This is a genomic window from Chryseobacterium sp. KBW03 (assembly GCF_003852415.1).
In the GTDB taxonomy this organism is placed as follows: Bacteria; Bacteroidota; Bacteroidia; order Flavobacteriales; family Weeksellaceae; genus Chryseobacterium; species Chryseobacterium viscerum.
Genome location: NZ_QAJO01000011.1, coordinates 57672 through 173014 on the forward strand (window position 1 = coordinate 57672; position 115343 = coordinate 173014).

The 115343-nt window shown below is 36.7% G+C and carries 106 protein-coding genes and 1 riboswitch (1 of these 107 only partly in view); of the genes, 43 read left to right on the forward strand and 63 right to left on the reverse strand.

Going from position 1 to position 115343, the window contains the following annotated elements; all coding sequences use genetic code 11:
- Together DBR39_RS19035 and DBR39_RS19040 are read right to left on the reverse strand one after the other, a co-directional pair.
- A protein-coding gene (locus DBR39_RS19035) for a phenylacetate--CoA ligase family protein (protein WP_124535727.1) crosses the window boundary here: on the reverse strand, positions 1 to 794 show its 5' portion. Its footprint begins 499 nt before the window's first position; only the first 794 of its 1293 coding nucleotides appear in the window; the start codon lies at positions 792 to 794; its stop codon lies off the left edge, out of view.
- Positions 795 to 861: 67 nt separating this feature from the next.
- On the reverse strand, positions 862 to 2550 hold the full coding sequence (locus DBR39_RS19040; protein ID WP_124535729.1) for a M23 family metallopeptidase: 1689 nt from the start codon (positions 2548 to 2550) through the stop codon (positions 862 to 864).
- A 386-nt stretch (positions 2551 to 2936) separates the two neighbouring features.
- Between DBR39_RS19040 and ileS the strand changes: the two genes are divergently transcribed.
- The 7 genes from ileS (at position 2937) to trpS (ending at position 9843) form a co-directional block, all read left to right on the forward strand.
- Positions 2937 to 6332 carry an isoleucine--tRNA ligase gene (gene ileS / locus DBR39_RS19045; protein ID WP_124535731.1) on the forward strand — a complete coding sequence of 1132 codons (3396 nt, stop codon included), beginning with the start codon at positions 2937 to 2939 and terminating at the stop codon, positions 6330 to 6332.
- A gap of 58 nt (positions 6333 to 6390) precedes the next feature.
- On the forward strand, positions 6391 to 6771 hold the full coding sequence (locus DBR39_RS19050) for a TraR/DksA family transcriptional regulator (protein WP_002983772.1): 381 nt from the start codon (positions 6391 to 6393) through the stop codon (positions 6769 to 6771).
- Positions 6772 to 6849: 78 nt separating this feature from the next.
- Entirely contained in the window at positions 6850 to 7095 is a 246-nt protein-coding gene (locus DBR39_RS19055) for a DUF6576 domain-containing protein (RefSeq protein ID WP_124535733.1), read from the forward strand.
- A 16-nt stretch (positions 7096 to 7111) separates the two neighbouring features.
- On the forward strand, positions 7112 to 7312 hold the full coding sequence (locus tag DBR39_RS19060; RefSeq protein ID WP_103234272.1) for a DUF2683 family protein: 201 nt from the start codon (positions 7112 to 7114) through the stop codon (positions 7310 to 7312).
- Positions 7312 to 7950 (forward strand): lipoprotein signal peptidase, encoded by a 639-nt coding sequence (locus DBR39_RS19065; protein WP_124535735.1) that lies wholly within the window; start codon positions 7312 to 7314, stop codon positions 7948 to 7950. Before DBR39_RS19060 ends, DBR39_RS19065 begins: the two co-directional genes overlap by 1 nt.
- A 15-nt stretch (positions 7951 to 7965) precedes the next feature.
- Complete coding sequence (locus DBR39_RS19070; protein ID WP_124535737.1) at positions 7966 to 8610, forward strand: vancomycin high temperature exclusion protein; 645 nt, start codon at positions 7966 to 7968, stop codon at positions 8608 to 8610.
- Between the two features lie 264 nt (positions 8611 to 8874).
- Entirely contained in the window at positions 8875 to 9843 is a 969-nt protein-coding gene (gene trpS, locus DBR39_RS19075) for a tryptophan--tRNA ligase (RefSeq protein WP_124535739.1), read from the forward strand.
- Positions 9844 to 9889: 46 nt separating this feature from the next.
- On the opposite strand, the gene DBR39_RS19080 is transcribed toward trpS, so the two are convergent.
- The 9 genes from DBR39_RS19080 to DBR39_RS19120 form a co-directional block, all read right to left on the reverse strand.
- Positions 9890 to 11185 (reverse strand): sensor histidine kinase, encoded by a 1296-nt coding sequence (locus tag DBR39_RS19080; RefSeq protein WP_124535741.1) that lies wholly within the window; start codon positions 11183 to 11185, stop codon positions 9890 to 9892.
- Positions 11185 to 11856: a response regulator transcription factor gene (locus DBR39_RS19085; protein ID WP_124535743.1), complete on the reverse strand. Its 672-nt coding sequence runs from the start codon at positions 11854 to 11856 to the stop codon at positions 11185 to 11187. Before DBR39_RS19085 ends, DBR39_RS19080 begins: the two co-directional genes overlap by 1 nt.
- Positions 11857 to 12048: 192 nt before the next feature.
- Positions 12049 to 12255 carry a PepSY-like domain-containing protein gene (locus tag DBR39_RS19090; RefSeq protein WP_124535745.1) on the reverse strand — a complete coding sequence of 69 codons (207 nt, stop codon included), beginning with the start codon at positions 12253 to 12255 and terminating at the stop codon, positions 12049 to 12051.
- 35 nt (positions 12256 to 12290) lie between these two features.
- Positions 12291 to 12740, reverse strand: coding sequence for a PepSY-like domain-containing protein (locus DBR39_RS19095; RefSeq protein ID WP_228447875.1), 450 nt, complete (start codon positions 12738 to 12740; stop codon positions 12291 to 12293).
- Positions 12741 to 12925: 185 nt separating this feature from the next.
- Positions 12926 to 13621: a YjjG family noncanonical pyrimidine nucleotidase gene (locus DBR39_RS19100; protein ID WP_124535747.1), complete on the reverse strand. Its 696-nt coding sequence runs from the start codon at positions 13619 to 13621 to the stop codon at positions 12926 to 12928.
- Positions 13622 to 13823: 202 nt separating this feature from the next.
- Positions 13824 to 14414, reverse strand: coding sequence for an RNA polymerase sigma factor (locus DBR39_RS19105; protein ID WP_109739134.1), 591 nt, complete (start codon positions 14412 to 14414; stop codon positions 13824 to 13826).
- A 195-nt stretch (positions 14415 to 14609) separates the two neighbouring features.
- Positions 14610 to 15101 (reverse strand): hypothetical protein, encoded by a 492-nt coding sequence (locus DBR39_RS19110; protein ID WP_124535749.1) that lies wholly within the window; start codon positions 15099 to 15101, stop codon positions 14610 to 14612.
- A gap of 86 nt (positions 15102 to 15187) precedes the next feature.
- On the reverse strand, positions 15188 to 16468 hold the full coding sequence (gene metK / locus DBR39_RS19115; protein WP_124535751.1) for a methionine adenosyltransferase: 1281 nt from the start codon (positions 16466 to 16468) through the stop codon (positions 15188 to 15190).
- Between the two features lie 244 nt (positions 16469 to 16712).
- A complete protein-coding gene (locus DBR39_RS19120; protein WP_103234933.1) occupies positions 16713 to 17663 on the reverse strand; it encodes a LysR substrate-binding domain-containing protein in 951 nt (316 codons plus the stop codon).
- A gap of 134 nt (positions 17664 to 17797) precedes the next feature.
- On the opposite strand from DBR39_RS19120, the gene DBR39_RS19125 reads away from it, so the two are divergent.
- The 5 genes from DBR39_RS19125 (at position 17798) to DBR39_RS19145 (ending at position 22064) form a co-directional block, all read left to right on the forward strand.
- The gene (locus DBR39_RS19125) at positions 17798 to 19285 is read left to right on the forward strand and encodes a catalase (protein WP_124535753.1); all 1488 of its coding nucleotides are present in this window, start codon (positions 17798 to 17800) and stop codon (positions 19283 to 19285) included.
- 106 nt (positions 19286 to 19391) lie between these two features.
- Complete coding sequence (locus DBR39_RS19130) at positions 19392 to 20159, forward strand: enoyl-CoA hydratase/isomerase family protein (protein WP_124535755.1); 768 nt, start codon at positions 19392 to 19394, stop codon at positions 20157 to 20159.
- Positions 20160 to 20211: 52 nt separating this feature from the next.
- A complete protein-coding gene (locus DBR39_RS19135) occupies positions 20212 to 20634 on the forward strand; it encodes a deoxycytidylate deaminase (RefSeq protein ID WP_124535757.1) in 423 nt (140 codons plus the stop codon).
- A gap of 6 nt (positions 20635 to 20640) precedes the next feature.
- Complete coding sequence (gene xerD / locus DBR39_RS19140; protein ID WP_103232641.1) at positions 20641 to 21555, forward strand: site-specific tyrosine recombinase XerD; 915 nt, start codon at positions 20641 to 20643, stop codon at positions 21553 to 21555.
- A complete protein-coding gene (locus DBR39_RS19145; protein WP_124535759.1) occupies positions 21552 to 22064 on the forward strand; it encodes an NUDIX hydrolase in 513 nt (170 codons plus the stop codon). Before xerD ends, DBR39_RS19145 begins: the two co-directional genes overlap by 4 nt.
- A gap of 105 nt (positions 22065 to 22169) precedes the next feature.
- Here the strand turns inward: DBR39_RS19145 and DBR39_RS19150 are convergent, their stop codons facing one another.
- From DBR39_RS19150 to DBR39_RS19190, 9 genes are all read right to left on the reverse strand, one after another.
- The gene (locus DBR39_RS19150; protein WP_124535761.1) at positions 22170 to 22622 is read right to left on the reverse strand and encodes a heme-binding domain-containing protein; all 453 of its coding nucleotides are present in this window, start codon (positions 22620 to 22622) and stop codon (positions 22170 to 22172) included.
- Between the two features lie 10 nt (positions 22623 to 22632).
- Positions 22633 to 24435, reverse strand: a complete 1803-nt coding sequence (locus DBR39_RS19155; protein ID WP_124535763.1) for an Ig-like domain-containing protein — start codon at positions 24433 to 24435, stop codon at positions 22633 to 22635.
- A 25-nt stretch (positions 24436 to 24460) separates the two neighbouring features.
- The gene (locus DBR39_RS19160; RefSeq protein ID WP_124535765.1) at positions 24461 to 25723 is read right to left on the reverse strand and encodes a serine hydrolase domain-containing protein; all 1263 of its coding nucleotides are present in this window, start codon (positions 25721 to 25723) and stop codon (positions 24461 to 24463) included.
- 205 nt (positions 25724 to 25928) lie between these two features.
- Positions 25929 to 26858, reverse strand: coding sequence for a 2-hydroxyacid dehydrogenase (locus DBR39_RS19165; protein WP_124535767.1), 930 nt, complete (start codon positions 26856 to 26858; stop codon positions 25929 to 25931).
- Positions 26859 to 26903: 45 nt separating this feature from the next.
- Positions 26904 to 27269, reverse strand: coding sequence for a GxxExxY protein (locus tag DBR39_RS19170; RefSeq protein ID WP_228447881.1), 366 nt, complete (start codon positions 27267 to 27269; stop codon positions 26904 to 26906).
- 105 nt (positions 27270 to 27374) lie between these two features.
- Positions 27375 to 27917 carry an acyl-CoA thioesterase gene (locus DBR39_RS19175; protein WP_034692538.1) on the reverse strand — a complete coding sequence of 181 codons (543 nt, stop codon included), beginning with the start codon at positions 27915 to 27917 and terminating at the stop codon, positions 27375 to 27377.
- The gene (locus tag DBR39_RS19180; protein WP_124535771.1) at positions 27905 to 28657 is read right to left on the reverse strand and encodes a hypothetical protein; all 753 of its coding nucleotides are present in this window, start codon (positions 28655 to 28657) and stop codon (positions 27905 to 27907) included. Before DBR39_RS19180 ends, DBR39_RS19175 begins: the two co-directional genes overlap by 13 nt.
- A 225-nt stretch (positions 28658 to 28882) precedes the next feature.
- Positions 28883 to 31000, reverse strand: coding sequence for a TonB-dependent receptor (locus DBR39_RS19185; protein WP_124535773.1), 2118 nt, complete (start codon positions 30998 to 31000; stop codon positions 28883 to 28885).
- 281 nt (positions 31001 to 31281) lie between these two features.
- Positions 31282 to 32106, reverse strand: a complete 825-nt coding sequence (locus DBR39_RS19190) for a WG repeat-containing protein (protein ID WP_228447876.1) — start codon at positions 32104 to 32106, stop codon at positions 31282 to 31284.
- A 255-nt stretch (positions 32107 to 32361) separates the two neighbouring features.
- On the opposite strand from DBR39_RS19190, the gene DBR39_RS19195 reads away from it, so the two are divergent.
- Both DBR39_RS19195 and DBR39_RS19200 read left to right on the forward strand, forming a co-directional pair.
- Complete coding sequence (locus DBR39_RS19195; protein WP_124535775.1) at positions 32362 to 35145, forward strand: bifunctional aconitate hydratase 2/2-methylisocitrate dehydratase; 2784 nt, start codon at positions 32362 to 32364, stop codon at positions 35143 to 35145.
- A gap of 318 nt (positions 35146 to 35463) precedes the next feature.
- The gene (locus tag DBR39_RS19200; protein WP_103232650.1) at positions 35464 to 37731 is read left to right on the forward strand and encodes an aconitate hydratase; all 2268 of its coding nucleotides are present in this window, start codon (positions 35464 to 35466) and stop codon (positions 37729 to 37731) included.
- A 164-nt stretch (positions 37732 to 37895) separates the two neighbouring features.
- Here the strand turns inward: DBR39_RS19200 and DBR39_RS19205 are convergent, their stop codons facing one another.
- A complete protein-coding gene (locus DBR39_RS19205; protein WP_124535777.1) occupies positions 37896 to 38573 on the reverse strand; it encodes a LytR/AlgR family response regulator transcription factor in 678 nt (225 codons plus the stop codon).
- Positions 38566 to 39585, reverse strand: coding sequence for a sensor histidine kinase (locus DBR39_RS19210; protein WP_124535779.1), 1020 nt, complete (start codon positions 39583 to 39585; stop codon positions 38566 to 38568). Before DBR39_RS19210 ends, DBR39_RS19205 begins: the two co-directional genes overlap by 8 nt.
- Before the next feature lie 180 nt (positions 39586 to 39765).
- On the opposite strand from DBR39_RS19210, the gene DBR39_RS19215 reads away from it, so the two are divergent.
- The 3 genes from DBR39_RS19215 (at position 39766) to DBR39_RS19225 (ending at position 45054) form a co-directional block, all read left to right on the forward strand.
- Positions 39766 to 41889: an outer membrane beta-barrel family protein gene (locus tag DBR39_RS19215; RefSeq protein WP_124535781.1), complete on the forward strand. Its 2124-nt coding sequence runs from the start codon at positions 39766 to 39768 to the stop codon at positions 41887 to 41889.
- A gap of 27 nt (positions 41890 to 41916) precedes the next feature.
- The gene (locus DBR39_RS19220) at positions 41917 to 42756 is read left to right on the forward strand and encodes a DUF5694 domain-containing protein (protein WP_124535783.1); all 840 of its coding nucleotides are present in this window, start codon (positions 41917 to 41919) and stop codon (positions 42754 to 42756) included.
- A 69-nt stretch (positions 42757 to 42825) separates the two neighbouring features.
- Positions 42826 to 45054: an outer membrane beta-barrel protein gene (locus tag DBR39_RS19225; RefSeq protein ID WP_124535785.1), complete on the forward strand. Its 2229-nt coding sequence runs from the start codon at positions 42826 to 42828 to the stop codon at positions 45052 to 45054.
- A 210-nt stretch (positions 45055 to 45264) separates the two neighbouring features.
- Here DBR39_RS19225 and DBR39_RS19230 read toward each other — a convergent pair whose 3' ends face one another.
- From DBR39_RS19230 to DBR39_RS19285, 12 genes are all read right to left on the reverse strand, one after another.
- The gene (locus tag DBR39_RS19230) at positions 45265 to 45972 is read right to left on the reverse strand and encodes a HesA/MoeB/ThiF family protein (RefSeq protein WP_185147228.1); all 708 of its coding nucleotides are present in this window, start codon (positions 45970 to 45972) and stop codon (positions 45265 to 45267) included.
- A 141-nt stretch (positions 45973 to 46113) separates the two neighbouring features.
- The gene (gene thiH / locus DBR39_RS19235) at positions 46114 to 47232 is read right to left on the reverse strand and encodes a 2-iminoacetate synthase ThiH (RefSeq protein WP_124535789.1); all 1119 of its coding nucleotides are present in this window, start codon (positions 47230 to 47232) and stop codon (positions 46114 to 46116) included.
- A 9-nt stretch (positions 47233 to 47241) separates the two neighbouring features.
- Positions 47242 to 48018, reverse strand: coding sequence for a thiazole synthase (locus DBR39_RS19240; protein ID WP_124535791.1), 777 nt, complete (start codon positions 48016 to 48018; stop codon positions 47242 to 47244).
- Positions 48015 to 48629, reverse strand: a complete 615-nt coding sequence (locus DBR39_RS19245) for a thiamine phosphate synthase (protein ID WP_124535792.1) — start codon at positions 48627 to 48629, stop codon at positions 48015 to 48017. The genes DBR39_RS19240 and DBR39_RS19245 overlap by 4 nt, the downstream gene beginning before the upstream one ends.
- Before the next feature lie 2 nt (positions 48630 to 48631).
- Positions 48632 to 49372, reverse strand: coding sequence for a hydroxymethylpyrimidine/phosphomethylpyrimidine kinase (locus DBR39_RS19250; RefSeq protein ID WP_124535794.1), 741 nt, complete (start codon positions 49370 to 49372; stop codon positions 48632 to 48634).
- On the reverse strand, positions 49348 to 49935 hold the full coding sequence (locus DBR39_RS19255; protein WP_124535796.1) for a thiamine phosphate synthase: 588 nt from the start codon (positions 49933 to 49935) through the stop codon (positions 49348 to 49350). Before DBR39_RS19255 ends, DBR39_RS19250 begins: the two co-directional genes overlap by 25 nt.
- Positions 49932 to 51743 carry a phosphomethylpyrimidine synthase ThiC gene (gene thiC / locus DBR39_RS19260; protein ID WP_124535798.1) on the reverse strand — a complete coding sequence of 604 codons (1812 nt, stop codon included), beginning with the start codon at positions 51741 to 51743 and terminating at the stop codon, positions 49932 to 49934. Before thiC ends, DBR39_RS19255 begins: the two co-directional genes overlap by 4 nt.
- A 24-nt stretch (positions 51744 to 51767) precedes the next feature.
- The gene (gene thiS / locus DBR39_RS19265; protein WP_105702337.1) at positions 51768 to 51974 is read right to left on the reverse strand and encodes a sulfur carrier protein ThiS; all 207 of its coding nucleotides are present in this window, start codon (positions 51972 to 51974) and stop codon (positions 51768 to 51770) included.
- 57 nt (positions 51975 to 52031) lie between these two features.
- Positions 52032 to 52128, reverse strand: a riboswitch (TPP riboswitch).
- Positions 52129 to 52234: 106 nt separating this feature from the next.
- Positions 52235 to 52912 carry an RluA family pseudouridine synthase gene (locus DBR39_RS19270; RefSeq protein ID WP_124535800.1) on the reverse strand — a complete coding sequence of 226 codons (678 nt, stop codon included), beginning with the start codon at positions 52910 to 52912 and terminating at the stop codon, positions 52235 to 52237.
- A 10-nt stretch (positions 52913 to 52922) separates the two neighbouring features.
- A complete protein-coding gene (locus DBR39_RS19275) occupies positions 52923 to 53240 on the reverse strand; it encodes a hypothetical protein (RefSeq protein ID WP_124535802.1) in 318 nt (105 codons plus the stop codon).
- Positions 53241 to 53243: 3 nt separating this feature from the next.
- Entirely contained in the window at positions 53244 to 54059 is an 816-nt protein-coding gene (panB, locus tag DBR39_RS19280; RefSeq protein WP_103232094.1) for a 3-methyl-2-oxobutanoate hydroxymethyltransferase, read from the reverse strand.
- A gap of 60 nt (positions 54060 to 54119) precedes the next feature.
- Positions 54120 to 54833, reverse strand: coding sequence for a Crp/Fnr family transcriptional regulator (locus tag DBR39_RS19285; protein WP_109739126.1), 714 nt, complete (start codon positions 54831 to 54833; stop codon positions 54120 to 54122).
- 89 nt (positions 54834 to 54922) lie between these two features.
- Here DBR39_RS19285 and DBR39_RS19290 point away from each other — a divergent pair, with 89 nt between their 5' ends.
- The 9 genes from DBR39_RS19290 (at position 54923) to DBR39_RS19330 (ending at position 64500) form a co-directional block, all read left to right on the forward strand.
- Positions 54923 to 57301 (forward strand): heavy metal translocating P-type ATPase, encoded by a 2379-nt coding sequence (locus DBR39_RS19290; protein WP_124535804.1) that lies wholly within the window; start codon positions 54923 to 54925, stop codon positions 57299 to 57301.
- Between the two features lie 109 nt (positions 57302 to 57410).
- Positions 57411 to 57623: a cbb3-type cytochrome oxidase assembly protein CcoS gene (ccoS, locus tag DBR39_RS19295; protein ID WP_124535806.1), complete on the forward strand. Its 213-nt coding sequence runs from the start codon at positions 57411 to 57413 to the stop codon at positions 57621 to 57623.
- A 21-nt stretch (positions 57624 to 57644) separates the two neighbouring features.
- Positions 57645 to 59906, forward strand: a complete 2262-nt coding sequence (gene ccoN / locus DBR39_RS19300; RefSeq protein ID WP_103232096.1) for a cytochrome-c oxidase, cbb3-type subunit I — start codon at positions 57645 to 57647, stop codon at positions 59904 to 59906.
- 17 nt (positions 59907 to 59923) lie between these two features.
- Complete coding sequence (locus tag DBR39_RS19305) at positions 59924 to 60124, forward strand: cbb3-type cytochrome oxidase subunit 3 (protein WP_103232097.1); 201 nt, start codon at positions 59924 to 59926, stop codon at positions 60122 to 60124.
- 9 nt (positions 60125 to 60133) lie between these two features.
- The gene (locus tag DBR39_RS19310; protein WP_124535808.1) at positions 60134 to 61015 is read left to right on the forward strand and encodes a cbb3-type cytochrome c oxidase N-terminal domain-containing protein; all 882 of its coding nucleotides are present in this window, start codon (positions 60134 to 60136) and stop codon (positions 61013 to 61015) included.
- Between the two features lie 95 nt (positions 61016 to 61110).
- The gene (ccoG, locus tag DBR39_RS19315; RefSeq protein ID WP_124535810.1) at positions 61111 to 62565 is read left to right on the forward strand and encodes a cytochrome c oxidase accessory protein CcoG; all 1455 of its coding nucleotides are present in this window, start codon (positions 61111 to 61113) and stop codon (positions 62563 to 62565) included.
- A 10-nt stretch (positions 62566 to 62575) separates the two neighbouring features.
- Positions 62576 to 63028 carry a FixH family protein gene (locus DBR39_RS19320; RefSeq protein ID WP_124535812.1) on the forward strand — a complete coding sequence of 151 codons (453 nt, stop codon included), beginning with the start codon at positions 62576 to 62578 and terminating at the stop codon, positions 63026 to 63028.
- Positions 63019 to 63744, forward strand: coding sequence for a sulfite exporter TauE/SafE family protein (locus tag DBR39_RS19325; protein WP_124535814.1), 726 nt, complete (start codon positions 63019 to 63021; stop codon positions 63742 to 63744). Before DBR39_RS19320 ends, DBR39_RS19325 begins: the two co-directional genes overlap by 10 nt.
- A gap of 18 nt (positions 63745 to 63762) precedes the next feature.
- Positions 63763 to 64500, forward strand: coding sequence for a hypothetical protein (locus tag DBR39_RS19330; protein ID WP_124535816.1), 738 nt, complete (start codon positions 63763 to 63765; stop codon positions 64498 to 64500).
- Between the two features lie 57 nt (positions 64501 to 64557).
- Here DBR39_RS19330 and serS read toward each other — a convergent pair whose 3' ends face one another.
- From serS to DBR39_RS19395, 13 genes are all read right to left on the reverse strand, one after another.
- The gene (gene serS, locus DBR39_RS19335) at positions 64558 to 65826 is read right to left on the reverse strand and encodes a serine--tRNA ligase (RefSeq protein ID WP_124535817.1); all 1269 of its coding nucleotides are present in this window, start codon (positions 65824 to 65826) and stop codon (positions 64558 to 64560) included.
- A gap of 66 nt (positions 65827 to 65892) precedes the next feature.
- Positions 65893 to 66411 (reverse strand): hypothetical protein, encoded by a 519-nt coding sequence (locus DBR39_RS19340; RefSeq protein ID WP_124535819.1) that lies wholly within the window; start codon positions 66409 to 66411, stop codon positions 65893 to 65895.
- 38 nt (positions 66412 to 66449) lie between these two features.
- Positions 66450 to 68348: an asparagine synthase (glutamine-hydrolyzing) gene (gene asnB / locus DBR39_RS19345; RefSeq protein WP_124535821.1), complete on the reverse strand. Its 1899-nt coding sequence runs from the start codon at positions 68346 to 68348 to the stop codon at positions 66450 to 66452.
- Between the two features lie 66 nt (positions 68349 to 68414).
- On the reverse strand, positions 68415 to 69668 hold the full coding sequence (locus tag DBR39_RS19350) for an oligosaccharide flippase family protein (RefSeq protein WP_124535823.1): 1254 nt from the start codon (positions 69666 to 69668) through the stop codon (positions 68415 to 68417).
- A 10-nt stretch (positions 69669 to 69678) separates the two neighbouring features.
- Positions 69679 to 70812 carry a glycosyltransferase gene (locus DBR39_RS19355; protein ID WP_124535825.1) on the reverse strand — a complete coding sequence of 378 codons (1134 nt, stop codon included), beginning with the start codon at positions 70810 to 70812 and terminating at the stop codon, positions 69679 to 69681.
- Between the two features lie 99 nt (positions 70813 to 70911).
- Positions 70912 to 71400, reverse strand: a complete 489-nt coding sequence (locus DBR39_RS19360) for a hypothetical protein (RefSeq protein WP_124535827.1) — start codon at positions 71398 to 71400, stop codon at positions 70912 to 70914.
- A 111-nt stretch (positions 71401 to 71511) separates the two neighbouring features.
- A complete protein-coding gene (locus DBR39_RS19365) occupies positions 71512 to 72648 on the reverse strand; it encodes a hypothetical protein (RefSeq protein ID WP_124535829.1) in 1137 nt (378 codons plus the stop codon).
- A 20-nt stretch (positions 72649 to 72668) separates the two neighbouring features.
- On the reverse strand, positions 72669 to 73454 hold the full coding sequence (locus DBR39_RS19370) for a (Fe-S)-binding protein (protein ID WP_124535831.1): 786 nt from the start codon (positions 73452 to 73454) through the stop codon (positions 72669 to 72671).
- 4 nt (positions 73455 to 73458) lie between these two features.
- Positions 73459 to 73989: a hypothetical protein gene (locus DBR39_RS19375; protein ID WP_124535833.1), complete on the reverse strand. Its 531-nt coding sequence runs from the start codon at positions 73987 to 73989 to the stop codon at positions 73459 to 73461.
- Between the two features lie 2 nt (positions 73990 to 73991).
- Positions 73992 to 75389 (reverse strand): AAA family ATPase, encoded by a 1398-nt coding sequence (locus tag DBR39_RS19380; protein WP_124535835.1) that lies wholly within the window; start codon positions 75387 to 75389, stop codon positions 73992 to 73994.
- A 12-nt stretch (positions 75390 to 75401) separates the two neighbouring features.
- A complete protein-coding gene (locus DBR39_RS19385) occupies positions 75402 to 76736 on the reverse strand; it encodes a (Fe-S)-binding protein (RefSeq protein ID WP_124535837.1) in 1335 nt (444 codons plus the stop codon).
- Positions 76737 to 76747: 11 nt separating this feature from the next.
- A complete protein-coding gene (locus DBR39_RS19390) occupies positions 76748 to 77698 on the reverse strand; it encodes an MlaD family protein (protein WP_124535839.1) in 951 nt (316 codons plus the stop codon).
- Positions 77699 to 77824: 126 nt separating this feature from the next.
- On the reverse strand, positions 77825 to 79978 hold the full coding sequence (locus tag DBR39_RS19395) for a peptidylprolyl isomerase (RefSeq protein ID WP_124535841.1): 2154 nt from the start codon (positions 79976 to 79978) through the stop codon (positions 77825 to 77827).
- Between the two features lie 260 nt (positions 79979 to 80238).
- Between DBR39_RS19395 and lon the strand changes: the two genes are divergently transcribed.
- The gene (lon, locus tag DBR39_RS19400; protein ID WP_124535843.1) at positions 80239 to 82644 is read left to right on the forward strand and encodes an endopeptidase La; all 2406 of its coding nucleotides are present in this window, start codon (positions 80239 to 80241) and stop codon (positions 82642 to 82644) included.
- A gap of 207 nt (positions 82645 to 82851) precedes the next feature.
- The gene (locus tag DBR39_RS19405; RefSeq protein WP_124535845.1) at positions 82852 to 83964 is read left to right on the forward strand and encodes an AI-2E family transporter; all 1113 of its coding nucleotides are present in this window, start codon (positions 82852 to 82854) and stop codon (positions 83962 to 83964) included.
- A gap of 116 nt (positions 83965 to 84080) precedes the next feature.
- Here DBR39_RS19405 and DBR39_RS19410 read toward each other — a convergent pair whose 3' ends face one another.
- On the reverse strand, positions 84081 to 84329 hold the full coding sequence (locus tag DBR39_RS19410) for a bacteriocin-like protein (protein WP_124535847.1): 249 nt from the start codon (positions 84327 to 84329) through the stop codon (positions 84081 to 84083).
- Between the two features lie 156 nt (positions 84330 to 84485).
- On the opposite strand from DBR39_RS19410, the gene DBR39_RS19415 reads away from it, so the two are divergent.
- Entirely contained in the window at positions 84486 to 84863 is a 378-nt protein-coding gene (locus DBR39_RS19415) for a DoxX family protein (protein ID WP_124535849.1), read from the forward strand.
- A gap of 67 nt (positions 84864 to 84930) precedes the next feature.
- Here the strand turns inward: DBR39_RS19415 and DBR39_RS19420 are convergent, their stop codons facing one another.
- Positions 84931 to 86289: an acyl-CoA dehydrogenase family protein gene (locus tag DBR39_RS19420; protein WP_124535851.1), complete on the reverse strand. Its 1359-nt coding sequence runs from the start codon at positions 86287 to 86289 to the stop codon at positions 84931 to 84933.
- A 209-nt stretch (positions 86290 to 86498) separates the two neighbouring features.
- Between DBR39_RS19420 and DBR39_RS19425 the strand changes: the two genes are divergently transcribed.
- The 11 genes from DBR39_RS19425 (at position 86499) to DBR39_RS19475 (ending at position 96664) form a co-directional block, all read left to right on the forward strand.
- Positions 86499 to 87410 (forward strand): DUF4349 domain-containing protein, encoded by a 912-nt coding sequence (locus DBR39_RS19425; protein ID WP_124535853.1) that lies wholly within the window; start codon positions 86499 to 86501, stop codon positions 87408 to 87410.
- A gap of 157 nt (positions 87411 to 87567) precedes the next feature.
- A complete protein-coding gene (locus DBR39_RS19430) occupies positions 87568 to 88443 on the forward strand; it encodes a TraB/GumN family protein (protein ID WP_124535855.1) in 876 nt (291 codons plus the stop codon).
- Between the two features lie 99 nt (positions 88444 to 88542).
- A complete protein-coding gene (locus DBR39_RS19435; RefSeq protein WP_410494267.1) occupies positions 88543 to 88977 on the forward strand; it encodes an RNA polymerase sigma factor in 435 nt (144 codons plus the stop codon).
- On the forward strand, positions 88967 to 89572 hold the full coding sequence (locus DBR39_RS19440; RefSeq protein WP_124535859.1) for a hypothetical protein: 606 nt from the start codon (positions 88967 to 88969) through the stop codon (positions 89570 to 89572). The genes DBR39_RS19435 and DBR39_RS19440 overlap by 11 nt, the downstream gene beginning before the upstream one ends.
- A 202-nt stretch (positions 89573 to 89774) precedes the next feature.
- Positions 89775 to 91415, forward strand: a complete 1641-nt coding sequence (gene pgi, locus DBR39_RS19445; protein WP_124535861.1) for a glucose-6-phosphate isomerase — start codon at positions 89775 to 89777, stop codon at positions 91413 to 91415.
- A gap of 47 nt (positions 91416 to 91462) precedes the next feature.
- On the forward strand, positions 91463 to 92347 hold the full coding sequence (locus DBR39_RS19450; protein ID WP_103232232.1) for a bifunctional 5,10-methylenetetrahydrofolate dehydrogenase/5,10-methenyltetrahydrofolate cyclohydrolase: 885 nt from the start codon (positions 91463 to 91465) through the stop codon (positions 92345 to 92347).
- Between the two features lie 7 nt (positions 92348 to 92354).
- Positions 92355 to 92984 carry a 7-carboxy-7-deazaguanine synthase QueE gene (locus DBR39_RS19455; protein ID WP_103232231.1) on the forward strand — a complete coding sequence of 210 codons (630 nt, stop codon included), beginning with the start codon at positions 92355 to 92357 and terminating at the stop codon, positions 92982 to 92984.
- 85 nt (positions 92985 to 93069) lie between these two features.
- Positions 93070 to 94398 carry an exopolysaccharide biosynthesis polyprenyl glycosylphosphotransferase gene (locus DBR39_RS19460; protein ID WP_228447877.1) on the forward strand — a complete coding sequence of 443 codons (1329 nt, stop codon included), beginning with the start codon at positions 93070 to 93072 and terminating at the stop codon, positions 94396 to 94398.
- A 103-nt stretch (positions 94399 to 94501) separates the two neighbouring features.
- On the forward strand, positions 94502 to 95254 hold the full coding sequence (locus DBR39_RS19465) for an MlaE family ABC transporter permease (protein ID WP_124535865.1): 753 nt from the start codon (positions 94502 to 94504) through the stop codon (positions 95252 to 95254).
- The gene (locus DBR39_RS19470; RefSeq protein WP_124535868.1) at positions 95254 to 96069 is read left to right on the forward strand and encodes an ABC transporter ATP-binding protein; all 816 of its coding nucleotides are present in this window, start codon (positions 95254 to 95256) and stop codon (positions 96067 to 96069) included. Before DBR39_RS19465 ends, DBR39_RS19470 begins: the two co-directional genes overlap by 1 nt.
- Positions 96053 to 96664, forward strand: coding sequence for an outer membrane beta-barrel protein (locus DBR39_RS19475; RefSeq protein ID WP_124535870.1), 612 nt, complete (start codon positions 96053 to 96055; stop codon positions 96662 to 96664). The genes DBR39_RS19470 and DBR39_RS19475 overlap by 17 nt, the downstream gene beginning before the upstream one ends.
- 36 nt (positions 96665 to 96700) lie before the next feature.
- Here DBR39_RS19475 and DBR39_RS19480 read toward each other — a convergent pair whose 3' ends face one another.
- Positions 96701 to 97012, reverse strand: coding sequence for a hypothetical protein (locus tag DBR39_RS19480; protein WP_103232226.1), 312 nt, complete (start codon positions 97010 to 97012; stop codon positions 96701 to 96703).
- Positions 97013 to 97098: 86 nt separating this feature from the next.
- Complete coding sequence (locus DBR39_RS19485; protein WP_103232225.1) at positions 97099 to 97905, reverse strand: M48 family metallopeptidase; 807 nt, start codon at positions 97903 to 97905, stop codon at positions 97099 to 97101.
- A gap of 105 nt (positions 97906 to 98010) precedes the next feature.
- Here DBR39_RS19485 and DBR39_RS19490 point away from each other — a divergent pair, with 105 nt between their 5' ends.
- The gene (locus DBR39_RS19490; protein WP_124535872.1) at positions 98011 to 98559 is read left to right on the forward strand and encodes a DUF4251 domain-containing protein; all 549 of its coding nucleotides are present in this window, start codon (positions 98011 to 98013) and stop codon (positions 98557 to 98559) included.
- Here DBR39_RS19490 and meaB read toward each other — a convergent pair.
- Complete coding sequence (gene meaB, locus DBR39_RS19495) at positions 98556 to 99548, reverse strand: methylmalonyl Co-A mutase-associated GTPase MeaB (protein ID WP_103232223.1); 993 nt, start codon at positions 99546 to 99548, stop codon at positions 98556 to 98558. The two genes, DBR39_RS19490 and meaB, sit on opposite strands and share 4 nt — an antisense overlap.
- A 197-nt stretch (positions 99549 to 99745) precedes the next feature.
- Here meaB and DBR39_RS19500 point away from each other — a divergent pair, with 197 nt between their 5' ends.
- Together DBR39_RS19500 and DBR39_RS19505 are read left to right on the forward strand one after the other, a co-directional pair.
- Entirely contained in the window at positions 99746 to 100039 is a 294-nt protein-coding gene (locus DBR39_RS19500; protein ID WP_103232222.1) for a c-type cytochrome, read from the forward strand.
- Between the two features lie 20 nt (positions 100040 to 100059).
- Positions 100060 to 100347 (forward strand): cytochrome C, encoded by a 288-nt coding sequence (locus DBR39_RS19505; protein WP_124535874.1) that lies wholly within the window; start codon positions 100060 to 100062, stop codon positions 100345 to 100347.
- A gap of 45 nt (positions 100348 to 100392) precedes the next feature.
- Here the strand turns inward: DBR39_RS19505 and DBR39_RS19510 are convergent, their stop codons facing one another.
- The 11 genes from DBR39_RS19510 to prfA all read right to left on the reverse strand — a co-directional run bounded on the left by DBR39_RS19510 (position 100393) and on the right by prfA (position 115303).
- Positions 100393 to 100899 carry a tetratricopeptide repeat protein gene (locus DBR39_RS19510; RefSeq protein WP_124535876.1) on the reverse strand — a complete coding sequence of 169 codons (507 nt, stop codon included), beginning with the start codon at positions 100897 to 100899 and terminating at the stop codon, positions 100393 to 100395.
- Positions 100886 to 101584, reverse strand: a complete 699-nt coding sequence (prfH, locus tag DBR39_RS19515) for a peptide chain release factor H (protein WP_124535878.1) — start codon at positions 101582 to 101584, stop codon at positions 100886 to 100888. The genes DBR39_RS19510 and prfH overlap by 14 nt, the downstream gene beginning before the upstream one ends.
- 3 nt (positions 101585 to 101587) lie before the next feature.
- A complete protein-coding gene (locus DBR39_RS19520; RefSeq protein WP_124535880.1) occupies positions 101588 to 102133 on the reverse strand; it encodes a hypothetical protein in 546 nt (181 codons plus the stop codon).
- A 108-nt stretch (positions 102134 to 102241) separates the two neighbouring features.
- Positions 102242 to 103633, reverse strand: coding sequence for an RtcB family protein (locus DBR39_RS19525; RefSeq protein ID WP_124535882.1), 1392 nt, complete (start codon positions 103631 to 103633; stop codon positions 102242 to 102244).
- A gap of 27 nt (positions 103634 to 103660) precedes the next feature.
- Entirely contained in the window at positions 103661 to 104398 is a 738-nt protein-coding gene (locus tag DBR39_RS19530; RefSeq protein ID WP_124535884.1) for a hypothetical protein, read from the reverse strand.
- Between the two features lie 407 nt (positions 104399 to 104805).
- Positions 104806 to 105789, reverse strand: coding sequence for a M28 family peptidase (locus DBR39_RS19535; protein WP_228447878.1), 984 nt, complete (start codon positions 105787 to 105789; stop codon positions 104806 to 104808).
- 44 nt (positions 105790 to 105833) lie between these two features.
- Entirely contained in the window at positions 105834 to 107954 is a 2121-nt protein-coding gene (scpA, locus tag DBR39_RS19540; protein WP_124535886.1) for a methylmalonyl-CoA mutase, read from the reverse strand.
- Positions 107955 to 108092: 138 nt separating this feature from the next.
- The gene (locus DBR39_RS19545; protein WP_124535888.1) at positions 108093 to 111128 is read right to left on the reverse strand and encodes a zinc-dependent metalloprotease; all 3036 of its coding nucleotides are present in this window, start codon (positions 111126 to 111128) and stop codon (positions 108093 to 108095) included.
- Positions 111129 to 111265: 137 nt separating this feature from the next.
- Positions 111266 to 113368 carry a prolyl oligopeptidase family serine peptidase gene (locus tag DBR39_RS19550; RefSeq protein WP_124535890.1) on the reverse strand — a complete coding sequence of 701 codons (2103 nt, stop codon included), beginning with the start codon at positions 113366 to 113368 and terminating at the stop codon, positions 111266 to 111268.
- Positions 113369 to 113462: 94 nt separating this feature from the next.
- On the reverse strand, positions 113463 to 114140 hold the full coding sequence (locus DBR39_RS19555; protein ID WP_124535892.1) for a hypothetical protein: 678 nt from the start codon (positions 114138 to 114140) through the stop codon (positions 113463 to 113465).
- A 77-nt stretch (positions 114141 to 114217) separates the two neighbouring features.
- On the reverse strand, positions 114218 to 115303 hold the full coding sequence (gene prfA, locus DBR39_RS19560; protein WP_124535894.1) for a peptide chain release factor 1: 1086 nt from the start codon (positions 115301 to 115303) through the stop codon (positions 114218 to 114220).
- Positions 115304 to 115343: the final 40 nt, after the last annotated feature.

Here is a 115343-nt window from a genome sequence, read left to right on the forward strand (position 1 = left end):
ATTAATTCCGGGTGATGGTGTCCTCCGATCTGAAATTCACATTCTGTAAAAGCGGTACTCATTTCGGTAGAAGCATACGTTGAAAACAGTTTTATATCCCATTTTTCTTTGATCTTCTGCGAAAGAATATTATCTGTAAAATCCTGATTTTTGATACTTTCCCCGATGCATACAGCCCCATAAACACTTGAATTTTTATAATCCAATCCATGTTTTTCAGCATAATCAATCATTTTCAACAGAAAAGAAGGAACGGTAATCAAGTATTTAGGTTGGTATCTGAAAATAGAATCCCATTGCAGCTCAGGAATTCCGGGACCCATTCTCACCACACTTGCCCCCATTTTTCTTAAGCCTAAAAAATAAGCAAGTCCTGCCATAAACCGCTTGTCTATGGTGGTAATCATCTGAACAACATCTCCTTTCTGAATTCCTGCACAGGCAAATGAAATCGCTTCATTGTAAGCAAGCCTTTCAAGGTCACTGTCAGAAAGTCCAAAAGTAACGGGATCTCCTAAGGTTCCGGAAGTGGTACTATAATCAACAATCTTATCCGGTGTTATACAGAAAAAATCATGGTTGTACTGTTGCAGATCATTCTTCGTGGTCGTAGGAATTCTCTGAAGGTCCTCCAAAGTACGGATATCAGCAATACGGATATTGTTTTCTTTGAACAGTTTCTGATAAAAGGGTGAATGATTTTCAAGATAAGCCAAAAGCTCATGAAGTTTTCCTTCCTGAAACTTTTTTATTTCCTGAATATCTGCTTTCTCGATTGACGGATGAAATTCCAATGATTTTAATTTTTAAAGAGCAAATTTATTTAATTAAAATTAAAAGATTAAAGTATTAAAGGGCTATTTATCTCTGAAACGTAAAAGTTTGCGTATTGGTATTTCCAGCGGTATTGATAGTGGTCACTTTTAAAGTATGAGAACCTGATCCTTTGGAACACTTTTCATCAAAAGTGTAAACAAAATCATCTTTTATACGGGCAAAGCGCAGCCATTTTCCGTCCAGTTCAGCCTGGAATGAAATAATGTCTCCTATTTTAGTTGTGCCTTTTAACCGTAAAAAACTGCTGTTTACCCTAGCCCCTTCGGCCCAGCCTGATGAAACTGATGGCAGATTATGATCTATCAGTAATTTTGCTGTGCCCAATCTATTGAACTTCCCTTCTGCCCAATCACCATTCCATTTTACCTTGACAACAATATTATCACTGCCATAATCAAGTAGAATAACAGCTTTATCTTTTTCTGTGCTGGTTAATTTTCTATTGGGCTTTATTTTCAAAGTATATTCATCCTGAACGGGAATATACGGGTTATGTAACACAATGGTATTTGAAGCAGCACCTGGATCAGTATCCGCTTTTTCATAGGCATTGAAATTTACAGCATCATAAACTGCATTTTTGCTGAAATTAATTTCTGCATTTTCGGTAGCAACTTTTTTTCCTTCGTTAGGCATTATAGTTTTTCCTGTAGAAGATATTTTTTCTGAGGTTCTATTGAACTGAAGTTTTGTTGTTAAACGGCTCGTGTTTCCTTTGACATCTTTCAGAATAATTTCAATAGTATGAACATTCTCATCCTGAAGATTGATAATGCCTGTTGAATTTGGAAGGCTATAATTCTGTAGTTTCATTTCCGGCAAATCAGATAAATGCTGAATCCCCATTTTATCCCTGATGAATTTCGCATAATCTATACAACCGTTGATGTATCGGGTATCATCATAGTGTATCTTATCAATTTTAAAGCTGTAAATCAGCTTGCCATCCATCAATAGTTCTGCATTATAAATACCTAGATTAAACCCTTGATTGGCTTTATCTACTGCTTTAATGGCAAAACTTATTTCCGGAGAATTAACCTGTACAAGATTAGAAGTATAAACATTCCCCGCTTTTTTCACTGCAATTCCATTTGCTCCTGGTTCATAAGTACTGAAACGCCTGTCATACCAGTAAAGCCCGCTGATAATAGGTGCTATCGTATCGGGAATAGTAAAGCCAAAAAGCAACGGATTGAGACATTCTTCTGTTTTGGTATCTCTTATTTCAAAATGCAGATGTGGCCCTGCCGAGCCTCCGGTATTTCCACTCAAAGCAATTTGCTGTCCTTTTTCTACAGGAAACTGTCCGGGTTGAAAATTGATGTCCTGTTCCCACTTTTCGTCTTTATACTGTCTGTCTTTCACATATTCATCGAGCTTGTCAAAGTATTTATTCAAATGAGCATATACTGTGGTATAACCGTTGGGATGCGTAATGTACACGGCATTTCCAAATCCGTACCGTTCCACTTTTATTCTGCTTACATAACCTTCTGCTGCAGCAAGAACCGGCAAATTTTCCTGGCTATTGGTTCTCAGATCCAGTCCCATATGGAAGTGATTCGTCCGGACAGCTCCAAAGTTGGCCGCCAGCTGCATAGGGATGTTTAATGGATTCCTGAAATAATTCTGAGGATAATTATTTTGAGCTTGTACAAGGTTGGTGTAGATACAACAAACAAAAAGCATTACTTGATAAAAGATTTTCATACAGCATTTGGGTTTACGTCTACTTAAATATACGAATTTTTAAGTATTTGCCTTCATTTTTTCCTGCAAATTCTCACAGATGAGCATGAATGAAATAGTGGTAACAACTTATTTTCAAGTTTGGGCTAAAGCCAATGGATTATGATCTTATTTCTAAGCGGGCTAAAGCCCGCTTCTATTGAAGCAAACACCCTAAAGTTCGTATAAAAACACCAAAGAAAACTTACTTATTTACCATTCATCATTCACTTTTCAGCTCTTTCTTCATTTATATTTCTGAGATTGAACTTTTTAATAGAAATTACCTAAATAAAACATATATTATAAACCGACAAATTTTAGTAAATTTGCAGACTTAATTAATCAACGATATTGAGATATTTACAATGAGCCAATTTAAAGAATACAAAAACCTCAACCTTATTGACGTAGCAGAGAATGTAGCGGAATTTTGGAAACAAAATAAAACTTTCAATAAGAGTGTTGAGATTCGTCAGGGAAATCCTGAGTTTGTTTTTTATGAAGGTCCACCTTCAGCAAACGGTATGCCTGGAATTCACCACGTAATGGCAAGAGCGTTGAAAGATATTTTCTGCCGTTACCAGACTCAAAACGGAAAACAGGTTTTCCGTAAAGCTGGCTGGGATACGCATGGTCTTCCTGTGGAACTGGGTGTAGAAAAAGAATTAGGAATTACGAAAGAAGATATTGGCAAAAAAATCTCTATTGAAGACTATAACAAAGCCTGTCGTGAAGCAGTAATGCGTTATACGGATGTATGGAATACCCTTACCGAGAAAATCGGATATTGGGTAGACCTTGATGATCCGTACATCACGTACAAGTCAAAATATATGGAAACCGTTTGGTGGTTATTGAAGCAGTTGTATAGCAAAGAATTGTTGTACAAAGGCTACACGATCCAGCCTTACTCTCCAAAAGCAGGAACAGGACTTTCTTCTCACGAGCTGAATCAGCCCGGGACTTATCGTGATGTTTCAGACACAACGGTTGTGGCTCAGTTTAAAGTGAAGAAAGACTCTTCAGCATTGTTCAATGATGTTGAGGGAGATGTACACATCCTTGCATGGACGACGACTCCATGGACGTTACCATCCAATACCGCTCTTACTGTAGGTAGAGATATTGAATATGTTGTAGTGAAAACTTTCAATCAATATACATTTGAACCTGTAACGGTTGTTTTATCGAGCGTTCTTTTACCTAAGGTTTTCGGTAAAAAATTTGCAGAAGGTACAGATGAGGATTTTGCGAATTATACTCCGGAGACTAAAGTAATTCCTTTCAAGATATTAAAAGAATTTACAGGAGAAAAACTTGTTGATACAAGATATGAGCAATTGGTTCCTTGGTTTACACCCAATGACAATCCTGAGAATGCATTCAGAGTAATCTTAGGAGATTTCGTAACAACTGAGGACGGTACAGGTATCGTTCACACAGCACCTACTTTCGGTGCTGATGATGCGAGAGTTGCTAAAATGGCTCAGCCTGAGATCCCGCCAATGTTGGTAAAGGATGAAAACGACAATCTTGTACCATTGGTAGATTTACAGGGTAAATTCATCAAAGGAGAAAATGTTCCTGAGATATTCTCTGGGACTTATATCAAAAACGAATATTACGATGAAGGAACTGCTCCTGAGAAATCTTGGGATGTAGAACTTGCGATCCTGCTGAAAACGGAAAACAAGGCTTTCAAAGTAGAGAAATATGTCCACTCTTATCCGCACTGCTGGAGAACAGACAAACCGGTATTGTACTATCCATTGGATTCATGGTTTGTGAAAATGACGGCTGTAAAAGACAGACTGGTTAATTTAAACAAAGAAATCAACTGGAAGCCGAAAGCTACCGGAGAGGGACGTTTTGCCAACTGGTTGGAAAATGTAAACGACTGGAATCTTTCCCGTTCAAGATATTGGGGTATTCCGTTGCCAATCTGGAGAACAGATGACCTGAAAGAAGAAAAGATCATCGGTTCTGTAGAAGAACTTTACAACGAAATTGAAAAATCAATTGCAGCTGGCTTGATGACTGAAAACCCGTTCAAAGGTTTTATCATCGGAAATATGGCTGAATCTAACTATGAGCTTGTGGATCTTCACAAAAATGTAGTAGACAAAATAGTATTGGTTTCCGATTCAGGAAAAGCAATGAGACGTGAGAGCGACTTGATCGACGTTTGGTTCGATTCAGGTTCTATGCCTTATGCACAATTGCACTATCCTTTTGAAAACAAAGAATTAATTGATAACAATAAAGCATTCCCTGCTGATTTCATCGCAGAAGGTGTTGACCAGACCCGTGGATGGTTCTATACCCTTCACGCAATCGGAACGGCTGTTTTTGATTCTGTTGCTTATAAAAATGTAATGAGTAACGGTCTTGTTCTGGACAAGAACGGACAAAAGATGTCAAAACGTTTAGGAAATGCAGTAGATCCATTCGAAACACTTTCTGTATACGGACCGGATGCTACGCGTTGGTATATGATCTCGAATGCAAACCCATGGGAAAACCTGAAGTTTGATATTGAGGGAATAGACGAAGTAAGAAGAAAGTTCTTCGGAACATTGTATAACACCTATTCATTCTTTGCTTTGTATGCAAATGTGGATGGCTTCAACTATTCAGAAAAAGAAGTGGAAAATCGTCCTGAAATTGACAGATGGGTTCTTTCCGAACTGAATCTTTTGATCAAGGATGTGAAAGCATTCTATGAAGATTATGAACCTACAAGAGTAGCAAGAGCGATCAGTAACTTCGTGAATGATAATTTAAGTAACTGGTATGTAAGATTATGCAGAAGACGTTTCTGGAAAGGAGATTATTCTGATGACAAGATCTCTGCTTACCAGACTTTATACACTTGTCTTGAGACGGTTGCAAAACTATCTGCTCCTATTGCTCCATTCTTTATGGATCAATTGTACCAAGATTTAAATAAAGTAACCGGAAAAGAAAGTTTTGAATCGATACACTTAACGGACTTCCCAATAGCTGATGAAAGCTTAATCGATCAGGATCTGGTTGAAAAAACGCATTTGGCTCAGAATATTACCAGTATGGTTTTCTCATTGAGAAAGAAGGAAAATGTAAAAGTTCGTCAGCCATTACAAAAAGTATTGGTTCCTGTATTGGATAAGAAAACAGAAGAGCAGATTCTTGCTGTAGCAGATCTTATCAAACAGGAAGTAAATGTGAAAGAATTACAGTTGATCAATGCTGAAGAAGCATCTCACTTAATTGTAAAACAGATAAAGCCTAACTTCAAAGCTCTTGGTCCTAAATTAGGAAAAGACATGAAGGTTGTAGGTGCAGAGATTGCCAATCTTAGCACAGAACAGATTGCCGGTCTTGAAAAAGAAGGAAAACTGGATATTCAGGGATATGAGATCACTCTTGATGATGTGGAAATCTCAACTAAAGACATCCCGGGATGGACGGTTACTTCCGACGGAAAAACAACTGTGGCATTAGATTTGACGTTAACCGATGAATTAAAATCTGAAGGGATCGCAAGGGAGTTCATTAACAGAATTCAAAACCTGCGAAAAGATAAGGACTTTGAACTGACAGACAGGATTAATATCTCCATCGAAGAAAACTCTCCATTCCTTGATGATATTAAGAAAAATGAGGAATATATTTCTTCTGAAGTCTTGTCAAATAAAATAGAAATTGTATCTTCACTTTCAAATTTTAACGAAATAGAAATAGATGAGGTTAATTTTAAGATAAATGTTGAAAAAAATTAACATATAGTTATTATATTTCAAATTCCATTTCATAATTTTATTAAAAAAGAGAAAGAATATGTCAGACGAAAGAGTTAGATACAGCGATGCTGATTTACAGGAATTTAAAGCGATCATAAAAGAAAAAATAGAAAAAGCAGAAAAAGATCTTCAGCTTATCAGAGAAAGCTTCATCAATGACCAGAATAATGGAACCGATGATACCTCTCCTACCTTCAAAGCTTTTGAAGAAGGAGCAGAAACGCTGAGCAAAGAGCAGAACTCTATTTTGGCAGGAAGACAGGAAAAATTCGTGCGTGACCTTAAAAATGCTTTGATCAGAATCGAAAACAAAACATATGGTGTTTGCAGAGTAACAGGAAAACTGATTCCAAAGGAAAGACTTTTAGCCGTTCCTCACGCTACGCTGAGCATCGAAGCGAAAAATATGCAAAAATAGCCGTAAGGTTTGTAAAATAATATTGGGTTTATATTGTATTCACGGATACTTTATAGACCTAATTTTTAATGTATACCCATGAGCGGATTATTAATTTTGGGAGCTATTGTTGCAGTAGTATTGTTATTTTTCAACAGAGAATGGATCAAAAACAGATTCTTCCCTGATCCGAAGAAGAACTATACTATTGATGATCAATTCAATTCTGATAAGCGTGACAGGGAAAGAGAAATCGACAGACTTTTGAGCAAAATGGGCAAAAACGGAGTCAATGATTTGTCAGAAAAAGAAAGAAAAAGGCTCGACGAATTGTCCAAAATGTAAAAATTAAATATAAGAAATGGAATCTATTATAGTACATCCAAAAAATGCAATGGAGCTTAGTGCCCTGAAAACTGTTCTGAAAGAAATGAACATTAAGTTTGAAAAAGCTCACGTCAAAAGTTCGTATAACGGACAGAAAGTGATCAAGAAAGCAAGCGATAATAAAAATGTAAAACCTGCTGCTGCAAAACCTTCAAAACCTAAAGGACAACAGTAATGAAAAAGATATTAGCGATAACATTTTTAGTGTTGTTAATTGACCAGGCTTCAAAAATTTACATTAAAACCCATTTTAACCTGGATGATAGTGTAACTGTTTTACCAGGCTTTAAGCTAACCTTTGTGGAAAACCCGGGAATGGCCTATGGATTTCACTTTGGAGGAATTATCGGAAAATATTTTCTGGTTATCCTAAGAGTTTTCCTTATCGGAGGAATGGTGTACATGTTTAAAAAATGGTTAAAAGAAGGAGCTTCCAATTATCTTTTGATTCCTATGGCAATCATCTTTGCAGGAGCTATCGGAAACCTTATCGACGGAATGTTCTACGGAATGATCTTCGACAGCGGAACCCTATATGATCCAAGCATTGACCGATGGATAGGCTATGGCGGAATTTCTAAAATGGCTCCTTTCGGACATGGATATTCTACTTTTATGAAAGGCTGTGTGGTAGATATGCTTCACTTCCCATTGGTAGATTGGACTGTTCCTGAAAACTGGCCGCTAATAGGAGGAAAGCATTTTGAATTCTTCAAATATATTTTCAATGTAGCAGATTCTGCTATTACTGTAGGAGCAGCATTCCTATTAATCTTCAGAAAAAAAGCATTCCCGAATGGGCTTGAGTTTTAAAAGATCTATTTTCGGATGAAAAAAATAATCAAAAATATTTTTAAAATTTTCCTGCTTCTTCTGGTTGCAGGAATTATTTTTATTGCCTGGGCCAATTACAGCATTAAAAAAGACAGCGAATCCTTCGTTTCCTATACAATTACAGATGTACCGGAAGCCAAAACCGGATTGCTGCTGGGCACTGGAAAAACATTAAGCAACGGAACACCGAACGCTTATTTCTACAACAGAATTAAAGCTGCTGCAGACTTATTTAAAAGTGGAAAAATACAGTACATCATCGTCAGTGGTGACAACAGCACCAAAGATTACAACGAGCCTGAAGATATGCAGCTGGCATTAATAGAGAGTGGAGTTCCACAGGATAAAATCATTATGGATCATGCCGGATTCCGAACGCTGGATTCTGTGGTAAGGGCAAAAGATATTTTCAGCCAGACCAAGCTGATCATCATTTCTCAGAAATTCCATAATGAAAGAGCCGTTTTCCTCGCGAGAAAAAATGGGATGGAAGCCTTTGGGTATAATGCTGCCGATGTAAATAAATATGCAGGTTTAAAGACTAATATGAGAGAATATCTTGCCAAAGCTAAAGCATACTGGGATCTTCTTTTCGGAGTAGAACCGAAATTTGGCGGGGAAAAGATTATAATCCCTTAATTGTTCTTAACCATAGATTACACCAGTTTTCACAGATGATTGGTGAGAAGATATTAGAAGGTTAGTGAGTTGATAGGTTTTGGCTAAAGCCAATGGAATGGGTTATTCATTTAATCTGGCTGAACTAAAGCCCACCTCTATTGAATTTTAAATGACAGCATCTTTTATCTTTTATCTTTTATCTTTTATCTTTTTTAATTCATTATTCCCGGCAAACCTCGTAAATTTGCTATTCATTAATTTTTAAATATAAATTTTAAACAAATGTCAAGAATTCTTACCGGCATACAAGCCACCGGAACACCCCATCTTGGAAATTTATTGGGGGCCATTATTCCTGCTATTGAACTATCCAAGCAGGAAGGAAATGAATCATTTTTATTTATTGCGAATCTTCACACGCTTACTCAGATTAAAGATGCGCAGACTTTAAGACAGAATACCTACGAGATTGCTGCGGCTTGGCTTGCTTGTGGATTAGATACTGAAAAAACATTTTTCTACAGACAAAGTGATATCGCTGAAACCTGTGAACTATCTTGGCATTTATCATGTTTTTTTCCTTATCAAAGATTAACATTAGCCCATTCATTCAAGGATAAAGCTGATCGTCTTCAGGACGTGAATGCAGGTTTGTTTACCTACCCTATTTTGATGGCTGCGGATATTTTGCTGTATGGTGCTGAGATTGTTCCTGTAGGAAAAGACCAGCTTCAGCATTTGGAAATCGCAAGAGATGTTGCTTCGAGGTTTAATAACCAGATGGGTGAAATCCTTGTATTACCTCAGGCAGAACTTCAGCAGGACACGAAATATGTTCCCGGAACCGATGGACGCAAAATGTCTAAATCAATGGGAAATATCATTAATATTTTCTTACCTGAAAAAGAGCTGAAAAAACAGATCATGAGTATTGAGTCGGATTCTAAATCTTTGGAAGAACCTAAAGATCCTGAAACGGATAAAACCTTCCAGATTTATGAACTTATTGCAACTCCTGAACAAACTGAAGAGTTGAGAGCAAAATATCTTGCCGGAAACTTCGGATACGGACATGCTAAAAAAGAATTGCTGGATCTTATCCTGGCTCGTTTTGCCAAAGAAAGAGAAACGTTCGCTTATTACATGAGTAATCTTGACGAACTGGAAGCAAAACTACAGCAAGGTGCTGAGAAAACCAGACCTATCGCTCTGGAAACTCTTAAAAGAGTAAGAACAAGCTTAGGATTTTAATTCTGAGTGATCAACATAAGAAAGCCTTTCATCTGAAAGGCTTTTTCTATTTATTGAAGTTGTTGTTATTCTTTGTAAGGATAAAGTAATGCATCTTGTCTCCGTATTCATAAGTAATATCCCAACCTGAATATTGCTTTATAATGGTTTTAATGATAGACAGTCCCAATCCGGTGGAAGTATGATCTGACCCTTGTTTATAGAAACGGTTGAAGATCCTGGATTTATCCAAAGGTACCGATGATCCACTGTTTTGGAATGTTATTCTGTTATTTTCAACGATGATATTTAAAGTTCTTTCTTCATTGTTGTATTTAACTGCATTTTTAAGAAGGTTAGACAACAGAATATCTGCAAGATCCTGATTAAAATCTGCAATAAATCGTCCTTTCTCAATAATGCTGACTTCCACTTTTTTAAAGGCAATAAAATCTTCGTAATTCTGAACCAATTGAGTAATCAGATTATTAAAATCAACATCTGAAGTTTTATTAAACTGGCTGTTTTCAATTTTGGACAGCATTAATAAAGATTTGTTTAAACCTACCATTCTTCTCAGATCATTTTTAACCTCAGTAAGAAAAGTAAGATTCTTTTTATCAAGATCGTCATTCTGAATCAGAAGATCAATTTTATTGATAACAATAGCCAAGGGAGTCTGAAGTTCATGGGAAGCATTTTCAATAAATTGCTTCTGCTGGTAGAAAACAAGTTCATTACGCTCAATCATTTCATTGATTTCCACATTCAGTTCTTCAAACTCAGTGATCTTGTACTTCTGTTCTTCCTGGGAAAAAGGGATTCCAAACTGATATCTTTTAAGTTTATCCAGGATTAAATAGAACGGCCTCATGGCTTTGTTAAGCAGATATCCATTGACCGCAACAATACTTACTACCAAAAGGATATAAAGCACGATCAAGGCAGTCGTAAGATCGTATATCAGCTCATCTTCTTCTACAGTAGAAGTTCTGATCACAAGGCGCTGATGTTTTTTGAACTGATCGATAAAATCGGCCTCAAGAACTCTGTAAGGCTGATCTTTATCATCATACTCCATGTAGTACATCTTATTGTAAAGACGGCTTTTATTTTGATACTCTTCAGCTTTAATGGCATTGATTTTAAATTCATTAAATCCGAACTCATTGTTTTTCAACAGCTGAGGATTAAGATAAACGGCTTTAATGATCTGTATTTTCCTGTCCCTCAGTCCATCATCCACATTATCATGCACTTCATCCAGGATATAGGCATAAAACAGCCCTGCCCACACTGCGATAATGAGCAGAAGGACCATAATGAGGTATTTTATGGTGTAATATTTTAATGAACTTTTCATCAGATAAATTTATATCCTATCCCATAGACAGCCTGGAAATCAGCGTCTGCATGAAGTGTTTTCAGTTTTTTGCGAAGATTTTTAATCTGTGAATAAATAAAATCCAGACTGTCTGCCTGATCTATATAATCTCCCCAGATGGCTTCTGCTAATGTCGTTTTCTGTAAGGTCTTTTCCGGATGAATGACAAAATAATATAAAAGATCATATTCTTTCCGATTAAGCACCAGCTCTTCGTTGCCTATTTTTACGATTCTATTCTCCGGATCAATGCTTATATTTTTATATCTGATGATATTCTCACCATCCTGGTTCTTTCTCCTTATGACAGATCTGATCCTTGCCATCAGTTCTGCAAGGTGAAAAGGTTTTGCAAGATAATCATCAGCCCCTATTTCCAAGCCAGTCACCTTATCATCTACTGAATCTTTGGCAGAAAGAATGATCACCGGATCTTTCTTATGCATTTTTTTGATTTCTCTCAGCAGATCTATACCGTTTCCGTCAGGCAGCATAATATCAAGCAAAATACAGTCGTATTCGTAAGAAATAATTTTCTCCAGACCGTCACTGTAATTTTCCGCATATTCTACAATGAAATGTTCTGCTTCCAGAAATTTCTGTACAGTATCTTTCAATTCCGGCTCATCTTCTACTATTAAAATCTTCATACTTTCTGGATCTATATATTCTGCTGCATCATTAAGGTATATCAAATATATGAAATTATAAGGAGGGAAGCCGACTTCGAAAGCCTACGAAAGGATTACCAATATAAGTGTACTATGATATATCACTGATACTATATCCAGCATACACCAATAATCTCTGCTCTCTTCCCTCATACTCATCTCCATCAATAATTAATTCGATTTCACATAACGGCCGTCAGCATCAAAAACAAGACACAGACCGTTCATCATACTGATTTTATAAGCATTATACTTTCTTTCAATAGAATCTATCACGCTGCAAGGATGATTTCTTGTCATAAATGAAACTATATTTTTTCTAATCTGTGCAGAAGAAATCTTTCTTCCGCTGCTGTTTATTAAATTCCAGTTGACCATATTATTAAGATTTAGTGTTAATTTTTAATTCTGATTTAATCGTCAATTCTTTTGAAATTCCCGTTTCTGTCAAATTCAAGTTCAAGTCCGTTAGAAAGTTCTGTTTTATAAGACCATCTTTTCTTTTCGATCTTAACGATATAAGTATTCGGGAAATTCTTGGTACTGTAATTTCTGATCGATACAGGAATGAAACCATAAGGTACTTTCTGATGTTTGCCATCAATTTCTTTCCAGTTTCCACTGCTGTCGAACTCCATTTTCATTCCATTCGCCAGATATACTTTGTACTCGTCTACCCCATAGATTTCTCTGTCTTCTATTGCTGAGTTTACAGCTATTCCTTTAAAATGGGAAGCAAGAAAATTTTTGGCTGTTTTGGGTAACTGATTGGCATTGATTGCCCTGTCCTGTGCGGAAATTAATCCTCCCATTACTAAAAACATGATCATCAATACTCCTGTGATTTTCTTTACATTTTTCATAACATTAAGTTTTATTGTCATTATTATAAAGCAAAGGTCATAATCAATTTAGGAAAGAATTAGGAAAAATGATTTCAGCAAAAAAATAGGCTTATCACAGAGGTTTGTATTTTGTATGACGTCTTTTAAAAACGAAAAAGCCATTAAGATGAACTTAATGGCTTGTATATACTGTATTGATGATTTTACAAGTATTCTTTAATCTGCTGAAGATGGGTAATGGCTTTTAAACCTTCTTTCTTCTTGTCTTCTTTATAGACATCAAAAAAGATGGCATCCATTCCGAAGTCTGTTGCTCCCATAGCATCAGCAATCCAGTCATCTCCAATGAGGATACTTTCTTCTTTTTTAGCTTCAGAAAGCCCTAGAGAGTATTCAAAAATCCTTGGATTGGGTTTTCTTACCCCCACTGCATCTGCACTGGTAATCGTCTTAAAATAAGGAGCGATTCCGGACAGCGTACATTTTCTTTCCGTTACCTCCTGAAATCCATTGGAAATAATGTGTAATGTATAATTCTTAGCTTTCAGATATTCCAGGACATCTTCTGCTCCTTCCACCAATTCGTTATAACCCACAATATTATCAAGGAAATTTTCTTCAAAATAAAGGGCAAGCTCTTTATTATCTATTCCAAAATGTTTAAATGAATCATAAAAACGGTGTTCTCTCAAATACTCTTTGCCAATAATACCGTCTCTGATCTTTTCCCACAACTCTTCGTTGATATCGTGGTAAACAGAATGAAACTCTTCAAAGTCAATATGATACTTTGAAGTAATTTCCTGTTTTTCAAAAAGGTCTTTGATGGTAAGATAGGCATTCCTGCGGTGATCCCAGAGTGTATTATCCAGGTCAAAAAAAACATGCTGCATTTTCATACAGCACAAAGTTAATCATTTTAATTTTTTAAAATAGGGTAATTTTTGCTCTTGCTTTTCACAATTTCAAGACCTTTGGAAAAATTAAGCAAAAAATCAATAGTTTGTTTCTTAGGTTTCAAAGTTTTCACTTTTAAGGAGTCATTTTTTTTCATAAGCGAAGTATGTTTTCCTTAAAACGTGAAATTTTCCGAAATATTATTTATCTGGTTAATATTATGTTGTTTTCATCCATGATTTTTCTCAGGTTTATCAGCGCATACCGTACTCTTCCCAGAGTAGTATTAATGCTCATATCCGTGTGGTCTGCAATTTCCTTGAAGCTCAGACCATCAAAAAACCTCAGTTTGATTACCTCCTGCTGGTTTTGCGGTAAAAACTGTAACATCCTCAACAGGTCTTCCTGAATCTGGTTGGTGACAAGCTGATCTTCGATATTTTCCGAAGGCTCTCTGATCAAATCAAAAATAGAATACTCATCGGTTTCAAAAGTAGTTTCTGAAACTTTAATGTTTTTCGCTTTTGATCTGAAATGATCGATAATTAGGTTGTGGGAAATTCTTTTCGCCCAAAGAATAAATTTACCTTCTTCGTTATAGCGTCCTTCTTTCAGCATGACAATGATCTTCATGAATGTATCCTGAAAGATATCGTTGGCCAAATCTTCATCATTAATTTTGTAAAAAATGAATGTAAACAGTTCTCTCTGGTGTCGGTGAATGAGGATTGACAATGCCTCCTCGTCTCCTTTCTGGTAAAGGGAAATTAGTAAACTATCCGATTCTGATTTCATAACTCTTCTCAATATAAATATTTGCAGACAGACATTCCTCCAGATATTTTATCTGGCCTTTGCTGCATAAACAAAACAGTTGTAGAGTAGAGTCTCTTCTATAGGCGGTAGTACAATTATTATGATGTAAATATAATAATTTTTTAATAACTGTTAACCTATTATTAAATTTTCAAAAGAAAAATTTAATAAAAATCATTTAAACATGTCATGAATGAATACAGTAGGGATATTTAATGTAAAATTAATATTTAATCCTTTCATTTCTTTTCCGTTCAATCGGGCATCTCCGATAGGAAAAGCATAGCCTCCCGTAAGGTCCAACATTCCAAACAGAGTCACTCCAATTTTGGGAGCAATGTATTTATTGGTTCCTTCAGCACCTGCTAAAAAGTAATAAGAGTGATAAAAGTCTACATTTTTTGCAAAATTAAGGAGAATGTCAGCCTGTAGTTTGGGCATAATCGCAAACTTAGAGTCTGCAACTCCCATCATGGCAGATCCTCCTAACCTGTAAATCACATCATCATTTTTAAGGAAAAGCAATTTACCTCCTACTTCACCAAAGCTTTGATTCTGGTAGGTATATCCCACACTGATCATCTTATGCATGGTATATTGTGCTTTTACCAGGGTACTTAGTAAAAATAGGGACAGAACAGCAATTACAGTTCGAAAATTCATCATCTTTCTATATTATTAAGGTGTAAAATTAAAAAAAACTGCCTTACCCAAAGATAAAGCAGCTTATTTATTATTCTCTAAAGGGAAAATTAAATTCCGAAAGCGGTTTTAATTTCCTCTACTTTGTCTAGTTTTTCCCAAGTAAAGAACTCAAGACCTTTCAATGTAAGTTCTTTTTTATGTCCTTTATTGAATGTTTTATCAGCTATATAGTGCTCTTTACCCATATGTCCGTAAGAAGCTGTTTCCTGATAAATAGGATTTCTTAATTTTAAGTTCTGCTCGATAGCATAAGGTCTTAAATCGAAAATTGTAGAAACTTTTTTAGCGATATCACCATCGTGAAGATCTACTTTTGCTGTTCCGTAAGTGTTGATGTATAAACCACAAGGCTCAGCCACACCGATCGCATAAGAAACCTGCACCAAAACTTCATCAGCAACTCCTGCTGCCACTAAGTTTTTAGCAATATGTCTTGTAGCATAAGCAGCACTTCTGTCTACTTTAGAAGGATCTTTTCCAGAGAAAGCACCACCACCGTGAGCTCCTTTACCTCCATAGGTATCAACAATGATTTTTCTACCTGTAAGACCAGTATCTCCGTGAGGTCCTCCAATAACGAATTTACCTGTAGGGTTGATGTGATATTTGATCTGATCGTTGAATAAAGCCTTGATTTCCTCAGTCTGTTGTGCAACGACTCTAGGAACCAAAATATTTTTAATGTCTTCACGGATCTTGTTCAGCATTTCTTCTTCATTTCCGAAGTCATCATGCTGAGTAGAAACCACGATAGAATCAATTCTAACAGGTTTGTGATCATCAGAATACTCAATCGTTACCTGGCTCTTTGCATCCGGACGAAGATAAGTGATTTCCTTATTTTCTCTTCTGATTGCAGAAAGCTCTTTAAGGATTGTATGGGCAAGGTCCAATGCAAGAGGCATATAGTTTGCCGTTTCATTGGTAGCATACCCGAACATCATTCCCTGATCTCCGGCTCCCTGTGCATTTGCTTTAGCTTCGAAAGATTCGTCACTTACTGCTCTGTCAACTCCCTGGTTGATATCAGGTGACTGCTCATGGATTGCGGAAATAACTCCACATGAATCTCCATTGAACATATATTCTCCTTTTGTATACCCTATTCCATTGATTACTTCTCTGGCAATCGTCTGTACATCAAGGTAAGCATCAGATTTTACTTCTCCTGCCAGTACCACCTGTCCGGTAGTTACAAGAGTTTCACATGCTACTTTAGAATTTTTATCGTATGCTAAAAAATGATCGATAAGTGCATCGGAAATTTGATCGGCGATTTTATCCGGATGTCCTTCTGAAACTGATTCAGATGTAAATAAATAAGACATATAATTCTTTTGTTTTTAAAGATTTAAAAAAAATAATTTGTAGAAAAATATGAAATAAAATTGCCCAGAAAAAAGAATACTATACTGTTTTAGCATTTTTTTATAGAGGTTGCAATCAGGTCAAATTTTTCCTCGTAATAAACGTCAGCAAAGTTAAGTACTATTTTCGTAATACTCAAAAATTTTGTTTATTAATTATGATATTATTTAAATTAATGATTTCTATCACTTTAAAGCATTTTCACTACTGAGGCTTTATGCTTACAAATTCTTTAGGACTTGCATGATAATTCAGCTTAAGTTCCAAAGCAGTTTTGATAGAATGTGACAATTCATCAATAATTTTTTGCTTAAAGGTAGGCTTGTAGTAAATAATGCTGATTTCTCTGTATGGGAAAGGCTTTTTAAATCTGAAGACATTTTTCTTCTGCTCTTCAGAAAGCTGGCTCAAAGCAAGTTCCGGCAGTATACTGATTCCTCCTACTTTATCTACCATATGTACCAAAGTCTGGATATTGGAAGCTAAGAAGTCTAAATTTTTAGGTTTCAGTGTGTTTTCTTTCAGATGACAGATATTTTCAAACTGATTTCTAAGGCAGTTTCCTTCTTCAAGAAGCCATACCTTTTCTACATTCAGATCTTCAGGAATGATATAAGAATTCTTTTTATTAGCTTCAGTATTGGAACTGTAGATCATCAGTTCTTCATTGAATAAGAAATCCTGATAAAACTCATCCGCGGTATCATAAGGAGTAGAGATAATTCCCGCATCCAGCTCTCCGGCTTTCAAAGCTTTAATAATATTATCAGTAGTCATTTCTTTTACATTCATCTGGATCTTTGGATTATCCTCAAGGAATTTGAAGATTTCCGTAGGCAGAATAAAAGATGAAACAGTAGGAATGATTCCCAGGTTGATGGTTCCTCCCAGAATATTATTCAAAAGGTTTGCTTTGTTTTTCAGCTCATTGACAGATTCTATTATAACCTTAGCCTGATCAATAATCTGCAGCCCTACATCTGTAGTACGAATCGGGTGGGTAGTCCTGTCGAACACCTTCACATCCAGTTCATCCTCAAATTTCTGTATCATGGCACTTAACGTAGGTTGGGTAATAAAACACGCCTGAGCGGCTTTACCAAAATGTTTATACTTATCAACAGCGATAAGATACTCCAGTTGCTGAATGTTCATTTGATTAATATTATCTATTACAAAGATATAACGTTTTTGCTATTAGCAATTAAAAATTCAAGTAAATTTGACATTCATTACCTTTACACTCGGATTTAGAAAAACAAAAAACATTTATACAAATCATCAATGATATGGATTCTAAAAAATTAACGTTAAGTAACGGCACGCCTTATTTTGAGCATCAGGATTCACAGACGGTAGGACCAAGAGGCCCGGTATTGCTGCAAGATTTTATCCTTCAGGAAAATCTTGCCCATTTCGTTAGGGAAAGAATTCCTGAAAGGATTGTGCATGCCAAAGGAAGCGGAGCATACGGGACCTTTACCGTAACTCATGATATCAGCCAGTATACGAAAGCAAAACTGTTCTCACAAGTTGGAAATTCATGCAGAATGTTTGCCCGATTTTCTACTGTAGGAGGAGAAAAAGGAAGTGCAGATACCGCAAGAGACCCAAGAGGATTTGCCTTAAAATTTTATACAGAAGACGGAAACTGGGATCTTGTAGGAAATAATACGCCGGTATTCTTTATTAAGGATGCAAAAAAATTCCCGGACTTTATTCATACTCAGAAAAGACTTCCAAAAACCAATTTGAAAAGTGCCACCATGATGTGGGATTTCTGGAGTTTAAATCCTGAATCTCTTCATCAGGTCCTTATATTAATGTCAGACAGAGGTACCCCTTACGGATACCGACATATGCATGGCTTCGGATCTCATACGTTCTCTATGATCAATGATAAAAATGAAAGAGTATGGGTGAAATTCCACTTCAAGACAAAACAGGGGGTGAAAAATTTCACAGATGAAGAGGCGGGAAAAATGGCGGGTGAAAATCCGGACTTTGCACAGGAAGATCTTTGCAACGCCATTGAAAATGGAGATTTCCCAAAATGGACCTTATACATCCAGGTAATGACTGAGGAACAGGCAAAAGATTTCAGATGGAATCCTTTTGATGTGACAAAAGTATGGTTCCATGATGATTTCCCTTTGATTGAAGTAGGAGAAATGGAGCTTAATGAAGTTCCTGTTAATTATTTTGCCCATGTGGAGCAATCTACTTTCTCACCAAGCAGTCTGATTAACGGAATCAGCTTCTCACCGGACAAAATGCTGCAGGGAAGATTATTCTCTTATCCTGATGCACACCGATATAGAGTTGGAGTGAACTCGCATCAGCTGGAGGTAAACAGATGTCCTTTTGCAGTCAACAACTATCAGAGAGATGGCTATATGGCAGACTCAAGCCATTATCAGGATAAACCTAATTACCATCCTAACAGCTTTGATGACATCCAACCGGATTCCGATTATAAAAATTACGAATATGAGCTGGACAGTGCTCATGTTGCAAGCTATAACAGAAATGATAACGACAGTGATCATTATACTCAGCCCGGACTTCTTTATTCAAAAGCAATGAATGCAGAAGACAGAGATCATCTGATCAAAAACATCATAGGCAGTATGAAGGGAATCAGCGGACCTAAAAAAGATGAGATCATTAACCGACAATTATGTCACTTTTTCCGTGCCAATATTGAGCTTGGCATGAAAGTAGCTTCTCAACTAAATGTTAATATTGATGCAAATATGATGAATCATTCCAAATAATCATATTGAACAATAAATTAAAAAAAAGGAAAAAAAAAATAAGATTTTTTCCTTTTTTTTGTAAAAAATTCATAATTTGCAAAGGATGATATTTTAAAGTGGAAAAATGAGTTACGAAAATATATTATTAAAAAAAGAAGATAAATTATCTATTATTACCATAAATAGACCTGAAAGTTTAAATGCTTTGAATGCAAAAACAATTCAGGAAATCAGTGCCGCAATGGATGAGCTCAATGCTGATACTTCCTGCAGGGTAATTATTCTTACCGGAAGTGGAGAAAAATCTTTCGTTGCCGGAGCTGATATCAAGGAATTCAGTGATTTCGGACAGGAAAAAGCTGAAGAATTAGCGAGAAACGGACAAAATACATTGTTCAATAAAATTGAAAATATGTCCAAACCTGTCATTGCAGCCGTAAACGGATTTGCATTAGGGGGAGGTTTAGAGCTTGCCATGGCATGCCACATCAGATATGCATCGGAAAACGCCAGACTGGGGCTTCCTGAAGTAACTCTTGGATTAATTCCGGGATATGGAGGAACACAGAGGCTTCCAAAGCTTGTCGGAAAAGGTATTGCCAACGAAATGATCTTCTCTGCCAAAATGATTCCTGCCCAAAAAGCAAAGGAAATCGGACTGGTAAACGAAGTATACCCTATCGAAGAATTATTAACTAAAACGAAAGAATTAGCGAACACCATTGCCCACAATTCACCTATGGCAATATCTAAGGCTATAAATGCCGTAAATTTATCTGATACGGATAAAGGTTTTGAAACTGAAATCAAATATTTCGGAGAACTTTTTGAAATGGAAGATAAGAAAGAAGGAGTTACTGCGTTTCTAGAGAAGAGAAAGCCTAACTTTTAATCTTTCAAAAGATTTTAATCCAAATTATTTCGAAAAAAAACAATGCTGCGGTATGAATAAGTTTGATAAAGCTTATCTAAAAATGGCTCAGGAATGGGCAAAACTCTCCTACTGTAAGAGAAAACAGGTGGGAGCTCTTATCGTAAAAGATAGGATGATTATTTCAGATGGTTACAACGGGACTCCTTCGGGATTCGAAAACTGCTGTGAAGATGGAGAAGGGAGAACACACTGGTACGTATTGCATGCTGAAGCGAACGCTATATTAAAGCTGGCCGCTTCTACTCAATCTGCAAAAGGGGCAACGTTATATCTGACGCTGTCTCCCTGCAAAGAATGTAGTAAACTGATTCTGCAGGCAGGAATTGCGAGACTGGTGTATATAAATGAGTATTCGGATGACGATGGAATATCGTTCCTGAGAAACCATAATATTGAAATAGAACAAATATCTGACTGTGAACTAAAAAAATAAGCACAAATGACTTGGGATGAAAAGATCAAAGATTTTGAAATATTTCTTCGTTTTGAAAGAAATTTTTCAGAAAACACACTCGACGCCTATGTTCGGGACATTAAGAAATTAAAAGATTACGCAGAAGAAGATCTGGCAAACGTCGGTCCAGATTCTATCGGTTACGAGAACCTGCAGGAATACATTTTCAATCTTTCCAAACAGAAATTCAGTGAGAGATCACAAGCAAGATGGATATCTTCCATCAAAGCATTTTTCAAATTTCTGCTGGAGGATGAGTATCGAGAAGACAACCCTGCAACGCTACTTGAAGGTCCTAAATTGGGACTATATCTACCTGATACTTTAAGCCTTACTGATATCAACAAAATCATTGCTGCTATTGAGATGAATACCGATCTCGGAAAAAGAAACCACTCCATTATAGAGGTTCTATATGGCTGCGGGCTTCGCGTTTCTGAACTGATTGATCTGAAGATCTCCAATATCAACTTTAAAGAGCAATACATCAAGGTACACGGAAAAGGAAACAAAACCCGTTTTGTTCCTTTGGCCGATTATACCGCTGATCTGCTTGAAAATTATATCAAGGAGGTACGTTCAAAAGGTAAGATCAACAAGAAATATGAAGACACTCTGTTTTTGAACAGCCGTGGAACATCGATGTCCAGAGTAATCGTATTTCTTATTATCAAAGAACTTACAGATAAAGCTGGGGTTAACAAAAAAATATCACCACACACCTTCAGACATTCTTTTGCCACCCATTTATTACAGAATGGGGCAGATTTACGTTATATTCAGGAAATGCTGGGACACTCCAGTATTACTACAACGGAGATCTATACGCATCTGAAAACAGAAGAATTAAGGGATGTTATTTTAAGTTATCACCCGAGAAATATTAATATTGCTCAATGAAACTATTGAAATATTGTCCAAGCTGTGGCAAAGAGACTCTACACTGGGACGGCGAAAAAAAATGGAGCTGTCCGGAATGTGGTTTTACCCTGTATAACAACGTGGCAGGCGCTGTAGCGGTTGTCATCAGATGTGGTGACGAAATTTATCTTACCAGAAGAAACAGAGACCCTAAGAAGGGAAAACTTGATCTTGCCGGAGGATTTGTTGACCCCAAAGAAAGTGCAGAAGAAACCTGTAAAAGAGAGCTTTTTGAAGAACTTCAGCTTGATATTGATATTTCAAACCTGAAATACCTTACCAGCCTTCCGAATATTTATGAATACAAAGAAATTGACTACAATACAATCGATCTCTTTTATGAGTATACTGTTTCGGAAAAGTTTGAGGTAAATCTTGAACTCTCTGAGATCTCAGAAGCAGTTTGGATCCCTTTACAGGATCTGAATCTTGAAGATATTGCTTTTGATTCTCAGAAGAGATTTTTTGAGAAGTATTTAAAGAAATAATTTTTGTAATATATATTCTCTCGCAGATTTTGCAAATTGAGCAGATTGTAACAATACATCATCTGCCTGATCTGTAAAATCTGCGAGAGTTTTTTATGATGTAAATTAATAGGTTTTATTCTTCAGCATTTCTTCAAAATACTGAATCAGCAATGCTCTTTCCGCCTCTGAAAGGTTGGCTTCTTTATGATAGACAATATATCCCGGCATTGGCATTGTCTTGTTTTGGATAGTCTGAACAACCTTAGTAAGCATACTTTCCTTTAAATCCTTATTATACGTTTCCCAGGTAGAAAAATTAATATGTTCGCGGCCTTCATTCACATGGCTTTTTACCGACCATGACACAGGAGCAATAAAAGCATATTTCGGATAGACTGTTTCATTGGAATGACAGTCGTAGCATGCGTTTTTAAGCAGTGTTGCTATCTTTTCAGGGGTTTTCTTTGCGACGACAAAGTTCTTGGCAGAATCAACAGGCTGATTAGTCCTGTCAATAGGAACAAACTGAATAAGGGCAAAGCCCACCAATATCCAAAATATGATTTTCTTAGCCATCTTTTTCTGCTTACTTTGCCGGAGTTAAAACGGCATTACCGGATTTAAATTCTTTTTTCAGCGGTTGTTTCGTTGCTGTATTTGTAGCAGGCAGCGGGGTTTCAGATACTGAAGTAGAGGTTGAAGCTGGTACCTCCGGAGCTGCTGTTGCTGATTTAGGACTATCAAGAGTTCTGGTATCCTTCAAATCCCAATTTTCTCTTGTTTCCCACAATCCTCTGACGATTAATTTTTTATAGAAAATATATGCATCTTCAGCGAAAATATCATTCGCAAAATCGGCTTCGTCCCAATATTTGTTTTCATTGTTATCAACCAGTATTCTTACAATGTATTCTCCTGGCTTCAGAATATCAAACTTTACATTATCTCCTTTTATGTATTTCTGATACGCTATTTTATCGGAAGAATCTACCAGCTGGATCCAGTAACTGGTAACCGGAGCATTCTGAATAGAGAATTCAACACTTCCAAACTGATCTGCTTTAGCAATATCAAAATCGAAACGTTTTGATTGGGTATTTTTTGCGTAGAATGAAGATACGGTTTCCTTAGGAACAGTAAGTTCATAGCTTTTCCCCATCACAAAATCCGATTGAACATGGATCTGGTAAGGGTTAGTTTCTGAAATTTTAGCGGTGAATGGTAACGTTGTTAAGCTGTCTCCTTTAATCTTTAATGTCCATTTTGAAGGATCAATTTTATCTACGATATAGTTTGATGCAATTTTTAAGTCTGCTTTTGGAGCCAGTGAAGTTCCGTCGTTATCACTAAAGACATCCATCGCATTCTTCTTATTGTATTTGTAAAATAAAGAAACGCTGTAGGCACTGTCTTTTTTTATCCCTTTATTATGAGTAAATGTGAGTTTTTCGTTGGCTGTCTGCCCCACATCATCTTTTACTGCATCAAACCATATTCTCACAGAGTCGGATTTTGGATTGTGCATTATTTTGATATCTTTTAATTTTTCATTCAACGACTGAACTTTTACTTCATCCGGATGACCTTCAAATGTCATTAAAATACCTCCTGCAATCTCTTTCATCTCTGAATACTTCACAGGTTTTTTGGAAGGGTATACCTTTAAGTTCAACCCAGAAATAGACTTTTCAATATCTACAGGATCTTTTTGAAATCCAACTTTTTCTTTTCCCGGATCGTACATAGAATTCCCGTTCTCGTCATCAAAAGCTATAATTTTATACTTTCCAGGGGTCAGATAGTTTAATTCATAATATCCATCTTCATCTACCTTGGTGATATAGTAAGGCTTTTTCTTGTAATCCATTGTATCTTTTACCTGATACAGCCCAACTACCAGCTTATTTTCAGTTGTTGTTGTCGTCTTCTTTTTGATATCGAACGCATCTCTTACCTCACCGCTGATATAAAGATCATCCAGTTTATCTCCTGTAGAAAAAGCAAAATTGAAATACCTCAATATATTTGACTCGTTATTATCTACAATTGAATTTCCGAAATTGAAATTATAAGTCGTATTGGCCTGAAGTGTATCTGTCCATTGGATCAGTACAAATTTATTGGCAATATTGGAAGGAAGAATCCTTGTTATATTTTTGATAGGCGGCGAAATAATCAGGTTTTTATTGATATCCTTCAATGTCACATACTCATCAAAATCCAGACGGAGTTCGTGAATATCTTTTTTAACATTAATTCTTGTAGTATCAATGTTTGCGCTTAAAAATTTGGGTGCCAGAGTATCTTTAGGCCCTCCGACAGGAGATCCTACTCTTGCACATGAGTGTACAAGAAAACAGATAACGAATAATAAAAGAAACCTTTTCATGAAAATGTTTAAGCAAAAGTAAACATTATTCTCCAAAAACTTCCTGTCCGGAATTTAAAGTATCTTTATTGTCGTTCATAACTGTATGAAGCTTCTCCTTTTGTAAAGGGAAATCCTCGAATAATCCTGACAATGCAAGGGCTGTATATACTTTGTTTGAATATTTGTTTCCAATCGCAACAATGGTTACTTTAGATTTTAAAAGGTGGGCAAATACCGAATTGGTCCCATGCCACCATCCATTGTGATAAGTCAGTTTTTCTCCGTTATCAAATATTTTCATTCTGAATCCGAGTCCATAATTATTCATTCCCATCTTTTCATTGCTATATGGGGTAAATACCATCTGCATCAATTCAGGTTTCAGGAAGTTTTTTGAAAACATTGCTTTTGAGAAATTGTATAAGTCTCTTGGTGTAGTGTACACATTTTTATCACCATAAATAAGATCAAGCCTGTCCAGAGGATAAAGCTTGTTTGCCCCATAGTAGAAAGACTGTGAAGCGGTAGGAATATCTTTTTCCTGGAAGATGTAAGTATGAGTCATTTTCAACGGAGTGAAAACCATTTCTTTCATGGCTTGCGGAAAAGGAGTGTTGGTCACTTTTTCAATCAATAAAGCCAATAAAGCAAAGTTGGTATTGCAATACATAAATCCAGTATCCGTATCTCTCGCCAGATCAGGTTTATATTTGATAATCATATTCAATACATCCTGATTGGTAATAAACGGCTTGGATATTTCTGCCGGAGCAGGCTGTATTTTAGTAATAAAATATTCGTATTTCGGAAGACCGCTTCTTTGATCCAGTAAAGTCTGAACGGTAACATTCGGATAAGGGAACCCTGGAAAAAACTGGGTAAGGTGATCGGTAAGTTTTATTTTTCCAGCCTCTACCAATTTCATCATCGCCATTGCTGTCAAAGTTTTTGAAACTGACGCTACGTGCAGAGGTGTATTTTTATCAATCGGCATCTGGTTTCCTTCTCTTCCGAAACCTCTGTAATTTTCATAGAGAATTTCATCTCCTTTGGCCACAAGAATTCCACCGCTAAGGTCGCTTCCTTCCCAAATTTTCTTATAATACTGATCTATATAGCTTACTGTTGTCTGCCTATTCAAAAGCTGGCCATCACCTTTCGTGAAAACACTTCCGAGGTCCACATCTCCATAGTTAGGAAGATTGGTCGTGTTTTCAGCTGAAACATCTTTAGCTTCAGTCTTTTTTTTACAGGAAAATATTGATAAAAGAACAGTTAGGATAAGTATAAAATTACGCGTCGTCATGAGATTCAAAATGAGCGGCAATTTAATAAAACTCGAAAATAAATAATAAATAAGAGAGGGACATTATGAATTATTTAACATAAATAAGAGGAAAAGTAAAATTTTGAAAAGGTGAAACAGCTAAAAGGTGAAATAAAAAAGAGGGCAAAGGAAGCAAATAAGTGAACTTACCAATTTGCCTCCTCAGCTTTCTTAGCTTGTTAGTCTAGCAATACGAAGCTACAATTTTATCTACAATAAACTGAGCCAGCTTTTCTTTACTCTGATGTGTCCAGCCGGCGATATGCGGCGTTAGAATTGCTTTTTCAGATTCAAGAAGGTATTTTAAGTCTTCATTTTCTACTTCAATATTCTCGAAAGAAGACTTTTCGTATTCCAATACATCCAGACAGGTACCTTTTACTTTTCCTGATTTCAACGCTTCTACTAAACTTTTAGTTTTCACATTCTTTCCTCTTGCTGTATTCACAAAATAAAAGTCGTTTTTCATTTCTGCGATGAATGTTTCATCAATAAGATAATGAGTTTCCGAAGTCAAAGGAATATGCAAGCTTACAACCTCTGCAGACTGCTTCAGCTCTTCCAGAGAAACCTGTGTACCATATTCATCTGAAAGACCCGGAAGAATATCGTGGAAGATCACTTTGCATCCGAATCCGGAAAGTCTTTTGGCAGTAGCTTTTCCCATATTTCCATATCCGATCAATCCTACTGTTTTTCCCAGTAACTCGTCTCCTCTGTTTTCTTCACGTAGCCAGATGCCGTTTTTCACTTCCTGAGAGGCAATAAAAAGCCTGTTCATGATGACAAGCAGCATTCCTACCACATGTTCTGCCACAGAATCTCTGTTTCCTTCCGGAGAATTGATCAATTGGATGCCCAGCTTTTCAGCAACAGGAATATCAATATTTTCCATACCGGCGCCTACTCTTGCAATAAACTTCAGGTTCTTCCCTTTTTCCAGAAAGTTTTTGTCTAATGGAATACGGCTTCTGATGATAATCCCATCGTAATTCTCAATTTTATCACAAACCTCATCATAGGACGACGTAAAATCCTCTTCCAAAATAAAATTTTGAGCCAAAAGCTGCTCGGTAATAAGAGGATGATTTTTATCTAAAAGAAGTATTTTCATAGTTTAAACACAAATGACACTAATTTATTTCACAAATAACACAAATTATAAAGGACCGTTAATCACTCTCCTAACTCCATTTTTAAATTGAATTGTATTGAAGTTGATCAACATTCCAAGTTTACAATGGCTTAAGCGGAGATAGGTAAGTATTTGCGTCAGGTGAATATCATGTAATGACTCCACAGATTTTATTTCCAGCACAAATTTTTTCTCAATCAGAAAGTCAAGCCTATAACCAACATCCAACTTTACCTCATCATAGATTAATGGCATTGGCTTTTGCCTTTCTACAAGAAGATTATGTTTATTTAATTCATAAAACAGGCATTCTTCATAAGCACTTTCCAAAAGTCCCGGTCCTAAAACTTTATAAATCAAATATCCTGATTCATAAACAATTTTTGATATATCATTTTATGAAATATCCATTTGATTATTTTTTCATTTTATGTGGCAGAAACCATTTGTGAAAATTCGTGCCAAACATTTGTGTTTTTTGTGTTTACAAGATTCTTATTTCTTGTCTTTCTTAGACTCCTGTGGCTCCTGGAATAATTTCTTAAGCTCTACAGATTCCAGAGGTTTCATTCTTCCGGAAAGAATCAATGAAAGTTCTTTTCTACGGAATGCCGCAGCAAATCTTTCTTTTTCCTCTTCTGTTTCAGGAATCATTTCTGGAATAGGAATTGGACGGTTGAATTCATCTACAGCCACGAAAGTATAAATACCGGCATTGGTATGAATTTTCTTCTGATTGATTGGGTCATCCAGCCATACATCTACATACACTTCCATAGAAGTAGAGAATGCCCTGGAAACTTTGGATTCCAATACCACTACCCCTCCTTCCGGAATCGGATGGTTGAAAGATACGTGGTTTACAGATGCCGTTACTACTCTTCTTTCGCAGTGTCTTGCTGCAGAAATAGACGCACAACGGTCCATTTTTGCTAAAAGCTCACCACCGAAAAGATTTCTTAAAGAATTGGTTTCGTTCGGAAGAACGATATTGGTCATAATGGTCAGAGATTCTGACGCTTTTTTTATTTTTGCCATTTAGTCTTAGTGTTGTTTGGAACAGCCGGAGCAGATTGTGCTGCTTTTGCGGCAGGTTTTACAAGTGAATCTTTTTTCAAAGAATCTGAAACAGGTGCTTCAGGGGTATGAGCCATTATCTTAATGGTATCTTTTACAATTCTGTGGGTAGAAGTCTGCACAGAAACCTTATCGAAAGATTTCTTCCCAAAAAGAAGTTCCTGCTGGGTAAATGCCAGATATAGAATCCCCAGAACCGGAATTATCAGAAGGAAAATCCATAGAATCGTTTTCTTGAATTTAAAATCTTTTTCGCGGTTGACAGACGTATTTACCTTTTCCCCGTTATTGATATCTGAAAATCTAATTTCTTCCAATCCATAGAAGTCCGGGTGTCCGGCTTCTATCCTTTTTCCTTTGAAATGGGTATGTCCTTCTTCAATGAAGACCGTTCCAAGGTTTTGAATTTCAAGAACCTGCTCGGCCTGAAGTTTTTTCTTCCAAAAATCTGTCTGAATTTTCAGGTCACTTCTGGAAGCTTCCAGGGACATCTGTTTTTGTTCTGCAATAAAAGCCGTAAGATCTTCAGTCTGTACTTCATAGTCTATTGTCAATTCAATCTGACTGGCTGGAGGCAGGATACTCCCGTTTTCGGAATTGATAATTGCCTTAGAATTTTTCAGTGAAAACACCCCAAAGCCTGGAACCGTGGCAGTTCCAAATTGTTTTAAATATTCTAAAATGTATGCTGAAATATTCATTTGGTAGCAAATTTATAACTTTTTCATGACTTTTTAAGATATTTAACGGATATAAAAAAAGACTGCCGAAACAGTCTTTTGAGTATTCTATATTAAAATGGGAATACTGTTATTTAAACTTCTTTTTTTAGGCTTCGCAATTAGTATGAAAAGAATAAAAAGACAAGTTTGCAAATGCACTTCTTGATATCCTTTCTGCTTTCTTGCTAATCTATCTTTCTCAGTCTATTGAATTTTCCAGCTTATTCCGAACATAAAGTTAGTTCCTGCCTGTGAAAAGTATAAAGGATTCCCTTCATCATTAATAGAACCATTATTCACATATTTTTTATTGAACAGGTTATTCACCAACAATTTTAATGCAATATCATTGTTGCCAATTTTAAACTGGTACTGCGCATTAAAGTCGGTAAGGAAATAATCTTTAAGCTCTAAGTTTTTATCTTCCGTATTATCTATGTATTGTTTTCCAACATATTGGTTCATTAAAGCAAACTGGAAATTTCGGGTTGGATTAAATTTCACTCCCAAATTAGCAATCATATTCGGAGAAAATGAAATCTGAGTATTTCCCAAACTTACTGGTGCAGTCCCAACTTCGATATTAAAATCCTGATTTCTGTTCTGGCTTAACGTTAAATTTCCTGAAACCTCCCATTGTTTGGATAGCTTTGCCAATGCTCCTATTTCGACTCCTCTTCTGTAGCTCTTTCCTGAATTGGTTCTGATAAATGCCCCCACATTATTAAGTTGGCCATTCAAAACCAATTGATTAACATAGTACATATAATAGACATTCGCCGTTAAGGATAAAAATCCAAACTGTTTTTCCAGACCGGCTTCAAAATCATGAAGCTTTTCGGGCTTAACATCATTGTTGGCCATGATATCATCTCTGTTCGGTTCTCTATGGGCATGAGCATAGGATAAGAATATCTTTCCGCCATTGATTTTATAATTCACCCCAGCTTTTGGATTAAAGAACAGCCAGTTTTTATCCAAATCGGCTCCTTCTCCATCTCCTGCCATTAAAATCTTAGTATTATAATTGATGCTTCTAAGCTGTACATCACCGAAGAATTCAAAATTTTCCATTCTGAACAACGCTTTAGCAAAACCAGAAACTTCATTCTTCACAGAGCGATTTCTGTAATATTCACTTTCGTCAATCTGCGGATAAAACACTCCGGTAACATTTCCGTAATGTCTTCCATAGTACTGATTAGCAACTGCTCCAAAGTTTAAATCAAGGTTTTCAAACTTACCGTAAAGCGTTGAAACAACACCGTAAAAATCATTATTCAGCCATTTTTTTCTGATAAAATCTGATTTTTTAATAGTTTGCCCACCCTCTATAATGTCAGGCAGATTATATTTTGAGAAAGAACTTCTCTGTTTGTAGTTTTCGTAATATCCTTTTCCTTTGGTGTAATGGAAAGTAGTTTCTAGGTTCCAACGGTCATCAAATTTTTGTTCCCAAAGCAACTGATAGTGATTCTGTCTGTAGTTATCTGTTTCGTTATCATAGAAACCTGTAACGTTCCCATTGATATCCTTGATTGCCCCAGAATTGTTAAATCTTGGATTTGTTTCCCATACTTCTCTACTGATCCCGTTCCAGGCCTGATAGGTTTTTTCTTTTCCTCCAAAGGCCATCAAACGTAATTTCGCTTTCCCTTCTTCAAACAAAGCTGTAAAATTATAAGAATGCAAATCTGATGAAGCTCTGTCTATATATCCATCAGAGTGAATACGGGTATACCTTCCCATTACAGAAAGACGATTCTTCCAGAATTTCCCGGAACCCGCCTCTGCTGAATATTTATAGGTATTAAAAGAACCATAGCTGTCATCAGTTTTAAAATAAAACTTTTCTTCCGGCTCTCTTGAAATCACGTTGATACTTGCTCCAAAGGCAGAAACCCCATTATTGGAAGTCCCTACTCCTCTTTGAATAACAATCTGTGATGCAGAACTTGTTAAGTCCGGAACATTGACGAAAAACGTTCCCTGGCTTTCAGAATCATTGTAAGGAACACCGTTCATCATTACATTAATTGCCGATCCTGACACTCCACGAATTCTAAAACCAGTATATCCTACTCCATTTCCCGCATCTGAAGTGGAAATGATGGAGGTTTGATTTTTTAAAAGAATAGGAAGATCCTGCCCCAAGTTTCTTCCGTCTAAATCTTTCTGAACATTGATAATTTCCTTAGCAACAGGAAGTCTTTTGGTAAAGCTGACCGCTTCAATTTCCCTGATTTTCAGGGAGTCCTTTTGTTGAGCCTGTATAAAGGCTACAGAGCCTACAGTAAGCCCTAAAAAAAATAATCCTTTCATTCTATAAATCTTTAACATTTAATGAATAAAAGGGGATCGATAAGATATTATACAGATTAGACCTTTAGTAAAGTCTACGTCCCTAAACAGCATTACCTGTTCCAGGTTCATTGGGTATAATCTCAGCCTGTTAAAGCACCCCTTTATTTCAGCCGCAAAATTACAAAAAATATATGAGATATGGGCGAATGGGTATCAACGATAAGATTCGGGCTGTCAGGTTCGTGATATTGGGTTTCTGAGACAGAAAAACATTCTGGAAAATAGGAGTTATTAATTTCTTAGTAGGTTTTGTTATTTGCATCAATGTAGTAGTAATTTGACCCATCTTTTGTCACTTCAAACATCTTACCCAGCTTCCAGCTGAAATTTCTTTTAATATTGGCATATTCAAAAGGAATGATGACTTTATTATGAACATCAATCACTCCAAATTTATCATTATTGGAAACGATAATCATGGGATTGGATACATCATCCCCTTCCAGGATGAACAAGTACTGATATTGAGGATAGATCTGAAACTGTCTGTAATCGGCAGCATTCACAAACTTTGACTTTTCAATGATCCCATAAAAGCCATTCAGAATATAGGCCTGAAATAACTGCTGTTTATATTCTTCAAATTTACATTTTCCAAAATCTGCTTCTTTGAACTGGTAAACTCTCTTTCCTGATTGATCTACACGGTAAGAGATCATCTCTTTTTCTACTGTCGCATAGTCTTTTGTCCCAAATTTTCTGATTTTTTCATTTGGAGAGTTCAAAAGATTGCAGTCTTCATAAAAAAATACGGCAATATGATATTCCGGCTGAATGATGAATTTCCCGTTTTGATTGACATATCCAAAATTATTTCCTTTCTTTTTAGGAATCAAAACAGGGATATCTTTATTGATAATTACCAAATCAGGATTGGGTTTATTTGTCGCAATCCCTTTTTTCATCATGGTTTTAGCCCCCTTCCCCACAGGTTTTCTCTTCACAGATTTGACCTGTGAGAAAACGAAAACCGAAACAAAAAAGCACAAAACATTCAGGATATTTTTCATATTCACCATATCGTTTACAAAAATACGCCCAAAAATAGATATTATAAAATTCATATTTATAAAGAATCTAAATAATTTCATTCTTATAAAATAGTAAAATTTCGTAATTTTGGGGAACATTTTGAATTGTTTAATAATTTTAAAACTTTTAAAAAAGCGTAGATTATTTTGACTTTAGCCCCGGTTCATGTTGCCCATTAAGATACAAGAAATCAAAATGTTATTATTGTATTTTTTATACAAGCCGGTAAAGAAGTCACCTTATAAACAAATATTTTAATCTACCTTTAATATTGAAAGACTTCTATTATGAATATTTATAAGGATTACATCAAAGAAATTGAAGAAAGAAAAACCCAAGGCCTTCATCCAAAGCCAATCGATGGTGCTGAATTGCTAAGCGAAATCATTTCGCAAATTAAAGATTCAGGTAACGAATATCGAGCAGATTCTCTTAACTTTTTTATTTACAATACACTGCCTGGAACAACAAGTGCTGCGGGGGTAAAAGCTAAATTTTTAAAGGAAATCATCCTTGGTGAATCCGTAGTAGAAGAAATCTCTCCGGCTTATGCATTTGAGTTATTATCTCACATGAAAGGAGGTCCTTCCATTGAAGTATTGCTTGATCTGGCTTTAGGTGACAATCCTGCTACTGCAAAAGAAGCAGCAAATGTCCTTAAGACACAGGTTTTCCTTTATGAGGCAGACACTACCCGTTTGAAAGAAGCATTCGAAAGCGGTAATGAAATCGCAAAAGAAATTCTTGAAAGCTATGCACAGGCTGAATTTTTCACAAAACTGCCAGAAGCTGCAGAAGAAATAAAAGTAGTTACTTTTATCGCTGGTGAAGGAGATATTTCAACCGATTTACTTTCTCCGGGTAACCAGGCTCACTCCCGTTCTGACCGTGAACTTCACGGTAAGTGTATGATTACTCCTCAGGCTCAGGAAGAAATTAAAGCTTTACAGGCACAGCACCCTGATGCAAGCGTAATGCTTATCGCAGAAAAAGGAACAATGGGAGTAGGTTCTTCGAGAATGTCAGGAGTAAATAATGTTGCTCTTTGGACAGGTAAGCAGGCAAGCCCATATGTACCTTTTGTAAACATTGCTCCAATTGTAGCAGGAACAAATGGTATTTCCCCAATTTTCCTTACAACAGTTGACGTTACCGGAGGTATTGGTATCGATCTTAAAAACTGGGTGAAGAAAGTAGACGAAAACGGAAACGCTATTCGTAACGAAAATGGTGATGTAGTTCTTGAAGAAGCTTATTCAGTGGCTACAGGAACTGTTTTAACAATTAATACAAAAGAAAAGAAATTATATAACGGAGATAAAGAGCTTATCGACCTTACGAAGTCTTTCACGCCACAAAAGATGGAATTCATCAAAGCGGGTGGATCTTACGCTATCGTATTCGGTAAGAAGCTACAGACATTTGCAGCTCAGCTTTTAGGAATTGAAGCTCCTGCTGTATTTGCTCCATCAAAAGAAATTTCTCACGAAGGACAAGGGCTTACTGCTGTAGAAAAAATCTTCAACAGAAATGCGGTGGGAACCACTCCAGGAAAAGTATTACACGCAGGTTCAGACGTTCGTGTACAGGTAAATATTGTTGGATCTCAGGATACAACAGGTTTGATGACTTCTCAGGAGCTTGAATCAATGGCAGCGACAGTGATCTCTCCAATTGTTGACGGTGCTTATCAGTCAGGATGCCACACTGCTTCAGTATGGGATAAAAAAGCTCAGGCTAACATTCCTAAACTGATGAAGTTCATGAATGAATTTGGTTTGATTACAGCTCGTGACCCTAAAGGTGAATACCACGCGATGACGGACGTAATCCACAAAGTTCTTAACGACATTACGGTAGATGAGTGGGCGATTATTATTGGTGGTGACTCTCACACAAGAATGTCAAAAGGAGTAGCTTTCGGAGCTGACTCAGGAACCGTTGCTCTTGCATTAGCTACAGGTGAAGCTTCTATGCCTATTCCTGAATCTGTGAAAGTAACCTTCAAAGGAAACATGAAAGAACACATGGATTTCCGTGATGTAGTTCATGCAACCCAAGCTCAGATGCTGAAGCAATTTGGAGGTGAAAACGTATTCCAGGGTAGAATCATTGAGGTTCATATCGGAACTTTACCTGCTGACCAGGCATTTACATTTACAGACTGGACTGCTGAGATGAAAGCAAAAGCTTCTATCAACATTTCTGAAGACAATACTTTGATCGAATCATTGGAAATTGCAAAAAGCAGAATCCAGATTATGATTGATAAAGGTATGGATAACCACAATCAGGTTCTTCAAGGACTAATTGATAAAGCAGATAAGAGAATTGCTGAAATAAGATCTGGTGAAAAACCAGCGTTAACTCCGGATGCAAATGCTAAATATTATGCTGAAGTAGTTGTAGATCTTGACATCATCGTAGAACCTATGATTGCTGACCCGGATGTAAACAACGAAGATGTTTCCAAGAGATATACTCACGATACCATCAGAGATCTTTCTTACTATGGAGGTGAGAAAAAAGTAGACCTTGGTTTCGTAGGATCTTGTATGGTTCACAAAGGAGATCTTAAGATTGTTTCTCAAATGCTTAAGAACCTTGAAAAACAACAAGGAAAAGTAGAATTCAATGCACCTCTTGTAGTGGCAGCACCTACTTATAACATCATTGACGAGCTAAAGGCAGAAGGAGACTGGGAAGTATTAGAGAAATATTCAGCTTTTGAATTTGATGACAATACTCCAAAAGGAGAGGCTCGTGTTGAATACAAAAACGTAATGTACTTAGAGCGTCCTGGATGTAACCTTTGTATGGGTAACCAGGAAAAAGCAGCTAAAGGAGATACTGTATTGGCAACTTCTACACGTCTTTTCCAAGGAAGAGTGGTTGAAGATTCTGAACGTAAAAAAGGAGAATCACTCCTTGCTTCAACTCCGGTAGTGGTTCTTTCTGCTATCATTGGAAGAATCCCTAGTATCGATGAATATAAAGCGGCTGTTGAAGGCATTGACCTTACAACCTTTGTACCTTCTATTAAAGAATTGACAAGTACAAGCGCTCACTAACAGAATTAATTTATAAGTCGCAAGACTATTGAATGTTATATAAATGAAAGATTTTAGTCCTTTAGGATTTAAAATCTTTCATTTTTTAGTTTAGAATGTTTCTATTTTAAGAGAAATACATTTTTTTTTCGACAAAACCGAGAAAATAGAATCTATTTTTTCTTAAATTGAAAGTTATAAAATCTCTCAATTTTATAGTCAAAACCATCCCTATTTATGGATTATAGGAACGTTTTTTGATGTATAAAAAAATGATTTTTCTTTCTCAGCATAAGAGAAAGAAGCATTAACGGAAAAAGAACAAAACTAAAATACGATATGACTTTTGATATTGATATGATCAAAAAGGTGTACGAGCGTTACCCGGAAAGAATTGCTGCGGCAAGACAAATCGTGGGAAAACCTCTTACCCTTTCAGAAAAAATCCTTTACACCCACCTTTGGGAAGGAAATGCTACACAAGAATATGAAAGAGGAAACTCTTATGTAGACTTCGCACCAGACAGAGTAGCAATGCAGGATGCAACTGCGCAGATGGCACTTTTACAGTTCATGCAGGCAGGAAAAACTAAAGTTGCTGTTCCTTCAACGGCACACGCGGATCACCTGATCCAGGCGAAAGTAGGTGCTGATAAAGATTTACAGGAAGGTATTAACAAAAACTCTGAGGTATTCAACTTCCTGAGCTCTGTATGTGATAAATACGGAATCGGATTCTGGAAACCAGGGGCAGGTATTATTCACCAGGTTGTCTTGGAGAATTATGCTTTCCCGGGAGGGATGATGATTGGTACCGACTCTCACACCGTAAATGCAGGAGGACTGGGAATGGTTGCTATTGGTGTAGGAGGTGCCGATGCAGTAGATGTAATGGCAGGAATGGCCTGGGAGCTTAAAATGCCTAAACTTATCGGGGTAAAATTAACCGGTAAAATGAATGGATGGACGTCTGCAAAAGATGTTATCTTAAAAGTTGCAGGAATTCTTACCGTAAAAGGAGGTACAGGATGTATCGTAGAATATTTCGGTGAAGGTGCAGAATCTCTTTCTGCAACCGGTAAAGGTACTATCTGTAATATGGGTGCTGAGATCGGAGCTACGACTTCTACTTTCGGATACGATGATTCTATGAGAAGGTATCTTGCTGCGACAGGAAGACAGGATGTGGTAAATGCCGCTGATACAATTGCAGAACACTTAACAGGGGATGCTGAAGTATACGCAAATCCTGAACAATATTTCGACCAGTTAATAGAAATCAACCTTTCTGAACTGACTCCTCACCTAAACGGACCTTTCACTCCGGACTTGGCGACTCCAGTTGCTGAATTCAAAGCTAAAGCTGAGGCTAACGGATGGCCGCTAGAAGTGGAGTGGGCTCTTATCGGTTCTTGTACCAACTCTTCTTATGAAGATTTATCAAGAGCTGCTTCCATCGTAGAGGACGCAGTATCAAAAGGAGTAAAGCCTAAAGCAATTTTAGGAATCAATCCAGGTTCTGAGCAGGTGAAATTCACTGCGGAAAGAGACGGTTTCTTAGATTCTTTCAGAAAATTTGAAAATGCAAGAATCTTTACCAATGCTTGTGGACCATGTATTGGGCAGTGGGACAGAGAAGGTGCTGAAAAAGGAGAGAAAAACTCTATTATTCACTCTTTCAACAGAAACTTTGCAAAAAGAGCGGATGGTAACCCAAATACTCACGCCTTCGTAGCTTCTCCTGAAATGGTAGCTGCTGTAGCAATCTCAGGTAGATTAGACTTTAACCCAATTACGGATACTTTAACCAACGAAGCTGGTGAGCAGGTAAAACTGGATGAGCCTAAAGGTTTCGAGCTTCCTGCAAAAGGTTTTGCAGTAGATGACAACGGATACCAGGCTCCATCAGAAGATGGTTCTCAAATCGTTGTTAATGTAAGCCCTACTTCAGACAGACTTCAGTTATTAGAAGAGTTCCCTGCTTGGGATGGTAAAAATATTGAAGGAGCTAAAGTATTGATCAAAGCTTTCGGAAAATGTACAACCGACCACATCTCTATGGCTGGACCATGGCTGAAGTACAGAGGTCACTTAGACAATATATCAAACAACATGTTGATTGGAGCCGTAAATGCTTACAACATGGAAACCAATAAAGTTAAAAACGAATTAACCGGTGAATACGGTGAAGTTCCGGCTGTACAAAGAGCTTATAAAGCAGCGGGCGTTCCAACAATCGTTGTAGGAGACCAGAACTATGGGGAAGGTTCTTCAAGAGAGCACGCAGCTATGGAGCCTAGACACCTTGGTGTGAAAGCTGTATTGGTAAAATCATTTGCGAGAATCCACGAAACAAACCTTAAAAAACAAGGGATGTTGGGAATCACTTTCGCTAATGAGGCTGATTATGACAAAATCAAGGAAGATGACACCGTTAACTTCTTAGATCTTGATCAGTTTGCTCCAGGTAAACAATTGACTTTAGAATTCGTTCATGCTGACGGAACTAAAGACATCATCATGGCTAACCATACTTACAACGATCAGCAAATTGATTGGTTTAAGGCTGGTTCTGCCCTGAATCTGATCAAACAACAGGAAAAATAAAATTAATTGTTAGATTAATTAATATAAAGGCGGCTTCATTGGAAGTCGTCTTTTTTATTTTAACTGTATTGAAATATTCTGTGTTGAACTTTGGTAAACATTCCAAACCTTATAGGTTTCTAAAACCTATAAGGTTTAATCATAAGAAGAATCCTATGATACCCTTACTTTAATCTATCCAGAAGACCCGCTCTATAGCTTTCTCCAATAGGAATTTCATACTCAGGAAGAATGGCTTTTTTGGCCCCAATACTTTTGACTTTATCAAGATTGACAATAAAAGACTTATGAATCCTTACAAATCTTTCTGAAAGCTGACTTTCCATGGATTTAAGAGTGTCCAGAACGATATATTCATCAGTTTCTGTCCGGATATTGACATAGTCTTTGATACTTTCTACATACAGAATCTCATTAAAGCCGATGCGATGCCTTTGTCCCGAGGATTTTACAAAGAAATGGGTGTTTTCTTCCTGTGGAAAAGAAAAACGTTCCTGAGCCTTCAATACACTCTTCTGAAATCTTTCAAAGGAGATTGGTTTCAGAAGGTAATCAACAACATTATGTTCGTAGCCTTCCAAGGCATATTCCGAATAAGCCGTTGTTAAAATATACTTTTGATCAGCTCCTACGATTTTCATAAAATTGATTCCCGTAAGCTCAGGCATCTGAATATCCAGAAAAATGAGGTCACAATCATTCTTCTGAAGATATTCCAACGCAAGAATTGGATTTTCTGTAGAAAAAACCAGTTCAAGAAAAGGTATTTTCTCTACATAATGCTCCAAAAGAGATATTGCCAGAGGTTCATCATCTACAATGATACATTTTATCTTACTCATCCTTTAAATCAATTTTTAAATCAACAATAAATTCTTTCTCTGAATCCTTGATTTCAAGCTGATGGTTGGGATACAATATTTCCAGCCTTTTTTTCACATTCTGGATTCCTATCCCGGACACTGTATCTTTCATTTTCTGTGTTTTAAAATTTAAAAGATAAAAATGCAGGGTTTTATCCTGCTCTGAGATTTTCATTTCAAAACCTTTATCACGGAAATCACCATGTTTAAAAGCATTCTCCACAAAAGGAACCAGCAGCATCGGCGAGATCTTCAGATGAGGATGCTGAATATTTTTTTCTATGAGCAGCAACTCCGGGTTTCTGATTCGGAGCTTCTCCAGAGCAATCAAACTGTCAATATATCCAATTTCCTTATCCAAAGAAATAGAATCCTTCTCCAGGTCTTTTGTACTGTATCTTAACAGCTGACCAAGTTCTTCAATCGCCGGAAGTGCCTTATCAGATTTTTGATAGACGAGGGAATAAATATTATTCAATGAATTAAAAATAAAATGAGGATTGATCTGGGTTTTCAATGCCTGAAGCTCTGCCTGTTTCTTTTCGATGAGAAGTTGTTTTTTGTCATTTTCTGAGACTCCATATTTCTCCAGTATCCATAGAATTCCAGCAATGAAAACAGTCAATGAAGCGTTGTAAATATTATCGATCAAATAATACAAAAGTCCGGTATCTTTATTATAATTCCTGAATCCAAGCGTAAGAGGAAGCAAAACCTCTTCTATTCCATACCGAATTACTCCAAAGCTTAAAATAGAAATCACAAAAACCAAAACAGCGGAATAAATTTTATCCAGATTTAATATTTTGGGAATAATAACCAGATACAAAAGATAAAAAGTAGAAATTTCAGTAATAAAATAAGTGACGTTCAGTACATACCATTCAAATCCCCTGCTCTCAGGGAAAAAGAAATAAGGGGTAATGGTATTTCCTATAAAATTGAAGCTCCAATAAAAAACCTGCAGCCAGATTATTTGTTTTTTATTCATATTCAAATATAAATCTATACAGGGATACTTCATCAACCCTTTTCGATAAAAACCTGTTTTTTTCCGATGAAACTTTTTTGATATGCACAATCATGCCTTTCATCTAAATGCTATTTCATCTCAAAAAACATCCCTCTAATTTTGTCAGAGAAATACAACATAATCTGTCAATTATATACCATGAAAAATCCTATTCTATTTATAGCTGCTCTTCTCTCTTCTTTTGCAGCGGCGCAAACTAAAGATACCGCTAATGTCAACAAAATCGAAGCGGTTACAGTGAATGGTAAAAAAGTTCTGGTAGAGCGTAAAGTGGATCGTCTTGTTTACAATGTTCAGAATTCTATGCTTTCACAGGGAAGTTCCGGAACTGAAGTTCTGGCTGGCACTCCCTTATTGCAGGTGGATGAAAATAAAGGACTTCTTTCCATTGCCGGTAAAAATGGAGTTTCTGTAATGGTAAATGACCGTATGCTTAATCTTTCCGGAGCTGAGCTGATCAATTATTTAAGAAATATCCGATCAGAAAATATCCTGAAAATTGAAGTGATCACCACTCCACCTGCCAAATATGAAGCTCAGGGAAACAGCGGAATTATCAATATCGTTCTCAAAAAGAATCAGAATCTTGGATGGAGCGGCTACCTGAATACCAACTATGTTCAAAAGACATATGCCGGCTTCAGCAGTGTAGCAGGAGTCAATTATCAGAATGAAAAAATTAAAACTTCCATAAAGCTTATGGGCTATGATGGAGATAAAAGATCAGTAGAAAATTATAATATAATCGGCCAGAACTCCTCAATCAGCAGGGATGAAAGGCGGGATATGAATGACGGGCTTAGTCTGAATGCCAATTTTGATTATTCCCTTTCTAAAAATGCCAATATTGGGTTGGTATATGATATAACGAAGGGACATACTAATATGGATATCAATTCCACACAAAACTATTTCACCGGAAGCACGCCCACTTTACAAACCAATACGGACTCTAAACACCGTTCTGCTTTCACCTCCCAAATGCTGAATCTGTATTTTGATCAGAAATTCGGAGAGCACAAGCTAAGCTTCGGAGCCAATTATTATGGAAACCTTCCTGATACAGAGGTTAATTTTACAACAAGAAATCTCGCCAACAATGCAGCGCAGATCGTGAGAAATCTTTCATCTGTTGATTATAAGATCTACTCCGGGCAGGGGGATTTAACGTTAAATTTCAAAAAAATTCAGCTGGAAACCGGGGCAAAATACAGCCAGTTCTCTAATAATTCCGATATCGGGTATTTTAATCTTAAGAATGGAAATTATACCATAGATCCTTCTAAGAGTAATCTTTTTGATTATCATGAGAAAAATTATGCCGCTTATATCAGTGCCAGCAAAGACCTTGGCGAAAAATGGTCTGTGAAAGCAGGACTTCGTTATGAATATTCACAAACCAGCGGTTTCTCTCCTACTACAGAGTCTAATTCTGAGAACAATTATGGGAAGTTTTTCCCGACAGCTTATCTGTCATATAAAGCCAATGAAAATAACCAGTACAGCATTAATTATTCCCGAAGAATCAACCGTCCTTATTTCCGGGCTTTAGATCCGTTCCGATGGTACTCTAATCCGAACACTTATTATTCCGGAAACCCAAGCCTGCAGCCATCTTTTAATCATAATATTGAGTTCAATTATATCTTTAAAAATAAGTTTTCTGCCAATTTGTATTACCAGAGAACAACCAATAATTTTGACCAGATTTCATTCCTGAACGGAATTGACCTTACCAGCACGTTTGAAAATTATTATAATCAGGATAATTATGGGATCAATTTCAATTATACAGATACTTTTTTCAAAATCTGGGAAAGTAATATCTCAACTTCATTCAGTTATAATGAGACTCAAATTACAAGATTTAACTTGGTTCCTAAAAGCGGACAGTCATTCTATTATTCTCTCAACAATACTTTCCAGCTGAATAAGGCCAAAACATTCCTCTTATTTGTCAACTACTGGAATAACCTTCCTTCCAGAGATGGATTTTCTTCTGCAAGAAACAGGGCTAGCCTGGATGCCGGAGTGAAAATGAGTTTTGCGGAAAAAGCACTCCAGGTCAATCTTTCAGTGAGTGATATTTTTAAACAGTCCGGATATAAAGGAGAGATGTATTTTACGGATAACACCCAGACATTTGACAACTATTGGGATGCCAGAAGAATGACACTCAGCATCACTTATACCTTTGGAAATCAGAAAGTAAAATCAAATAACAGAGCGGTCAATTTTGAAGAAAAAAACCGCGCACAATAATTTTTAAACCAACAAAAAAGCAATACTATGAAAACCTTTATTTATATTTTCTTACTATGTGTATCAACATCTATTTTTGCTCAGAAAAAGCCCTCCGATTATTTTCAAAATCCAAAGGCTAAAGTTCTGGTGGTAGGCTCTTTCCATTTTGAATATCCTAATCTTGATGCTCATAAAACAAAAAAAGAAGACCAGATAGACGTGCTGTCTCCCAAAACGGCAAAGGAAGTTACTGAACTTGTAGAGTACATCAAAAAGTTTAAGCCTACAAAAATTGCGATAGAAGCCTGGCCAAACTGGAATGCAAATCAAAAACTGAAGGAGTACAGTGAGGGAAAACACAGAGAAGAAAGAGATGAGCGCTATCAGCTTGCTATGCGAATAGCCAATGAACTAAAAATCAAAGAACTGTTCAGTATAGACGCAGAATCGATCTGGAATGATCTCCAGACAAAATTTGGAAAAACAGATTCTACATTTTTTAACAACCTCAGCCAAGATTATGATTTTAGAAGTGATGATCTGATCTCCAAACAGTTTAATACTTTCTTTAAAAGCTCTGAACCGAAAAATTTTAAATCGCTTTTAGACACATTTACGTACATGAATTCTAAAGAAAGTCATCAGTATGGATATGGGGCTTATCTGAGCGGAGACTTTAAGCTAAGAGAATTTGACGGTGCAGACATGCTTGCATTGTATTGGTACAGCAGGAATCTGAGAATGTTCCGCAATATTCAAAAAATCCCTCATAACAGCGAAGACCGAATTCTTGTGATAGCAGGAAATGGTCATGCAGCAGTACTCAGACAGCTTTTCTCTTCTTCTGCCGAATATGATTTTATTGAGTTTTCTTCACTGAAATAAATAAAATTAGAGTGATGACTGTAACAAAATTTATTTTTCATCGTCTAACCGAATATCAGTAAAAACATTATGAAAAAAACTATATTCGCTTTATCACTGGTAAGTTCTATGCTGGCCTTCTCACAGGAAAAGAACAATACTGCTGATAAAGAAAAGCAAATTGAAGGTGTCGTCATCACCAAAACTAAAAAAGCCGTTGAACAAAAAGCAGATCGTACAATTTTTGACTTTTCCGAGCAGCCTCAGCTGAATAACGGAAACGTTTTGGAAGGAATCAAAAAACTTCCGGGGCTTGTATCAACTGATATTGCGGGGATGATGTATCAGGGGAAAATACTGGATGTATATCTGAACGGAAGACCTTTGAATATCACCTCTAATGAATTGAACTCTTTTCTTGAAGGAATGCCAGCCAATTCTGTAGAAAGAATTGAAGTGATCACCCAGCCCGGCGCTGAATTTCCAGCTACTTCCGGAGGTGCCATCATGAATATCATTACCAACAAAAACGCCAATAAATATTTAACAGCTACGTATTCAGGGAATTACTCTTTCACGAATTACGATAAATATAGAAACAGAACTACCAACTCAGTTAATTTAAATGCAAGAAATAAACTTTTCGGCTGGCAGCTGAATGTGGGTCAAAATTATCGTGAAAGTATGCTGAATGGTCAGCAGGATGAGCTGCTATCAAGTCATACCGACAGATATGGTCGTGGATATTTTGCAAAATCAGGATTGACTTTTGATTTAGGGCAAGACAGATTATTAGTAAACTACGATATTTATCACAATAATAATGATAACTATACTTTAAGTGACGGTCATGGAGATTTACCTTTCAAGAGAAATCTGAATGATTTAAGAGAAGCTTTTTATACTTCTTCGGATGTTGCTCATACCAACACCCTGAGACAGGAAGCGGTGGTAACTTATCAGAAGCGTTTTGCAGACAAATCTCAAAAACTGGACTTCCAGTTGGGGTATACAAGATCTGACAGTAAGTTTGCTCAGGACAATTTCTTTCAGGATGGTACATTTGTAAAATATCCCGGCGAACCTCTCGATAGCCCTACGAACGGGTTAAAAGATATTCTGAACAATAAATCTGTGATGAATATTACCAATTTCAAGGTAGATTATGCTCAGCCCATTAAACTTCTTGATGGTGGAAAGATAAGCCTGGGAGGGCTGTATGAAAGACAGGATTATGATACGGAAAGTTTTGGTCTAACCAATCTTGAATATCAGAGACAGACGGCTTCTACGTATTTGGAATTTCAGGCTAAACTGAAAAAGTTTGACTTCACATTGGGTACCCGCGCTGAAAATTATGACATTACAGGGGTAACAAGATTCTTCAACAAAGATGCAAAGCTGGTGGAGGCCGATTTGATTCCTTTCAATAAATTTAAGCTTTTCCCGAATGCAAGCGTACAGTATAACATGATGAATCAGGTTTATATTGCTGCGAATTACAACAAAAAAATCAGTTTACCAAGTATTTCTGCCTTGAACCCCAATAACGTGACGTTCTCCGGGCCAAGTACGGAAGTAAACGGTAACCCGAATCTACAGCCTACTATTTTTGATAATTATGAATTAAAAATATCAGCTTTTGACTATGCATTTATTGGCTATAGCGTAAGTTCAGCAAGCAATCAGGTGGCACAGATTATCCGAAAAGACGGAAGAAAACTCTTCAATGAGCAGGTGAATATTTCGAATATGAGAATTCACAACTTCAACGTTGGGTTACCGGTTCCTTTTATGATTTTCAGCAAGCCTTTTAGCGAAATCATGAAATTTAATTTTAATCCTGATAAAATTAACTTCATGTATTTATATGCTGGTTATCAGAAGCATGAAATTGACAATCTGAACAATAAAGGGTTCTGGATTTTCAATATCATGACACAGATTATCTTGCCTAAAGACATCAAACTGACAGCCAATTACAGCTACCTGACTCCAAAAGCAGGATATTTCTACTTCACTGCAGAAAAACCGTTCAACAACTCGCTTGATCTTACATTGACGAAGAAGTTTATGAACAACCGTTTGACGCTTTCTATTTTTGCGAATGATATTTTCAACGGACAGATGATGCAGGTACGTTCTAATCCACCAGAAGGAACTCCGGTAATGATCAGCAGTAAATATGATACGAGAAACTTTGGATTCTCAATCAATTATAAGATTCCTACCAGAAATAAGCTGGCGAAAGAAGATCCCAATATCCTGAATAGTACTAAAAAAGAAGATAACGGCGGCGTAATGCAGCAGGGACAATAATTCTCAATAATTCTTAAGATAAAAAATAGGCAGTACATAATTACTGCCTATTTTTTTTGATGTAGAATAAGTTTTAGCTAAAGGCAATGAATAGTATTAAAAAGTAAAACGGGCTTTATTCATTTACGCTCTGAATAAAAGCCCGTTTCTATCGATATTGAATTAGTGTTATTTGTGAAAATATTAGTGATATTAGTGTTTATATTTACATCAAAAATCTATGGTCTGAAATCTCCAATCCATCGTATCCACCAGGGTCAGCTGATTTATGCCCACCGGAAGATCCGTAATGATTTTCAAGGTCTGAAGAGCCATCATACTTCCTATTATTCCGGGCAGAGCTCCCAAAACACCAAGACTGTCACAATCCGGCATATCTTCATCAAAAGGTGGGTCCGGAAATAGATCTCTCAGGTTTTTGCTTCCGTTATGATTGAATATGGCAACCTGTCCTGAAAACCCTAAAATACTCCCGTAGATCAGTGTCTTTTTTAATTTTACACAGGTATCATTTACCAGATATCTTGTTGAAAAATTGTCTGATCCATCTACTATAATATCGTACTGTGAAAGAAGTTCTTCAGCGTTGTCTTCATTTATCTTTTCTTCAATTCCTCTACATATCACGTGATGATTGAGCTCTTCAACAAATATTTTAGCACTCTTTACTTTTGAAAGGCCTACTCTATTTTCGGTATGAATAATCTGTCTGTTAAGGTTATGGAGTTCTACCAGATCAAAATCTGCAACCCCTAAAGTTCCTACTCCTGCGGCAGCCAGATATTGTATAATGGGACTTCCCAAACCTCCTGCTCCTATAACAAGGACTTTTGAAGCTTTAATTTTCTTTTGTCCTTCCAATCCTATTTCTTCAATAAATATCTGCCGACTGTATCGTGAAAAGTTATCCTCTTTCATAATTATAATTGAACCATTAAGATTCTTTAAGTTTTTAAGGAAAGGAAAGTTGAGCTTCGATTTAAAAAGATGCTATCTTAAAGGTCTTCGATTTTTCTTAATTAAGCTTCACCTCTTCAAAGTTCTTAATGGTTTAAAAATTTAAAATCCACTGTACACAGAGTCCCAGTCTTTCATGACAGGATCGTAGCCTGCTTTTTTAATCATTATTTTAATCTCTTCCATGCTTCGTTCATCACTGGTTTCAAACTGTTCCAGGGATTCTTTATCCACAGCATAGCCCCCCGGATTGGTTTTTGATCCTGCACTCATGGCTGTTGCTCCCAGTGATATAATATTATTTCTGAATACTTCATTTTCTCTCGTAGAAATAGAAATCTCCAGATCTTCATTCCAGATTCTGTAGGCACAGATCAGCTGAAGCAGGTCTTTGTCTTCCATAATAAAATTGGGTTCAATAATTCCTTCTGCCGGTCTGAGCCTTGGAAAGGAAACTGAAAACTTACTTTTCCAGTACTGTTTCTGAAGATAATCAATGTGTAAGGCGTTGAAAAAACTATCAACCCTCCAATCTTCAAGTCCCAGAAGAACTCCCAGCCCGATTTTATGAATCCCTGCACTTCCTATACGGTCCGGAGTTTCCAGCCGGAAGTGGAAGTTCGATTTTTTACCTTTCGGATGATATTCTCTGTAAACGTCCTGATGGTAAGTTTCCTGATAAACCAATACGGAATGTACTCCTTCCTCATGAAGCAGTCTGTATTCTTCTTCCATTAATGGCTGAACTTCAATGGAAATATGGGAAAAATGAGGTTTTAATTTACGGACAGCATTCTGAAAGTAAGGAACTCCTACAATTTTATTGGCTTCTCCGCTTACCAGCAATACATGATTCACTCCCATTGATTTCAATACTGATGCTTCAATCATCAGTTCCGTATCAGAAAGCGTTTTTCTCTTCAATGGGTTATCAAGACTGAATCCGCAATAGGTACAGATATTCTGACACTCATTACTGAGATACAGCGGAGCATAGAGCTGAATGGTTTTCCCAAATCGTTTTTGGGTAAGCCTCTGCGTCATTCTTGCCATCAGTTCCAGTTCCTGAGAAGCGGCTGGTGAAAGAAGATTCAGAAAGTCATCAAGCGTTTTATTCTTTTTCTGAAGACTGTGTCTTACATCAGGCAGACTTACTTTTTCAAGCTTATTCTTTACCTCCTCCCATTGGTATTTTTCAAAAACATCTTTAAAGCTTTTCATGATTTTGGTTTATTCAAATAAAAATGACGTGAGCGGACTTGAAGCTTCGGCATGGTTGGCTATTGCTCCCAATCCAGACTCAAAGGCTCTTCTTCCGGCAATAACTCCTTCTTTAAAAGCTGCCGCCATATTCAATGGATTTCCGGCAACGGCAATTGCTGTATTTACCAACACCGCATCCGCTCCCATTTCCATTGCTTTTGCCGCATCTGATGGTGCTCCAATTCCTGCGTCTACCACTACGGGAACGTTACTTTGGCTGATGATGATTTCCAGAAAGTCCAGGGTTCTTAATCCTTTATTGGTACCAATGGGTGCTCCCAAAGGCATTACTACTGCTGTTCCTGCATCTTCAAGACGTTTGCACAGGACAGGATCGGCGTGAATGTAAGGCATCACGACAAATCCTAGTTTGGCAAGTTCTTCGGTAGCGTATAAAGTTTCAATAGGATCTGGTAATAAATATTTCGGATCCGGATGGATTTCCAGTTTCACCCAGTTTGTTTCCAATGCTTCTCTGGCTAATTGTGCGGCCAATACTGCTTCTTTGGCGGTTCTCGCTCCGGAAGTATTGGGCAGAAGATGAACCTTGGTTTCTCTTAATGAGTCGAGCAGATCATCTTCATTAGACTGGGCATCTATTCTTTTCAGAGCCATAGTTACCATATCGGTTTCTGATGCGATGACAGATTGTACCATATCTCTCAGACTTCCGAATTTCCCTGTTCCTAAAAACAGTCTTGATTCAAAAGTTCTTCCTGCTATTTCTAATTTCTGATTGTTCATATCATTACTTTTTTTAATTCATTAATAATGGTCGGCTGCTTTGTAATCAATCCTGATACGGAAACCCCATAGATTCCGATCTGTTGCAAGGGCAAAATATCTTCAAGGGCTATGCTGCCTATCGCAAATATTTTGGGAATGTCTATTGATTTTTCTCTTAGTCCATCAACGATTTTCTGATACCCTTCAAATCCAAGAACAGGACTTAACTTTTCTTTGGTTGCCGTAAACCTCAATGGTCCCAAGCCAATGTAGTCACAAGATTCATTGAGCCTTTGAAGCACATCTTCAAGCGTATTTGCTGTTCCGCCAATAATCTTATTTTCTCCAAGAATTAATCTTGCTTCTTCGACAGAGCTGTCATTCAATCCCAAGTGAACCCCGTCAGCATCTATTTTTTTTGCCAGCTGTACATGATCGTTAATGATACAAACCGACTGATATTCAAAGCAAAGCTGTTTTGATATTTCACAGAGGTTGATTAATTCGTTTTCAGGAGCATTTTTCCATCGGACCTGTACCCATTTGATTCCGTTATCCAGGGCTTTACGAATATGAAGTTCCTGTTCCTGTATTGTATTTCCCTGCGATATGTATTGTAATTTTTCCATGTTTACGATGAATGTGTTCCCAGTAAAGTGGGATTGCTTTTTAAAAATTTTTCGATGTATAATTTCCCTTTCCGGCAGGCTGTTTCCCTATTTTCACCCTTCGCCAGTTCTGCTGTAATGGCTGAAGCTAAAACACAGCCCGAACCATGCTTGGGAAAATAGATCTCATTGTCATCACTTGGTTTTAAAAGAGTTTCTGTACCGTTTTCAACTAAAACATCCGTTCCCAAAAGGTCTTTTCTATGTCCTCCTTTGATCAGTAATGAACATTTATTGGTATCCGGCAAAAGATTATTTTCTTTTAAAACCCTATATTCATTGTAATTGGGAGTCATTAAGCTGATATCGTTTACAATATGCTTCAACTGTGGAAGTGTTTCAAGGTCAAAAAAGGTAAATTCGGACGTGCTTTTCAGAACCGGATCCCAAACGATTTTTGCTTCAGGGTTACCAGCCTTTAATGCTTTTATAATTTTACCTAGAAATTCCGCATCTTTCACAATTCCGATTTTCACTGCTGAAATGAGATAATTTTCCATCAGCATCTGAATCGCTTCAACCACTTCATCCACGGGACGCCATTCTAAGCTCAGACATTTGGAAGCTGTTTGTAATGTCAAAGCTGTACATACTCCCAGTCCCATCACTTTCGATTGTTCAAAGGTTTTACTATCTGATAGTAAGCCTGCTCCACCACTCGGATCAAAGCCCGCAATACTCATGGCATAAGGACGTTCCTGCATTTTCTGAATACTTTTAAGGGTTCTTCACTTTCCCAGATCGCCCCTAATAAAGCGACTCCATCTATGTCTGTTTCGAAAGCTTCGTGAATATTATCCTGATCAATTCCTCCAAGGGCAATCAATTTTACATCCGGATTGTTCTGGTGTTTTATTTCTTCTTTTATGGTAGAATCTATCCCATATCCTTTTTTGGATATACTTGGAAAGAACGGGCTTATGAAAGCATACTCCCATTCTTTTTCCAACGTATTGTATGTTGTGATATCGTGTACTGAAGTTGAAATTGTATTTTCTATTGCAAAAGGTTTATACGTTTCTTCCTTCCGATCAATTTCCCTGAAATGAAACCTTGAAATATCATACTCCTTTCCAAGATCATAATGAGTATGAAGCACCAGATGTGGATAAAAATTTTTATCAATCTGGCTGATCAACTCAATCATTTCATTGCGAGTGATCCATGGTTTACGGATGTGAAGCAAATCAAGCCCTTCCTGAAACATCTGATTAATAGTATCAGTTTCTTTCGGAACAATCAATTCAGAAGTGATTACAAGGATCATATATAAATTTCTTTCCCTTTTTCGATAAACTCTTGAGACTTATCAAACATTCCCTGTTCTGCAGACTCACGGATTTCCTGAGTAATTTTCATTGAACAGAATTTTGGACCGCACATAGAACAGAAATGCGCAATTTTAGCTCCTTCTGCAGGCAATGTTTCATCGTGATAAGCTCTTGCTGTTTCGGGATCTAATGAAAGGTTGAACTGATCTTCCCATCTGAATTCAAATCTTGCTTTGCTTAATGCATTATCCCTGTATTGCGCACCCGGATGTCCTTTTGCAAGGTCTGCCGCATGAGCTGCCAGTTTATACGTAATAACCCCCACTTTTACATCGTCTCTATTTGGAAGTCCTAAATGCTCCTTTGGTGTTACATAACAAAGCATCGCACAGCCAAACCAACCGATCATTGCAGCCCCGATTCCGGAAGTAATGTGATCATAACCCGGAGCAATATCTGTCGTTAGAGGCCCTAAGGTATAGAACGGAGCTTCATGGCATTCTTCCAGCTGCTTTTCCATGTTTTCTTTGATCATGTGCATCGGAACGTGTCCAGGTCCTTCAATCATCACCTGTACATTGTGCTTCCATGCTATTTTTGTCAGTTCACCTAAAGTTTCCAGTTCTGCAAACTGAGCTGCATCATTGGCATCTGCAATAGATCCCGGGCGAAGGCCGTCTCCAAGAGAGAAAGCAACATCGTACTTCTTCATGATCTCACAAATCTCCTCAAAATGAGTGTATAAGAAACTTTCTTTATGATGGAACAGACACCATTTCGCCATAATAGATCCTCCTCTGGAAACAATTCCTGTTACTCTTTTCGCTGTTAAATGAATGTATCTCAACAGAACTCCTGCATGGATGGTGAAGTAGGAAACTCCCTGTTCTGCCTGTTCAATCAGGGTATCTCTAAAAATTTCCCATGTCAGATCTTCCGGAACGCCTTTTACTTTTTCCAGGGCCTGATAAATAGGTACGGTACCAATCGGAACCGGACTGTTTCGGATGATCCATTCCCTTGTTTCGTGAATATTTTTCCCGGTAGAAAGATCCATAATGGTATCTGCTCCCCATCGGCAAGCCCATACTGCTTTTTCTACTTCTTCATCAATACTGGATGAAACAGCACTGTTTCCGATATTGGCATTGATTTTCACAAGGAAATTTCTTCCGATGATCATCGGTTCACTTTCCGGGTGATTAATATTATTGGGGATAATTGCTCTTCCTGCTGCAATTTCGTCTCTCACAAATTCCGGAGTGATTTTTCCTTTCGGAGTATTGGCTCCAAAGCTGTGTCCCGGATGCTGGAAAGCCATTTCTTTTGATACAGATTCAAGCTGTTCTATTCTTTGATTTTCCCTGATCGCTATATATTCCATTTCCGGAGTGATGATTCCCTGCTTGGCATAGTAAAGCTGGGTCAGTTCTTTTCCTTCCTGTGCAACTTTAGGCTTATGATCATAAGAAAACCTCAGTTCGTCGAGACGTGAATCTGCTAAACGTGCTTTTCCGTATTCAGAGGTAATCCCATCCAGGATATTCACATCATTTCTGTCCAGAATCCATTGTTCTCTGATTCTTGGAAGTCCTTTCTGGATATCTATGACTGCATTTTCATCCGTATAAGGACCTGAAGTGTCGTAAATGGTTACCGGAGCATTATGTTCAAAGCCACCGTTGGTCAGTTTGGTAGGGCTAAGCTGTATTTCACGCATTGCTACATTGATAGGGTGTATTGTTCCTTCAACATAGATTTTCTTTGAGTTCGGAAATGGCGAACATGTAATGGAGTGAGCCATAAGTATAGGTATTAAGTATGAGAATTAACCGCCTTGAGTGGCGGTAATGATTAAAATTGAATCGTTATTGTTGAGGATGGTTTCCGCCCAGACCGACAGCGGAATAATGCGATTGTTGAGGGCTACAGCAATACCCTTTTTCTTTCCGGGTAGTTCAATAGCCAATAATGCTTCCAGCGTTTCAGGAAGTACATCAAATGTTTTTCGGGTGTGGTTGATTATAAGTTCCATTCCTAATATTTTAAATATACTTTAGGAATGGCCATTATTGTACAATAGAATGCACAGCAAAAGTCACCTACTTTTCCCTACGCTGGTATGATCCAGATCAGGTTCAAAGGGTAAAGTCTCAGTCTGTTGATAACAGACACCCCTAAAGTATGGGACGAAGTTAGACATTTTTTTAGAATGGGCAAAATCTGAAATAGTATTAAATAAAAAGTCCATCTCAAATTGAAATGGACTTTTTATTTTTTTATTTACATTCTTCATTATTCTTCACAAGCTCTCCAAATTGCATCATTCTGCGGAACGGGAGCTATGATTTCAATGTTTTCTTTGGTTACCGGATGAATAAACTCCAGTTTTCTGGCATGAAGATTAATTCCTCCGTCAGGATTAGAACGTGGGGCACCATATTTTAAATCACCTTTGATAGGAATTCCCGTTTTAGACAACTGAGCACGGATCTGATGATGTCTCCCGGTTTCAAGGTCAATCTCAAGAAGCAGATAATTATCTAATGTTTTGATAATATGATAAGTTAGAATCGCTTCTTTTGCTCCTTCCGTAACTTTAGGAAAGACGATCGCTTTATTATTCTTTTCGTTTTTCTTTAGGTAATGTACCAGTCTCTGACTCTGTGGAATCATTTCTTTTCCCACAACAGCCCAATACGTTTTTTTAACCTCACGGTTTTTCACCATCTGGGTAAGACGGGAAAGCGCTTTGGAGGTTTTTGCATAGATCACCAAGCCTGATGTAGGACGGTCTATACGATGAACCAAGCCGAGAAAAACATTTCCCGGCTTAGCATCTCTTATTTTTATAAAATTCTTGATGGATTCTAATAGTGATTCATCGCCGGTTTTATCACCCTGTACGAGCTGACCGACTTTTTTATTGATCACCAGAAGATGATTGTCTTCATATATAATCTGCTCCTTCATACTTTTCAGTCTACCTTCTTCTATTGGATAATGATAGAATAATCCCCGCCAGAAGTCCTACTGTTTTAACGGCTGAAAGCTTTGAATCTTCCGGTATAAAAGCTCCAATTACACAAACAGCTGCTGCAGCATACATCGCATAAACAAAGTTTTTGTTGGTAAGCAATGGAGCCTGAATAAAGAAGCTGGCACCTATCAAGACATAGAAAACTTTTCTTGAAAGTAAATGATTAATTTCCGGAGAAAATAAATTGAACCACCCGATCGCAAGACAAATCAGTGCTGCGATGGATAATATTCCCTGGATAGATTGTTGTTGATTTTGCATGGATTAATAGCTTTCGTTTTCGTTTGGAAACTCTACACTTTTCACATCTTTTACATATTGAGCAACCGCTCCTGTAATTTCTGTGTAAAGGTCAAGGTATCTTCTTAAGAATTTCGGGCTGAAACCTTTGTTCATTCCTACCATATCATGATATACCAAAACCTGTCCGTCACAATCTGCTCCGGCCCCTATTCCAATGGTAGGAATAGAAATGCTTTCTGTAACCTTTTTCGCTAATTCTGCAGGTATTTTTTCTAATACTACAGAGAAACAGCCTAATTCTTCTAAAAGCTGTGCATCAGCGATCAGTTTTTCAGCTTCTGCTTCTTCTTTAGCTCTTACTTTATAGGTTCCGAATTTATAGATTGATTGTGGTGTTAATCCCAAATGCCCCATTACCGGGATACCTGCATTGATAATTTTTTTGATAGACTTGGAAATTTCTTTTCCCCCTTCAATTTTTACAGCATGTGCTCCTCCTTCCTTCATCATCCTTACTGCAGATTCCAATGCTTTTTCAGGATTACTCTGATAAGTTCCGAAAGGTAAGTCTGCTACCACCAAAGCTCTGTCGGTTCCTCTTACCACACTTTGAGCATGATAGATCATTTGATCGAGCGTAATGGGTAATGTAGTTTCAAAACCAGCCATTACATTCGCTGCAGAGTCTCCAATCAAAATAGCATCTACTCCACCTGCATCTACCATCTTTGCTGTGGTAAAATCATAGGCAGTAAGCATTGTTATTTTCTCCTTGTCGAATTTCATTTTACGCAAGGTTTCAGTCGTAACTTTTTTAATTTCAGAGTGAACAGACATAATTTATCTATTTTAAAAGTTAAAAAGTCGGCCTTCAGCCGACTTAAGTTTTGTATGATTTTATAAAACTACGTGACCGAGTTTCATGAGTTTGTCGTGGTTTAGAATCTTGATATTTCTTCCGTCAACTTCAATCAGGCTATCCTGTTTGAATTCTGAGATCAGGCGGATGGCACTTTCTGTAGCCGTACCGATAATATTGGCAATTTCTTCTCTCGTCAATGAGATCTTGATAAACCCTTCAGGATCTACTCCAAGCTTCTGCTCCAAAAGCAAAAGGATTTCTGCCAGTCTTTCTCTTACCGTTTTCTGGGCAAGGAAAGTAATGGTATTTGAAGATTCACCTAATTCGTATGAGATTTTTTGAAGCATTACGAAAGACAGCTGTGGATCTACCTCTAACAGATACATAAAGATATCTGCAGGTAAGAAAACACATTCAATATCCGTCATTGCTTCTGCTTTGGCCTGGAAATTTTCCCCGCAAAGCAAAGAACGATAGCCGATGATATCCCCCTCTTTGATAAATCTTAAAATCTGATCTTTCCCGAACGCTCCTGATTTCGAAAGTTTGGCAGCCCCTTTTTCCAGAACAAACACTCCTTTGGGAGTTTCACCATCCTCGAAAATGGTATCATGTTTCTGAAAACTCAGTCTTTTCTTGCCATTAATGTATTTTTCAAAATCTGCGCTAGAAAGTCTTTCCTTAAATGATTTATCATTAAAAACTTTGGCGAACCTCTCTTCAATTGCTATCTGTTGTTCCTGCGGCATTTTATATGATATTTATCACAAAAATAGAACTTTTTAACGCGATAAACAAAAAAAATTGTTATAATTTTGTCGTTCAATATATTATGGTGGTGAGCGAGAACTGTTTTCATTGTGGTCAAGGTATAGAAAAAGAGAGAATTTTATTTGATGAAAGGACTTTCTGTTGTAACGGATGTAAGTCTGTTTATGAAATTCTAAACACGAATAATTTAAGCAACTTTTATGAGCTTAATAAAGGGGCAGGAATTCGTCCGAACGATGAAAATTCTACCCAATTTGATTATCTGGACACTCCTGAAATTTTTGAAAAAGTCACTGATTTCTCTGAAGGAAATACCAGTCTTGTTACATTCAAAATCCCTGTAATTCACTGTTCTTCTTGTATATGGCTATTGGAAAGTCTTCATACTTTACATAAGGACATCAAATATTCTCAGGTAAACTTCACCAGGAAGACCTTACAGATCTCATTTAATCATAACGATCTGAAATTAAGCGAACTTGCTAAATTTTTAACCAACCTAGGGTATAAACCGGTTATCAGTCTTGAAACTGCTGATAAAAATGAAGATCATCTCGACAAATCTTTATTAGTAAAATTTGCCATTGCCGCCTTTGCTTTTGGTAATGGAATGTTCCTTGCTTTTCCAGAGTATATTGGAGGTGAAGATTATTGGATGGAACATTATAAAGGTTTATTCAGAACCTTGATTTTCCTTCTGGCGACACCCGTTGTATTTTACTCAGCTTCTGATTATTATAAATCTGCATGGTATGGTTTAAAAAATAAGATCGTCAACATTGATGTTCCGATTGTTTTAGGAATCTTTGTTCTATACGGAAGAAGTATTTATGAAGTGGTAACAGATTATGGTCCAGGATATTTCGACACCCTTTGCGGACTTTTATTCTTCATGCTTCTCGGAAAAATTTTCCAAAAAAGGACATACAGTGCTCTTTCCTATGACAGAGATTACAAATCTTTCTATCCGATTGCCGTAACGAAAGTTGATTTCGAAGGAAAACAGGATAATATTTTACTGTCTGAAATAAAAGTTGGTGATAGAATTCTAGTTAGAAACCAGGAAATCATCCCTGTTGATGGAATTTTGATCAACGGAGAAGGAAATATTGATAACAGTTTTATCACCGGAGAAAGCGAAAGTATCAGCAAACAACCCGGAGATAAAATTTTTGCTGGAGGAAAACAGGTTGGATCTTCTTTAGAGCTTGAAGTGATTAAAAATGTTGATCAAAGTTACTTAACTCAACTTTGGAATAAAGAAGCATTTAAAAAACACGAAACAGGGCTTGACACACTAACCAACAACGTCAGTAAATATTTCACATTCATTATTTTAGGCATCGCTTTAGTCGCAGGAACTTATTGGTATTTTATTGATTTGAATACGATGTTCCAGGTTATTTCAGCCATCCTGATTATCGCATGTCCTTGTGCGCTTGCCTTATCTGCACCGTTCACTTTCGGACACATTATGAGGATTTTAGGCCGGAATAAATTTTATGTAAAAGATACTTTAACGATTGAAAAAATCGCGAAACTTGATACGATTGTTTTTGATAAAACAGGAACCATTACCCACAGAAAAAAATCAAATATCAAATACGACGGATCTGAGATCAACGAGTTTGATTCCTTGAATATTAAAACACTATTAAAGAACTCCAATCACCCGCTTTCAAAGTCGTTATATGAGTTCATTGAGGTAAGCGATGATTATTTCCCGGTAGAGAATTTCATTGAAATTTCAGGAAAAGGATATGAAGCCAGCGTCAGAGGAAATCTTTATAAAATCGGATCTGCACGGTATAACAACCAGGAACCTAAAAATCTTGAAACAGCAGTTTATATCAGTAAAAATGGAGAATATCTAGGTAAATTCATCTTTAAAAATGAGTACCGCCCGAAACTGAAAGAACTTTTCACAAAACTAACCCACTACAAAATATTTATCCTGAGCGGAGACAATTCCTCAGAAGAAAACCAGCTTAAAGAGCTTATTCCAAATTACAAAGGAATGGCCTTTAACCAGAGCCCGGAAGACAAACTGAATTATATTAAAACCCTTCAGGATCAGCACATGAAAGTGGCAATGCTTGGAGACGGCCTTAATGATGCCGGAGCTTTAAAACAGAGTAATGTAGGGATTGCTATTGCCGACGACACCAACAGCTTTACACCATCCTCTGATGTCATCATGAATGGTGATAAAGTAGTCACCCTTGATAATTATCTGAATGTTTGTAAAGGCTCTATCACCATTGTGAAAATGACATTTATAATCAGTTTTCTGTACAATATTGTTGGTTTAAGTTACGCAGTTACAGGGCATATGCATCCGCTGTTCGCAGCAATCATTATGCCAATCAGTTCGATTACAGTGGTTACCTTTACTACAGTTTCAACTTGGATTTTAGGTCGGAAATATTTCAAAAAGCAGGCTTAAAGGCCCTTATTTAGACTGATTTTAAATTAGCTGAAATCGGCATTTCGTGATGAATGTCATTATTTTTCACTAAATTTGAACCCCGAAAATAGGTTAATTTTGTTGTCCAATGGATATTCTATATTTAATGATCCTCTGCAGTGTTTCTTTAGCTGCGATTTTCTTGGTCGTATTTATAGTGTATGCCCGAAAAGGACAGTTTGAAGATGATGAATCTCCAGCTGTCAGAATCCTTTTTGATGATGAAAGAGTCAAAGAAAATGATGAAAGCGGCAACAAAGATAAAGACGAGAAAGAAATAGGAGAAAATAATAAAAATTGAGAAAAATAGTGAATAGTTGATATGGAAACACAAAAGTTTAGTTATGACAATAGTATTGTCCGTGCGTTCCTTTATGCGACCTTAGTTTTCGGTCTCATTGGATTTACGTTCGGGCTTACGGCGGCATTAATGCTTTTCTACCCGGAGTTACCTGAATTCTTTTTCGGGACAGATGACACGACCATTAAAAGTTTGGCATCGGGTAATATTGAGGGGTTAATAAACACTCATGGTGCATTTGGTTTTGGTAGAATCAGAATGTTGCACACCAACACGGTAATCTTTGCATTTGTTTGTAACATTGTTTACACGGGTATTTATTACTCATTACAGAGATTATTAAAAACAAGAATGTACAGTGATACATTGTCATGGTTACATTTCTGGACTTGGCAGTTTATGATCGTTGCTACGTTCGTTACATTCTTTATGGGGATCAATACCTCTAAGGAATATGCAGAACACGAGTGGCCGATCGACATATTGATCGCATTCTCATGGATCATTTTTGGTATCAATATGTTCCTGACTATTTCGAAGAGAAGAGTGAGACACCTTTATGTAGCAATATGGTTCTACATTGGTACCTGGATTGCAGTAGCAATGCTTCACATCTTCAACAATCTAGAAGTACCTTTATCTTTCACAGGCTGGAAATCTTATTCAGCGTATGCAGGGGTAAAAGATGCTATTGTACAGTGGTGGTACGGACACAATGCGGTTGCATTCGTATTGACAACTCCGGTACTTGGTTTAATGTATTACTTCCTTCCGAAGGCTGCAGACAGACCGGTATTCTCTTATAAACTGTCTATTATTCACTTCTGGTCATTAATTTTCGTATATATCTGGGCTGGTCCTCACCACCTTCAGTATACAGCTCTTCCAGCTTGGGCTCAGGCGGTAGGAACAGGGTTCTCTATCATGCTTATTGCACCATCTTGGGGAGGAATGTTAAATGGTCTTCTTACCTTAAGAGGAGCTTGGGATAAAGTAAGAGAAAATCCTATCCTTAAGTTCTTCGTAGTAGCTGTTACTTGTTATGGTATGGCAACGTTTGAAGGACCGCTTTTAGCAACTAAAAACATCAACAAAATTGGTCACTTTACAGACTGGGTTATCGGTCACGTACACTTAGGAGCTCTTGGATGGAATGGTTTCATGGCATTCGGGGTTATCTATTATTTGGTACCCATCATGTGGAGAACAAAACTTTGGTCTGTAAAATTAGCTAACTGGCATTTCTGGTTAGGAACTTTAGGAATTATCTTCTATGCAGTACCAATGTATATTTCAGGATTTACACAAGGTTTAATGTGGAAGCAATTCAACCCAGACGGAACATTATTATGGAAAAACTGGTTGGATACTGTAACGGCAATTATTCCTTACTTCAAAATGAGATTCGTAGGAGGTTTATTCTATATCTCAGGATCTATCCTAATGATCGTTAACGTAATTGCTACAGTAAGAAAAGGATCATTCCAGAAAGAAGTTCCTGCTGAAGCTCCTGCATTGGCAAACATCAGTAAAAACAGAAAAGAAGGAGAAGGTACTCACCTTTGGCTGGAAAGAACTCCGGTATTATTAGGTATTTTATCTTTCTTCACTATATCTATCGGTAGTTCAATTGAAATCATCCCTACACTATCTCTTAAGAAAAGTGTACCTACGATTTCTGCGGTAAAACCTTATTCACCACTTGAGCTTGAAGGTAGAGATATTTATATCCGTGAAGGATGTAACGCTTGTCACTCTCAAATGATCAGACCGTTCAGAGATGAGATCACAAGATTCAATGGTAAAAACGGACAATACTCCAAAGCTGGAGAATTCGTATACGACAGACCATTCCTATGGGGATCTAAGAGAACAGGTCCGGATTTACATAGAGAAGGTGGTAAAAACCCAAGTTCTTGGCATTACAAACACATGTATAACCCAAGATCTACCTCTGCAGGTTCTATCATGCCTCGTTACCCTTGGTTAATTGCTACAGACTTAGACAGAACTAAGATGGTAGACAAAATGAAGCTGATGAAGAATGTATTCGATGTACCTTATACTAAGGCTCAAATCGATTCTGCAGACAAATGGGCTAATAACCAGTCAGCAAAAATTGTAAAAGATATCTTCTCTGAAGCAAATGACCTTAAGCAGGCTTATGCAAAGAGACCTCAGGGAGAATTAGAGAAAAAAGAAATTGTAGCTCTTATCTCTTATCTTCAGAGACTAGGTACCGATATCAAAACAACGGAAATCAAAACAGCAAGTAATAACTAAAACATTAAAAGGTTCATATGATTCCTCAGAACTTTAAAGATATATTATCCAATACAGAAAACGCTGGTTTTTACCAGACGTTGGCTCTGATTTTCTTTATGCTGTTCTTCGTTGCTCTAGTAATCTATGTTTTTAGCAGGCCTAAAAAATATTACAAAGAGGAAGAAGAGGCACCACTTGGGGATGATGAGGATGACAATTTTAATTTAAAAAATTAAACTATTTTTATGAAACAAAGAACACCTGTTGTCGTAAACATCTTGATAATAATAGGACTTTTAATAGTTTTTTATTATTTGTTTGTACAAAGCTACGCGTTCCTAGCTTCGCCTTACTTCTGGGGAACAGTTGTGATCGCTGGTATCCTTGCCTATATTCATAGTGCTATTGGAGACCTTATTGAGAACAATAAATTCAAAAAATTATCTCCGGAAGAGAAAGCAGCTTACTTAGCTGAAAAGAAAGTTCCTTTCTTGAGAAGAATGTATGATGCCGCTTTCAAAAAGCAATCTGAAACTGAAGAAAAAGATATCCTTATTGACCACGGTTTCGATGGGATCATGGAGTTGGATAACCAATTGCCAAAATGGTGGGTAGGTTTATTCTATTTTGGGACCGCTTTTTGTATTGTATATATCGCAGCATATTCTTTCACAGACTTCGCTCACCCGTTAAGCGAATATGAAAAAGAATATAAAGAGCAATTGGCTAGTATTGAAGAATACCAAAAAACTCAGCCTCCTGTAACGATTGAAACAGCTAAGTATTCAGCTGATAATATTGCAGAAGGTAAAGAATTATTCAAAACAAACTGTGCATCTTGTCACAAAGAAGATGGTAGTGGAGGTATCGGACCAAACCTTACTGATAACTACTGGATCAACCAGCCTGAGAAAACGTTATTCAAAAACGTATTCCATATGGACTGGAATGGTTCTCCTACTAACCCTGCGATGAGAGCATTCGGTAAAAACGGAGAAGTTTCAGGTGCAGAGATTGAAAAGATTGCAGCATATGTATATCATATTAATCAGGAACAACCACCAATAACTCCAGCCCAGGGAGGAGCTGCTCCTCAAGGAACTGAAGCACATTGGGAAAAAGAATAATTTAAAAAATTAGAAAACATATGAAAAAAACATAATTTGTTATTAGATTAAAATAGTAACGAATTATGTTTTTTCTTTTTTAAAACCTATTACATATGTCAGACATAGAAGAAATAGAAGTACGCGGCGGACAGGGACAGGTTCTGGACCCTGAGACTTACAGAGATTCTATAGGGACAATGGAGCAATCCGGAAAAAGAAGATGGGTATTTCCTAGAAAACCTAAAGGGAAGTACACCAACTATAGAAATATTGTAAGTTATCTCTTATTAATTATTTATTTTGCGTTACCGTTCATCAAGATCAATGGTAACCCATTATTGTTATTCAATGTTATAGACAGGGAGTTTTTCATTTTTGGACAGCCTTTCTATCCACAGGACTTTTTTATCCTTACTTTAGGTGCTATCGCCTCTTTAATCTTTATTATTGTTTTTACGATTGCGTTCGGAAGAATTTTCTGCGGGTGGATTTGCCCTCAGACAATTTTTATGGAATCGATTTTCCGTAAAATAGAATATCTGATTGAAGGTGACCGAAACAAGCAGATGAAGCTGGACAGACAGGAATGGAATACGGAGAAAATCTGGAAGAGAAGTTTGAAATGGACTGTTTATGTAATCATTTCATTGATCATTACCCACTTCATGTTTATGTATATCGTAGGATATGAGCAGGTATTTAAAATCGTTGGTGAAGGACCATTTACGCACCCTACCAATTTCATAGTAATGATTCTTCTTGCGGCGGCATTTTACTTTGTATTTGCGTGGTTCAGAGAACAGGTTTGTACGTTGGTTTGTCCTTACGGAAGACTTCAGGGAGTACTGATTGACAAAGATACCATCAACGTTTTCTATGATTTCAAAAGAGGAGAAAACAGATCAAAATGGAGAAAAGGTGAAGACCGTAAAGCAGCTGGTAAAGGAGATTGTATCGACTGCCACCAGTGTGTCGTGGTATGCCCTACCGGAATTGACATCAGAGACGGACAGCAATTGGAATGTATCAACTGTACAGCCTGTATTGATGCCTGTGATGAAGTAATGGAAAAAGTAGGCCTTCCAAAAGGATTGGTTCGATATGCATCTGAAAACGAAATTGAGCAACAGACTCAGTTCAAGTTTACAGGAAGAATGAAAGGTTTTTCAATATTCCTTTTACTTCTTGTAGGATTCTTGGGATATCTTCTTTACAGCCGTGGTGAGATGGAAGCTAAATTCATCAAACCGGCAGGAAGCACATTCTTTGTAAGAGACGGTAAAATTACCAATACCTATAATTATACTTTCCTTAATAAAACAAACGATAAAAAAATAGTTACCATCAAAGTAATGGATCCTGCACATGGTGAAATTACTTATAGTGCATCAAGCAAAATTCAGGTAGACAGAGATAAAATTTCAAAAGGAACAATCAATATCAGCTTCCCGGAAGATGAAATGAAACTGTCTAAACAGAATATCACGATTGGTGTTTATGATATGAAGGGTAAATTGATTGATTCATATCAGACTTATTTTGAAGGGCCATTTAAACTGCAATTTTAATTAGAAAAAAATGAAGAACTTTAGTTGGGGACACGGTGTTGTAATTGCATTATTTGCATTCATAGTTTTTATATTATCCATGCTGTTTCTTTTCCCGAACGGGCAGAAGAATTCTGAAATGGTAACCGATAACTATTACGAAGAAGAATTGAAGTACCAGGATGTGATTGATGCCAAGAAAAAGGCTGATGATTTACAGGAAAAGCCAGTATACAGTCAGGATACCAAAGGAATTAAAATCACTTTTCCAAAAGAATATAACAACTCAAATACTACGGTAAAATTTGTTTTAAACAGAACCGACGACCAGAATTTAGATATTAAAAAATCTGTACAGCTTGACACCAGTCAGTCTTTCATAATACCCGGACAGGTATTAAAAGTAGGAAACTATACATTAAGACTGAGCTGGACCAAAGATAAAACAGACTACAGAATGGATTATGATGTGATATGGAAATAGGACTTATTGTATCGGCTATTGCTTTAGGCTTTGCTTCCGGTTTTCACTGTATCGGAATGTGCGGACCTATTGCTTTATCGATGGGATTAACCAAAAAACAGGCTGCCAATTTTTATCTTCAGAACCTTACCTATCAATTCGGAAGAATTTTCACCTATTCATTATTGGGTGCACTTCTGGGAATTATAGGACAAGGATTTGAAATGGCAGGCTTTCAGCAATACCTGACGATCACCGCAGGAGTCCTGCTGATTATCATGGCTGTATTTTCATTTGGAGGAAAAGATTTTGCTTCAAAAATCCCTTTTTTGTCTAAGTTTCTATACACTGTTAAATTAAACTTAGGCCGATTGCTTCAAAAAGCAGATTACCGTTCAAGATTTACTACAGGAATTCTGAATGGCTTTTTACCATGCGGAATGGTCTATATGGCTCTTACTGCCAGTCTCGCAGGAGGAGGAATATGGCAGGGAGCTTTATATATGGCTTTATTTGGTCTTGGAACCCTTCCGTTCATGTTTGCTATTGTTTTAGCCGGAAATCTCATGAATCAGGCCTTCAGGGTAAAGGTTTTGAAAGCTGTTCCGGTAATCATGATTATTTTAGGAGGACTATTCATTCTTAGAGGTCTTGAATTGGGAATTCCTTATGTTTCTCCGAAGGCTGAAGCCATGACGATCATCAAAGATCCAAGCGGGGCTGTCAACTGCCATTAATTTGTATTTAAACAAACCATGACGAAAACCATTGTCTTATTTCTGATAAGCCTTTTTATACTGCAGTCCTGTAGTGTCAATTCTGAAATTATCTATCATAAAGATGCCGCTTCTACTTCCGTAACAGATATTGATACAAGAGAGTTTATGTCAGAAATGATGGCGATGACACCGGACTCGTTAAAACAGAAGGAATTTGGAGAAATGGACAGACTTCCGACTACCTGGACAAGTATGTATGATCTTGCCAAGCAGGAAAGGAAATTAAAAACTGAAAATCCGGATTCCATCAAGATCATGAAAAAAATCTTCATGAAATCAACGAAAGAGGATAATAAGCTGACAGGTTTTTCTTTTAAGATGGAACATTTTGCTCAGGAGGATTATCAGGTATTGAAAAGCTTTACAAAAACTGAAAAATTACCCTTAGATCAAAATATTTACAATAATTGGGATGGAAAAACATTAACCATCAATACAGAAAACTTTAACCTTAAAAGTATTGAAGAAGCCATCCGAACTAAAAGCTCAAAGGAAGAGACTGAGAAGATCGGAGGTATGATGATCATGTTTTTCAAAAAGATCGGGACCACAATAAGGTTTGAAAACCCAATACAATCCATTTCAGGAAAGCATGACTGGCTGAAACAGATTGATAATCATTCGGTAAGAATAGAATATGATCTGAAAGCCATTTATGATAAAGATCCAAAACTTAAAAACGCTGATAAAAAGATTATCATCGTTACAGAATAAAGCAAAACCCACCAGAATCCGGTGGGTTTTATTATATAGTAAACTAACTTGATTAGCTTAGTTGATGACATCAAATCTTGCATATTCTGCAATCTTCTTAGGAAGTTTAATTCCGTCCGCTGTCTGATTATTCTCAAGCAATGCTGCCATAATTCTTGGTAAAGCCATTGCTGATCCGTTCAGGGTATGAACCAGCTGAGATTTCCCATCTGCTTTATAACGGCACTTCAATCTGTTTGCCTGGAAAGTTTCAAAGTTAGACACAGAGCTTACTTCCAGCCACATTTCCTGAGCTGCACTCCAAACTTCAAAGTCGTACGTCATGGCAGCAGCAAAACCTGTATCACCACCGCAAAGTCTTAATACTCTGAACGGAAGTTCAAGATCAGTAAGGATTTCTTTGATATGCTCTACCATTTCTTCCAAAACAGCATAAGAGTTTTCTGGTTTTTCAATTCTTACAATCTCTACTTTTTCAAACTGGTGAAGACGGTTCAATCCTCTTACGTGAGCTCCGTAGCTTCCCGCTTCTCTTCTGTAGCACTGAGAGAATGCCGTATTTTTGATCGGAAGATCTTTCTCATCAAGCAATACATCACGGTAAAGGTTCGTTACAGGAACTTCTGCCGTAGGAATCAGGTATAATTTATCTTCGTTGATATAATACATCTGTCCTTCTTTATCAGGCAGCTGCCCGGTTCCGAAACCTGATGCTTCATTTACAACGTGAGGAGGATTTACTTCTGTATATCCTTTTTCTACATTTTTATCTAAGAAATACTGAACCAAAGCTCTCTGCAATCTTGCTCCTTTTCCTAAATATACAGGAAAACCTGCTCCGGCAATTTTCACCCCTAATTCAAAATCGATCAGGTTGTATTTTTTGGCCAGTTCCCAGTGAGGAATAGCTCCTTCACCCAGACCTTCTACAGGATGAGACTGGAAAATATTTTCATTATCATCAGCAGAAACTCCACTTTTCACCAATTCATTTGGAATGTTTGGAAGCTGGTACAGAATATTCAGTAAGTCATTTTCTTTAACTTCTAACTGGGATTTCAATTCTGAGCTCGACTCTTTGTATTGTGCTGTTTTAGATTTTGCAGATTCCGCTTCTTCTTTTTTCCCTTCTTTCATCAAAAGTCCAATTTCTTTCGAAATTTTATTGATTTCGGAAAGCTGGGAATCTAGTTCAAACTGGATTCTTTTTCTTTCGTCGTCGGCAACGATAGCCTCGTCTACCAACTCAAGATTTTTGAATTGTCTTTTCTTAAGACCTTCTAAAACGCGTTCTTTATTGTCGCGCAAAAAATTGACTTGTAACATTTTATTTAGATGTTAAATATTAGATGTTTAGCTTATAATAAGCTAACAATTGTGCAAATTTAAAAATTATTTTGTGATAGTAACGGTATTTATCGAAGTTGGTGCATCAGCATTTTTTGAAAATACTTCGTTTCCGTCATATAATACCTTTGAAACCTGGAATGCTGTAGGCGTATTACGATACTGAACTTCCAGCAATCCTATCACATTATCACTTACATTAGTACTTTTTGTGAATGTAATCTGCATTCTGGAAAAGTAAGAAGTTCCTGTTCCCGGATTTTCTGGGCTGATAGAATCTAATCTTCTTCTCTTTGCCCCTGCGAGATATTCCATATAGAATAATGACTCCGGTGACGTTCTTAACGAAATACTTACCGGAGAAATATCTTTTGTTCCAAAAACATCGTTCACGGAAAACCCGGTGTAAGACCCTGCAAGCTTATTGTTCAGAAGATCCTGACCGGCACTGTTTTTCATATAGATATTAAGTACCTGATCCACTCTCTGCAAAGAATCATCATCACTTTTACAACTTACCAGTGCAAAAAACGCAACAAATATGCCCCAAAAATATTTCATCATAATTACAAAGGTAAAATATTAATCTTTAGGCTGCTTCTTTATTTTTCAAAATATTTCTGATACCACAACTCAAAAGTGACAAGCTGCCAGATTTTCACCCAATCATATTCGTGTTCCTGATGATTCCACCATTCGTCAATCACGGCTACGTTGAAAAAGTTTCTCTTCTTTAAGCTTTCAAGGGTTTCAACAATAAAGTCCCTTACTTTTTTTTCATTTTTGATGAAATAATTGACGGGAAACGAAAATCCTTTTTTAGGCATATTCAAAACTGAGTCGGGAAGATATTTTTCTGCAGCTTTACGCAGCAATGGCTTATTCTGTATTCCATTAAAGCGGATATGTTCAGGTAATGCTGCCACATAATCGATCAGGTTATTGCTTAAATACGGATACCGAAATTCTACACTGTATTTCATCGCACTCAGATCATCCCGGAAGACATGATGGGAAGACAGGGAATATTTCATATCATATTCAAAATATCCTGAATATCCTTTTATTTCCAGACCATGGTAACAAGATAAATCAGTATTAATGGTGTTGTAAATGGCAGGTGTAATAAGATTTTTAGCTTCAAGAGGCATCATACTGATCTGACTCTGGCGGAAAAAGTCAAACAGATAATCCTGACCGAAATAATTTTTAACCCGTTGTGAAAATTTATCTTTCGTAAAAATAAAAGGTTTTATAAAATTAAAATTCTTCATCAGCAGCCATCTTTTAAGTTTCAAAGTATGAGAATAGCCTGCAAAAAGCTCATCAGCACCATTTCCGCTTAATACCACTTTAAAATCTTTATCGTGTGCATATTTTGCTGCATTGATCAGCACTTCAAAACTGCTGTACGGCTCTTCAAAATGCTGGATATTTTCTTTAAGCTGTTCCAGAGCTTCTTCATCGCTTACCTCTTTTACCTCATGCGAAACGCCAAAATGTTCAGCAGCCAAAGATGCATTTTTCACTTCTTCCTCAGAAAATGGATAAGAGATCGTGTATGTTTTGATATGGGCATTAAAAGGTTTTGATTTTGAAGCAATTAAGGTAGAATCTATTCCACCGCTCATCATCACTGCAACAGGAACATCAGCATTCAGTTGTTCTGATATACTTTCAGACAACAATTCATCTACTTCTCTTACGGCTTCTTCTTCAGAAATATTTTCAGAAGATGGTAAAGGCAGCTTCCAGAATTTCTCTTTGGTCATCTTCTGATCTTTTAAATCAATGGTCATAAAAGAAGCAGGTTCAAGGGACAAAATATCCTGAAAGCATGTTTGTGGGGCCAGCGTAGTCTGAAAAAGAAAATTGGTGTACACTCCATTCCAATTGATTTCAGGCTTTACAAATTCATTTTTTAACAGCGCTTTTATTTCTGATGCCCAAACCAATCCTTTTTCACTCTGATGGTAAAATAGGGGCTTCATTCCTACTCTGTCTCTTGCCAGCATAAGTTTTTGGCTGATAAGATCAACAATACAGAGGGAAAACATGCCGTCCAGCTTTGCAAAGGTTGAATTTCCCCACTCCTGATAAGCTTTTAAAATGACTTCGGTATCGGAATTACTTTGAAAAAAATGTCCTGCAGCCTCAAGTTCTTTTCTTAATTTTTTAAAATTATAAATCTCTCCGTTGAAAGTAATAATGATCTTTTCATCTTCCGAGAGCATAGGCTGGTGCCCTTTTTCAGACAGATCAATAATGGATAACCTGCGGAAACCTAAGGCAATTTCTGAATTTCTGTTCTGTAAAAGTGGAAATTGTTCTTTAATTTTTAGGGTAGAATCATTTCCTGAAAAAGAAGTTGCCTGACCATGCTCATAGAGCCAAAATCCTTCATCATCCGGTCCGCGATGTCTGATCGCCTGATTCATTTCCAGAATATTTTTTGAGGAAATACTTTTATGAAATGAATAGTAACCGCTGATTCCGCACATAGTAAAGTCTTAATAGATTTGTAAAAATAGGGAAATGACTTTATTTTCTGCACCTGAAGAGAATAATTATTTCTTCAGAAATTTTTCTTTTAAAAGCTGTATTTCTTCTTTTGAAACCAGATAATCTTTTAAACTGAATGTTGTAGCGCCATAAAACTTCCGGAACAGCAGGAAAGCGGAAACCAAATAGGAGGATGTGGTGGCAATACAAGCTCCTAAAATTCCCCACCTGGGTATCGCAATAAAGGAGAATACAACGGTAACGATCAGCCCAACTATTGATTTTACATTCAGGATTTTCAACTCTCTCATTCCCGAGAAGTAATGTCCTACCATATCGCTTACCGCAATGGCAAAGATTCCGGGAGATAAAAGGAGCATGATTTCTTTGGTATTTCTGAATTCTTTCCCAAAAATCATCTCATAAACCTGTGAGGGTATGATTATGATTCCCAGCACAAAACCTATCATTAAAATAAATGTCAGCTTCAGGGATTCTTTGGTTTTCACTACAGATTCTTCTCTGCTTTTGCTGTTCACCACATCTGAGTATAAAACAACGGCAATGCTTCGCGTGATCGTCCAAATAGCTTCTGAAAATGTAACCCCGATTGAAAAGATTCCTACACTGGCAATGCCTTCAAAATATTCTAAAAAATAAAATGAGAGCCTGTAATTCAGAAATTGAACAAAGGCACTCAGCTGGGTTTTCCAGCCATATTCAAACATGTTTTTGGCAACGTCTTTAGAGAATGAAATTTCTGAAATCTTACATTTTTTTATGATCTGCAGGAAGCTGGTCAATGATAAAAGTGCCAGACATCCGATCTGTGCAAGAAAATATACGGAAACATCTTTCTTTCCGAACACGTATACCAATGTTCCGATAAAAATAATATGGACAAGCTGCTGTAAAACAGTATACACATTAAACTGTCTAATATCCTGTTTTCCAATAAACAAGCTGATATTAGTAGACAAAAGGGATGAAAAAACTGAAATCCCGATAAGATAAAAAAGATATTCACTCTGAATAGAAGCCAGACTGAATAAAAACGGCACAAAAAGCCCAATCAGGATAGACCATAGATAGGCATATAATAAAACCTTTTCTATTTTAAACCTTGAAGCAAAATAAGAAGCGCTGCTTCCTGAAAAGATACTGCTGAAAAAGCTTACTGCAGCAGCATTGGCAACCACAATAGAAATGGTTCCTTTACCCTCACTTCCCCACATATTCGTAGAATAGATCACCAGACCGAAACTGAGGATCAGAATAAGAAAACGTGAGACAAATGTTTTAATAATAGTAAGCTGCATGGTGATATGATTATTTATCAATAGAACTTTTCACAAAATCGACAAAGGAGTTTCTTATCACTTCCCAATTATATTTTTCGTTAAATTCTTTTCGCGCATTGAGAGCATGTGAATAATACAGCTCCGGATTCCTGATATAATTGATAATAATTTCTGAAATGGATTCAGCGTTCTGCGGATCTACCAGATTACCAAATGAGAGATCTCCCATATGCTTTCTGATTCCTTTCAAGTTTGAATAGATCACTGGTTTTCCTGCGCCCATAAAGTAAAAAAGTTTAATCGGCAGTGAATGATTGTTCTCAAAATTGATTTCCCGAAGGTCAAAACAAACATCTGCTTCTGCCAATGCTTCTGTAAATTTTTCAAAAGTAGTGGGTTTTCTGATCTCAATATGTTCAAAAGAATACTTTTTCAATAGTGTTGAAAAATAGAGTTCATCACTTTCCTGTACAGTTGATCCTATAATAAGAATCTTCATACGAAGCTCCTGATATTTTTGACGAACCTTATCTGCTGCTTTAAAGAAATTATCAATTCCCTTATCCTTAGAAATTTGACCTGTGTAACAGAGTGTGATGGTTTCTGGATCAAGTCTTTTTACACTTTCCCTGATGTAAACAGTATCAGGATAATAAGGTAGAATTATCTGCCTTTTAAATCCAAAAAGGTAGGCTAAGGGAAATTTTTTGGTGGTTTCTCCAAAAATAAAATGCGTACTTAAAAATCCTGCATACAACTGAATAAGAGAAAACTTGACAGCCTGGAAAATTTTAGCGGGATATCGGTATCCATCAAGCATAGACATGGAAGGATACCATTCTGTAACATCATAGATATAGCTTGCTTTATGTTTTTTTACAAACTTCTTTGCTGCTATTACTGCCAAAGGTTCGGAACAAATGATACATTCTGGCTGAAAGGTATCACAGACCTTTCGTAATGTGTCTATTTTCTTTTCTATACTCTCTTCCAGAACCGCATAAGACTCTATTTCAATCCCATCAATATGGCCTTTGTACTCTGCATATAAGCTGCATATTTTCACTTCATACCCATTATCTCTAAGAGCTTTCGCCTGATGATAGAAGATGCGATCATCATTATAGTTGTGGGAGGTCGTTAAAAAAAGTACTTTAGGCATTCGTTTTACTCGAGTCTATGCAAAGATACATTATAAAACAAAAAAGTGGGAAACAGGTTCCCACTTTATATTTGATCAGCTGTATCAGCTTAATAGCGTTTATTTTATAGAAGCCGCCCAGCTCTTCTCCAATGGAAGAAGGAAGTGGCTCAAAAAGTCCAGATACGTATTTTTAGAGAAATCAAAAACCTGGATATCGTTTGAAAGGTCACCATTTCTCAACTTCGTTTTAAAATCTATAAGTTTTAAAGTTTTTATTTCTCCGTTTTCAACAAAGCTTGCCTTCATTCTGTCAAAAAGACCCAATTGATATTCTTCATCAATTTCTCTCATGATCTTTCCTAATGCATCAATGCTGCATCCTGAAGCCATTTCTTTTTCTTCATCTACACAAACCACTATGAACTGGTTCTTTTCAATTTTAAATGAAGAAGAAAGTGGTTTTCCATGGGCAGCCCAAGTTGCAAGGAAGTCAAATAATTTTTCAGTAATGATCTTTGCCTCTTTCGTTTCAAAAGGTCTTGAAGCCGGGTATATAATAACTCTGTAGTCGTTGGTTTCTACAATGCTAGATTCTTCGATTTTCATAATGTAACAATTTATTTTTCAAGGCACTGTGCAATCACTCTTCAATTCGGTTCATGGAACAGAATATTACTTTAACCGTGATTTCATATCCTTACAATCTAAAAGACAAAATTACGCAATTTTCTCGAGTTTAAGATCATTGTATTTTTTGCTCAGTACATAAAGCATCATAATGAAAAGCGGGAAAATAAACGGGAAGAAAAACCTCAGTGCCGCCGATTGCGGAAAAAAGAAAAATTTGATATAAACATTCACCAGGAAAAGAACTGATATCATCCTTACCCACATATCTTTTGATTTCCAGAAAATAACGGCAATCATAATTGCTACGGATAAAGTCACTTTTTTAAAGTAAATAATTTTGATATAAATGATGCTTAAATACTCCATTAAACTGACATCAATAGGATGGGTAGAGATAATAGGTCTTCTGTCTATAAACGTGTCATAAAAGACATCTTTCCAGCCGGGATAATGGTAAAATTTAATAATTGCCAGGTACATCAGTAAAAGCACTGTCCCTTGTGCAATAAGGGAAACATCAATTTTCTTTTCTCTAATGTAGTAAAAGAAGAAAACAGCGATGATATAAGTCAGAGTAAAAGTAATATAGTCCGGACGTATAAAAGTGATTCCAAAAAGAAGCAGAAACATGATCCATTTGCTCCAATTTTTAATCAAAGCAATAATAAAGATCAGCATAAACTGAAAAATAAACATATCCGGTGTAGAAACCCTGGACATATAGGTCATTGGCGGCAGAAGCATAGCAGCAACTGTTAATAGTACAGCAAGCCAGTATTTCTTCGGAAACAGGAGTTTTAGAATATAAAATAATAATAATCCTGAAAAAAAGTAAGAAATAAGACTGGTAAACAGGACGGCCATTGGGGAGGAAAGTCCAAGCTTATAAAAAAGAGTTATCACAAGAATATACCCTATTTTGATTTGAAAATAGGGTAATTGTTCTGTAAAAGATTGTGTATTTTTTACGAAATACTGCCTGGGAATGTCCCATTGCTTTATTCCGATTACGTCTGCGTAATGCTCTGCAGGAGCCTCTTTTTTTATTTCCTGATACGTAATGATTCGAACTTTATCCGGTGAGTCCGGAAATTCGGAAGTATACATAGATCCCATATAGCCTGGCATATCCCAGTCATATACTCTGTTTTGATAGTTCCAGAATGTAAGAAGAGTAAGTATCGAAATTACAAACAAAAAGGAGAGTCTCCATTTTACTTTCATAAACCTGTATAAGATTATAACTATAAATCTTCTGCTTCAGCAAGAAGTTCAACGATATCTTTTACGGCAACTTCAGTATTTTTGTTAAAGTGTTTTACCCCATCCGTCATCATCGTGTTGCAGAAAGGGCATCCGGTAGCAATTACTTTAGGTTCAAAAGATAAAGCTTCTTCTGTTCTTTCAATATTAATGTCTTTGTTTCCTTTTTCAGGTTCTTTAAACATTTGTGCACCCCCTGCTCCACAGCAAAGTCCATTGGTCTTGCAACGCTTCATTTCTACAAGCTCTGCATCCAGCTTTTCAAGCAATAGTCTCGGAGCTTCATATTCATCATTGGCACGTCCTAAATAGCATGGATCATGGAATGTAATTTTCTTCCCTTTGAAGGCTCCTCCTTCTATTTTCAATCTTCCTTCTTCCATTAAGGTTTTCAGGAACTGAGTATGATGCACTACATCAAAGTGCCCTCCTAAGCTTGGATATTCATTTTTCAGGGTATTGAAACAGTGTGGACAAGCTGTTACAATTTTCTTTACTTCATAGGCATTCAGCACTTCAATATTGGTAAGGGCCATCATCTGGAAAACGAATTCATTTCCTGCTCTTTTAGCCGGATCTCCGGTACAGCTTTCTTCCTGTCCCAATACAGCAAATTCAACCCCTATTTTGTTTAATATCTTGCAAAATGCTTTTGTAATTTTTTTAGCACGGTCATCAAAACTTCCCGCACATCCAACCCAAAATAAAACTTCCGGGGCTTTTCCTTCGGCAGCATATTCTGCCATTGTTTTTATAGATAGTTCCATTGTTTTAAATTATAATTTTGTTTCCCAAATAGAGATTTGGTGTACCACAACTAGTTAATAATTGATTTATACGAACTTGTTCAGCAGTTTGAATTGGTTGAGAATAAATATTTATATTGGGTTTCAACGCTATAACTGCATTTACATTTCTAAGTGAAATTGTTGGAAATCTATTTTTAAATTTATTAATCGTTTGAATTAGTTGATCCAATGCATCATCCTTTCTATCATTAGTTTTTAATGCCTTTTGCAAATTTTCTTTCTTAATAGATTTAATCTCAATAAAATAAACTTTTTCACTATTATTTATTGATAAATCACATTTTCTTCCTTGCCCATCACCATCTTGGTATACACATTTATCAATTTTTAAAAAAGAAATTTTTTCACCTTTTTTATTTTCAATAACAACATCAAAATCAATTTTACTACTGATTTCGCAAGATGAATTATTTATATCTTTTATATAAATTTCAATATCATTATGTTCTGTAATACACGAACCAAAATTACTTTTATTAAAAATACTATCCATTCTTATTCCATTGAAGATAAGGCAATTTCTCTAAAATCATTTATAATATTCTCAGAAACCATGTCAATCATATTTTGTTCAATTAGCCCCGTTTCTGAATTAAATATTGATTTTACTTTACCACTTGATACCTGATATGCGGAAAAATCATTTGGATTTATCCAAGATTTTGAATCTATAATTTTATTAATATTTTCAAAAAATTTTTGATTATTATCATTCCCTTTTTTATGAGCAAATAAGAGATTATTTATTGAGGATAATATAAAAGGGCTATGGGTAGTATAAAGATGCATACTTCCTTTATCAATTTTTCCATAGTCATCAAGCCTTCCGCTTTCTAAAATTTTCAATAGATCATACTGAGCCTTAGGAAATAAATTTGTTTCAGGCTCTTCAATAACAAATGAATAATTTAATCTCTTTGTCTTTTCTTTTTCATATTTGATTGAAAGAAGAATAGGTAATATACTTTGAAAACCAGATGCACTTTCTGAAAGCTTAATACTTTTTCTTGAAGAATAATAGATCCGATCTTCTCCATTTACATTTTTATATAGCGTATTATTATTAATAAAATTTAAATCATAATTTTTTATGGCTTCAGTAGCACTATTGTATACACTTGCAAAGTTTAACAAATGCTCTGGTATAGGTATATCATATCTCTGAAGATTTAATGCCGCTTTTTTTAGAAGGTGAACTAATACTCTCTCAGACGGAATATATAACGGACTATTATAAAAAATTTCTACTTTCGTTTTTCTTGCCTGCTCAATAATACTATATATTTCTGTATCCGTTAAGTTTTTATCCGATTTATTAAAATCCTTAGAAAATTCATCAAATTTATCATGCAAATCTTCATTTTCTAGTTTGAATTTTTCTTCACTAGACATTCGAGACCACATTACAGAGAATTTGTAGAGTAAATCAAATCTATCTGATAGTTTTGCAAGCTTATCAAATTCTTTTTCAACTTCTTTATATTTTTTTTTATCTTCTAATTCTAAAATATTATTTAGATCTAATTTATCTTTAAATAATATTTTATCATTCTTTATTTCTAAGTAATGAGTTGGGCAATCATAAATAATTTCAGTTTTTTTAGAATAACACCCTTCAAGAGAATAAATGTTAAGACTATCTTTAAATTTATCAATACTTAGTTTCTGAAAAATTTCTAAGTCTCTTTTATTCTTAGTTAAAGAAAAAAATGAAATTCTTCTCTCATCCTCAGGTAATAAATGATATGATTTGGGTGAATTACAAATAGTAAACAATTTTGCTATAGTACTTTTCCCGCTAGCTTGAGCACCAATAATAATATTTACACTTTTAAAATTCAGTGTAGCATTATCAATTGGTCCAAAATTTTTAATAATAAGTTTTGATTGCATAATTTAAATTAATTAATCATTTGCCCAATTCAGACGGTCAGCCTGATTATACTGCCAAGGAGCAGCATTGTTTTCCACATTGGTCATCATCAGATTCAGTTCCTGTGGCGCAGCAGACTGTTCCATCACAAGGAATCTTCTCATCTCAAAAATAATGGAAAGCGGATCAAGCAATACCGGACAAGCCTCTGTACATGCATTACATGTTGTACATGCCCAAAGTTCTTCTTTTGTAATATAATCGTTGAGCAGTTTTTTACCGTCATCAACAAATTTTCCGTTTTTATCAATATTCCTTCCTACTTCTTCCAATCGGTCTCTGGTTTTCATCAGGATCAGTCTTGGAGAAAGTTTTTTTCCGGTAATATTAGCCGGACAAACGGAAGTACAACGTCCGCATTCTGTACATGAGTAAGCATTAAGAAGCTGTACCTGGTTCAGATCAAAAATATCTTCTGCACCAAATTTAGAAGGAGTATCTGCTTCAGCACCTTCAGCCGGAGCTGCGTAGGGATCAGCATTGGGGTCCATCATTAATTTGATCTCTTTGGTTACAGAGTCAAGATTGTTGAATTTCCCTTTTTTATTAAGATTCGCATACCATGTACTTGGAAACGCAAGGATAATATGCAAATGTTTTGAGTAATAAAGATAGTTCATGAAGAAAAGAATTCCTACAAAGTGGAACCACCAAGCGGCTTTCTCTGTAAACATCAAAAATCCGCTGTCAAAACTGAAGATTTCCAAAAACGGAACTAATGTCATTTCACTGATCGGGAAGCTTCCATGTTCTGGAAAAATGCCTCTCGTCTGTAAAATAAAATCGGAAGCATTCATTTTAAAGAATGCCATCATCAGGGCAAACTCAATGATCAAGATCCAGTTTGCATCATTTTTCGGCCATCCGAAAAGTTCTTTCATGGTCAATCTCTTAACTCCGTAAAAATTTCTACGGATAAAGAAGATAACAACTCCAATTACCACCAAAAGTGCTAAAACTTCTAATGTTGCGGTGAAGAAATTATAAAATGTATGTCCGAAAATACTTGATAGAAAACGATGCGTCCCAAATATTCCATCAACAATGATTTCTATTAATTCGATATTAATAATCACAAAACCTACATATACAAAAAGGTGTAGAACTCCGGCAACAGGACGTGCCGTCATTTTACTCTGTCCCATCGCTACACGAGCCATGGTTCCCCAGCGTTCTCCTTTTCTGTCGTTTCTATTGATTTCGTGACCTAACCTGATATTTCTGTAGATTTTCAGCAGGCTTTTAGCAAACAGCCCGAATCCTGCCACTAATAAAATCAGGAAAATAATGTTATCAATGTACTGCATAAGGTGGCGTATTAGTCTTTGTTATTTTTACCGAAAACCGAGAAGTTGATATATCTCTTCGGGTTCGCTTTCATATCTTCGATTAATGAATTCAAATTAGTAGAAGCCGAATTCAGGTTGTTATAAAGCTGATCATCTTTCATCAGTTTACCTAAACTTCCTTCTCCTTTATCAATACCGCCAATCACCTGATTTAATTTTCCTACTGTAGCATCTAAGTTGGCAATTGTTGAATTCAACTGCTTAGTATCGATGCTCTGAGCCAGGTTTCCATATTTATCCAAAGTCACTTTTCCACTTTGCATGGTAAGACTTGCATCATCCAATACTTTTTGTAGTTTAGGGTCATTGTGTCCTACCAGGCTGTTTACACTTCCTGCTGTAGTCTGTAATGCTCCTACTGTTTTATTAAGATTGGATAATAAAGCTTTTATTTCAGCTCTGTTTTGAGCATCAACAAGCAGATTGGCATTAGCCATTAGAGAGTCTACTCTGTGTAACACTACCTGCAGCTGATCTTTTACCGGGCCTACCTGAGAAGAAAGACTTCCGAGTGTTCCCAATTTGAAAGCACCTTTCAGAGTATCTCCGTCTTTAGCCGTCTGACCTCCATATGCAAGGTTTACTCTCATCTCTTTACCGGACATTAATCCTGGTTCAAAGATTTCCAATGATGAATTTTTCGAAAACTCGAATTTGTTATCTATTGTAATTTTTACAACAAAATTGATTTTACCGTCTTTCGCGGTCAGAGGAATAATCTTATCCACCTGCCCTACTTTCAAACCGTTGATAGAAACTGCTGAAGACTGCGCAAGGCCTTCTACATTATCATATTTTGCGTAAAATATATTGTCAGTAGTAAAAAGGCTCTTCCCTTTCATAAACTGAAACAACACCACAAAACCTACAATAGCTAGAAGTGTAATCACACCTGCTTTTATTTCTTTACTGAACTTCACTTGCTAATTTTTTCTAATAAGCAAATATAGTACATTTTAAATAAATCTTTTCCTTTATTGTTCTGCGATAAATACAAAAAAAGCGACAAAAAATTTGTCGCTTTTTATATTATTGAAATGAATTTCTTATTGTTGCTGATTTCCCAGCTTGTTCCAGATCTCAATTCTGTAATCCTCGATATCTGCATTGTCCTGAAGACTCTTCATCCAAGCTTGTCCGAACATTCCGGAATTTCTTTGAGTAAGAGACTCTGTGAACTGCTTAAGATCTCCAGGTTGTTTGTTTACTGTTTCTGATTTTTTGATCAAAACATAAACTCCTGTTCCTCCTTCAACCGGATTGGAAAGTTTACCTTTTGCAACACCGAATGCTGCACCGGCAACTTTAGGTTCCATAGTACCAGCTATTGAAGGGTTCAATAGGTTTACTTGAGCAGACTGTTTTGGAGCCGCGAATAATTTAGCAATCTGATCTAAGCTTGAAGCTTTCGCTGCTGCAATTTTATCAGAGATTTGTTTTGCCGCCAATTTATTTTTAACAAGAACTTCAATCTGATCTCTCACAGATTCCGGATCAGCAAGACCTGCATCTTGTTTTCCGTTTAGATAAACTACAATTTTATCACCTGTTCCTTCTACTGTAAATAATTCAGTATCTCCTTTAGTTCTTTTCTTATCGAAAGCCCAAGTAAGGATCTCCGGATCTTTTTCAGTACCTAAGCCCTGAAGCTGACCTTCAAATCTTTTTGCTGCTTTTGGATTGGTGAACTGGTAGTTCCCTTTCTTAGCAATATTCACGAAATCGTTGAAAGATTTTCCTTGAACCTGCTGAATGAATTTTCTTGATTTTTTATCTGTTTCAGCCTCAGTAGCATCTGAAGGTTTAACTGCTTTCACAAGGTTAGCAACTTTATACCCCATTGATCCTGATTTTTTATCTTCAATATTGATGATATGGTAACCGAACTGTGTTTCTACTACTCCTGTAGCTCCTTTTGGATTGTTTGCAAGGTAAGTAAGGAACTCAGGAACGAAAGGCGTTTCCGGAGTTGTCCATCCTAAGCTACCTCCCTGAGCGGCAGAATTCGGATCACTGGAAACCTTAAGGAATTCTGTAAATCTAGCTGGAGTAGCTTTTACAATAGCACCGATAGAGTCTGCCAATTTCTTAGCCTGCTCCTTAGTTCTTGTTACTCCTTCACCTGCCGGGCTTCCTTTGAAAGCAATAAGGATATGTCTTGATAATGTAGAATCTGAAGCTCTTTTACCTACAAGCTTAGAAACTACGTATACATCCTGCTCTTTATAAGGGCCAAAAGTCTGACCTACTGCTGCTGCAGTGATTTGATCTTTTATAGTTGGAGGCAATTGTGTAGGATTCACATATTGAGGGTTGAATGGCGCATCAGAATTTACCGTTACAAACATGGAATCATTTTTCGTATTCTGGAAGTTTTCAGCACCTCCACTTGCATCTGTACCTCCTGAATAAAGTTTTGTAATCTCTTTCAGCGTTGCTGCATCATCTGCTGCACTAGGTTTAGATGGGAAATATACGATCCCGATATTTCTACTCGGCTCAGCTTTGAACATTACAGGGTGCTGCTTGATGTAGTTTGCAAGATCTTGCGTTGTAACATTGATCTTTGTTTTCTGAAGATAAGCTGCATAGTCTACTTTCACAAAGTCGATATCTGCAAGCTGATCTCTCTGCTTCATCAATTCTTCAGCTTCTTTCTTACCTGTAGTAACACCTGCTGAAATATTGGTAAACACCTGTCTTGCCATTAGTCTATACTCAACTGTCTTTCTAGTTTTCAACCATTGAGCATATCCTTGAGGATTGGTGTTCTTTAATGTTTCAATTTCTTTTTTAAGCTCTTGAGTTTTAAAATTACCTTTCTCATCAAAGAACTGTTGATTCTGAGCAAACATCTGATCGTACTGGATTTGATTCCAGAAATAATCATCAGTCATTTCAAAGCCCAATTTCTCAAACTGTTGTTTGATAAGTTTAGATTGTACAAGTAACTGCCAAGCCTGTTCTTCAAGACCGTTTTTCGGACGACCTTGTTGTTCGGCCTGCTGCTGCAGCACGAAAAGTTGATCATTGAACTCTTCGCGGGTGACTTTCTCACCGTTTACTTTTCCTAAAACGTCAGGATTCTTACCAAAAACCTTGTCGATACTATCCGGGTTTACCAAGAACGCCAAAAGCGCTAAGGCTATTACACCCATTAAAAGCCAAGGCTTACTCCTAATCTGTCCTAAAATTGCCATTTTATAAATTATAGTTTTTTATCAGTTTGCGAAAATACACATTTTTAAGAAATTACAGAAATCGAAGTGCTTAATTTTGAATTTTAATATAAAGATTAACTAAAAAAGGAAATTTTGACCGCATTTTTAAGTAAAAAACAAATGGCATAAGTATTGTGCATTTCTAGAATATTATAATATGCCACACGTTTTCAGCGCATCTTATAAAAAATCCCAATAACGATAAAAAACGAAAATGACAATTTGTCATTCGATTTACTATGACAGAATTTGAAGATATTAGTTTAGAAGAAATGATCAGCGACGGTTTTGATATCGTTACTGAAGAAATCAATCTTTCCGACTTCGCAGAGACTGATAAAAATTCCGAACAGAAAATATTCCCTATACTTCCCGTAAGAAATATGGTTATGTTCCCTAATGTGGTAATTCCTATTACTGCAGGGAGAAAAACCTCAATACAACTTCTTGAGGAAGCACAGAAGAACGGAGATTTCATTGGAATTGTAAGCCAGAAAAATTCGGATCTGGAACAACCTTCCGAAAAAGATATTTATACAACCGGTACATTGGCCAAGATCATTAAGATCATCAAGCTCCCGGAAGGCAATATTACTGCTATTACTAAAGGTTTTCACCGATTTAAGATTAAAAAGATCATTGAAAACCAGCCTTATTTCAGAGCAGAAATATCAAAATTAAAAGATACCCAGCCTAAAGATCAGGAGGAATATGAGGCATTACTGGAAAACATCAAAGATCTTGCTTTAAAGATCATTGAGCTGGACCCTAATATTCCTAATGCAGCAAATTTCGCGATCAAAAACATCAACAATAATGATGATCTTCTGAATTTCATCTGTACCAATGCCAATTTTTCTTCGATTGCCAAGCAAAAGCTCCTTGAGGAGAAAAGCCTGATGATAAGGGCTAAGCAATGCTACGAAATGATGCATGAGGATTTCAGAAAACTGGAATTAAGAAATCAGATCCATCAGAAGACTTCAAAAGATCTCGACAAGCAGCAAAGAGAATATTTTCTGAATCAACAGATCAGAACCATCCAGGAAGAACTGGGCGGAGGACCTGAAAGTGATGTTGAAGATCTAATTGCCAAGGCTAAAACTAAGAAATGGAGCAAGGAAGTAGAGGAGCATTTCCAAAAGGAAATCAACAGGCTTCAACGTCAGAATCCTAATTCTCCGGACTATAATGTACAGAGAAACTATCTGGATTTCTTTACAGATCTTCCATGGGAAACTTATACAAAAGATATTTTTGATATTGCAAAGGCTGAAAAAGTACTAGACAAGGCACATTTCGGACTGGAAGATATCAAGAAAAGAATTCTGGAGCACATGGCTGTTTTAAAATTAAAAAACAACATGAAATCTCCTATCTTATTATTGGTAGGGCCTCCGGGAGTGGGTAAAACATCTTTAGGAAAATCTATTGCAGATGCTTTAGGAAGAAAATATGTAAGATTATCACTAGGTGGTCTTCATGATGAGAGCGAAATCCGCGGACATAGAAAAACGTATATTGGTGCTATGGCGGGAAGGATTTTACAATCTATCAAAAAATCCGGTACTTCAAACCCGGTAATTGTTCTTGATGAGATTGATAAAATTGCACAAGGTATTCATGGTGATCCAAGCTCAGCGCTTCTGGAAGTTCTTGACCCTGAACAAAATAAGTCTTTTTATGACAATTTCCTTGAGATGGGGTATGATTTGTCAAAAGTAATGTTCATTGCTACAGCCAATTCTCTTTCAACAATACAGACTCCTCTTTTGGACAGAACGGAAATTATTCAGATTGCCGGCTATACTTTGGAAGAAAAGACTGAGATTGCGAAAAGACATTTAATCAGGAAACAACAGGAAGAAAATGGTTTAGATGCTAAATCATTCAAACTTGGAAATGCAGAGCTAAAGCATATTATAGAAGCCCACACTTCTGAAAGCGGTGTAAGAACTCTGGAGAAAAGAATTGCTGCCGTTGCAAGATGGACAGCTCTTCAGACTGCTCTGGTAAAAGATTATGATCCAAAAATTTCAGTGGAAAAAGTAGATGAGATCCTTGGTGTACCAAGACCAAAAAGCTTATCTGAAATCACTGGAGTTCCGGGGGTTGTAACAGGTCTTGCATGGACAAGTGTAGGTGGGGATATCCTTTATATTGAAAGTATTCTAAGCAACGGAAAAGGTTCTTTGACAATGACCGGAAACCTTGGAACAGTCATGAAGGAATCTGCTACGATTGCCCTGGAATATATTAAAGCCAAGCATGACGAACTGGGAATCTCTCAGGAAGAACTGGATAAAAAAAACATCCACGTCCATGTTCCTGAAGGAGCAACTCCTAAAGACGGACCTTCTGCGGGTATTGCGATGCTGACTTCAATGGTTTCTTCTTTTAAAAATAAAAAGATAAAACCTCACCTTGCCATGACAGGAGAAATTACGTTAAGAGGAAAAGTACTTCCTGTAGGAGGGATCAAAGAAAAACTTCTTGCTGCGACAAGAGCAGGAGTAAAAGATGTTATTCTTTGTGAAGCCAACAGAAAAGACGTGGAAGAGATCAAAAAAGATTATTTGAAAAATCTAAGCATCCATTACGTCAACAGAATGGAGGAAGTAATTGACATCGCTATTGAAGCATAAAACAACTTATAACATATTAACTTCTCAATAAGGAAACACGTTCTGATATTCAGAGCGTGTTTCTGTTTTATAAATAAAAACAGAATTTTATTTATTGGGTGGAATAAAATTTGCTTCATTACAAGAAAAACCCTGAAGGATTGAATAAAAATTTTTCAATTCAGTGGGGTTTTCTTATTTTTATTCCACACTACAGATTTTTAGATTATGAATTTTCTTAGACTCCCTTTCCTTCTCAAGCTTTCGCTGGTGGTGGTTTCCATTATCGGCCTTGGTTATCTTCTGGCATTAGGACAGAGTATTTTAGCTCCGTTTTTCCTGGCATTCCTGCTGGCCATGCTGTTTTTACCGGCTGCCACTTTTATGGAAAAAAAGCTAAGGTTTCCAAGATCAATGTCTACCATGACCTCGGTATTTATTATGCTGATGATTTTAGGTGGAATCATTTATTTCTTTACCAATCAGCTCTCTGATTTCAGCAAGGATCTTCCCCACCTTAAAGAACAGTTCACAACTGTTTTTAATGGTTTGCAGCACTGGGTTTCCAAAACATTCAATGTGAAAGTGGATGAACAGGTAGATTATATCAACCAGGGATTGAATAAACTACTATCTTCTTCAGGAATGATTTTAGGATTTACTTTTGGGATATTTTCAACAGGATTCGGTTTTATTATATTTTTCACTCTGTTTTTTATCTTTATTTTAAATTACAGAAGGCTTTTAAATAATTTTATCGTTACTGTTTTCAACGAAAGACATAAAGCGAGTGTACAGGAAGCCGTAAGTGAGATTCGTATTATGACCAAGAAATATATCTTCGGACTTTTTCTGCAAGTAATTATCGTATCTATTCTTACTTCAATCCTTCTTACAATTCTGGGCGTGAAATATGCTATTCTTTTAGGAGTTCTGACAGGATTACTAAACGTCATTCCTTATCTGGGAATTTTTATTTCTCTTTTAATTTCATGTTTTATAGCATTTGCCACTTCAACTCCTTCCACATGTATTTATGTTGCATTGGGTTATATTGCGATTCATGCGGTAGATGGAAATATTGTTCTTCCATTTGTTGTAGGCTCAAAAGTAAAGATCAATGCTTTATTTTCTTTTATCGGTATTCTTTTGGGCGAGCATCTTTGGGGAATTGCAGGAATGTTCCTGTGTATTCCAGCCATTGCTATTATTAAAATTATCTGTGAAAGAGTGGATGACCTCAAACCTTGGGGAAGATTATTGGGTGAAGAACAGAAACCTAATAAAAAGAAGAAAAGCTATAAGATTTCTAAGAATATTACTCTGGAGGAAATGGACTAGAATATGGGTAATGAGTAATGAGTAATGGATAATAACGGGTAAGCGAGATTATTTCGGACCTTAACTTTATATAAAAAAGAAGACTGCCTTTTTCAAGACAGTCTTTTTATATTTTACTATGGAAGAGCGCAGTATGGGCTCATTCCGTTTGGACAGGTTTCTGTACATAGAATATTGGCCTGAATATCCGGGCAGTATCCATAATCCGGTGGTGGTGTCGTACCTCCGCCCCCGCCTAAACAAGGATCCCCAGGTGGAATTTTACATGGACATCCTATTGGGCCTATATCACATTTTCCAATGCCGCCGCCCCCTTGAATTTCTCTTAAATCCGTACGGTTTAATTTTTTTAAGTTTTTCAACATAATATTTTATTAGTTTTTGTTTGCATCTCAAATATAGATAATAAAATTATTCAAAACCCAACATTAACCAACCATTAACATTAATTAATTGTTTTTTACAAAAATTAAATCAATTAATCCTATTTTTATTTTACATTTGATATAAAATCATCAATCATGAAAATAGTAAAATTCATTTTATGCTTACTTTTCGGGCTTATGTTTATTAATGCCGGATTAAACAAGTTTTTTAATTATATGCCAATGGAGAAACCTACTCCAGAGCAAATGAAACTTTTCTCTGCTTTTGGAGAAATCAGCTGGCTGATGCCTTTAGTGGGTATCGTAGAAGTCATTGGCGGATTACTATTCATTTTCCCAAAAACAAGAGCGTTAGGGGCCATTGTTATTTTACCTGTCATGGTAGGAATTGTTACCCACGTTTTCACGATGGATAAATCTCCAATGGGAATGAGCATCGCCGGGGTGATGTTCCTGATCAACCTTTGGATCATTATTGACAACAAAGAAAAATACAAGCATTTAGTTTCATAAGACTGCAGATAATAGGTTGCAGATTATAGGTAATATAATCTGCAACCTATTACCTCCTACCTGCTCCTTACACAAAAGCACTGAATCCTGTAATCGATCGTCCTACGATGAGCGAGTTGATTTCTTTTGTCCCTTCATAAGAATAAATGGCTTCGGCATCGGCTACAAAACGAGCGACATCATATTCCAGCAAAATTCCGTTTCCACCCAGCACTTCTCTTGCCCTGGAAACAATATCTCTTGTTCTGAGTGTACAGAAAACTTTAGCCAGCGAAGCATGTTCATCTTTTAAAATTCCTTCATCCTGCATTTCAGATAGTCTAAAAACCATGGTCTGCATTGCAGTAAGGTTAGAAAGCATTTCTACCAGATGTCCCTGAATCATTTGAAATGAGGCGATAGGTCTTCCAAACTGCTCTCTTTTTCGGGTATAATCCAATGCACTTTCATAAGCCCCTCTTGCACATCCGGTGGCCATCCATGCCACTCCTGCCCGTGTCATTCTCAGTACTTTTCCAGTATCTTTAAAGGAATTGGCGTTCTTCAAACGATTTTCTTCGGTTACAAGACAGTCTTTTAAGGTGATCAATCCGTTCTGCACAATTCTTAAAGCCATTTTCCCTTTGATCTTTTCTACGGAATATCCCGGATTATCTTTTTCTACAATAAATCCTTTTACTTCTCCGCTGTCTAAATCTCTTGCCCAGATAATGATAAGATCGGCAAAAGTGGCATTCCCAATCCATTTTTTCTGGCCGTTCAGCACCCATCCTTCAGGTGTTTTTTTGCAGGTTACAGTCAATCCGCCCGCTGCCCCGGAACCCACTTCCGGCTCTGTAAGCCCAAAGGCCCCTATTTTTTCAAATTTCTGCATCTGCGGAAGCCACTTCTGTTTCTGCTCTTCGGAACCACAGATATAAATAGATCCCATCGCCAGCCCCGACTGTACTCCAAAAAATGTGGCAATAGAAGCATCTATTCTCGCCATCTCCATCGCAATAACACCTTCCATCAGAAAAGGCATTCCCGGACAGCCGTACCCTTCATAGGTAACCCCGCAGATATCCAGTTTTTGGAATTTCGGAATCAGTTCAAAAGGAAATTCATCTCTGAGCCAGTAATGATTAACCAAAGGTTTCACTTCTTTTTCCATGAATGCTCTTACTTTAAGCTGAATTTCGCGCTGTTCGGGAGTCAGAGTATGGTAGATATCATAGAAGTCTCCATCAATAGGAGGAAGTTCCTTTTTTTTCTTTTCGGGATCAAGCATTTTCATAAGCCCGGAAAGCTGTTTATCATCCAGTTTTGAAAAATTATGCATCAGTTTTGGCAGATCTACTTTTTGAGAAATGGCACTCAGCTGATCAAAATCTATGGATGTGAATAGTCCTATTGCGTTTCTGATTTTGGAAAAAGTATTTGACATAATGATAGATTGTAGTTTTGGTTTGTAAAAGATAAGCAAAAATTGCTCCGAAAGCAATGTGCAAGGCTCAACTATGTTTTACAAAGCACTTAATTTCAACTCATTAAAACAGAATATTCCGTTTACAAGTTTTTTACTTTTGATTTTCAAGCGTTACAAAAGATCCTGACTGAACTTTGACTCAAGCAAAAACATTAAAAATAAACGCTATGAAAACCACTTACATTAAATTATCATTGTCCGCCGTTCTTTTATTAGGTATTTATTCATGTAAAAAGGGAGAGGTTGCAACCACAGATCTTGAAGCGTATGCTTCTACTGATTCTGCAGCAGTTGTTGTATCTGATAGTATTTCATCGGTTGCAGACATGAAGGTAAAAGACAAACAGTTCATCAAGACTGCAGATGTCAATATGGAGGTAAAAGATGTATATAATGCGACCATTGCTATTGAAAAATCGGTTCAGGAGCTTGGAGGATTTGTTACCAACAGCAATCTTCAAAGCAATGTGGTTTCTGAAAATACCTACAATACTTCTAATGAAGAAGCTATGCTGGTTAAAAAATATCAGACAGAAAATACAATGCAGGTGCGTATTCCGACTGAGAAATTAGGTGAACTTTTAATGTCAATCAATACGAACAAATTATTTCTTAATTCCCGATCCATTAATGCGGAAGATGTGACTGCCAACATCAAATATTCTGAACTTGAAGGGAAAAGAAATCAAAAAACCTCTGAAAATATCAGCAAGCTGAAAACCAATAAGGATAAAGTAACCTTAGACGATGAGAATATGTCTGAAGGAAATCTTCAAAAGCTGTCAAGTATGAATATGACAGACGATCTTAAATACAGCACCATTCAGATTTACATCAAAGAACCTCAATTGCGTATTGCAGAAATTGCGGTTACCAACACAACAAGCATTGATAATAAATATAAATACAATTTCATTTATGACGCCAAAGATGGCTTTGTTTATGGTTTCTACCTGATTCAGAAAATCATAGTGGCTCTTATCAACATCTGGCCGATCCTATTAATTGCAGCTGCTGTGATCTATTTCCTAAGAAAAAAAAGAATTTCAAAGCCTGGGCAGCCAAAAATTCAAGAATAAAAAAACATTCCTAACCAATTGGTTATCATCATAATTTTAGATTTTACAACCTCCTTTTCCGGGAGGTTTTTATTTTTTTTGAAAAAAAACTGTAACGATTGTAACGCCTGCTTTACCTACTCTTTAAAATAATAGAAAATCAAAAAAAATTAATAGTATGAAAAATTTAGTAAAACTTGGATTCGCAGCGTTATTATCAATGAGTACGATGACTGCAAAAGCACAGAAAGCAACTACCAGCAATGACAACAGCCTGCTTTGGGAAGTATCCGGGAATGGTCTCTCTAAGCCGTCTTATATTACCGGAACTTTTCATATCTTATGCAGTAAAGATTTTGAAATAAAATCCAAGATATTGAAAGCGCTTGAGAAATCTGAAAATTTTGTCATGGAGATCAATTATACTGATCCTGCTGAAATAAAATCACTGCAAAAAATGTATCAGACAGATAAAAAAATATCAGATCAGCTTTCTCCGGATGAAGCCAAAGAACTGAATACAATTCTTGCTGATTACGGGACGGATCTAAAAAGTATAGACTCATCAAGTCCACAAGCACTGTATGCTCTTCTTTCTACTAAAGCGATCCCATGTCCCCAGACTGAAATAAAGCTCTATGAAATAGAACTTCTTCAGAAAGCAATAAAAGATAAAAAAACGGTCAGAGGACTTGAAAAGGTAGAGGATCAGATGAAAAGCATGAATGAAGCTTATAACCTGAAAATCACCATCGCCCAGCTAAAAATGAGTAAGGAATATGAAAGCCTTTTTAAAAAGATGATAGAAGCTTTTAAAAATGAAAATGTACAGTTACTTTACAGTCTTTTTAAGGATGAAAGATTTATGAATACCCAACAGGAAAAAGCAATGCTTACCGACAGAAATCAAAACTGGGTAAAAGCAATGCCTGAAATAATGAAAAACCAAAGTTCTTTATTTGCGGTGGGCGGATCTCATCTTATGGGCAAAAATGGCATCATCCCTCTTCTGCAGGCAAAAGGTTATACTGTAAAACCTGTATCAAGTTTATAATCATAACCAAACCATGAAACTATTGTGAGCAATCCAACTGAAACTGCTTTTTTAAAGCTTGTCAACCAGCACAAAGGTATTTTGTATAAAGCCTCGCGGATCTATGCAGATTCTTTAGAGGACCGGGAAGACTTGCAGCAGGAGATCCTTATCCAGCTTTGGAAATCCTATCAGACCTTCAAAGGGAACAGTGAGTTTTCTACCTGGATGTATCGGGTTGCCATCAATACTGCTATTACATATTTAAAAAAAGAAAAGCAGAGATCCAATAACCACACAGATGCTCCTACTTATTTTGAAGTACAGCAGGAAGATTATAATCCCACAAAGGACAGGCAGCTGGAAATCTTCTACGGTGCCGTTCAGGAACTGAATTCCTTAGAAAAAGCAGTTATATTCTATTTCATGGAAGGGATGTCTCACAAAGAAATAGGGAATAATTTAGGACTCAGTGAAGGCAATGCCCGTGTAAAACTCAACAGAACAAAAGAAAAAATACAACAAATCATAAAAAAATCAGGCTATGAATTTTGATCAATTAAAAGAACAATGGAATAACGAAGGCGGCAGCGTCCATATTCCTGATACTATAGAACAATTAAAAGAAAGTAAACATCCTATAGAAAAGATTCAAAAGAGTATGAAAAAGGAATTTCCTGCACAGGTTCTTTCCATCATACTTATTGGGTTATTCCCGCTACTATTTCAATTTCCCTCTTCACAGTATATTATTTATTATATATCTTACGCTGTATTGGTAGTAGTATCCTGTTATTATCTATTCGGATTTTATCAATTTTACAAACAAGCAGAACTTTATACCGGAAATACAAGAAACAGCCTGTGGAAAATCTATCATGAGCTCAAGTTAAACATGGAGAGATACCAGTCTTTTGGTTTCTTGCTACTTCCCCATTTTCTAATAACCCTGGGTTTAATCGCCTTTAATATGTTGGAGAAAAAGGGTGAATCGCTAGCTGATATTACTAATAAACATCAACTATCACTCATTTTATTAGTATTGATAGGCGTTTTTGCTATTGTAGTAAGCATTATCTTATGGACAAAATATATTTACGGACCCAGTGCCAGACAACTGGAAAAGATCCTGAACGAAATGGAAGAATAGTTTAACCGCTTTTTATACACCCTAAAAATGAAGTCTCAGAGAATATCTGAGGCTTTGTTTTTTAAAAAATCGTTATTTCTCATCTTCAAATTTATCTGAGGTTTTATTTTTCCGTAAATTTGCAAATCAGAAATAAATCATTATAGATTGTCAGTTATTTTCATCTAATACATGATTTTCTGAAGTATAAAAATTCTGTACTATGCTATCAAAAATAAATCCAACACAAACTAATAGCTGGAAGGCACTTGATGAACACTTCGGTGGAAATGATTTTGATCTTAGAAGCCTTTTCCATTATAACCCGAACCGTTTTAGTGAGTTTTCTCTGCAAAAGGACAACTATCTTTTTGATTATTCTAAAAATCTAATCGATTCAAGAACCAAGGAGCTTTTATTACAATTGGCTGAAGAAAGCCAGTTAAAGGATGCTATTTCTAAAATGTTTTCCGGTGATAAAATAAATGAAACGGAAGGAAGAGCTGTTCTTCATACGGCATTAAGAGATTTCTCTGACCGTGAAATTCTTGTGGATGGAGAAAACATCAAACCAAATATTAAAAGAGTTCTTGACCATATGAAATCTTTTTCTGAGAAAATTATTTCAGGAGAGCACAAAGGTTTCAGCGGAAAAGAGATCACTGATGTTGTCAACATTGGTATTGGAGGCTCAGATCTGGGACCTGTAATGGTTTGTTCAGCTTTAAAGCATTTTAAAACAAGATTAGATGTTCACTTTGTTTCCAACGTGGACGGAAATCATATCGCAGAAGTGGTAAAAAACTTAAATCCTGAAACCACTTTATTCATCATTGCTTCCAAAACATTTACCACTCAGGAAACAATGACCAATGCAAATTCAGCTAAGGATTGGTTCCTAAAAGCTGGAAAACAGGAAGATGTTGCCAAACATTTCGTTGCGCTGTCTACTAATATTGAAGCCGTTAAAAAATTCGGAATTGCTGAAGAAAATATTTTTGAGTTCTGGGATTGGGTAGGCGGAAGATATTCACTTTGGAGTGCTATCGGATTAAGCATTGTTCTTTCTGTAGGATATGAAAACTTCGAACAGCTTTTAAAAGGAGCTTTTGATACAGACCAACACTTCCAGACTGCAGATTTCTCTGAAAACGTTCCTGTATTAATGGGACTTCTTGGGATCTGGTATCGTAATTTCTACGCTGCAACAACTTATGCAATCTTACCTTACTCTCAGTATTTGGACAGATTTGCGGCCTATCTTCAACAGGGAGATATGGAAAGCAACGGAAAATGTGTAGATAGAAATGGTGAATTCGTAGAATATGAAACGGGACCTATTATCTGGGGAGAACCAGGTACAAACGGTCAGCACGCTTTCTACCAGTTGATCCACCAAGGTACAGAATTGATTCCGGCAGATTTTATTGCCTATGCAAAAAGCCCGAACCAAGTTTCTGACCATCAGGATATATTATTAGCGAACTTTTTCGCTCAGACTGAAGCACTTGCCTTCGGAAAACTGGAAGAGGAAGTTGAAGAAGAACTTAGAAATTCAGGGAAATCTGATGAAGAAATAGACAGATTGATCAATTTCAAGGTTTTCCACGGAAACACTCCTACCAACTCTATATTATTCAAGGAATTAACTCCTTTTTCATTAGGCCAGCTGATCGCTTTGTATGAACACAAAATTTTCGTTCAGGGCGTAATCTGGAATATTTTCAGCTTCGACCAGTTTGGAGTGGAATTAGGAAAAGTATTAGCCAGTAAAATCCTTCCTGAGCTTGAGAACAATGAGGCAATAAGCTCTCACGACAGCTCTACCAATGGATTGATCAGTTACTATAAAGAAAATAAATAGTACGTAAAAAGAAAGTAAAAGTAAATCTATAAAGTAAAAAAGTAAAAATGGCAGAAATTCTTGACGGACTTAAAGTATCCAAAGAAATAAAAGCAGAGATCAAGGTTGAAGTAGACAAGATTCTCGAAAGCAAAAGAAGAGCTCCGCATTTGGTGGCTATTCTTGTAGGAAATAATGGAGCAAGCAAAGCCTATGTAAACTCTAAAGTGAAAGACTGTGAGGAAGTAGGATTTCAGTCCAGCTTAATTAAATTTCCTAGTACAGTTTCCGAATCTGAATTACTAGAAAAAATTGACGAGCTTAATAAATCTAAAGCAGTAGACGGATTTATCGTTCAGCTGCCTTTACCAGATCAGATAGATCAGGAAAAGATCATCAATGCTATTGACCCAAGAAAAGATGTGGATGGTTTTCACCCTGAAAATTTTGGAAAAATGGCTCTTGAAATGGATACATTCTTGCCAGCAACTCCTTTTGGGATTTTAACATTATTGGAAAGATATAATATTGAAACCAAAGGAAAAGACTGTGTAATTATCGGAAGAAGTAAAATTGTAGGAAGACCAATGAGTATCCTGATGGGAAGAAAAGATTTCCCTGGAAACTCTACTGTTACCCTTACACACTCCTACACGAAAGACATCGAAGAGTACACAAGAAAAGCAGATATTGTTATTACCGCTTTAGGAGATCCTCACTTCTTGAAAGGAGATATGATCAAGGAAGGAGCCGTAATTATTGACGTGGGTATTACAAGAGTAGATAACGACTCTCCGAAAGGATATTACCTTGCAGGTGACGTAGATTTTGACAGCTGTGCTGCAAAAGCAGGCTGGATTACACCGGTACCTGGAGGAGTAGGCCCAATGACAAGAGCAATGTTGATGAAAAATACCATCATCGCTTACAAAACTTCGGTCTATAACGACTAATTTTAAAATGAATAAAGAAGAAGATATTTTATTAAAAGAAGGTAAAATGCTCCCTGTAATGGAGCATTTTTACACTTTACAGGGAGAAGGAGCACACACTGGAAAAGCCTCTTATTTTATCAGACTTGGAGGCTGCGATGTCGGCTGTCACTGGTGTGATGTAAAAGAAAGCTGGGATCCGAAACTTCACCCTTTGATGAATGCAGTAGAAATTGCAGAAATGGCTGCCAAACATTGTAAAACAATTGTTTTAACGGGTGGTGAGCCATTAATGTGGAATTTAGAAATATTGACCTCCAGACTAAAAGAACTGGGGTGCACAGTACATATCGAAACTTCGGGAGCTTATCCTATGAGCGGGCACCTTGACTGGATTACGCTTTCTCCAAAGAAAACAGGATTACCTAAAGAAGAGATCTATCAAAAGGCCAATGAACTTAAAATGATCATTTTCAATCAGCATGACTTTACATTCGCACAGGAGCAGGCTTCTAAAGTTTCTGAAAACTGCAGGCTTTATCTTCAAAGCGAATGGAGCAAGAGAGATGATATGTATCCTAAGATCACAGACTTCATCCTGGAACATCCGGAATGGCAGGCTTCAGTTCAGACTCATAAATATCTGAATATCCCTTAAAAAAGCGTAAATTAGCTGGTCTTATAAGCTATAATACCTTTAGATGCAGAGAATTCGATACTCTAGATACTTGAAATCGATCATTATGTTGCTTGACCTCATGGTTATTGCATCTATTTTCATATTCTTTTTTATAAGCAGAAACGAAAGTTTAAAATACGATAAAGAAACCTGGTATCAAAATATTTTTTCTCTGATTCTGTTGTTTTTGTTCTGGGTACTTCTGAGTGGCAGAACAAAAATATACAACATTCCGAGAAACCTTACGTATACCTTGTTTCTTGAACGCCTCTTAATCCATTTCCTCTTTTTTATACTTGGCGTTCTGCTTATAGGGAAGGTAAGTAATAATTCATTTTTCAATTCGGATATTTACTGGCTTTCATTTTATCTCTTTATTTTCATCTTCCTGACAAAGTCATTGATCTATTTTGCGATCAAATATTTACGATCTCTGGGAGCCAATTACAGAAATGTAATGTTTTTAGGAGACCATCAGTCTACAGATATCCTGAAGAATATCTTTATGGACCGTAAAGACTATGGATACAGGATATTTGAATATGAAAGTTCTGATATCAGCATCAGTGAACTGGTTACTTTCTGGAAAAAAAACGAAATTCACACCTTGTTTTTATCCATGGAAAACTCTTATGATGAAAAGATTGAGAATGAGATTTTCAAACTGGCGGAGGATAACAAGATTCATATTTCATTGATTCCGAGTATCACGCAAAGCGATTTTTTCCTGTATGATCTTGGATATATACAAACTCAGCCGGTCCTTAATCAGGCAAGATATCCATTAGATTATTATTCCAATTTTCTAATGAAAAGAACTTTTGATATTTTCTTTTCTATCCTGATATTGACTTTGATCTGCTCCTGGGTATTTCCAATTATTGCCATTCTTATTAAGACGACTTCCAAAGGCCCGGTCTTTTTCCTTCAGAAAAGATATGGTTTTCATGAAGAGGTTTTTAACTGTATCAAATTCAGAACGATGATTGTGAACGATGAGTCTGCAACGAAAACAACCTCTGTAAATGATTCCAGAATTACCAAAGTAGGTAAATTTTTAAGAAAAACCAGCCTTGATGAGCTTCCACAGTTCATTAATGTATTGAAAGGTGAGATGTCTGTCGTAGGACCAAGGCCGCATATGCTTTCTGTAGACAATTATTATAAACCAAAAATCGGAAGATACAGCCTAAGGAGTATGGTAAGTCCGGGAATTACGGGATTGGCACAGGTGAATGGATTGCGTGGTGATTTTGGAGACGTGGAAGTAGAAATGAAAAAAAGAGTGCTGGCGGATGCTTTCTATGTAAGAAACTGGAGCTTTGTACTCGATCTGGTCATTATTTTAAAAACCGTTTTATTGGTTATAGGAGGTGATAAAAATGCCAAATAAAGATCATAATATGGTAAATATTGAAATAATTTTAACACAAAACCAGGCTTTAGTCTTATTCTCGACTCTAGCCCAATTAAATAAAAAAGTCTAATTTAGCAGTATGTTAAAAAAGTTTTTCACAGCAGTAGGGGAATACATGATCCTCTTGGGAAAATCCCTGCAGAAACCTCAGAAAATGAGAGTTTTCTGGAAGCTGTTCATGAGAGAAATTAATGATTTGGGAGTGAATTCTTTCGGACTTGTCATCTTCACATCCATCTTCGTGGGGGCTGTAGTTGCTATTCAAATGTTCAATAACTTCGATGCTTCTTCATTTCCTATTCCGCCTTCATTTGTAGGATATGCTACAAAAGCGGTATTGGTTTTGGAATTCGCACCTACGATCATCAGTCTGATCTTAGCAGGTAAAGTAGGATCCTATATTGCATCCAGTATCGGAACAATGCGAGTTTCCGAACAGATAGATGCTCTGGATATTATGGGAGTAAATTCACCCAATTTCCTGATCCTTCCGAAAATTATCGCATGTATGATTTTTAACCCTCTTCTTATCGCTATCAGTATTGTATTCGGTATTGGTGGAGGCTATATTGCCGGGATTTTAACAGGAAACTGGACTGAAAACGACTATATTGTTGGTATTCAAATGTATATGCCCAATTTATTTGTTTACTATGCATTTACCAAGACAACCGTTTTTGCTTTTATCATTGCTACTGTACCGTCTTATTTCGGATACAATGTAAAAGGAGGATCTTTGGAAGTAGGTAGGGCCAGTACACAGGCAGTGGTATGGACAATGGTATTTATTATCATTTCCGAATTAATTTTAACCCAATTAATATTAAGCTAATGATTGAGGTAAAAGATCTTAAGAAAAGTTTTGATGATGTTGAAGTACTGAAGGGAATTTCAACTTCATTTGATAAAGGAAAAGTAAACTTAATTATTGGGCAGAGTGGTTCCGGGAAAACAGTTTTTCTAAAAAGTCTGTTGAATGTGTATATGCCATCTTCAGGAGAAATTTTATTTGACGGTCGTAATGTAAACACCATGAACAGAGATGAAAAACAGCATCTTCGTGCAGAAATCGGAACGGTATTTCAGGGAAGTGCATTATTTGATTCCCTTACGGTGGAAGAGAATATTATGTTTCCTCTTGATATGTTTACCAATCTTACCTATAGAGAGAAAAAGAAAAGAGTCTTTGAGGTAATCGGAAGAGTACACCTTGATAAAGCTGATAAAAAATATCCTTCAGAAATTTCAGGAGGAATGCAGAAAAGGGTTGCCATTGCCAGAGCCATTGTCAATAATCCTAAATATTTATTCTGTGATGAGCCCAATTCCGGACTCGATCCGTATACTTCAAAGATCATTGATGATCTTCTTTATGAAATCACAAAAGAGTACAACACGACTACCATTATCAATACTCACGATATGAACTCTGTGATGACGATTGGCGAGAAAATTGTATACCTTCGATTGGGAATCAAAGAATGGGAAGGGAACAAAGACATTCTGATTACTGCAGGCAATAAAAATCTGATTGATTTCGTTTATTCTTCAGAACTGTTTAAAGAGCTGAGAGAATATTTACTTGAGAATAATAAAACGATTGAAAATACAAATACAAAAATAGACGATAATGAAAAAGGTACTTAGTATAGCGTTATTAGGGTTTTCAATGTGGGCTTCTGCGCAGATTTCTCTGGCAGGTAAGGCTAACTTAATTTTTCCTACAGGCTCACCTTCATGGTCCAACATTAAAGGAACAGTGAATGATGCCATTGACGGAACAGGTAAAAATAATGTAGGTTTCAATGTGGGACTTTCATTAAAAGTGGGTCTTCCTACTTCACTGTTTGTGATGCCGGAAATCTATTATACTCATTTCAAAAACGAGTTTACTACACAGAACACTACTTTTGATGTTAAAAGCAACCGTATAGATGTCCCTGTGCTTTTGGGATACAATCTTTTAGGAAATATGCTGGGTGTTTTCGTTGGACCTGTCGGAAGTTTTAACTTAAATAAAGACAATACTTACAACGATTTTAAAGAAAATGCTAAAAATGATTTTACAGTAGGATATCAGTTTGGGGCTCAGCTTGAAATCAAAAAGTTTCTTGTAAATGCAAGATATGAAGGTGCTTTCAGTAAGGATGAAAGAAACTTTATCAACAGAGTTTCCGGTTCGGAAATCAGATATGACAACAGACCTAACTTGTTTATGGTAGGTTTAGGATATAAATTCTAATCAAATATCGAAAATAACAATTTTTAAACCCTCAAATTAAATTTGAGGGTTTTTATTTTGATCTTCAAGTTCAGCCTGGCGCTTTGCAATTTCTGCAGCCTGCTTTTCTAGCTCTTCTTTATCTTTCTGAAGCTGTTTGAATTCTTTTTTCTTCTGTTCCGCTTTGATAGCGCTTCCCTTACTTAAATATCCTACCATTCCTCCAATGATAAGTCCTATCCCAACGCCTGCCATCACTCCCATGATGTGAGAAATTTTTATTTGTTCTACGGCAAAATCAGTTGTTAGATAGAAAAGTAATGCAGAAACAGCCAAAAGTATAAGTCCGGTAATTGATAAACTCTTCATAATATTGTGTTTAGGTGGTTGTATAAAAAAGCCTTACCAAATTTACTAAAAATTTAATAAGGCCTTACTCAAGATTAAAATTCTAATTATATTTTTCCTCCCGCAGCCTTATAGTATTCTAATGCTTTCGGAAGATCTTTGTTGATATCTGAAATTCTTGTTTCCGGATTCGGGTGGGTAGATAAGAACTCAGGTTGTCTTGATCCTGTAGATGCTGCTTCCATTCTGTTCCAGAAAGGAATTGCTGCTCTCGGATCATATCCTGCCATAGACATCAGGTAAAGCCCCATTTCATCAGCTTCAGATTCCTGACCTCTTCCGTATTTCAATAAAGCAACCTGTGAGCCGATAGGATATACCTTCTGGAAAACACTTGCCCATTGTGAATTTGAGATCGTTCCTCCCAGGATAGCCCCTCCGTACTGAGCAACCATTGCCTGAGAAATTCGTTCGTTTCCATGTCCTGCCAACGCGTGAGACACCTCATGCCCCAATACTACGGCAAGACCATTATCGTCTTTGGTAACCGGTAATATTCCGGTGTATACAGCGACTTTACCACCAGGCATACACCAGGCATTCAGCTCGCTGCTCTGCAAAAGATTGAATTCCCAGCTGTAAGTAGCAAGATCTGCTGATCTTCCTATACTCTGGTAATATCTTTCTGCGGCGCTCTTGATTCTACTTCCTACATTTACCACTCTTTTTGCATCTGCTGTACCGGTAATCACTTTACCTTTAGACAATGTCGTTCTGTATTCCTGTGAAGACATTGTTAAAATTTCCGAATTGTTGGCCAGCTGTAAAGAAGACCTTCCTGTAATCGGGTTTGTAGTACAGGCAGCAGCCAACAGAGCAACAGCTCCCATTCCAAATAGATGTGTAACTTTCATAGTTTGAGTGTTAATAATTCAACCTTTACAATTTTTATTCCAAAATATTTCAGAAAGAATATATTTGCATACATTTTGCTATTTAAATGTAATAATTATTTCATTATGAAAAAGTATATTTCTTTACTGAGTATTTTTGGATTTCTGTTCTTTTTTCAAAGTTGTGCATCACAGGGTTCATTAGATCCGAAAATCGTGAACACCTTGGTAGATTCTCAGGAGTTTACGTTCCATGCGGAAAGAGCCAATCCTACGAATTATGATGTCATCAATGTCATGAATTCTATGCCTAATTCCACTGCAACAAGATTGCTTAATCTGAATGGAGATTATACGATTGATATAACTAAAAATACACTGGACGTAGTATTACCTTACTTCGGAAGGGTATTCAACCCAAGCTATGGAAATACAGGTGACAGCAGCTACAGATTCACTTCAAAAGATTTTACTGTCAATAAAACTCAGAATAAAAAAGGAACCTGGACATTAAAGTTCAAGCCTAAGGATGTAAGAACCGTAGATGAAGTCAATATTGAGATCTTTAAAAACGGTAAAGCTTTCGTTTCTATGAGAAGTAATGACAGACAACCTATTACTTATGACGGATATGTTTCTAAAACTGAGGTAAAGCAGGAAAAAGAGAAACCTTAATCCCTGTTTTCGTTAGATAAAAATTTCTCTACAAATAATTTTGCTTCAGTACTTGGATTGGAAACCATAGCTGAAGCATTTTTTTTGTGCATGTGGTAAGCTTCTTCCACGGCATTGCTCTTTTTCATCAGGGACAAAATATATTCCTGAACCCAATATTCAAAGCGCTTTTCAGCCTGCTGAACACGAATTTCCTCAAAACGTCCTGTTTTCTTTTTCAGATCAATAAATTCAAAGATTTTATCATAGACATCCTGCAATCCTTCATTATACAAAGCAGAACCCAATAAAACAGGGATTTTCCATCCTTTTTCTTTAGGAGGAATAAAATCCAGTGCTCTTTTTAATTCTAATCTTGTATTTTTTGCTTTCTGGAGATTGTCCTTTTCTACCTTATTGATGAAAATAAGGTCTACCATTTCCATGATCCCGCGTTTTATTCCCTGCAGCTCGTCTCCTCCTCCAATGATTTTAAGGAACAGAAAAACATCAGTAATGTCTGCTACCAAGACTTCTGACTGCCCTACTCCCACTGTTTCAATCAAAATATAATCATATCCTGCAGCTTCGCAGATCATCATCGTTTCAAAAGTAGTATTGGCTACACCTCCCAGAAATCCTGAGCTTGGGGAAGGGCGTATGAATGCATTTTCTTCTTTGGCCAGTTCTTCCATCCTGGTTTTATCGCCTAAAATACTCCCTTTGTTGATCGCAGAACTCGGATCAATAGCTAAAACCGCAACTTTTTTGCCCTGAGCTATAACCAAACGTCCGAAGTTTTCTATAAAGGTAGATTTTCCAGCTCCGGGAACTCCCGTTACCCCTACCCTCAAGGAGTTTCCGGTAAAAGGCATGATCTTCTTTAAAAGTTCTTCTGCCTGTTGTCTGTGCTCTGCTTTTTTACTTTCAACCAATGTAATAGCTTTTGCAATCAGGCGTTTGTTTCCTGACTGTATTCCTTCTATTAGCTCTTCTGTAGAAAATTTCATTGATTCAAAATTAATAATTAAAATGCGAATGATCAATAGCCGGCTCATAATGATCGGCAAAAGATTTACATTGACTTTATTTACAATTATCAATTTCTCATCAATTCAATTTTTATTTCTTCTAAATTAAAACTACAAAGCCCTGTATCAACGGGTTAAGGAATTTATTACATTTGTTATATATCAAAAAAAGAAACATGAAAAAACTCATCGCTGCGGCTTCGTTTACTGCTATCCTGCTGGTTTCCTGTACGCCAAAAGCTACTACATCTGCTGCTACTGCAGGAACTTCAACATCAACTGCAGAACAGATTGCTCAAGGGAAAACTATTTTTGAAAACTCTTGTGGAAGATGCCATAAACTCCCTGATCCTGCTTCACACAATCCTGTGCAATGGGTAGGTATTATGAATTCTATGGCTCCAAAGGCAAAACTAACGGATGAACAGCACCAATGGGTTTATGATTATATTGTTTCTGTGAAGAAGTAATCATCAAACAAAAATAGGGTATGAAAAAATTCATTTTAAGCGGTATTGCAGCATCAGTATTTCTGGTATCCTGCGGACCAAAAAGTGTGGCTGTAACAGGGCCAAAGTATACCTCATCTGAGCAATTGACACAAGGAAAGACCATTTTTGAGAACTCCTGTACAAAATGTCATAAGCTTCCAGAACCTACCAAGCATGACGACAAGGGATGGATCAATACGTTAAGCAGAATGGCCCCAAAGGCTAAGCTTACTGATGACCAGCACCAAATGGTGTATGATTATCTGATCTCTGTTAATAAAAAATAAGCTTTCTAACGAAAGCTTATTTCTTTTAAGTATAATCAAAAAAGATTATTCTGCCTTTTTTACGGTTCGTGTTCTGGTCACCTTTCCTTTGACTAATTTTTCTCTGTCTTCAAGTACTTCAAGTGCAGCGCGAGTGTAAGCAAACTTTTTAGCTTCTTTAAGTGTTGTCAAAGCCTGTTTGTACTCAAAGTTTCTTTCCTGTAGAAGAGACAGGCAGTTCAGAATTTCAGACTTATCGATTCCTTTTATCTTTAAAGCAAATTCAATTAATTTTTCTGCCTCCTTGTAATCTTCATTATTCAAAAGACATTCGATATAATACTTGGGAGTATTGATATTTCCGATGTTACTCTGCATGGCTTCATCAAAATATCTCTTTGCAGTTTCGTAATCTTTCAATTCCTCCGAATATACTCTTCCCATGAGACAAAGGCTGTCTGCATCTTCAGGCTCATAAGACAGGGCATAGTTAAGCGCATCCATACATTCGGAAAGATTGAATGGAAAATAATCTAATGCTTCAAAATAATATTTACTCTTAGTTAAGGTCATTTTTGTAGTTTTTAAGGTCATTTTTCAAGGCATTTCTTTGTTTTTTGAATGTCTTGTCTGCGTAATTCTTTTTAAAATCTGTTCCTGAAAATGTACGAACCGGATTTCCGCGTTCTATCTGCATCTGAAGAGACCAGGTTTCTTTCAGCTTTCTTTCCAGCTGTTGAATATAAACCGCCATTACTTTTTCTTTTAATCTGATAACGGATAGCTTTTTATTTTCCAGCTGCGAACGGGAATCCTGTACAAAAACAGTTTCTCTGGTAAGAATATGAGTGGCGCGTACAGCGGTATTCACCTTGTTTACATTTTGTCCTCCACTTCCCTGGCTTCTGGCGGTTTGGAAACGGATATCTTTTTCATTGAAGTCAATCATTTTTAGATTTTCAAGTTCAAAAATCCCGATAAACCAGTTGCTTCTTTTATGCAGTTTTCTGAATGTACTTTTTCCTATCCAGCAAACACTTCCTAACCAGTTTTTTAAAAACAGAGTTACTCCTTCTCCTTTTAAAAGCACAGTCACCGATTTCAGTGTCAGGTTTTCATCACCATTCTCACGATGAATGATTTCGTATTCTATTGTATTTTGTTTTGCCTCTTCAAGAAAGGTCTTCAGAACCTTGGCTGCTACCCACTGGCATTCTAAAGGACCTCTTCCTGAAGTGATCTGTATTAATTTTTCCATTTTTTATGTTGGCGTTTTGCTTAATAAAGGGTGTCCTAGCGGATCTATTCCCTTTTGTAATAAATCTTTGGCAGCCATCACTGCCCAGCATTTGTCGCTGGAATGAATGTTTCTGTAAAATGAAAGTAAAACATCAGGTTTCACAACTGTAAAACCATTGGCTTCAATTGTTTCAAGATCATCTCTTTCAAAGAAGTCTATCGTAATTCTATGGAATTTATCATTGTCCCATTCTACCGTTTTTTCATACCTGCGAAAGTTTTCCTCACTCGGCAGATGATCATATCGGGTCCAGACTTTCTGAAACCCTTCCTGCTGAAGAATGATTACGACTTCTACTACGTTCTCTTTCTTTACAAAAACATCAATATCCTTGTGGTCATGAGCGTGTTTATACTCCGTATGTCCTCTTTCAGACATAAAATGCCATGCCCAGCCTCCTGATAAAATGATTTTATCTTTTAATGTATCTAAAATTTCGAGCCCCAACCGGATTCTAAATTCCGGCCAGACTTCACCGTATATTTTTATGTTATGTGGTGCTCCCATTTTTTTGTTTTTTAAATTGAATATTTTAAACCTTATAGATTTTAAAACATTTCCTTATTAAACCTTATAGGTTTTTGAAACCTATAAGGTTATAAAGTATTACACTAGCTATTTGTCCATTCTCACAATTCTTGGCTGGAATGTTCCCAGAATATCTACCAGTTCGCTCTGCGCATTCATCACTTCATTGATGTTTTTGTAGGCCATAGGTGCTTCTTCTGCATTTCCACCTATAAGCGTGACATTTTTTAATTTCAATTCTTTTTTGATATCATGCTGAGTGAAAAGGCTTCTGCATTCTCCTCTTGAGTGTGCTCTTCCCGCACCATGTGATGCTGAATTCAGAGACTCCGGGTTTCCTTTTCCACGAACGATAAATCCTTTTGCCGTCATGGATCCGGGAATCATTCCCAATTCATTTTCATGGGCAGGAGTAGCTCCTTTACGGTGAACAATCACTTCTTTTCCGTTATGAATTTCTTTCCAGGCAAAGTTGTGATGGTTTTCAATTCTGGCTTTTACTCTTCCACCGACTGCTTTTACCAGTCTTCTGTGAATATCATCATGACAGGCTGAGGCATAATCTCCCGCAAGATTCATCGCTGTCCAGTATTCCAGGCCGAGATGTGTACTAAGGTCCAGCCAGGCGAAGTTTTGAGCTTCCTTGGGTAACGGACACTGCTCTGTTGCCACTCTTGAGTAATACTGTGCAATCTCTGCTCCCAGCCCTCTAGAGCCGCTATGAGAAAGGATTCCCAGATATTTTCCTTTTGGCAGACCAATCTGTTTGTCTTCTTCGGTGATTTCTACTTCTCCGAACTCCACAAAGTGATTTCCTCCTCCTGAGGATCCCATCTGTTTGATTGCTTTCCCTTTTAATCTTCTTAAGATCGGGATCATATCGAATGTATCTCTGTCAAAAATCTCGTGATCTATGTGAGATTTATGAGTCTCATACATCCCGAATTTTGTATGTTCGGCAAGCGCTTTTTCATACTTATCTCTTGCTCCTTCAAGATATGAAATAGGTGTATCCAAAATACTGAGGCTCATTCTACAGCCAATATCCATTCCTACTCCGTAAGGGATTACTGCATTTTCCACCGCCAGAACTCCGCCGATCGGAAGCCCGTACCCGCTGTGGGCATCAGGCATTAATGCTCCCTGAGTAGAAATAGGCAGCTTCAAAGCAGTATACAACTGATTTTTTGCCTCTTCTGAAATATTATTTCCAAAAATCTGAAATGCAGCTCGCTGTGAATTCAGCATTCTTTTTTCCGTCTTTTTGGATGAAAGCAAGGTTTCTGCGATTTGTCCGAAGGTGAGATCTTTTTCAAAATTCTCCGGATTCAGCAGGATTTCCTTTAAAAGAGATTTTACATGGTGAATATTTTTCGTTGCAAAATTTCTTTTCATGACTTCCAATGCTACGTTTACGCTTTGGTTATTTGGATAGCCCAGTTTTAATATATCTTTTCCTTTTAGTTTTAAATTTCCCATTGTTTTTGTTTTAAATAATAACAGGACCTATACGTCCATAAAGCTTTCTGCAATCTCTGTTGCAGACATTGTGCAGTCTATATATTTCCTGCTTTTGATAAGATGTAAATCTTCTTTTTTCGTGCGCCATGAATTTGATTTACCATAAATTGTTTTGTGAACAATTCCGGCAATGGTATGGTCCCTTAAATAAGCTTCCAGTTCCGCATATTCTTTTTCCAGTTCAAAGTCTACAGGCTTATAATGGGTAACCATATTGACCTTTACACGTAAAATAAACCTCCATGGCTCAGTAAATTCGTAGTACACTTCATTGCATTTCCGATAGGGACAATATTCTTCGTATTTCAGAAAATATTGTCGCTCTTGTACAGTGAGTCCAAATTTTGGATCATTCCAAGACCAGGAAGAAATACACTTCAGCTTTTGCTCTTTTTCTACATATATTCTTTTACCGAATTTTCTCTTCTTCTTAAGAAACTGACGGCTTTCAGAGTACATATAAGTATTGATTTTCTTCAGAATTCCTTCGAAAAGTTCTCCGTCTTTGGATCTCATTACGTCGTCCCTGACAACAAAGAATCTTACAAATCCTCTTTGATAAGGATCATCTAAAGGAATCCATGGGATATTTCTTTTTATATCCCAGAGCTCTTCACTACGTTTATACTTTTTTCTTATTTGCTTTATTACATCTTTTCTAATAGTTCTTTTCCTGCTTCTCACGCTTCTCAGGCGGAAAAACAGAAGGTTATCATTTTCCATTGTTAACAGAAGTCTGATGTGAGATAGTAAAAGTTCTTTATTTTATCTCACACAACTCTTAATCAACTAAAATACTAGTTGAATGGATTAATAATAGACAATAACAGTTTTGAGGAGTATACCTCATCCTATTTTGCCGTTTATGACACTAAAAAAGATTTCGGGGGAAACTTGAAGTTTGAAATATTGCGCAATAAAAAACCCGAAATCTCTGCGACTTCGGGTTTTGATATTGTATTGTACTATTATTCTAAGAATGTACCAAACCGCGAAGCCTTGCCACCATAAGGGGCAATCCAACTGTAGAATTCTGTTTTGTTCTGAACATTGCTTCGTCGTTTTTTATTGGTTAAACTTGATTTTCAGGTGCAAATATATAAATTTTTCTGATAATCAAAATATTTTTTTCACTTCAGGTGAATAATACTGAGAAAAATGGCATCAATAACTTTGGTCATTCGTTTCGTATCCAACGTTTCCAACGTATCGGTAGTTTCGTGATAATTTTTGTTTCTGAAAAAAGAGGTATCGGTGATCATCAGGGCAGAATACCCAAATTTCCAATAGTTAAGATGATCCGAATAATCGGTTCCTGATATGAATTTTGGTGCTGTAAATGTTTCTGTTTTTATTTGATTGGCTTCTTTAAAATTTCCGCTGAAATTATTAACAAATTTCCCGGCTCCGAATTTTTTGACCAGAGTAATAAAATCTCCTTTATCTCCATATACCCATGAAAGAAGACCTAGAGGAAAGCTCTGAGAACCTTTTTCATCCCGGAAATAACCAATCATTTCTACACTTGCCATTCCATATACATCTATATTCTTGTCTTTTAAGTATTTTGCATGGATATAGCTTCCCATATTTTCGGTTCTGAAATAAGGTGGTTCTTCCAGTGTATAGGCGACAAGATCTACTCTGTAGTTCAGCTTCTGTCCTTTAAGCATTCTTGCCAGCTCCAAAAGGGCCGTAACTCCGGTTGCATTGTCATCCGCACCCTGCTGGTCTCCACAGACGTCATAATGGGCTCCTATAATAATTCGCTTCTTATTCTCTGTTCCAAAGGAAGAGATCACGTTTTTATATATTTTTCCATCAACTTTATATTCCTGGAAAGAAGTGCTGTCACTGTAAGCAGTAAAAGTCTGATGAATATAATCTGCCACTGTATTCAGCTGGTCTATATTTTTATGATTCCGAAACTGCGGCGTTTGGGTAAGTGCTGTTAAGTGTTTCTTTACCCAACCGGTATCTGCGTGTATTGGAGAGCTTTGTACTGATGTATTTTTCTTTCCGGAAGCCATCAGAAAAACACCTGCAATAACAAATAAGCCGACAAGAAAAAGAAGTTTTTTCTTTGTCGGCTTTATTATATTTTTCAGACTCATAGTGTATGCTTTTAATCTCTTTGTTGAAATTAAAGCTTTTCTGTTTATTTTTCTAAAAATCTTTCTAAAATTTCTACGGCACATTTCGGAAGGTTTGTTCCCGGACCAAAAATAAAGTCAGCACCGTTAGCATACAAGAATTCATAATCCTGCTGTGGAATTACTCCTCCTACAACAATGGTAATATCATCCGCTCCCAGTTTAGCCAATTCTTCCACTACCTGCGGAACCAATGTTTTGTGTCCTGCAGCCAATGAAGAGACTCCTAAAATGTGAATATCATTTTCTACAGCCTGTTTAGCTACTTCTTCGGGAGTCTGGAACAATGGAGCCACATCCACATCAAATCCCATGTCGGCAAATGCTGTTGCCACAACTTTTGCTCCTCTGTCGTGACCATCCTGGCCCATTTTAGCCACCATTAGTCTTGGACGGCGTCCTTCTTCTTCTTCAAATTTCTGAGTCAGATTAAGGGCTTTTTCAAAGTATTCGTTTTTACCGGCATTCATTGCGTATACACCAGAGATTGTTCTAATATTTGCTTTATATCTTCCAAAGGTTTCTTCCATAGCATCACTCATCTCGCCAAGAGTAACTCTTCTTCTCGCGGCTTCGATACATAGTGCCAGAAGGTTTCCTTTTCCTGTTTTTGCACTTTCACGGATTTCATTCAGGATCTGCTCAACGGCATCAGTATTTCTTTCTGCTTTTATCGTTTTCAGTCTTTCGATCTGCTTTCTGCGGACTTCTGTATTATCAATATCCAGGATCTCTATTGCGTCCTGTTTCAATGAAGACTTGAATGAGTTCACTCCAATAATGAATTCTTCTCCACTGTCGATCTTAGCCTGTTTTTTAGCGGCAGCTTCTTCAATTCTCATTTTAGGAATTCCGGCTTCAATAGCTTTTGTCATTCCTCCTTCCTGCTCTACCTCGTTGATATACCTCATCGCTTCTTCAATCATTTGCTGAGTAAGGCTTTCTACAAGGCTACTTCCTCCCATCGGATCTACAACATCACATATTCCGCTTTCCTGCTGAAGAATGATCTGTGTATTTCTGGCAATTTTTGCTGAATAATCTGTAGGAAGGGCAATGGCTTCATCCAGTGCATTGGTATGAAGAGACTGTGTGCCTCCTAGAGCCGAAGATAAAGCTTCAATGGCTGTTCTTGTGATATTATTGAAAGGTTCCTGCTCTGTCAAAGACCATCCGGAGGTCTGAGAATGGGTTCTTAGTGCCAGAGATTTTGGATTCTGAGGATTAAACTGTTTTAAAAGGGTTGCCCAAATGTACCTTGCAGCACGCATTTTAGCAATTTCCATGAAATGATTCATCCCAATTGCCCAGAAAAAGGATAATCTCGGAGCAAAATCATCTACTTTCATTCCAGCTTTGATTCCTGTTCTTACATATTCCAAACCATCTGCTAATGTATAAGCCATTTCCAGTACTGGCGTAGCACCAGCTTCCTGCATATGGTATCCGGAAATAGAAATAGAGTTGAATTTTGGAATGTTCTGCGAAGTATATTCAAAAATATCTGCAATGATCTTCATCGAAGGTGCAGGCGGATAAATGTAGGTATTTCTTACCATGAATTCTTTCAGAATATCATTTTGAATTGTTCCTGAAAGCTGATCTTGTTTCACCCCCTGCTCTTCTGCTGCAACGATATAGAAAGACAAAATAGGAAGTACTGCACCATTCATCGTCATCGATACGGAAATCTGATCCAATGGAATTTCATTGAAAAGAATTTTCATATCTTCTATAGAATCAATGGCAACTCCTGCCTTTCCTACGTCCCCCACCACTCTTGTATGATCTGAATCATATCCTCTGTGAGTCGCCAGGTCGAACGCTACAGAAAGTCCTTTCTGACCGGCAGCAAGATTTCTTCTGTAAAAAGCATTAGATTCTTCAGCAGTAGAGAATCCGGCATACTGACGGATTGTCCATGGTTTCTGAACATACATGGTGGAATACGGTCCTCTCAGATATGGTTCAATTCCTGGAGAAGTCTGCGTTAATGATTCATCTTTTACATCTTTTTTCTCATAGGATGATTTAAGTTCAAGCCCATCTTTTTCAAAATTGTAAATCTCTCTTTCCTGAGGTGATACACTAAAATCAGGTTTTTTCACAGAAATTGTCTTTCGCATTCCAATTATTTTTGTCTGCGTAAAGTTAATTTTTTTGAGCGAAACATGAAACTTCTGTTAACGTTCTGTTTTTCTAAGTTTTAGTAAAAGAAAAAGGCCGGGCAAATGCCCGGCCTTTCTTATTGGTATATCGTCTGCTTATTTTTTGATAAGCTTCGTGTTGTAAGTATTTTTGTCATCTTTTATTGTGATCACATACATCCCTTTGATTAATGAAGCAACATTAATTCTTTGTCCATCAATCTGTCCTTCCTGAGCTAATCTTCCGTCAGCAGTATAGATTTTGTAATCTGCTTTTCCTTTCAGATTTTTCACTTCTACGAAAGTATCTGCAGGGTTAGGGTAAATAGAAATTTCAGATGATTTTACATCTTTTGTTTCGTTTACAGCAAGGGTTTCTGTAATTTTTACAGTGAAATCCCTGAATCCTCCTGTAGAAATAACTCCACCTCCTTGTACAGGAACTGATGAAACTCCACATGGTCCTGTAGCTGCATTAAAGAATGTACTGATAACTCTCATTCTTAATGTTTTATCACCAGCATATGCATCAGCAGGTACAGTAAATGCAATTGTTCCATCATGGAAGCTAAGCTGATTTGCAGCATTATACACAGGTACAGCGGCATTCGATCCTACTTTTTCATTAGAGTCAAAAACTCCGTTTCTATTGTAATCAATCCAGATTTCCAAGAAGTCACTATAAGTACCCAGATCATGGCCTAAGTTTCTGAATGAAGCAGTATAAGGAGTTCCTTTTGTAAGGTTAACTATTTTTGTTGGATCATCACTGAAATCAAGATAAGTTTTTGCTGCAGTAGCTAAATCACCAGAAAAATAAGCAAGATTAGAAAGGTTAAGCTGAATAAGACCGCTATAGTATGATGCATTCAGATTATTCCCTCCAGTACTCATCAGGCAGTAATCTACTCCTGTAGTTAATCCTTTTGTTTTAAATGCATAGTTTGCTGAAAAGGCTCCAGGAGTACCATTCATAACAGTTGCAACCTGAGCTTCATAATTAGTTTCATCTTCTAAACTGCTTAATAAAACTGAGCTTGTTGAGCTTGTTGTATTCTGCCAGTTTGCTTGGCCTACTTTTCTATAGTTAATAGAATAAGTAGCTCCCGGTACGCTATTCCAAGACAATCTTGCTGTAGTTTTCAGAATTTCAGATGCTAAAGCAAATACGCCTGTAGGAGCAGCTGTTGTAGATGTAGGAGCAGTTCCTACAGTCACTTGTGGAGATACTGCATAGAATACATTTCCTATAGCCGAAATCTTTAATTTAATAGCTCCTGTTAAACTTGCAGGCATTTGTCCTGTATATGATCCTGTATTTGGAGTAGAGGCTACTAATTCGGTCCAAGTAGACCCATTGACAAGATCTGTTGTATACTCAATCTTTACATTACCTGCATTATATGGTGCTGTATTTGTATTGGCAACATTCCATGTAATTGTATTTGATGCATTATTATATAGAGTCGTAGAAGAAGTAATTCCATTGAATTTAAATGGTCCGTCATTTCCTACAGTAACTGTTGTTTCTGCAGATACAAGCATTGGTCTCAAAGCATTTTCATCTCTAACCGTTACCGCATATTGAAGTAATCTTGGTATATAAGAAACTGTTTCCCAAGTAGCTTTATTAGTAAGCTTCCCGGCCATTACAAGAGGAAGGCTAGGGAAATATCTTCTTCCGCTTGCTGTTCCGAAGAAAGATCTAGCTATAGAACCCTGTGCATTGTATCCCCAACCATTATCTCCAGAAATAGAAGCAAGATTATTAACACTATCATATTGCTCCCAAGTGTACTTCATAGCATCGCCCTCAGCATCAGTAGCAGATGCATCTAAATAATAAGGTGTCCCTTTCGGGATTGTATACGCAGTAAGTGCTGCAATAGTAGGTGCCGTATTATTGGTAATATTTTCAGAAGTACCACAAGTTGTTTTAGCATCTAAGCTATTAAGAATTTGGAAGATAGAAGAATAATGGAAGTAAGCATCTGAATTAGGCTGAACATTGTCCTGAGTAATTCCGGCATACCCCATAATCGTTGTTCCTCCACCTGGCTCAACATTTACACCAGACCCTTCCGTAGCATGTGAGAAAGTATGATTTCCTCCCAGCTGATGGCCCATCTCATGAGCTACATAATCAATATCAAAAAGATCCCCTGTTGGATTGGTATTCTGTGTAAACCCAGATCCTTTTGCTAATGAAGTAGCAGTTGCAGGATTAAGACATGTAGATCCGATTGATCCAGCATTTCCATTACCTCCGGCTGCATTGAATACATGCCCCATATCATAAGCTGCATTTCCAACCTGGCTTGTTAAGGTTTGCTGCAACTGTAGATTTAAATTATTTGTATAAGGATCGGATGTAGGATCAGTATAGATAATATTTGGAAGGTCCTGAATAATAAGTTTGATTGCAAAATCTTTCTGGAAAACACCATTTACACGAGTCATCGTAGCGTTCATCTGAGTAACTGTATTCGCTGTTCCTCCAGCCGGATCGAATTTCTTTGTATATTCTCCTGTAGTAGACAGAGCTAATCTATAGGTTCTGAATTTTGTACTCGCCGGTCTATTCGTAATTCCTAGGTTAGAAAGATTTTTTTTTCCGAAGGCTTCTAATGACTTTATATCTTTAAAGTTCTTTTCTTCCGTAGTACATTCAAAGCCATGATCAGCCTCTGTTCTTTTCGTCTTATAAAAAACGCCATAAACCTGCTTGTCGGTAGTAATAGGTTCTATAAACTCGAATTTTCCGTCTTTGATAATCATCGACTGCATTTCAGTAGGTGCAGTACTGAATCTTACATATTTGCCAGGATCATCTACTCCTACCCCCACATAAGAACCTAGCTGATATCTATCTGCCATAGATTTTTCCATAACAGGATCGCTATAAACAGCAAATTTTTCAATTTTTCCTTCTGCTGTAGGTAGAGATACAATAACAGCCTGAGCTCCTTTCCCTGTTTCTACAGCATCTTTTAAAATATTTCTAAGAGATTGTAAATCAAATCTATAAGAGTACTTTACTTCTACTTCTTTTCTGATCTGAGACGTTTTTTGTGAGGCTGGCTCCCACCTCTGCGCATTAACACTGGAAAGCCCAGCAGCCAATGCACAAACTAATAAAATTCTTTTTTTCATAATTACATAGTTAATTTAGAATTAATAAACTTTGAATATCCGCCATAAAAATAAGAATAATAAACATAGCCACATAAAAAAAACAGCCAATTTTAAATAAAATCAGCTGTTTTCTTAAATAATATACTTTTTTAGAGTTATTTCTTTATTCCCATCTCATACAAAGCAAATGATATAAGATCTGCATTCTCGCTAATCACCTGATCTGTTGCTCTTCCGGCACCATGACCGGCATTCTTTTCAATTCTCAAAAGAATAGGGTTTTTACATGTCTGTTTTTCCTGAAGTTCTGCTCCAAATTTGAATGAGTGTGCCGGAACTACTCTGTCATCATGATCACTGGTGATGATCATTGTTGATGGATAGCAAGTTCCTGCTTTTACGTTGTGTACAGGAGAATATGATTTCAGATATTCGAACATTTCTTTACTGTCTTCTGCAGTACCGTAGTCATAAGACCATCCTGCTCCGGCTGTGAACTTATTATATCTCAACATATCCAGAACTCCTACTCCCGGGAAAGCTACTCTTGCCAGGTCCGGACGCATTGTCATGGTTGCTCCTACCAGCAATCCTCCGTTGGATCTTCCTGAAAGTGCCATGTATTCTTTTGAAGTATAGCCTTTGCTCTGAAGATATTCTCCGGCAGCAATAAAGTCTTCAAAAACATTCTTCTTCTGCTGTTTTGTTCCTGCATCGTGCCATTTCTTTCCGTATTCACCTCCACCACGAATGTTTGGAACGGCATAGATACCGCCATTTTCCATCCAGATAGCATTCACTACAGAGAATGATGGCTGCAGACTAATGTTAAAACCTCCGTAAGAGTATAGAATAGTAGGGTTTTTACCATCAAGTTTAGTTCCTTTCTTATAATTGATCATCATAGGAACTTTTGTGCCGTCTTTTGAAGTATAGAATACCTGTTCTGAAACATACTCATCCGGATTAAACTTCACTTTCGGTTTTTGATATACTTCAGATTTACCTGAGTCTACATTAAATTTATAGGTAGTTCCCGGTGTAATATAGTTACTGAAAGAAAAGTAAACATCTTTTTCCTTCTCTTTTCCTCCGAATCCTGAAATATTTCCTTTACCAGGAAGTGTAATTTCTCTAACCAGTTTTCCAGCTTTATCAAACTGTTTTACCTGATCTATGGCATCAATCATATAGGTGGCAAAGAAATATCCTCCACCGGAAGAAATTCCCAATACATTTTCAGTCTGTGGAATTACGTCCTTCCATGTTGCAGGAGCAGGATTACTGATCGTCGTTTTTACAAGACGCATATTTGGCGCATCTTTATCTGTAAAAATGAAAAGATTATCTCCCTCTGTGTCTACAATATTTGCATTGACATCAAATCCGCTTACAATCTGTACAAAGTCTCCGCCTTTTTTAAGGTCTTTTATATATAGTTCATTACCATTTGTAGCATTAGCAGCAGAAATAATAAGGTATCTCTGGTCTTCAGAAACTCCGGCTCCCAGATATCTTCGTGGTGTTTTATCTCCTCCGAAGATCAACTTATCTTCAGACTGTTTTGTTCCCAGTTTATGAAAATAGACTTTATGTTTATCTGTCATCCCGGAAAGTACTGTCCCTTCTTTTGGCTTATCGTAGCTTGAATAATAGAACCCTTCATCTCCCTGCCATGAAATTCCACTGAATTTCACATCCAGCAAAGTCTCATCAATCTGCTTTTTAGTAACTGCATCGATGATGATAATCTTGTTCCAGTCGCTTCCTCCTTCAGAGATAGAATAAGCGGCAAGGTTTCCTTTTTTATTGAAAGACAGATTAGAAAGTGAAGTTGTTCCTTTTTCTGAGAATTTATTAGGGTCTAAAAATACTTCTGTGGCATTCGTCTTGTTGTTTGTTCTGTACAAAACAGACTGTGCCTGCAAACCATCATTTTTGTAATAATAGGTATAATCTCCTTCTTTGAAGGGTGCTGAAATTTTCTCATAGTTCCAGATGTCCTTCAGCTGACTTTTGATTTTATCTCTGAAAGGAATTTTTGAAAGATAGTTCTGACTGTAAGCAACTTCTTCATCCACCCATTTTTTGGTCGCTTCAGAATCATTTTCAAGGTCTCTGAAAGGGTCAGAAACTGCACTTCCGAAGTAGGTATCGGTCTGGCTTCCTTTTAATGCTTTAGGATAATTCATTTTCTGAGAATAAAAAGATGCTGAAAATAATACTCCAGCAGTTAACAATATAGGTTTAAAATTCATACTGATCGGTTTTTCTCAAAAATACGCAAAGTATATGAAATAAAAAAAGTCCCAATAAATTGAGACTTGTATGTTTTAATAGAGTATTTTTCAACTATTCACTGGCACCGAAACTTTCAAAATAGAAATCGGTAAGGTTGGTAACAATCTCATCCGGACTTCCGTTCCAATAGTATATTTTATCACCTTCTTTAAGCTCGTATAGATTAAAGTTCTGATCTGTGGTTACTGTTTTATCAGCATTTTTAAAATCCTGAACGGCCTGAGTCAGATATTTTTTCAGATCTTCCACTTTTATTTTTTTCAGATCACCCTTTGGCCCGGAGGTCAGTTTTGATGGAACCAGGAAACTTACAGAATATGTTATTTCTGCAATTTTTTGTCCTTCAACGTATTCATTAGGAACTACTTTTACATCTTTAATGGTAAGTTTTCCTTTTTTAAAATTATCAAACATGGCTCTGAAATAGTCTTCAGCTTCTTTTTTACATGCTGAACCTGTAGCTTTAGGAAAAGCCGACAAAAAATTCTCTACACTGCCGTTCATCACTTCTTGTGAAGTTTCTTTGAAGTTCACCTGATAAGCATCCTGGCCTTCTACTGTAGGCTTTAAATAATCATTAAGCTTTTTCAACGTTTCTTCATCATTGCTCACGAAAGTACCAAAGAACAGCTCAAAGGCTTCTTTAGGTTTCTTTACTTCAGTCTGCGCGAAAAGTTGCTGACCCATCATAGTAAGCATCAGCAGCAAAATAATTTTGTAGGTTTTCATAGTATATTTTATGTTTAGTTATTTGAAAAGATAAAGCCCCTGAAGAATCAGAGGCTTTATTTTTATGTGTTCTAATCTTAGTAATTTTCTTCTTCTCCCTTCATTTTCTCTGCATTTTCTGCCATGATTACCGCATCAATCATTTCAGAAATATCTCCGTTCATGTAGGCATCAAGATTATACATAGACTTATTGATTCTGTGGTCAGTAACTCTACCTTGTGGGTAATTGTACGTTTTAATTTTTGCAGAACGGTCTCCTGTAGATACCATAGATTTACGTTGTGCTGCGATATCTCCCTGCACTTTCTGTAATTCTATATCGTATAATTTTGTTCTTAGCATTTCCATTGCCAATTCACGGTTAGCCAACTGAGAACGAGCCTGTTGACATACCACTACCAGCCCTGAAGGTTTGTGGGTAAGCTGAACTTTAGTTTCAACCTTGTTTACATTCTGACCTCCGGCACCTCCTGAACGGGAAGTCTGCATTTCAATATCGGCAGGATTCAATTCAAAATCTACTTCTTCAGCTTCTGGAAGAACAGCAATTGTGATTGCAGATGTATGAACTCTTCCCTGAGATTCCGTTTCAGGGACACGCTGTACACGGTGAACTCCTGATTCAAATTTCATGATTCCGTAAACGCCTTCTCCTTCCACTTTCATGATCAATTCTTTGTATCCTTTAGCAGCTTCGTTAGAATCCGTTACTTCATGTCTCCATCCTTTTGTTTTGAAATACATGCTGTACATTCTGTAGATATCTTCTACGAAAATAGCCGCTTCATCACCACCTGTTCCGGCACGTAATTCTACGATGATGTTTTTATCATCTGCAGGATCTTTAGGAATAAGCAATACTTTCAGCTCTTCTTCCAATCCGGGAATTTTAGCCTGAGCTTCTAATTTTTCTTCTTTAGCAAGATCTACTAAGTCTCTGTCTGATCCATCAGCAATGATTTCATCAGACTCTTCAATGCTGTCAAGGGCACCCTTGTACTGATCGTAAACTCTTACAATTTTTCCCAAATCACTATATTCTTTGTTCAAAGAAGAATATTTTTTTTGGTCTGAAATGATATCAGGCTGTATAATAAGGTCTGCAACCTCATTATATCTTTGTTTTATAGCTTCTAATTTTGGAATTAATGATTTAGACATTGTAGAAATTTTGTGGGTGCAAAGATAAGAATTATTAATT

What these genes read in the sequence shown, in the direction of transcription:
- DBR39_RS19040 (WP_124535729.1), bottom strand. Translation starts at nt 2,550, where the DNA reads ATGAAAATCTTTTATCAAGTAATGCTTTTTGTTTGTTGTATCTACACC.
- ileS (WP_124535731.1), top strand. Translation starts at nt 2,937, where the DNA reads ATGAGCCAATTTAAAGAATACAAAAACCTCAACCTTATTGACGTAGCA.
- DBR39_RS19050 (WP_002983772.1), top strand. Translation starts at nt 6,391, where the DNA reads ATGTCAGACGAAAGAGTTAGATACAGCGATGCTGATTTACAGGAATTT.
- DBR39_RS19055 (WP_124535733.1), top strand. Translation starts at nt 6,850, where the DNA reads ATGAGCGGATTATTAATTTTGGGAGCTATTGTTGCAGTAGTATTGTTA.
- DBR39_RS19060 (WP_103234272.1), top strand. Translation starts at nt 7,112, where the DNA reads ATGGAATCTATTATAGTACATCCAAAAAATGCAATGGAGCTTAGTGCC.
- DBR39_RS19065 (WP_124535735.1), top strand. Translation starts at nt 7,312, where the DNA reads ATGAAAAAGATATTAGCGATAACATTTTTAGTGTTGTTAATTGACCAG.
- DBR39_RS19070 (WP_124535737.1), top strand. Translation starts at nt 7,966, where the DNA reads ATGAAAAAAATAATCAAAAATATTTTTAAAATTTTCCTGCTTCTTCTG.
- trpS (WP_124535739.1), top strand. Translation starts at nt 8,875, where the DNA reads ATGTCAAGAATTCTTACCGGCATACAAGCCACCGGAACACCCCATCTT.
- DBR39_RS19080 (WP_124535741.1), bottom strand. Translation starts at nt 11,185, where the DNA reads ATGAAAAGTTCATTAAAATATTACACCATAAAATACCTCATTATGGTC.
- DBR39_RS19085 (WP_124535743.1), bottom strand. Translation starts at nt 11,856, where the DNA reads ATGAAGATTTTAATAGTAGAAGATGAGCCGGAATTGAAAGATACTGTA.
- DBR39_RS19090 (WP_124535745.1), bottom strand. Translation starts at nt 12,255, where the DNA reads ATGGTCAACTGGAATTTAATAAACAGCAGCGGAAGAAAGATTTCTTCT.
- DBR39_RS19095 (WP_228447875.1), bottom strand. Translation starts at nt 12,740, where the DNA reads ATGAAAAATGTAAAGAAAATCACAGGAGTATTGATGATCATGTTTTTA.
- DBR39_RS19100 (WP_124535747.1), bottom strand. Translation starts at nt 13,621, where the DNA reads ATGAAAATGCAGCATGTTTTTTTTGACCTGGATAATACACTCTGGGAT.
- DBR39_RS19105 (WP_109739134.1), bottom strand. Translation starts at nt 14,414, where the DNA reads ATGAAATCAGAATCGGATAGTTTACTAATTTCCCTTTACCAGAAAGGA.
- DBR39_RS19110 (WP_124535749.1), bottom strand. Translation starts at nt 15,101, where the DNA reads ATGATGAATTTTCGAACTGTAATTGCTGTTCTGTCCCTATTTTTACTA.
- metK (WP_124535751.1), bottom strand. Translation starts at nt 16,468, where the DNA reads ATGTCTTATTTATTTACATCTGAATCAGTTTCAGAAGGACATCCGGAT.
- DBR39_RS19120 (WP_103234933.1), bottom strand. Translation starts at nt 17,663, where the DNA reads ATGAACATTCAGCAACTGGAGTATCTTATCGCTGTTGATAAGTATAAA.
- DBR39_RS19125 (WP_124535753.1), top strand. Translation starts at nt 17,798, where the DNA reads ATGGATTCTAAAAAATTAACGTTAAGTAACGGCACGCCTTATTTTGAG.
- DBR39_RS19130 (WP_124535755.1), top strand. Translation starts at nt 19,392, where the DNA reads ATGAGTTACGAAAATATATTATTAAAAAAAGAAGATAAATTATCTATT.
- DBR39_RS19135 (WP_124535757.1), top strand. Translation starts at nt 20,212, where the DNA reads ATGAATAAGTTTGATAAAGCTTATCTAAAAATGGCTCAGGAATGGGCA.
- xerD (WP_103232641.1), top strand. Translation starts at nt 20,641, where the DNA reads ATGACTTGGGATGAAAAGATCAAAGATTTTGAAATATTTCTTCGTTTT.
- DBR39_RS19145 (WP_124535759.1), top strand. Translation starts at nt 21,552, where the DNA reads ATGAAACTATTGAAATATTGTCCAAGCTGTGGCAAAGAGACTCTACAC.
- DBR39_RS19150 (WP_124535761.1), bottom strand. Translation starts at nt 22,622, where the DNA reads ATGGCTAAGAAAATCATATTTTGGATATTGGTGGGCTTTGCCCTTATT.
- DBR39_RS19155 (WP_124535763.1), bottom strand. Translation starts at nt 24,435, where the DNA reads ATGAAAAGGTTTCTTTTATTATTCGTTATCTGTTTTCTTGTACACTCA.
- DBR39_RS19160 (WP_124535765.1), bottom strand. Translation starts at nt 25,723, where the DNA reads ATGACGACGCGTAATTTTATACTTATCCTAACTGTTCTTTTATCAATA.
- DBR39_RS19165 (WP_124535767.1), bottom strand. Translation starts at nt 26,858, where the DNA reads ATGAAAATACTTCTTTTAGATAAAAATCATCCTCTTATTACCGAGCAG.
- DBR39_RS19175 (WP_034692538.1), bottom strand. Translation starts at nt 27,917, where the DNA reads ATGGCAAAAATAAAAAAAGCGTCAGAATCTCTGACCATTATGACCAAT.
- DBR39_RS19180 (WP_124535771.1), bottom strand. Translation starts at nt 28,657, where the DNA reads ATGAATATTTCAGCATACATTTTAGAATATTTAAAACAATTTGGAACT.
- DBR39_RS19185 (WP_124535773.1), bottom strand. Translation starts at nt 31,000, where the DNA reads ATGAAAGGATTATTTTTTTTAGGGCTTACTGTAGGCTCTGTAGCCTTT.
- DBR39_RS19190 (WP_228447876.1), bottom strand. Translation starts at nt 32,106, where the DNA reads ATGAATTTTATAATATCTATTTTTGGGCGTATTTTTGTAAACGATATG.
- DBR39_RS19195 (WP_124535775.1), top strand. Translation starts at nt 32,362, where the DNA reads ATGAATATTTATAAGGATTACATCAAAGAAATTGAAGAAAGAAAAACC.
- DBR39_RS19200 (WP_103232650.1), top strand. Translation starts at nt 35,464, where the DNA reads ATGACTTTTGATATTGATATGATCAAAAAGGTGTACGAGCGTTACCCG.
- DBR39_RS19205 (WP_124535777.1), bottom strand. Translation starts at nt 38,573, where the DNA reads ATGAGTAAGATAAAATGTATCATTGTAGATGATGAACCTCTGGCAATA.
- DBR39_RS19210 (WP_124535779.1), bottom strand. Translation starts at nt 39,585, where the DNA reads ATGAATAAAAAACAAATAATCTGGCTGCAGGTTTTTTATTGGAGCTTC.
- DBR39_RS19215 (WP_124535781.1), top strand. Translation starts at nt 39,766, where the DNA reads ATGAAAAATCCTATTCTATTTATAGCTGCTCTTCTCTCTTCTTTTGCA.
- DBR39_RS19220 (WP_124535783.1), top strand. Translation starts at nt 41,917, where the DNA reads ATGAAAACCTTTATTTATATTTTCTTACTATGTGTATCAACATCTATT.
- DBR39_RS19225 (WP_124535785.1), top strand. Translation starts at nt 42,826, where the DNA reads ATGAAAAAAACTATATTCGCTTTATCACTGGTAAGTTCTATGCTGGCC.
- DBR39_RS19230 (WP_185147228.1), bottom strand. Translation starts at nt 45,972, where the DNA reads ATGAAAGAGGATAACTTTTCACGATACAGTCGGCAGATATTTATTGAA.
- thiH (WP_124535789.1), bottom strand. Translation starts at nt 47,232, where the DNA reads ATGAAAAGCTTTAAAGATGTTTTTGAAAAATACCAATGGGAGGAGGTA.
- DBR39_RS19240 (WP_124535791.1), bottom strand. Translation starts at nt 48,018, where the DNA reads ATGAACAATCAGAAATTAGAAATAGCAGGAAGAACTTTTGAATCAAGA.
- DBR39_RS19245 (WP_124535792.1), bottom strand. Translation starts at nt 48,629, where the DNA reads ATGGAAAAATTACAATACATATCGCAGGGAAATACAATACAGGAACAG.
- DBR39_RS19250 (WP_124535794.1), bottom strand. Translation starts at nt 49,372, where the DNA reads ATGCAGGAACGTCCTTATGCCATGAGTATTGCGGGCTTTGATCCGAGT.
- DBR39_RS19255 (WP_124535796.1), bottom strand. Translation starts at nt 49,935, where the DNA reads ATGATCCTTGTAATCACTTCTGAATTGATTGTTCCGAAAGAAACTGAT.
- thiC (WP_124535798.1), bottom strand. Translation starts at nt 51,743, where the DNA reads ATGGCTCACTCCATTACATGTTCGCCATTTCCGAACTCAAAGAAAATC.
- thiS (WP_105702337.1), bottom strand. Translation starts at nt 51,974, where the DNA reads ATGGAACTTATAATCAACCACACCCGAAAAACATTTGATGTACTTCCT.
- DBR39_RS19270 (WP_124535800.1), bottom strand. Translation starts at nt 52,912, where the DNA reads ATGAAGGAGCAGATTATATATGAAGACAATCATCTTCTGGTGATCAAT.
- DBR39_RS19275 (WP_124535802.1), bottom strand. Translation starts at nt 53,240, where the DNA reads ATGCAAAATCAACAACAATCTATCCAGGGAATATTATCCATCGCAGCA.
- panB (WP_103232094.1), bottom strand. Translation starts at nt 54,059, where the DNA reads ATGTCTGTTCACTCTGAAATTAAAAAAGTTACGACTGAAACCTTGCGT.
- DBR39_RS19285 (WP_109739126.1), bottom strand. Translation starts at nt 54,833, where the DNA reads ATGCCGCAGGAACAACAGATAGCAATTGAAGAGAGGTTCGCCAAAGTT.
- ccoS (WP_124535806.1), top strand. Translation starts at nt 57,411, where the DNA reads ATGGATATTCTATATTTAATGATCCTCTGCAGTGTTTCTTTAGCTGCG.
- ccoN (WP_103232096.1), top strand. Translation starts at nt 57,645, where the DNA reads ATGGAAACACAAAAGTTTAGTTATGACAATAGTATTGTCCGTGCGTTC.
- DBR39_RS19305 (WP_103232097.1), top strand. Translation starts at nt 59,924, where the DNA reads ATGATTCCTCAGAACTTTAAAGATATATTATCCAATACAGAAAACGCT.
- DBR39_RS19310 (WP_124535808.1), top strand. Translation starts at nt 60,134, where the DNA reads ATGAAACAAAGAACACCTGTTGTCGTAAACATCTTGATAATAATAGGA.
- ccoG (WP_124535810.1), top strand. Translation starts at nt 61,111, where the DNA reads ATGTCAGACATAGAAGAAATAGAAGTACGCGGCGGACAGGGACAGGTT.
- DBR39_RS19320 (WP_124535812.1), top strand. Translation starts at nt 62,576, where the DNA reads ATGAAGAACTTTAGTTGGGGACACGGTGTTGTAATTGCATTATTTGCA.
- DBR39_RS19325 (WP_124535814.1), top strand. Translation starts at nt 63,019, where the DNA reads ATGGAAATAGGACTTATTGTATCGGCTATTGCTTTAGGCTTTGCTTCC.
- DBR39_RS19330 (WP_124535816.1), top strand. Translation starts at nt 63,763, where the DNA reads ATGACGAAAACCATTGTCTTATTTCTGATAAGCCTTTTTATACTGCAG.
- serS (WP_124535817.1), bottom strand. Translation starts at nt 65,826, where the DNA reads ATGTTACAAGTCAATTTTTTGCGCGACAATAAAGAACGCGTTTTAGAA.
- DBR39_RS19340 (WP_124535819.1), bottom strand. Translation starts at nt 66,411, where the DNA reads ATGATGAAATATTTTTGGGGCATATTTGTTGCGTTTTTTGCACTGGTA.
- asnB (WP_124535821.1), bottom strand. Translation starts at nt 68,348, where the DNA reads ATGTGCGGAATCAGCGGTTACTATTCATTTCATAAAAGTATTTCCTCA.
- DBR39_RS19350 (WP_124535823.1), bottom strand. Translation starts at nt 69,668, where the DNA reads ATGCAGCTTACTATTATTAAAACATTTGTCTCACGTTTTCTTATTCTG.
- DBR39_RS19355 (WP_124535825.1), bottom strand. Translation starts at nt 70,812, where the DNA reads ATGCCTAAAGTACTTTTTTTAACGACCTCCCACAACTATAATGATGAT.
- DBR39_RS19360 (WP_124535827.1), bottom strand. Translation starts at nt 71,400, where the DNA reads ATGAAAATCGAAGAATCTAGCATTGTAGAAACCAACGACTACAGAGTT.
- DBR39_RS19365 (WP_124535829.1), bottom strand. Translation starts at nt 72,648, where the DNA reads ATGAAAGTAAAATGGAGACTCTCCTTTTTGTTTGTAATTTCGATACTT.
- DBR39_RS19370 (WP_124535831.1), bottom strand. Translation starts at nt 73,454, where the DNA reads ATGGAACTATCTATAAAAACAATGGCAGAATATGCTGCCGAAGGAAAA.
- DBR39_RS19375 (WP_124535833.1), bottom strand. Translation starts at nt 73,989, where the DNA reads ATGGATAGTATTTTTAATAAAAGTAATTTTGGTTCGTGTATTACAGAA.
- DBR39_RS19380 (WP_124535835.1), bottom strand. Translation starts at nt 75,389, where the DNA reads ATGCAATCAAAACTTATTATTAAAAATTTTGGACCAATTGATAATGCT.
- DBR39_RS19385 (WP_124535837.1), bottom strand. Translation starts at nt 76,736, where the DNA reads ATGCAGTACATTGATAACATTATTTTCCTGATTTTATTAGTGGCAGGA.
- DBR39_RS19395 (WP_124535841.1), bottom strand. Translation starts at nt 79,978, where the DNA reads ATGGCAATTTTAGGACAGATTAGGAGTAAGCCTTGGCTTTTAATGGGT.
- lon (WP_124535843.1), top strand. Translation starts at nt 80,239, where the DNA reads ATGACAGAATTTGAAGATATTAGTTTAGAAGAAATGATCAGCGACGGT.
- DBR39_RS19405 (WP_124535845.1), top strand. Translation starts at nt 82,852, where the DNA reads ATGAATTTTCTTAGACTCCCTTTCCTTCTCAAGCTTTCGCTGGTGGTG.
- DBR39_RS19410 (WP_124535847.1), bottom strand. Translation starts at nt 84,329, where the DNA reads ATGTTGAAAAACTTAAAAAAATTAAACCGTACGGATTTAAGAGAAATT.
- DBR39_RS19415 (WP_124535849.1), top strand. Translation starts at nt 84,486, where the DNA reads ATGAAAATAGTAAAATTCATTTTATGCTTACTTTTCGGGCTTATGTTT.
- DBR39_RS19420 (WP_124535851.1), bottom strand. Translation starts at nt 86,289, where the DNA reads ATGTCAAATACTTTTTCCAAAATCAGAAACGCAATAGGACTATTCACA.
- DBR39_RS19425 (WP_124535853.1), top strand. Translation starts at nt 86,499, where the DNA reads ATGAAAACCACTTACATTAAATTATCATTGTCCGCCGTTCTTTTATTA.
- DBR39_RS19430 (WP_124535855.1), top strand. Translation starts at nt 87,568, where the DNA reads ATGAAAAATTTAGTAAAACTTGGATTCGCAGCGTTATTATCAATGAGT.
- DBR39_RS19440 (WP_124535859.1), top strand. Translation starts at nt 88,967, where the DNA reads ATGAATTTTGATCAATTAAAAGAACAATGGAATAACGAAGGCGGCAGC.
- pgi (WP_124535861.1), top strand. Translation starts at nt 89,775, where the DNA reads ATGCTATCAAAAATAAATCCAACACAAACTAATAGCTGGAAGGCACTT.
- DBR39_RS19450 (WP_103232232.1), top strand. Translation starts at nt 91,463, where the DNA reads ATGGCAGAAATTCTTGACGGACTTAAAGTATCCAAAGAAATAAAAGCA.
- DBR39_RS19455 (WP_103232231.1), top strand. Translation starts at nt 92,355, where the DNA reads ATGAATAAAGAAGAAGATATTTTATTAAAAGAAGGTAAAATGCTCCCT.
- DBR39_RS19460 (WP_228447877.1), top strand. Translation starts at nt 93,070, where the DNA reads ATGTTGCTTGACCTCATGGTTATTGCATCTATTTTCATATTCTTTTTT.
- DBR39_RS19465 (WP_124535865.1), top strand. Translation starts at nt 94,502, where the DNA reads ATGTTAAAAAAGTTTTTCACAGCAGTAGGGGAATACATGATCCTCTTG.
- DBR39_RS19470 (WP_124535868.1), top strand. Translation starts at nt 95,254, where the DNA reads ATGATTGAGGTAAAAGATCTTAAGAAAAGTTTTGATGATGTTGAAGTA.
- DBR39_RS19475 (WP_124535870.1), top strand. Translation starts at nt 96,053, where the DNA reads ATGAAAAAGGTACTTAGTATAGCGTTATTAGGGTTTTCAATGTGGGCT.
- DBR39_RS19480 (WP_103232226.1), bottom strand. Translation starts at nt 97,012, where the DNA reads ATGAAGAGTTTATCAATTACCGGACTTATACTTTTGGCTGTTTCTGCA.
- DBR39_RS19485 (WP_103232225.1), bottom strand. Translation starts at nt 97,905, where the DNA reads ATGAAAGTTACACATCTATTTGGAATGGGAGCTGTTGCTCTGTTGGCT.
- DBR39_RS19490 (WP_124535872.1), top strand. Translation starts at nt 98,011, where the DNA reads ATGAAAAAGTATATTTCTTTACTGAGTATTTTTGGATTTCTGTTCTTT.
- meaB (WP_103232223.1), bottom strand. Translation starts at nt 99,548, where the DNA reads ATGAAATTTTCTACAGAAGAGCTAATAGAAGGAATACAGTCAGGAAAC.
- DBR39_RS19500 (WP_103232222.1), top strand. Translation starts at nt 99,746, where the DNA reads ATGAAAAAACTCATCGCTGCGGCTTCGTTTACTGCTATCCTGCTGGTT.
- DBR39_RS19505 (WP_124535874.1), top strand. Translation starts at nt 100,060, where the DNA reads ATGAAAAAATTCATTTTAAGCGGTATTGCAGCATCAGTATTTCTGGTA.
- DBR39_RS19510 (WP_124535876.1), bottom strand. Translation starts at nt 100,899, where the DNA reads ATGACCTTAACTAAGAGTAAATATTATTTTGAAGCATTAGATTATTTT.
- prfH (WP_124535878.1), bottom strand. Translation starts at nt 101,584, where the DNA reads ATGGAAAAATTAATACAGATCACTTCAGGAAGAGGTCCTTTAGAATGC.
- DBR39_RS19520 (WP_124535880.1), bottom strand. Translation starts at nt 102,133, where the DNA reads ATGGGAGCACCACATAACATAAAAATATACGGTGAAGTCTGGCCGGAA.
- DBR39_RS19525 (WP_124535882.1), bottom strand. Translation starts at nt 103,633, where the DNA reads ATGGGAAATTTAAAACTAAAAGGAAAAGATATATTAAAACTGGGCTAT.
- DBR39_RS19530 (WP_124535884.1), bottom strand. Translation starts at nt 104,398, where the DNA reads ATGGAAAATGATAACCTTCTGTTTTTCCGCCTGAGAAGCGTGAGAAGC.
- DBR39_RS19535 (WP_228447878.1), bottom strand. Translation starts at nt 105,789, where the DNA reads ATGAGTCTGAAAAATATAATAAAGCCGACAAAGAAAAAACTTCTTTTT.
- scpA (WP_124535886.1), bottom strand. Translation starts at nt 107,954, where the DNA reads ATGCGAAAGACAATTTCTGTGAAAAAACCTGATTTTAGTGTATCACCT.
- DBR39_RS19545 (WP_124535888.1), bottom strand. Translation starts at nt 111,128, where the DNA reads ATGAAAAAAAGAATTTTATTAGTTTGTGCATTGGCTGCTGGGCTTTCC.
- DBR39_RS19550 (WP_124535890.1), bottom strand. Translation starts at nt 113,368, where the DNA reads ATGAATTTTAAACCTATATTGTTAACTGCTGGAGTATTATTTTCAGCA.
- DBR39_RS19555 (WP_124535892.1), bottom strand. Translation starts at nt 114,140, where the DNA reads ATGAAAACCTACAAAATTATTTTGCTGCTGATGCTTACTATGATGGGT.
- prfA (WP_124535894.1), bottom strand. Translation starts at nt 115,303, where the DNA reads ATGTCTAAATCATTAATTCCAAAATTAGAAGCTATAAAACAAAGATAT.